We start from the raw sequence: 110,339 nt of genomic DNA, 5'->3' as shown, positions 1-110,339 counted from the left end.
CAGGGCAGGCGCTGCAGAACTTCGTCACAACAGATTGCCTGCCCCTTTGCCTGCACTAGCGGGTACCAGTAGCATCGTCGCGAATGGCAAGGGAGGGTGGCATGCGCGCACGATTGGAAGTCTGTCTACGAGCGGTGAATGAGGTACTGCTCGGCAAGCAATCACAGGTGCAACTGGCCATGGCCTGCCTGCTGGCGCGAGGGCATCTGCTGATCGAGGATTTGCCCGGCATGGGCAAGACCACCTTGAGCCACACCCTGGCCCGAGTCATGGGGCTTGAATTCCAGCGTATCCAGTTCACTTCCGACCTGTTACCTGGGGATATCCTCGGCACCTCCGTATTCGATAAGGACAGCGGGCAATTCATCTTCCATCCCGGGCCGATCTTCGCCGAGCTGGTGCTGGCTGACGAGATCAATCGCGCCACACCAAAAAGCCAGAGTGCCTTGCTCGAAGCCATGGAAGAGGGGCAGGTCACTATCGAGGGCGCCACACGGCCACTGCCCGAACCCTTTTTCGTGATTGCCACACAGAATCCGGTTAGCTCTGGTGGCACCTTCTCCCTGCCGGAATCGCAGCTGGACCGGTTTCTTATGCGTCTGTCTCTGGGCTACCCGGCGAAGGCGGCGGAAAAGGCGCTGCTGCTCGGTGACTCTCGGCGTGACCTGCTGGCCCGGCAGGAACCGGTACTGGACCGCGCCTCGCTGGTTGCCATCCAGCAGGCAGTGGCTCAGGTGCGCGTCAGCGATGCCTTGGTCGATTACGTGCTGCGATTGGTTGAAGCGACCCGTACCCAGCCGCAGTTTGCCTGGGGACTATCGCCTCGTGGCAGCCTTGCATTGTTGGCAGCCGCGCGCGCCTGGGCGTATCTGGATGGCCGGGACTACGTGATCCCCGAGGATGTGCAGGCGGTTTTGCCTTCGGTGGCCGGGCATCGCTTGCGCGAACGTGCCGACGCTGGTGGCCATGGCGGCGGTGCCTTGGTGCAGTGGCTGCTACGCGAAGTGCCTGCGCTCTGATGGCGGCTTGCGCGCCATGAGGCTCCTGCCGCGTACCCGTGAGCGCTGGCTGCTCAAACGCATTCCGCCGGGGCCCAGCGTGCGCCTCGATCAGCGCTGCATCTTTATCATGCCCAGCGCGGTCGGCATGGCTTTCATGATCGCGCTGTTGCTGATGCTGGTGGCGGCCATCAATTACCAGAACAGCCTGGCCTACGCGCTGACCTTTCTGCTCGGCTCGGTATTTATCGTGACCATCCTGCATACCTGGCGCAACCTTGCCGGCCTGGTGCTGCAGGCGACGAGGGCGCAAGCCGTGTTTCTCGGTGAGCAGGTGCGTTTTCGCGTGCGCCTGGAAAGCCGAGGCCGTCTTTACCAGGCGGTCGCCCTGTGCTGGCCGGGCGGCGAATTGCAGCGGGTCGATGTCCCGGCTGGCGGCACCTGCGAAGTCGAACTCAGCCTGCCAAGTGAACATCGCGGCTGGCTGAAGCCCGGGCGCTTACGTGTCGAAAGCCGCTTTCCGCTCGGGTTGCTGGTGGCTTGGAGTTGGGTCGATCTGCAACTGGCGGCACTGGTCTATCCCAGGCCCGAAGCAGGGGAGCTGCCGCAAACGGCCGGAACTGACGATGTGGACGAAGGCAGCCGAGCGCATGGTGCAGGCGTAGATGATTACCAGGGCCTGCGTGACTGGCAGCCGGGTGACTCGCGCAGGCGGCTGCACTGGAAGGCCTTTTCCCGTGGGCAGGGCCTGTTGGTGAAAGACTTTTCCGCCCTGGTCGGAGAGGAACCGCTGCTGGATCTGGATGCCCTTGACGGCGATCTGGAAGCAAGACTGTCACGCCTCTGCCACTGGGTCCTCGAGTTATCCTCACGCCAGCAGCCCTTTGCCCTGCGACTTGCGGGGAAGACCATGGGGCCGGGTGACGGCGCCGACCATCGCAACCTTTGCCTGCGTGAACTGGCCCTATTCGGCCAGCAGGAGCGCGAGCCGTGAACACTGCGCAGCCCATTCCGCGCAACGGTCTGATCTGGCTACTGGTCGCACAGGTGCTGGTGATTCTGCCGCACTTGGGGCATCTACCGCTGTGGATAATCGGCCTCTGGCTCGGCTGTGCGGTCTGGCGTGTACGTATCTTCCGCATGCAGGCGCGCTATCCGCGTGGCTGGATGAAAGCGCTGATGATGATCGGCGCCGCTTTGGGTGTGTATCTGTCGCGCGGGAGTCTGATCGGTCTTGAGGCTGGCGTTGTGCTGCTGGTGGCCGCCTTCATTCTCAAACTGGTGGAGATGCGTAGCCGTCGCGATGCCCTTGTGTTGATCTTTCTTGGGTTCTTCACGGTAGTTACCAGCTACCTGTTCAATGACAGCCTGTTGGCCGGAATCTATAGCCTGTTGCCCACCACGGCATTGTTGGCAGCAATGATTGGCTTGCAGCAGAGTGCTGGCGGTACTCACCCCTGGCCGACGTTGCGTCTGGCCGGCTCGCTGTTACTGCAGGCAGTGCCGTTGATGCTGCTGCTGTTTGTGCTGTTTCCGCGGTTCGGTCCGCTGTGGTCGCTGCCGCAGCCCAAGGATCGAGCGGTTTCCGGGCTGGCTGACAGCATGTCGCCTGGTGATATCGCCGAGCTGAGTCGTTCTTCCGCACTGGCCTTTCGTGCCAGCTTCGAAGGGCCGATCCCCGAGCGGGAGCGTCTGTACTGGCGCGCTGTAACCTTCGAGCGCTTCGATGGCCGACGCTGGTCGCAATCCTTCGCAGCACAGGTGCCCCAGGCGCCGGAATGGGAGCCGCGTGGCTCGGCGCTGAACTACAGCGTCGTCATGCAGCCCAGCGGTCGTCCCTGGCTATATGTGCTGGACGTGGGTGAGGTCGACGCGGATGAGGTTCGGCTAATGACCGACTTCCATCTGCAACGACGGCGACCGGTGGATAAGCCCTTGCTGTACCAGGCCACGTCCTGGCCGGATGCCCTGCGTGAGCCCCGACCGGCGCTGGACACGCTGGAGCGCTCGTTGCAGCTGCCGCTCGAAGGGAATCCCCGAGCGCGCGCCTGGGCTGCGCAGCTGCGTCGTGAGCACCAGGATCCCGAAACCGTCGTGCAGGCCCTGTTGCGCCATTTCAACAGGCAGCCCTATGGCTACACCTTGCGCCCGCCCGCGGTTGGCAGCGAAATCGTCGATGACTTCCTGTTCAAGACCCTCAACGGCTTCTGCATTCACTACGCCGGCGCGATGACCTTCGTGCTGCGTGCCGCCGGCATTCCCGCTCGGGTGGTTGCGGGTTACCAGGGCGGGGAAATCAATCCAACCGGTAACTACCTGTCGGTGCGCCAGCTTGATGCCCACGCCTGGGTAGAGTACTGGGTAGCTGAACGCGGCTGGGTCAGCGTGGATCCGACCTTCCAGGTTGCGCCAGAGCGTATTGAGTTGGGCCTTGAAGAGGCTCTTGCCGAAGAGCAGGGCCTGTTCGATGAGTCCCCTATGACCCTGCGTCGCTATCGGGATATCGGTTGGCTCAACGATCTGCGCTTCGGCTGGGACAACCTCAACTACGGTTGGCAGCGCTGGGTACTCGATTACCAGGGTGAGCGTCAGCTACGTACCTTGAAAGGGTTGTTCGGCGATCTCGACGCGCGCCAGCTGGGTATATTGCTGGTCGTCAGTGCCAGTGTATTGATTGCCTTGCTGGCGCTGCTATTGCTCAAGCCCTGGCGGTTCGAGCGTGATCCTCAACTACGCTTGTTTCGTCGTTTCGAGCGTCAGCTGGCGCGACGTGGGGTGACGCGCCGAGACGGTGAGGGCGCGCGCGACTTTGCCGAACGGGCAGCGCGCCAGCAGCCCGAACAGGCCGAGGCGATCCGCGATTTTGCCCGCCTGTACGAGCGGGCACGTTATGCCGGCGAGGCAGTAGACAAGGCCGCGATGCAGGCTGCGTTGGCCAGGCTCGGACGCCGCCTTCCACGGCATATCGGGGCGCGTGAAAAGCTGTAGGCCAAAATCTGGATGGCTTGATGCGGCCGAATGAATTCGGCCCTACAGATTGGCTGATTTCCCTCTGCCAGGAAGGCATCCGGCTTGCCGGGGAGGCTTAAGATGGCGACCTATCACAAGACCTAGAGGCAAGCATGACCCTTTCCGAACTGCTACAAACCGTACGCGACAATCCGCAAGAACTTATCGTGCCTGCCAGCTGGGGACAGGGACGTGCGGGTTTTGGTGGGCTTGCGGCGGCGCTAGTCTACGAAAGCATGCGAGCGCTGGTGCCCGAAGATCGCCCAGTGCGTTCGTTGGCTATCACCTTTGTAGGCCCGCTGCAGGTGGATACGCCGGTCAGCTTCGAAGCCGAGGTGCTACGTGAAGGCAAAGCCGTCAGTCAGGTACTCGGGCGCGCTGTGCAGAACGGACAGGTCGTTACCCTGGTGCAGGGGAGTTTTGGTGCTGCGCGTAGCTCTGTCGTTGCGGTAGAGGCGGAGCCGGCTCCGAGCATGCCGGCGCTTGAGACTTGTCAGGAGCTGCCGTACATACCCGGCGTAACGCCGGAATTCACTCGCCATCTGGTCATGCGCTGGGGCATCGGTGGTCTGCCGTTCAGTGGCAACGCCTCGCGGGAGATGGGCGGTTGGGTGCGACAACGGGGTGAGGTCGAGCGTGAACCGCTCACTGTTGCCCATCAGCTGGCGCTGGTGGATGCCTGGCCGCCGGCAGTGCTGCCCCATCTCAAGTCTTTTGCGCCGGGCAGTTCGCTGACCTGGACCATCGAGTTCATGCACCCACAGCCTTCTGTTGACACCCACGAATGGTGCCAGTATCGCGCGCTTATCGAGTATGCCCGTGATGGTTACGGCCACTGCGCCGCAGCGCTTTGGAGTTCGCAGGGAGAGCTGCTGGCGCTGAGTCGGCAGACGGTGACGGTGTTCGGTTAAACGGCGTTGTGCCCTTCGCTGTCAGGACGCATCCAGGGCCGGAATACCGAAGAACCGTTGGGCACAGGCCGTGCTGCTGGCAGCAAGCTCCTGTTCGCTCACGTTTCGGTGCCGAGCAACTTCACGAAGCACCTCGGGTAGATAGGCCGGCTCGTTATGCTTTGGCCGAGGCCGTAGGGTGCGGGGCAGCAGGTAAGGCGCGTCGCTTTCAAGCATCAGGCGTTCGCCGGGTATATCGCGCACTAGCGAATGAAGGTGCGTCCCGCGGCGCTCGTCGCAGATCCAGCCGGTGATGCCGATGTGCAGATCAAGGTCTAGATAGGCGTAGAGCGCGCGCTTTTCCCCGGTGAAGCAGTGCACCACGGCTGCGCTAAGCTGGTCGCGGAAGGGGCGGATGATGGCCGCCAGGCGCTGGTCCGCTTCGCGCTCATGGAGAAAGACCGGAAGGCCGGTTTCAACGGCCAGCTGCAGATGTTCTTCGAGTACGCGCTCCTGTTGCGCGCGCGGAGAAAGGTCGCGATTGAAGTCCAAGCCGCATTCACCCACCGCACGTACTTCGGGCTCGGCCAGTAGCTGTCTGAGCTCTGCGGCGCTTTGCGAGGACCATTGGCTCGCTTCGTGAGGGTGAATACCGGCGGTGCAGAATAACCGTTGGCGGCTGTCGTCCAGTTCGCGGCAGAGCGCCAATGCCGCTTCGCTTTCGCTGAGGCTGGTACCGGTCAGTACCATCTGCATGACCCCGGCAGCTTGGGCGCGATCCAGAACCGCGCGCGGGTCGCGACTGAAAGTTGGATGGGTCAAGTTGACGCCGATGTCGACAAGCTGCATGAAAACGCTCACTTATGAAATGAAAATATAACTAGCTAAATCAATGATTCAGGAATAATGGCTCGGGTGATATATCGCATGAGGCTGGCGGGTAGCGCAGTGCTGTGAGAACCTCGCCGCCTGTGCCTGGGCACGCACGCTTTCTCCGTACGAGCCAATATCTCCACCGATGATCCGACTCCTACCTCTGCTGCTCTTTTTGCTGATGGTCGCACCCTGGCCGGCAGTTGCACGTATGGCGGGCCCGCAGGCTTGGCAGACGACAGATACGGTACGCGATCTGGCCGAGATTCGCCGCAGCGGAGTATTGCGGGTGCTGGTAAACCAGAGCCGCAACAGCTCCGGTGAAGTGAAAGGCGAAGCCATCGGCGTTGAATACGTGCGCTTGCGTGCGTTCGAGCAGTTTCTCAACCGTGACGCACAGGCGCGCACGATCACTCTGAAAATAATTCCCAAGGCCAAGGACCAGTTGCTCGCTGCCCTCCAGCGCGGAGAAGGTGATCTGGTGGCGCCGGGCGAATTGCTTGACCGGGGAGGGTTGCGGCAGCTGAGCCGCACCCGCGCCGTCGTGCCCCAGGTGCCGCTGGTGCTGGTCACGCGGCAGGGCAGCCGTCGCTACACGCAATTGCAGCAATTCTCCGGGCGCAGTCTGGCGTTGCCCGCCGGCAGTGTTGCTGGCAAGACCTTGGCCAAGGTCAATAGCGAACTGATGCAGGCCAGGCGTGCGCCTATCGTGGTCGAGTGGGTCGATCCTACGCTCGCCGTGGAGGATGTGCTGGAAATGGTGCAGGCCGGTATCTACCCGGCCACCCTGGTTGAGCAGAGCATTGCCGAGCGCTGGGCCAAGGTGCTGCCGAAGCTTCGCATCGAATCGAAACTGGCCCTGGGTGAGCCGGCGGATATGCACTGGTTCGTGCGTAAGGAGGCGAAAATGCTGCGTGCCAGCGCGGATCGCTTTCTGTCTGGCTATCGTGCGCCGGAGAATCAGGATGCGGCTTTTGTTCGGGTCTATCGCCGGCTGTACCGCGTGCAAAATCCTCTGGATTCGGTGGGCCGCCAGCGCCTGGAAAAAGTCCGCCCGACCTTGCAGCGCCACGCCCAGCAGCAGGATATCGACTGGCTGAACCTGGCGGCACTGGCCTTCAAGGAATCGACCCTCAACCCAGCGGCGCGTGGTGCTTCAGGCGCCACCGGGCTGATGCAGATGACGCCTGCCGCGGCCCGCAGCATGGGTGTCACGGATATCGGCAAGCTGGATAACAATGTATTGGCCAGCGCCAAGTATCTGGCCAGCATCCGCCGTGAGTTCTTCGCCAGCCCCAGGCTCAACGAGCATGAGCGCATGGCGTTCATCCTTGCCGCTTACAACATGGGGCCGCAGCGGGTGCAGAGCCTGCGTGCCGAGGCCCGGCGCCGCGGCTATAACCCTGATCAGTGGTTTTTCCAGGTAGAGCGCATCGCCATGGAAACGATGGGCATGGGGGTGGTAAGCCACGTCAATGCGGTGAACAAGTACTACCTGGCGTACAACCGTGAACGCAATCTGCTAGAGGCCGGGCCGCAGCGCGCGACCCGGTAGGTCGGTTTATCCGTGCTCCGTGGCCGAGTCCCGTCGGAGCCGGCCGCTTTCAGGGCTGATAGTCGATCGCAACGATATACCAGAGCTTGTCACCGGTCGGCGTCTGGACACGAACTTCGGCATCCAGCGGCTTGCCGACAAGGGCCCTGGCCAGTGGCGAGTCGATGCTGATCAGACCCTGCTTGAGATCCAGCTCATCCGGCCCGACGATGCGGTAGCGGGCCTGCTCGCCGTCTTCGTCTTCGAGCGTTACCCAGGCGCCGAAGTACACCTTGCCCGGATCGCTTGGCCGCTCGCTGACGACCTTGAGCTTCTCCAGCCGCTTGGTGAGGAAGCGCACGCGGCTGTCGATCTCGCGCAGCATCTTCTTGCCGTAGGTGTATTCGGCATTTTCCGAGCGGTCGCCTTGCGCGGCAGCTTCACTGACTGACTGGGTTACCTGGGGACGTTTGACGTGCCAGAGTTCGTGCAGCTCGGCACGCAGTCGCGCCTCGCCTTCGGGAGTGATCAGCGGGGTGCCGGCAGGGCGCGGTGGACGGTAACGGCTCATAAACTATCCGGATCGGCCAGTAGGGCCGCACATTGTAAGCCGGCGGCCTGTTTCAGCCAGCGGCTCTTCGGGATCAATTTTCACGTAGCACACTTAACGGGCTGGCATTCAGTGCACGGCGAGTACCGATCACGCCGGCCCCTCCGACCAGAAGGGCACCGATGACTGGCAAAACCAGCAACCACGGATGCGGCTGCCAGCGCAGGTCGAAGACGAAGTGATAAAGCAGGGCGCTGACCAGTTCGCAGCCCAGCGCGGCCAGCAGGCCGCTGGCTGCACCCAGCACGCCAAATTCGGCGCGTCGTGCCTGGAGCAGCAGCTTGCGCTCGGCGCCCAGAGCCCGCAGCAGGGCACCCTGCCGAATGCGCTCGTCGAGAGTGGCTTGCAGGCCGGCGAACAGTACTGCAAGGCCCGCTGCCAGCACGAACATCAGCACGTACTCCACCGCCAGCGAGACCTGCGCAAGAATGCTGCGCAGCTGGCCGAGCAAGGCCTCGACCTGCAGGATAGTCGCCGAGGGAAAGTCGCGGGCGAGCTGTACCAGTTCTCGATCCTTGCCGACTGGCAGGTGGAAGCTGGTCATATAGGTGGCTGGTACATCCTGCAGGGTGTCTGGCTCGAAGATCATGTAGAAGTTGGGCTGGAAGCTATCCCAGTTAACTTCGCGCAAGCTGGTAACGCTGACATCGCGGGTGATGCCGCCCACGGTGAAACTCAGCCGGTCGCCGAGCCCAACCTTCAGGCTTTCTGCCAGCTCGGCTTCCACCGAGACGCCGGGCAGCTCGCCTGGCTCGTCGCTCCACCATTGCCCGGCCGTCAAACGATTGTCTGCAGGCAGTTCCTGCGCCCAGGTCAGGCTGAGATCCCGGCGGATCGCTCGTTCGCCCTGGCTTTCCTTGCTGACGACCTGCCGTACCGGCTCGCCATTGATGGCCACCAGACGCCCGGGCACCACCGGATAGAGTGGGGCCGCATGATCGGAAAGGGCCAGGATGCGTTCGCTGAATGCGGCGTTGTCTTCCGGCAGCACGTTCAGCACGAAATGATTGGGCGCATCTGCAGGCAGTTGCTCCTGCCAGGTGTCGAGCAATTCGCCGCGCAGTAGTGCGATCAGCGCCATGGCCAGCAGAATCAGGCCGAAGGCCAAAGACTGGCCGGCGGCAGCCAGAGGGTGGCGCAGCAGTTGGCCCAGCCCGATACGCCAGGGAAGGGAAGCGCCGGACAGTAGCCGGCGCAAGCCCTGCAGAGCCAGCAATAGCAGGCCGCCAAGCACCAGGGTGGCCACCAGCCCGCCACCGAGCAGCGCCAGGGTGATTTTCAGATCCAGGCTCAAGCGCCACATGATCACGCCTAAAGCGATGATCGCGGCACCGTAGACCAGCCAGCTGCTGGGTGGCACCGGCAACATGTCACGGCGCAGCACGCGCAACGGCGGAACGCGGCCCAGTGCAGCCAGGGGCGGCAACGCAAAGCCGGCCAGCGCTATCAGCCCCGTAGCGATACCGGCCAGCGCCGGCCAGAGTGTTGCCGGCGGAATTTCGCTGACCAGCAGATCGCGTAACAGATAGAACAACCCGTGCTGCGCGCCCCAGCCCAGCAGGGCGCCAATCACGCTGGCTACCGTGCCGAGATAAGCCAATTGCAGGGAATACAGCAGCAGTGCCTCACGGCGGGCCAAGCCAAGGCAGCGTAGCAGCGCACTGGCATCAAAGCGGCGAGCGGCAAATCGCGCGGCAGACAGCGCCACGGCAACCCCGGCGAGCAGTACCGCCGCCAGGCTGGCGAGGTTCAGATAGCGCTCGGCGCGGCCCAGGGCGCCGCCGATCTGACGATTGCCGTCTTTGGCAGTTTCAATCCGCTGGTGCGGTTGAATACCTGCCTGGATGGCCTCCTGATAAGCCTGCAGCTGCGCTGCCGGCCCGCGCCATAGCTCACGGTAGCTCACGCGGCTTCCCGGCTGGACTACGCCGGTGGCCTGCAGGTCGTCGAGGTGCATCAGTACCCGTGGCGTGAGGCTATAGAAGTCACCCACGCGATCCGGCTCGTAAGTTAGTACGCGGGTCAGCTTCAGCGGTTTGTTGCCGACTTCGATCAGGTCACCGATCTGCAGGTCCAGGGCGGCGAACAGGCGTGCCTCGGCCCATGCTTCACCAGGCTGCGGTCCAGAGCTGACCTGTTCTGGCTGATAAGGTGCAGGGGCGCTGCGTAGTTCTCCACGTAGCGGATACAGGCTGTCCGCGGCTTTGACGCTGGCCAGCTGCAAATTGTCATCGGTGGCGATAACGCTGGAAAACTCTACCAGTTGCGCGTGATTGAGCTGCAGCCGCTTGCCGGCTTCGATCTGTTCTGCCGCCGCCGGGGCGCTACCGCGCAACACCAGGTCAGCGCCCAGGAACTCGGTAGCGCGCAGGAGCATGGCATCGTTCAGCCGCGCGCCGAAAAAGCCGATCGCCGTACTCGCTGCCACGGCGATCAGTAAAGCGAAGAAGAGCACACGCAGCTCTCCTGCACGAGCATCGCGTATTAGCTGCCGTAGCGCGAGAGCAGCCAGACGGCTGAAGGGCATCCGCGTCATTGGCTCTGCTCGTTGTCTACCCGGCGTCCACCCTCAAGGCGCAGCACGTACTGGCAACGCCGAGCCAGCCGCTCATCGTGGGTCACCAATACCAGGGTGGTGGAGCGCTCACGGTTGAGTTCGAATAACAGCTCGGTGATGTTCGCCCCTGTATGGCTGTCGAGATTGCCGGTCGGCTCGTCGGCAAACATCACCTCAGGCTCGGCAGCGAAGGCGCGAGCGACCGCGACGCGCTGCTGTTCGCCGCCGGACAGTTGCCTTGGATAGTGATGAAGGCGGGCGCCCAAGCCGACGCGCCGCAAAAGCTCGGTGGCTTTCGCCTGGGCGTCGCGCCTGCCGTGCAGCTCCAGGGGCAGCATGACGTTTTCCAGGGCATTGAGGCTGTCCAGCAGCTGGAAGGACTGGAAGACGAAACCGACGTGCTCGGCTCGGACCCTGGCGCGCTGATCTTCGTCCAGCTCCCCGAGGCGGTGGCCAGCGAGGATCACTTCGCCGGAACTGGGCAGGTCCAGCCCGGCGAGCAGGCCAAGCAGGGTGGATTTTCCCGAACCGGAGGTGCCCACGATGGCCAGGCTGTCGCCCTTTTCCAGGCGCAGGGACACCGCTTCAAGGATGGCCAGTTCACCTTCCGCGCTAGGTACCACTTTGCTAAGGTTCCGGGCATTTAGAATGCTGTCGCTCATGGAGATTCCGATGCGAATGTGGCTGAAAGGTGGGGTTCTGGTCTTGCTGTGCTGGGCCCAAGCTGCCCTCGGGGGGACCGTCTTGGTGGTCGGGGATAGTATCAGCGCCGCTTTCGGCCTGGAAACCAGCCAAGGTTGGGTGCATATGCTTCAGCAGCGGCTGGATTCGCAGGGGTCGGAGTACCGCGTGGTGAATGCCTCGATCAGTGGTGACACCACGGCGGGCGGGCGTTCGAGGCTGCCTAAGCTGCTCGATGAGCATGCACCGGAAATCGTGATTCTGGAGCTGGGAGGCAACGATGGCCTGCGCGGTCAGTCTCCGGTGCAATTGAAACAGAATCTTGCGGCAATGGTTGAGCAAGCGAAGCAGGCCGGCGCTCAGGTGGTGCTGTTGGGCATGCGCATGCCACCGAATCTAGGCCAGCGCTACACCGCGGCGTTCGCCAGTGCCTTCGATTCCCTCGCCGAAGAGCAAGAACTGCCATATGTGCCTTTCTTTCTCGAAGGAGTCGGCGGCGTTGCGAATATGATGCAGGCCGACGGCATTCACCCTACGGCCATTGCGCAGCAGCAGCTGTTGGACAACGTCTGGCCAGTGCTCGAACCCTTGCTTTGAGGAAGCGGCGCAGCTAGTGTCGCGCCCCTCGATTGGAGCCTCAAATGCCACGCCCAGCCTGGTCTCTTTTTGCATATCGCCTTATCGTTCCGGACGAGCAGTTCGACCTGTTCGCATGCCGAGAGAATCGCCTGCACCTGGCCTTGCGCCAGCTGGAACTGAACGGCCAGGCGGATCGCACCCTATGTGGCGGTTTTCTGCCCGCCCAGCCGCGCTGGCAGGATCTGGAACGGGGCCTGCTCAAAGACCGGCGGCTTTGCCCAATCTGTCGGGATACGGTCAATGCTCAGCGTCGGCGCCTGCCGTCCGCCGCCAGTGCCTGGTAGCCGCTCGGCGCTTTCCCTCGCTTCGCGTACAATCGCGGACAGTTCAATTCACCGCTCTCCAAGGAACTCCGAATGCGCTTGCGTGCCTCTGCAATCGTCTCCTGTTTGTCACTCACTGCCTTGCTGTTAGCAGGGAAATCGGCAGCGCTCGAATTGCCGCTGCCACCCGAAGGTGAAGACGTGGTGGGTGAAATTCAGGTCATCAAGGCCAAATACGAAGACACTTTCGCAGGCCTCGGCGAGACCTATGATCTGGGCTATCTCGAGCTGGTCGCAGCCAATCCTGGCGTCGACCCATGGCTGCCGGGCGAGGGCACCGACATCATCCTGCCGACGCGCTTTATCCTGCCGCCGGGACCGCGCGAAGGTATCGTGATCAACCTCGCTGAATATCGTCTGTACTACTACCCGAAAGATAAGCCGGTGGTGCATACCTATCCGCTGGGTATAGGACGTGAGGGCTGGGGGTCGCCAGTGGGTATCACACGCATTTCCGCGATGACCAGCAATCCGGCCTGGTATCCGCCACAGTCGATTCGTGATGAGCACGCGGCTGAAGGCGATCCACTGCCACGGGTGGTGCCGCCAGGCCCTGACAACCCTCTGGGGCCTTACAAGATGACGTTGGCGATGCCGGGGTATCTCATCCACGGCTCGAACAAGAAGTTCGGTATCGGTATGCGAGTCAGTCACGGCTGTTTCCGCATGCTCAACCACAACGTCCTCGAACTGTCCAAACGGGTCAAGGTGGGCACGCCGGTGCGCATTATTGATGAGCCCTACAAGTTTGGTATCAGTCAGGGCATGGTCTATCTGGAAGCGCACACGCCGCTGCAGGATGAAGATCAGCACATGACGTTGATGGACAAACATGCCGTAGTGATCAACACCCTGCTTAAACGGGACGAAGATGCCGGCATGTTACGACTGGATTGGGAAATGGTGCGCGAGATCATTGCCGGGGAAGATGGCTTGCCCATCCAGATTGCCGAGCTGGGCGAGGCAATGGCTAGCCACGAAGAGCCTGTTTTCTAACGTTGATATAAAGTCCTGCCCATTAAAAAGCCGACCTGTATCAGGTCGGCTTTTTTGCACCTGTAATCGTCCTGAGCAGCCAGTAAGTTGATCAGGGCGGTACAGAGGCTCACTTGCGGCTAGCGCGCTCCAGCATGCGCAGTGCGCGCTCGTTGGCTTCGTCAGCAGTCTGCTGAGCCTTCTGAGCGGCTTGCAGAGCTTCGTCAGCCTTGCTGTACGCTTCGTCGGCACGAGCCTGAGCACGGGCAGCTGCATCTTCGGTGGCGGTCAAACGAGCTTCGCCTTCTTGAGTCATGCTGTTGCTGCAACCAGTAGCCAGAACTGCAGCGAAAGCCAGAGCAGAAAGTTTCAGAACGTTGTTCATCGTGTTCCCCTTGAAGTGAAATCCATGGCAACTTCCGTTATGGAGAGTTGGCGGGCACATACTACCGATAAGTTGCGCCAAGTAAACTGAGGCAGACACTTGTCAGCCCGGTTTTTTTAGCGAACTTGCCTGTTTTCCAATGCTGGCACCTCTGTCTGGTTGAAAAACAACCAAAGCCAGCACAGTTGAGCGTTGTATGGACTCTGCAGGACACTCGAAGTTGCACTTGGAGGTGCAAGTAATCCATGCCTATAGAAGGCTGCGGCGGCATCCTCGATTGCCGTCTGAAGAGTGTAGACACTATCCGACCAGAGCTGCCAGAAGATGTTTGTTGAGGTATGGCGCGCGCCGTATGCTGAAGGCATTATCGGCAGACAACAATCAGAACCGGTATCGAGGAGGCGAGATGAGCGACACACTGACCATCCACCATGATCGGGCAGGCCACCAGTTCGAAACGACTGTGGATGGTCATCGTGCTTATCTGGCTTATATGGATCTGGGCAAACAAACCCTGGATATCTACCGAACCTTCGTCCCCGACTCGCTGCGCGGGCGGGGTATCGCCGCCGCTTTGACCCGGCACGCGCTGGAGTATGCCGAGCACGAGGGCTATACGGTGATTCCCTCTTGCTCATATGTGGAGCGCTATATGGAGCGTCACGCAAAGAGGGACAACGGTGCTGGTAGTACCCAGTAGGCCGTGGCAACTCGTCTGTTTGCTGGACGCCCAAATGAAAACGCCGCATCTAAGCGGCGTTTTCAATTCCTGCTTCAATTAGCCTCGCGCACGCTTAGGTAGTACCTCGGCGAGCTTTGCATGCATATCGAGCACGGCCTTTTCGGTGGTATCCCAATCGATGCAGGCGTCGGTGATGGAAACGCCGTACTTCAAGTCTGCCAGATTCTTGGGGATCGACTGGTTGCCCCAGCTCAGGTGGCTTTCGACCATTAGTCCAACGATGGAGTTGTTGCCTTCCAGAATCTGGTTGGCAACGTTGTCCATGACCAGGGGCTGCAGTGCCGGGTCTTTGTTGGAGTTGGCATGGCTGCAGTCGACCATGATGTTGTGGCGGATGCCGCCTTTGCTCAGTTCCTGTTCGCAGAGTGCAACGCTGACCGAATCATAGTTGGGCTTGCCGTTGCCGCCGCGCAGCACCACGTGGCCGTAGGCGTTGCCCTTGGTAGTGACGATGGAAACGCCGCCGGCCTGGTTGATGCCGAGGAAACGATGCGGGCTGGAAACCGATTGCAGGGCATTGATTGCGACCGTCAGGCTGCCGTCCGTACCGTTCTTGAAACCCACTGCCGAAGACAGGCCTGAGGCCATTTCACGGTGGGTCTGGGATTCGGTAGTGCGCGCGCCGATGGCTGCCCAGCTGATCAGGTCCTGCAAGTATTGCGGGGAGATCGGGTCCAGGGCTTCGGTGGCGGTGGGTAGACCCATTTCGGCCAGATCGAGCAACAGCTTGCGGCCGATGTGCAGGCCTTCTTCGATCTTGAACGAGTCGTCCATGTAGGGATCGTTGATCAGGCCTTTCCAGCCGACAGTGGTGCGCGGCTTTTCAAAGTACACCCGCATGATCAAGAACAGGCTGTCGGACACTTTGTCGGCAAGAACCTTGAGGCGTTCGGCATATTCATGCGCTGCCTTGAGGTCGTGAATCGAGCAGGGGCCGATCACGATGAACAGGCGATGATCCTTGCCATCGAGAATGTCACGTACGACCTGCCGCCCTTCGGCAACGGTCTTCAGTGCAGAGGCAGTGAGCGGAAGTTTCTGCTTCAACTGCTGCGGTGTGATCAGGGTTTCGTTGGAGGCAACGTTAAGGTCATCGATCGGTAAATCAGCCATCGTGTTACTCGTCAGGGTCACGGGTGCCGTCCGCCAGCGATCCCGGTGCGGCGGAACAGGGCCTGGAGGCGCAGCGGGGAGGCGGAACCTTATCGCGTATCGAGTCGCTTCGACAATGACCTTGAAGTCGCAAGCCCCTGTGGTTAGCGGCTTGGTAGTGGTTTTTTTTGGGGCTGCTAAGCTCAAGCGGAGCCATCGAAAGCTGATTTGCGGCGGACGAGCAATACTTTAAAAAAAGATCTAGAATCAGATCATATCTATGCATAATAGTTATAAGAAGTAACGACTACCGGACGTCACCGCTTTTTTCGAGGGATTTCTATGAAGCTACAGCAACTGCGTTACATCTGGGAGGTGGCGCACCATGACCTCAATGTCTCAGCCACCGCGCAAAGCCTGTTCACATCACAACCCGGTATCAGCAAGCAGATCCGTCTGCTCGAAGATGAGCTGGGGGTCGAGGTTTTTGCCCGCAGTGGCAAGCATCTAACGCGTGTCACGCCTGCTGGTGAGAGGATCATCACCACCGCAGGTGAAATCCTTCGAAAATGCGAAAGCATCAAGCAGATTGCGCAGGAGTTCTCCAACGAGAAAAAGGGCACGCTGAGCATCGCCACTACTCACACCCAGGCGCGTTACGCCTTGCCGAAGGTTATCAGCCGGTTCATCAACCAGTACCCCGACGTTTCTCTGCATATGCATCAGGGTACGCCGCTGCAGATTGCCGAGATGGCAGCTGACGGCACCGTGGATTTCGCCATCGCCACCGAGGGGCTGGAGCTGTTCGGTGATCTTGTGATGATGCCGTGTTACCGCTGGAACCGCTGCGTAGTGGTGCCGCAGGGCCATCCGCTGGCGAAACTGGAGAAGCTGACCCTACAAGCGCTCGCCGAACACCCCATCGTCACTTACGTATTCGGCTTTACCGGTCGCTCCAAGCTCGATGAGGCCTTCAGCCACCAGGGACTGTCACCCAAGGTGGTGTTTACGGCGGCAGACGCCGACGTGATCAAGACCTATGTGCGGCTGGGGCTGGGTGTTGGCATTGTCGCGCAGATGGCGGTGGACCCTGTCCTCGATCCCGATCTGGTAGTGCTCGATGCCAGTGAGCTGTTTGAATCCAGCGTCACCCGAATCGGCTTCCGGCGCGGAACCTTCCTGCGTGGTTTCATGTGCGACTTCATCGAAGCGTTCGCGCCACACCTGGATCGGGAAATGCTCGACAAGGCTGTGAAGTGTCGTAACAAGCTTGAGCTGGAAGAGCTGTTCAAGGACGTCGAGCTGCCGACCTACTGATTAGCAGCCCGATTTGAGGGCGTCGACCTGCTTCCAGAGACCTCCGACCTGCATTGCTGCGCAAGAAAACAGCACAGTGCACACCATTTCCCTGGGAGCGCCGCCTTCGGCGCGGAGCTTTTGGCTGCGTCGACGTCTACGCCCCTTTGCAGTTAATCCTTGGCAATCAGGTTTCCAGCATGTAACCCGCATTCCTTCTGCGTGGCCTCTTCCCACCACCAGCGACCCTCGCGTTCGTGCTGGTTGGGAAGTACGGGGCGTGTGCAGGGTTCGCAACCGATGCTGATAAAACCGCGCTCATGCAGGCTGTTGAAAGGAATCTCCAGCATGCGGATGTAGGTCCAGACTTCTTCGCTGGTCATCTGAGCCAGTGGGTTGAACTTGTAGAGCGTGTTGTCCGGCGTGGAAAAGGCGTTGTCGATTTCCAGTACCGCAACCTGGCTGCGGGTTCCCGGGCTCTGATCGCGGCGCTGTCCAGTGGCCCAGGCGCGCACGGTGGCCAGTTTGCGGCGCAACGGTTCGATCTTGCGGATGCCACAGCACTCGCCATGACCATCGCGATAGAAGCTGAACAGGCCTTTCTCATTGACCAGAGGCTCCAGCAGCTTCGGGTCCGGTGTCATGATCTGGATTGGGATCTTGTAGTGATCGCGCACCTGCTCGATAAATCGGTAGGTTTCGCTGTGGAGGCGGCCGGTATCGAGGGTGAAAACGCGGACGTTCTTGTTCAGCTTCCAGGCCATGTCCAGCAGTACGACATCTTCGGCGCCGCTGAAGGAAATCCACAGGTCATCGCCAAACAGGTCGAAAGCAAGCTTGAGGATGTCTTGCGGGGATTTGCCAGCGTAGGCTTCAGCCAACGTGGTGACGTCAATGGTCGGGCTCATCGGGCGGCTTCCTTTTATCTACAGCGTGCGGCGCTTCGGCGCTCTGAGGCCGCGGATGGTATCAAAAGGGATTTATGCCGCTAAATAACCTTTAGGCACCCTGATTTGTCATTTCGGATATAAGCGCCGGATTGCTTCGCTCGGGCCGGGCCGTTAGAGTGCCGCCTTCAAATTCATGCATTTAGGAGTGGCCCGTGGAAATAGCCTGTCTCGACCTGGAAGGTGTGCTGGTTCCGGAAATCTGGATTGCCTTCGCCGAAGCCACCGGAATCGAATCGCTGCGGGCGACCACGCGGGACATTCCCGACTATGACGTGCTGATGAAGCAGCGCCTGCGCATTCTGGATGAACATGGTCTGAAGCTGGCGGACATCCAGAAGGTTATCGCCACGCTGAAGCCCCTGGACGGTGCGGTGGAGTTCGTCGACTGGCTGCGAGAGCGCTTCCAGGTGGTAATCCTCTCGGACACCTTCTACGAGTTCTCCCAGCCGCTGATGCGCCAGCTGGGCTTCCCCACGCTGCTGTGCCACCGCCTGATTACCGACGAAAATGATCGAGTGGTGGATTATCAGCTGCGCCAGAAGGATCCCAAGCGCCAGTCAGTACTGGCGCTCAAGAGTCTTTACTACCGTGTGATCGCGGCCGGTGACTCGTACAACGACACCACCATGCTCAGTGAGGCCAACGCCGGCATCCTCTTCCACGCGCCAGACAATGTCATCGCCGAATTCCCGCAATTCCCGGCGGTGCATACATTCGAGGAGCTGAAGCAGGAATTCATCAAGGCCTCGAATCGCAAGCTGACGCTTTAACCAAGCGCTTGGGCTGATTGGATGTTGGCATAACGGCCCAATCGAGCCTTCGCAGGGTGGATCACGCTTCACCGATCCACTAGTAATTGTGGTGTAAAAAGCGACATCCACCCTACGTCTGGATCAAAGCAATGCGGGACGTAGGGTGGACAACGCAAAGCTTGTCCACGCGCAAGCGTCCATCCCAGGCATCACCCTACGGCTTCAAGCCTTCCAGCGTTTCCAGCAGCACTTTCACCTTGTCGATCGATTCCTGGTACTCCGCGTGCCATTCGGAGTCGGCGACAATGCCGCCACCGCCCCAGCAACTGATTTGCCCGCTTTGGGCGAGCAGGGTGCGGATGGCGATGGAGCTGTCCATCTCCCCGCGCACATCGATGTATAGCAGCGAGCCGCAGTAGATGGTGCGGCGCGTAGGTTCCAGCTCGTCGATGATCTGCATGGCCCGGATTTTGGGCGCTCCAGTAATCGATCCGCCGGGAAAGCTGCCGGCCAGTAGATCGAAAGCGTCCTTGTCATCGGCCAGCTGCCCGCTGACACAACTGACCAGGTGGTGCACGTTGGGGTAGCTTTCCAGTGCGAAAAGCTCTGGCACTTGCACGCTGCCGATCCGGCAACTGCGGCCCAGGTCGTTGCGCAGCAGATCGACGATCATCAGGTTTTCGGCGCGGTCCTTTTTGCTCTCCAGTAACCCCTGGGCCTGCGCGGCGTCGCTGTGTGGGTCTTGTCCGCGGGGGCGCGTACCTTTGATCGGACGCGTTTCTACCGAACCCTGATGCAGGCGCAGAAAGCGCTCTGGTGACTGGCTGAGTACGGCGCCATGCTCAAGGGCGATAAAGCCGGCATAAGGCGTCGGGCAGGCGGCTCGCAGGGCCTGATAAGCGGTCCATGGATCGCCTGCGTAGGCTGTGCGAAAGCGCTGTGCGAAGTTCACCTGATAGCAGTCGCCGGCCTGAATGTACCGCTGGATGCGCTCGATCGCCTGGCGGTAGTCGTCCTTGTGCAAGTCGGCTGCAAAAGGAGCGAGCAGGGTAAAGGGAGCAGAGGTCTCTGTGCTTGAGAGAGGCGAGTAGAACAGTCTGACCAGACGCTCGCGCTCACTCATAGTCAGCGCAGGATGGAAGACCAGCTGGCTGCTGCGCTTTTGATGGTCGGTGATAAGCGCCCAGGGATAAAGGCCAAAACGCGCAAGGGGCAAGTCGATGTCTGGTCGGGCTTGCTCGGGCATGTTTTCCAGCAGCCTGCCGAAATCATAGCTGAACAAGCCGATCAGGCCACCCACAAAGGGCAGCTCACAGCCTTCGGGCGCGACGGCCGGGCCAAGTTGCTGCAATGCCTCGCGCAAACGTTGGAAGTAACTCTCAGCGGAATCATCTGTGGCGGGCTGGAGCAGCTGCTGCGGCCAGGCGCTCAAGAGGTCGTAGCGCCCGCGCTCGGCCTGCGGGCGCCCGGAATCCAGCAGAACCGCGCCGGGCGCGTGGCGAATGCGTTCGAACCAGTACGCAGGGTCGGCTCGATAGGGTAGAGGGTGTAGCGTACAGGTGGACATGGGCTGGGTCGGCGTTGGGCCGCCTGGCATGGCCAAGGCAGCCCGATGTGGTCATTCAGGCGTGGGGCGGCACGTGTCCGAACAGCTCTTGGGCGAACTTTACTCGCTCCTCGGCGGTTTCCGAGATGCCTTTCGCCTTCAGCTCATCCAGACGGGTTTCCACTGCATGTGCCCGGTGGGTCAGGCCGCAGTCATTGGCGATCTGGATGTTCAGGCCGGGGCGGGCGTTGAGCTCGAGAATCAGAGGACCCTTGTCCACGTCCAGCACCATATCGACGCCGATGTAACCCAGGCCACACAGCTCGTAGCAGCCGGCGGCGAGCTTCATGAAGCCGTCCCAGTTGGGCAGCTGAACGCCATCCACCGCGTTGGTAGTGTCGGGGTGCTTGGAAATCTTGTTGTTCAGCCAGGTGCCACGCAAGGTCACGCCGGTGGCCAGGTCTACGCCCACACCGATAGCGCCCTGGTGCAGGTTGGCTTTGCCGCCCGACTGACGTGTCGGCAGGCGCAGCATGGCCATCACCGGATAGCCCATCAACACGATGATGCGAATATCCGGCACGCCTTCATAGCTGATGCTCTTGAAGATCGGGTCAGGGGTTACGCGGTACTCGATCAGTGCGCGATCACGGTGCCCGCCCAGCGAGTAAAGGCCGGTGAGGATATTGGAGATCTGATGCTCCAGTTCGTCGTGGGTGATGATCTTGCCGGAAACCGTGCGATAGCGACCTTCGAAACGGTCCGCGATCACCAGAATGCCGTCGCCGCCGGCGCCCTGGGCCGGCTTGACGACGAAGTCCTCATGGTCCTTGACGATGTCCTTGAGCTTCTCGATATCCTTTTCGGTTTCGATAATCCCGTACATTTCCGGCACGTCGATGCCGGCCGCGATGGCGCGTTCCTTAGTGATGATCTTGTCATCGACGATCGGATACAGGTGCCGCTTGTTGTACTTGAGCACGTAGTCCGCGTTGCGGCGGTTGATGCCCATGATCCCTTTGGCTTCCAGCGCCTTCCACGTCTTGATCAGACCGAACATGGCTCAATCCTTCAAAAAGGCTTTGAAACGGAACAGCTCGGTCAGGCGATAGCCGCGGTAGCGACCCATCGCCAGCATGAAGCCCACCATGATCAGCAACACCGCCGGGAAGGTGAAGATGAAGTAGGTCAGTTCAGGGATGTTCATCAGCATGAACGACAGGCTGGCTGCGATCAGGGTGCCGACTGCCACCTTGAATGCATGGCCGCCACCACGTTCTTCCCAGGTGATGGACAGGCGCTCGATGGTCATGGTCAGAATCACCATCGGGAAAAGCGACACCGACAGACCACGCTCCAGGCCCAGCTTGTGGCTGAACAGGCTGATTACCGCGATAAGCACCACTACAAAGGTCAGAACTACAGAAAGCCGCGGCAGCATCTGCAGTTTGAGGTGCTCCAGATATGAGCGCAGCGACAGGCCCAGTGCGGTGATCACGGTGAAGAGAATGATGCCGAAGCCGATCTGGGTTTCTCGGAAAGCCAGAGCGATCAGAACCGGGGTAAAGGTACCGAGGGTCTGCAGACCGCCGAGGTTGCGCAGGATCAGGATCACCAGCACGCCGATGGGGATCATGATCATGATCTGGTAGGTCTGCTGGGTCTGCAGCGGCAGGCCGTACAGCGAGTACTCCAGGAAGTCCGCGTCGGTGTTTTCGTCGGTCAGCTTGGCCAGGCGAATGGCGTTCATTTCGCTGCTGTTGAGGGTGAAGGTCACCTGCGGATTGCGGCCGCCTTCAAGACTTACCAGCGGCTCGTCGCCGGTCCACCAGACCAGGCGGTCGCTCGGCAGACCTTGTTCGCCGGTTTCGGGGTTGAAGTACAGCCAGCGGTCACCGTTGAAGCTGCGCAGCCAGAGCTCAGGCGTCTGCGCCACGTCGGACAGCAGCCGCACCGTATGCACGCGCTCCATGGGTACATGGGCGATGGACAGCAGAAGGTCGATCACTCGAGCCTTGTTGGCCGTAGACGAATCACCGCCGAGCAAAAGTTTCACGTTGTCATCGTTGGCGTTATTGACGCGCTTGATGGCTTCGCTGATGAATGTTTCGACGTCGGCCGAGTGCTGGCGGATCGGTGAGAGCAGGGCTTCAGCCGCGATCTTCTCGGCGCCTTCGACCGGGATGCTGTCGCGGAAAATTGGCCCGTTGGCCTTGGTCTGTTCACCGCTGTAGCGCTTGGTCAGTACCAGGCGGTAGTAAAGCGTCTGCTTGCCGGTGACGCGGCGCGCCGACCATGTGACACGGCGGTTCCCGTCGACACGGTTGATGCTGACGCCATAGTTGTTGGAAATGAAGCTTTCGTTGAGGCTGACGAATTCCTGATTCAGCGGCGGCACAAACATCTGCAGCTTGACCGGTTCGCGCGGGTTGGCCTGGAACTCGACCTTGGCGTCGATATTCCACAGATCATCGGTTTCGTCTTCGGTCATTGGGATTCCGAGGACGAAGATCTGGTAGGCCGTTATGGCAATGCCCAGCGTGACAAGCAGGAAGATCAGAACTTTCAGGTGCAGGGTTAGCGCGCGCATGGGGTTACTCGTCAGCGTCGGATTCGGTGAGGCAGCCGGGCTTGCCGGCGACGTAGGTTAGGCTTGGATCGACCAGCGCACCGAAGCGGGTCAGCGCATCGGAACCAATTAGAAGTGGGTATTGGAAAGCGGTACGGTCCGTGAGGTTCACTTCGATGGTGCGCTTTGCCTTGCCCATGCACACGTCAAGCTCGATGACGGGGCGTGCGGTGTAAGTCTTGTCTTCTTCCGGATCGAAGTCTCCGGCGCGTCGCTTGATCTTGCTGATGCGGGCCAGAGGGCGTTCGATGGGGTGGCTGTGTGCACTGTCGATAGCCAGATAGAAGCGTACCCAGGACTCGCCGTCGCGCTTGAAGCGGGTGATGTCGCTGGCGCTAAGTGAGGCCGTCTGGGCGCCGGTATCGAGCTTGGCGGGCACGTTCAGATCGAAGTCCAGCAGTGCCACGTGCTCGTTCAGTCCATAAATGGTCTTGTCGGCGGCCTGGCCAATCGCGGGCAAGAAGCATGCGCAGAGCAGCAGGGAGTAGGCTTTGACTCTCATGGGACCTGTTGTCTTCGAGGATTGGAAACGGAACGGCCGGAACCGGCCCATGCTTGTCTTTCTAGTGCAGCAGGCGGGCGCCGACACTGCGGAGGCCGGCATTCTAGCATGCTGATTTCAGGGTCGCGACAAGCGGTGTCCGAGGCCTGAGACAGAGATTGCGCTACAGGAGTCGGCATCTCCGACTTTAGTCATATTGTTGACAATATCCGACCAGCTGATTTGACTAGGCCGCGACTGCGTCGTAACTTGGGGGCAGTGAAATGCTCAAGTGTTGACAATCATGCTCGATACAGTGGAAATCCCGACAGTCATACAGCATGCAGACAGCGGTACGTTGTCCGAGCATGTGTTCCGCTCGATCCAGGCGGCCATCGTTCGTGGCGAAATTGCACCGGGCAGCAAGATTTCCGAACCAGAGCTGGCGCGCACCTATGGCATTAGCCGTGGGCCACTGCGTGAAGCTATTCATCGCCTCGAAGGCCAGAAACTTTTGGTGCGCATCCCCCATGTCGGCGCCCGCGTGGTTTCTCTCAGTCATGCTGAGCTGATCGAGCTCTATGAGATCCGCGAGTCGCTGGAAGGCATGGCCTGCCGGTTGGCTGCTGAGCGCATGAGCGACAGCGAGATCGACGAGTTGCGTCGTGTATTGGGTACTCACGAGCGCGACGAGGCATTTCAGGCGGGAGTTGGCTATTACCAACAGGAAGGTGACTTCGACTTCCACTACCGGATTATCCAGGGCAGCGGAAATCGTACTCTGGCCAAACTGTTGTGCGACGAGCTCTATCAGCTGGTGCGCATGTACCGCATTCAGTTCTCCACCACACCGAACCGGCCACATCAGGCCTTTGCCGAGCATCACCGTATTCTCGACGCCATTGCCGATCGCGATGGCGAATTGGCGGAGCTGCTGATGCGCCGTCATATCGCAGCTTCAAAACGCAATGTGGAGCGCCACTTCAAGAGCGCTCTCGAAAACACACCATCCAAAAGGGGCAATGCATGACTCTTCCATCTGCCGGTCAGCGTTTCCGCGACGCCGTGGCCAGTGAACACCCGCTGCAGGTCGTCGGCGCCATCAACGCCAACCATGCACTGCTGGCCAAGCGTGCCGGCTTCAAGGCTATCTATCTGTCCGGCGGCGGTGTTGCGGCTGGCTCGTTGGGCTTGCCGGATCTCGGTATCACCAACCTGGACGACGTATTGACCGACGTACGTCGCATCACCGATGTCTGCGATCTGCCGTTGCTGGTGGACGTGGACACCGGTTTCGGCAGCTCGGCATTCAACGTGGCGCGTACCGTCAAGTCGATGATCAAGTTTGGCGCCGCGGCGATTCACATTGAGGACCAGGTCGGCGCCAAGCGCTGCGGTCATCGCCCGAACAAGGAAATCGTCTCCCAGCAGGAGATGGTCGACCGCATCAAGGCTGCGGTTGACGCGCGTACCGATGACAGTTTCGTGATCATGGCGCGTACCGATGCATTGGCCGTCGAAGGTCTGAACGCTGCGCTGGACCGTGCCGCCGCCTGTGTCGAGGCCGGCGCCGATATGGTCTTCCCGGAAGCCATCACCGAACTGGCCATGTACAAGACCTTCGCCGACCTGGTGAAAGCGCCGATTCTGGCCAATATCACCGAGTTCGGTGCTACACCCTTGTATACCACTGAAGAACTGGCTTCGGTCGATGTGTCGCTGGTGCTGTATCCGCTGTCGGCGTTCCGCGCGATGAACAAGGCCGCCGAGAACGTCTACACCGCGTTGCGTCGCGACGGCACCCAGAAGAACGTGATCGACACCATGCAAACTCGTATGGAGCTGTACGACCGCATCAACTATCACGCTTTCGAGCAGAGCCTCGATGCGTTGTTTGCGCAAAAGAAAAGCTAAGCAAGCAGGCTCCGATGGAGCCTTCCACCGATGTGAATAAGCAATATCCAGAACAAATCCAATAAGGAGATCGCAATGGCTGAAGCAAAGGTTTTGAGTGGTGCAGGTCTGCGTGGGCAGATCGCGGGTCAGACGGCCCTCTCCACCGTGGGCAAGGAAGGCGCCGGCCTGACTTACCGCGGCTACGACGTCCGTGATCTGGCCGAGCACTGCTGCTTCGAGGAAGTTGCCTACCTGCTGTTCCACGGCGAGCTGCCCAATGCGCAGCAACTGGAAGACTACAAGGCGCGCCTGAAACAGTGGCGTGATATCCCGGACGTGCTCAAGGAAGTCCTGGAGCGTGCTCCGTCCAACGCCCATCCGATGGATGTCATGCGTACAGCCTGCTCGGTACTGGGCATGCTGGAACCCGAGCATGATTTCTCCAAGCAGCAGGACAAGGCAGACCGCCTGCTGGCCATGGGCCCGGCCGTCATGACTTACTGGTATCGCTTCAGCCACGGTGGCGTGCGCATCAACTGTCAGAGCGACGAGGACACCCTGGGTGGTCACTTCCTGGCGCTGCTGCATGGCCGCAAGCCGACCGAGCTGGAAACCCGCGTGATGAACGTTTCGCTCATCCTCTACGCTGAGCACGAGTTCAACGCCTCGACCTTCACCGCACGGGTCTGTGCTTCGACCCTGTCCGACATCTATTCCTGCATCACCGGTGCCATCGGTTCGCTGCGCGGCCCGCTGCACGGCGGCGCCAACGAGGCGGCCATGGAGCTGATCGAGCGTTTCAACACCCCGGAAGAGGCCCGCGAAGGTCTGCTGGGCATGCTCGAGCGCAAGGAAAAGATCATGGGCTTCGGCCACGCGATCTACAAGGACAGCGACCCGCGCAACGAGGTCATAAAGGAGTGGGCCAAGAAGCTGGCCGAGCTGGTAGGCGATACCAAGCTGTATCCGATCTCCGAGGCTATCGACCAAACCATGTGGGAACAGAAGCGCCTGTTCCCGAACGCCGACTTCTACCATGCATCGGCGTACAACTTCATGGGCATTCCGACCCCGCTGTTCACGCCGATCTTCGTCTGCTCGCGTGTAGTGGGCTGGTGCTGCCACGTGTTCGAACAGCGCGCCAATAACCGCATCATCCGCCCGAGCGCCGAATACGTCGGCGTCGAGCAGCGCAAGGTCGTACCCCTGGCGCAACGTTGATGCCATGAGGGAGCGCCTGCGGGCGCTCCTTCTATTGTTTTTCTAGCTTCCTACGAGTCCCCACGGCATGAATACCGCATATCGCAAACCCCTTCCTGGCACTGCACTGGATTACTTCGACACCCGCGAGGCGGTTGACGCCATTCAGCCAGGCGCCTACGACACCCTGCCGTACACCTCTCGTGTACTGGCTGAACAACTGGTACGTCGCTGCGAGTCGTCGCTGCTGACCGATGCGCTCAAGCAGCTGATCGAACGCAAGCGCGACTTGGACTTCCCCTGGTACCCGGCGCGCGTGGTGTGCCATGACATCCTCGGTCAGACCGCACTGGTCGACCTGGCCGGTCTGCGTGACGCCATCGCCGAGCAGGGCGGTGATCCCTCCAAGGTCAACCCGGTGGTGCCGACGCAGTTGATCGTCGACCACTCATTGGCGGTGGAGCATGCCGGCTTCGACCCGGACGCGTTCGAGAAGAACCGCGCTGTGGAAGAGCGCCGCAACGAAGACCGTTTCCACTTTATCGAGTGGACCAAGACCGCATTCAAGAATGTCGACGTGATTCCGGCCGGTAACGGGATCATGCACCAGATCAACCTGGAAAAAATGAGCCCGGTGATCCAGGCCCGCGGCGGCGTGGCCTTCCCGGATACCTGCGTGGGTACCGACTCGCATACCCCGCACGTGGATGCCCTGGGCGTAATCGCTATCGGCGTAGGCGGCCTGGAAGCCGAGACCGTCATGCTGGGCCATCCGTCGATGATGCGCCTGCCCGATATCGTCGGCGTAAAACTCACTGGCAAGCGCCAACCTGGTATCACCGCTACCGATATCGTGCTGGCTTTGACCGAGTTCCTGCGGCAGGAGCGCGTGGTCGGTGCCTGGGTCGAGTTCTTTGGTGAAGGTGCCGACAGCCTGTCCATCGGCGACCGTGCCACCATTTCCAATATGTGCCCGGAATACGGCGCAACGGCGGCGATGTTCTACATCGACGGCCAGACCATCGACTACCTCAAGCTGACCGGGCGCGAGCCGGAGCAGGTGGCGTTGGTCGAGAACTACGCCCGCACCACCGGCCTTTGGGCCGATGCGCTGAAGACCGCCCAGTACGAGCGCGTGCTGACCTTCGATCTGTCCAGCGTTGTGCGCAACATGGCCGGTCCGAGCAACCCGCATCGCCGTCTGCCCACCAGCGCACTGCAGGAGCGCGGCATTGCCAGCGAAGAAAAGCTGGCCGCCGCACGCGCCGAGGAAGAGCAGGGGCTGATGCCCGATGGTGCGGTGATAATTGCCGCGATCACCAGCTGCACCAACACCTCCAACCCGCGCAACGTGGTGGCTGCCGGTCTGCTGGCCAAGAAGGCCAATGAGCTGGGTCTGGTGCGCAAGCCGTGGGTGAAAACCTCCTTTGCGCCGGGCTCCAAGGTAGCCAAGCTGTATCTGGAAGAGGCCGGCCTGCTGCCGGAACTGGAAAAGCTCGGCTTCGGCATCGTCGCCTACGCCTGCACCACCTGTAACGGCATGTCCGGTGCGCTGGATCCGACGATCCAGCAGGAAATCATTGATCGCGACCTGTACGCCACCGCGGTGCTCTCCGGCAACCGCAACTTCGACGGCCGTATCCACCCGTACGCCAAGCAGGCCTTCCTGGCCTCGCCGCCGCTGGTAGTGGCCTATGCCATCGCCGGTACCGTGCGTTTCGATATTGAACAGGACGTATTGGGACATGACGCGAGCGGCAATCCGATCACGTTGAAAGATCTGTGGCCAAGCGATGAGGAAATCGACGCCATCGTGGCGGCGAGCGTGAAGCCCGAGCAGTTCAAGCAGATCTACATTCCGATGTTCGACCTGGGCTCAGTGGAAGAAGCCAAGAGCCCGTTGTATGACTGGCGTCCGATGTCCACCTACATCCGCCGTCCGCCTTACTGGGAAGGCGCGCTGGCCGGGGAACGTACGCTCAAGGGTATGCGCCCGTTGGCAATCCTGCCGGACAACATCACCACCGATCACCTGTCGCCGTCCAACGCCATCCTGGCGGATTCGGCCGCAGGCGAATACCTGGCGAAAATGGGCCTGCCGGAGGAGGACTTCAACTCCTACGCCACCCACCGCGGCGATCACCTGACGGCGCAGCGCGCCACCTTTGCCAACCCGCAGCTGGTCAACGAGATGGCTGTGGTCGATGGCCAGGTAAAGAAGGGCTCGCTGGCTCGCGTCGAGCCGGAAGGCGAGGTCATGCGCATGTGGGAAGCCATCGAGACCTACATGAACCGCAAACAGAACCTGATCATCATCGCCGGTGCCGACTACGGCCAAGGTTCGTCCCGCGACTGGGCGGCCAAGGGCGTGCGTCTGGCCGGTGTCGAGGTGATCGTGGCTGAAGGTTTCGAGCGCATCCACCGTACCAACCTGGTGGGCATGGGCGTTCTGCCGGTGGAATTCAAGCCGGGCACCACGCGCCTGACCCTGGGCCTGGACGGCACCGAGACCTACGATATCGAAGGTGAGCTGGCGCCGCGTTGCGACCTGACGCTGGTGATCAACCGTCGCAACGGTGAGGTCGTCAGGGTCCCGGTAACCTGCCGTCTGGACACCGCAGCCGATGTCAGCGTGTATAAGGCTGGTGGGGTGCTGCAGCGCTTCGCCAAGGACTTCCTCGAAGCCAACAAGTAAGTCAGATGGGGCGGCCGACAGGCCGCCTCTTTCTTACAGGAGCATTGTGATGTCTCAAGTACCCCAGGTGAAAATTCCCGCCACCTATATGCGTGGCGGCACCAGCAAGGGCGTGTTTTTCCGGTTGCAGGACCTGCCGGAGCGCTGCCAAGTCCCAGGCGAGGCCCGCGACAAGCTGTTCATGCGTGTAATTGGCAGTCCGGACCCCTACGCCGCGCACATCGACGGCATGGGCGGCGCTACCTCCAGCACCAGCAAATGCGTGATCCTGTCGAAGAGCAGCCAGCCCGATCACGACGTGGATTACCTCTACGGCCAGGTTTCCATCGACAAGCCATTCGTGGACTGGAGCGGCAACTGCGGCAACCTGTCTACGGGTGCGGGCGCTTTCGCCATCCATGCCGGGCTGGTTGATCCCGCGCGGATTCCCGAGAACGGCACCTGCGTGGTGCGTATCTGGCAGGCAAATATCCAGAAAACCATCATTGCCCATGTGCCGATCAGCAACGGCCAGGTGCAGGAAATCGGTGATTTCGAGCTGGATGGCGTGACCTTCCCAGCGGCGGAGATCGTGCTGGAGTTTCTCGATCCATCCGACGATGGCGAGGAGGGCGGCTCGATGTTCCCCACCGGCAATCTGGTGGATGATCTTGAGGTGCCCGCTGATGTCGTGAAAGGCGGCGTTTTGAAGGCCACCATGATCAGTGCCGGCATTCCCACTGTGTTCGTGAATGCCGAGGATATCGGCTATCAGGGCACAGAGCTGCGTGAGGACATCAACGGCAACCCCGAGGCGCTGGCCCGTCTCGAGGCCATTCGCGTTGCCGGTGCTTTGCGCATGGGGCTGATCAAGACGCCGGAAGAGGCCCTGACTCGCCAGCACACCCCGAAGGTTGCCTTTGTTTCCAAGCCGAAGACCTACACGGCCTCCAGTGGCAAGACCATTGAGGCGGGCGAGGTGGACCTGTTGGTCCGCGCGCTGTCGATGGGCAAGTTGCACCACGCGATGATGGGCACCTGCGCGGTTGCCATCGGCACGGCGGCAGCAGTGCCTGGCACGCTGGTCAATCTCGCGGCCGGTGGTGGTGATCGCGAGGCGGTACGTTTCGGTCATCCCTCCGGCACCTTGCGCGTCGGCGCCGAGGCCAAGCAGATTAATGGTCAGTGGACGGTGACCAAAGCCATCATGAGTCGTAGTGCGCGCATCCTGATGGAAGGCTGGGTGCGCGTGCCCGAGGATGCGTTCTGACGGCAAGCTGCTCTGCAAAAAAACAAAAAAGTCCGCACCTGGCGGACTTTTTGTTGTCTAGCGAAGCGGCGTTTATTTGAATCGCCGCTCCACGCCTTTTTCCACCAGGATCTTGGCGGAGATTTCCTCGACGGAGAAATGCGTCGAGTTGATGAAATTGATGTTTTCGCGACGGAACAGGCTTTCGACTTCGCGTACCTCGAATTCGCATTGGGCGAAACTGGAGTAGCGGCTGTTGGGCTTGCGCTCATTGCGGATGGCGGCCAAACGCTCGGGATCGATTGTCAGGCCAAACAGCTTGTCCTTGTAGGCCTTGAGAGAAGTGGGTAGCTGCAGGCGCTCCATGTCGTCTTCGGTCAACGGGTAGTTGGCTGCGCGGATGCCATACTGCATCGCCATATAGAGACAGGTGGGCGTTTTGCCGCAGCGCGATACGCCAACGAGGATCAGGTCGGCCTTGTCATAATGGCGGGTGCGGGCACCGTCATCGTTGTCGAGGGCGAAGTTCACCGCCTCGATGCGCTCCATGTAGTTGTTGCTGTGGCCGATAGAATGGGACTTGCCCACGGAATACGACGAGCGTGAGTTCAGCTCATGCTCAAGCGGAGAAAGAAACGAGGAAAAGATATCGATCATGAAACCGTTGGATTCAGCGAGAATATCGCGAATCCCCTGGTTGACCAGGGTGTCGAATATGATCGGGCGGACGCCATCGCTTTCCGCTGCTTTATTGATTTGCTGTACCATTGCCCGCGCTTTTTCGGTCGTATCGATGTACGGCCGGGTCAGCTTGGTGAAGTTGATGGTTTCGAACTGTGCCAACAGGCTCTGGCCGAGTGTCTCGGCCGTGATGCCGGTACCGTCTGAGATGAAAAAAGCAGTTCGTTTCATTGCCCTTGGAGCCTTAAGTCGAGACGCGTCTCAGCTATAGTTTAAGGCTCTTTGAAGAGCCTCGATGGGGCTGGCATTGTCACTTATTTTGCAGAGCCGGGCCACCGTGCCATCCGGCGCGAACCGAGTTTCCAATACAACGTGGAGTGATCACCTTGGTAGAGTACGTAGTTTCCCTCGATAAGCTCGGCAATCACGATGTTGAGCGTGTAGGGGGCAAGAACGCCTCCCTGGGCGAGATGATTAGCAACCTCGCAGGTGCGGGCGTTTCAGTACCTGGTGGTTTCGCCACTACTGCGCAGGCCTATCGTGATTTCATGGAGCTCAGCGGCCTGAACGAGCAGATTCATACAATGCTCGACGCGCTGGATGTAGATGATGTCAACGCCCTGGCCAAGGCCGGTGCGCAGATCCGCAGCTGGATCATGTCCGCCGAGTTCCCGGCGCAACTGGACGCCGATATTCGCGCAGCCTTTGCCGAAATGTCTGCCGGCAATGACAACCTGGCGGTAGCAGTACGTTCTTCGGCAACCGCTGAAGACCTGCCGGACGCTTCTTTTGCCGGTCAGCAGGAAACCTTCCTCAATATTCGTGGCGTGGACAACGTAATCCGCGCTGCCAAAGAGGTTTTCGCCTCCCTCTTCAACGACCGCGCCATTGCCTACCGCGTGCACCAGGGCTTCGATCACAAGCTGGTCGCTCTGTCCGCCGGTGTCCAGCGCATGGTTCGCTCGGAAACCGGCACCGCCGGTGTGATGTTTACCCTGGATACCGAGTCCGGTTTCCGCGATGTGGTGTTCATCACCGGGGCCTACGGCCTGGGCGAGACTGTCGTACAGGGCGCGGTGAACCCGGACGAATTTTACGTTCACAAGCACACTCTTGAAGCCGGCCGTCCGGCCATCCTGCGCCGCAACCTGGGCAGCAAGGCAATCAAGATGATTTACGGCGCGGAAGCCAGCGCCGGCAAGTCGGTCAAGACCGTGGAAGTCGACCAGGCCGAGCGTATGCGCTTCTGTCTTACCGACGAGGAGGTCAGCAACCTGGCTCGCCAGGCGATGATCATCGAAAAGCACTATGGCCGCCCGATGGACATCGAATGGGCCAAGGACGGTGACGACGGTCAGCTGTACATCGTTCAGGCACGTCCTGAAACAGTCAAAAGCCGCAGCAGCGCCAATGTCATGGAACGCTACCTGCTGAAGGAAAAAGGCACCGTGCTGGTCGAAGGTCGCGCCATTGGTCAGCGTATCGGTTCCGGCCCGGTGAAAATCATTCGTGACGTTTCGGAAATGGACCGGGTCCAGCCGGGTGACGTGCTGGTATCGGACATGACTGATCCGGACTGGGAACCGGTAATGAAGCGCGCCAGCGCCATCGTCACCAACCGCGGCGGCCGTACCTGCCACGCGGCGATCATCGCCCGCGAGCTGGGTATCCCTGCGGTTGTCGGCTGCGGCAACGCTACCGATCTGCTGAAAGATGGCCAGCGCGTCACTGTGACCTGTGCCGAAGGCGATACCGGCCTGATCTTCGAAGGTGAACTGGGCTTCGATATCCGCCAGAACTCCATCGACGCCATGCCTGAGCTGCCGTTCAAGATCATGATGAACGTCGGTAACCCGGACCGCGCGTTCGACTTCGCTCAGTTGCCCAACGAAGGTGTTGGCCTGGCTCGCCTGGAATTCATCATCAACCGCATGATCGGCGTGCATCCCAAGGCACTGCTGAACTTTGACAGCCTGCCGGCAGAGATTAAGAGCAGCGTCGAGAAGCGCATTGCCGGTTATGGCGACCCGGTCGATTTCTACGTCGAGAAGCTGGTCGAGGGCGTCAGTACCCTAGCGGCTGCTTTCTGGCCGAAGAAAGTGATCGTGCGTCTGTCGGACTTCAAGTCCAACGAGTACGCCAACCTGATCGGCGGCAAGCTCTATGAGCCGGAAGAAGAAAACCCGATGCTCGGCTTCCGTGGTGCTTCGCGATACATCAGCGAATCCTTCCGCGATTGCTTCGAGCTCGAGTGCCGGGCGATGAAGAAGGTCCGCGACGTTATGGGTCTGACCAACGTCGAGCTGATGGTGCCGTTCGTGCGCACCCTCGGTGAAGCCTCTCAGGTCATCGACATCCTCGCCAAGTTCGGCCTCAAGCGTGGCGAAAACGGCCTGCGCATCATCATGATGTGCGAGCTGCCGTCCAATGCGCTGCTGGCTGATGAGTTCCTGGAATACTTCGATGGCTTCTCCATCGGCTCCAATGACATGACTCAGCTGGCCCTTGGTCTGGACCGTGACTCTGGCATCATTGCCCACCTGTTCGACGAGCGTAATCCGGCGGTCAAGAAGTTGCTGGCCAGCGCCATCGAAGCCTGCAAAAAGGCTGACAAGTACGTTGGCATATGTGGACAGGGGCCGTCGGATCATCCGGACCTGGCCAAGTGGCTGATGGAGCAGGGTATCGAAAGCGTTTCGCTCAACCCGGACTCGGTACTGGACACCTGGTTCTTCCTGGCCGATCAGGAAATCAGCTGATTGCAGTGAAAAAGGGCGGGATTCCGCCCTTTTTGCTGCCTACCCTCCGCTGGTGGCGAATCGCACCTGCTGCTCACTGCGTCTATTCGACGTGAGAACGCAGGTGCGCTGCGCCTGGGTCGTTTCATAAAGGAGATTTGCCATGCAATACGTCACGCCCGATCTGTGCGATACCTATCCTGAGCTGGTTCAGGTGGTGGAGCCGATCTTCAGCAATTTCGGTGGCCGCGATTCCTTTGGAGGCCAGATCGTTACGGTCAAGTGCTTTGAGGACAACTCGCTGGTCAAGGAGCAGGTTGAGCTCGACGGTACCGGCAAGGTAATGGTGGTCGACGGTGGTGGCTCGCTGCGTTGCGCTCTGCTGGGCGACATGCTTGCCGAGAAGGCTTCACGCAATGGCTGGCAGGGGCTGGTCGTTTATGGCTGCATTCGCGATGTGGATATCGTCGCGCAGACCGATCTTGGCGTTCAGGCGTTGGCAAGCCACCCGCTCAAGAGCAACAAGCGTGGTGTTGGCGAGCTGAACATTCCAGTGACCTTCTGCGGTGTGACCTTCCGTCCTGGTGACTACCTGTACGCCGACAACAACGGCATCGTGGTTTCGCCAGAAGCGCTGAAAATGCCCGATTGAGAGGCTTGTTTGCTTCCATCAAGCCCGGCCTAGCCGGGCTTTTTGCGGTCTGAGCGGAGGAAAACATGCTGGTCGACGAAGAGGCAGGGTTGTTGCGCGCCCTGGTGCTGGATGGGCGCGGTGGTGCTCGACAGCTTGCATACGAGGATATTGCCTCGCTGACTCTGGCTGACGGTGAAAGCTTGTGGTTGCACTGGGATCGCAGCCAGCCCGAGGCCCAGATCTGGTTACGTGAGCAGAGTGGCTTGAGCAACTTTGCCTGTGATGTGCTGCTTGAGGAAAACACCAGGCCGCGATTGCTGCCGTTACCAGCAGACGAGCTTTTGCTGTTTCTGCGTGGCGTAAACCTCAATCCGGATTCCGCCCCGGAAGATATGGTTTCGCTGCGAGTATTTGCTGATGCACGCAGGGTCATTTCGCTACGCCTGCGGCCACTGCGCTCCACTGAAGTGTTAATCCGGCAACTGGCTGCAGGCCAGGGGCCGAAAACCGCTTCGGAGGTATTGATCAGCCTTGCCGAAGCACTGACCGAGCATGTGGAGGATCTGATCACGCTGCTTGCAGAAAAGGTGGATGGTGAAGAGGACCAGCTTGAAACCGATCCGCGCTATACGCCGTCGCAGGACAACCTGCTTACCTTGCGCCGGCGGGCAGCAAGCCTGCGTCGCTTCCTTTTGCCACAGGGTGAGGTCTACGCGCAGCTCGCGCGCCGAAAGCTTCCCTGGTTTGTCGATGACGACACGGATTACTGGAACGAGCTGAGCAATCGCCTGATACGAAATCTCGAAGAGCTGGAGCTGGTTCGAGAACGGGCCAACCTGGTCCTGGAGGCCGAAGAGCGGCGCATGCGAGAAAGGATGAATCGCACCATGTATCTGCTGGGTATCATCACCGGCTTCTTCCTGCCGATGAGCTTTCTCACCGGGCTGCTGGGCATCAATGTCGGCGGCATTCCTGGTTCGGACAACCCCTACGGTTTTGTTCTGGCCTGCGCGCTGATCGCTGTGGTAGCGCTTTTTCAGTGGTGGATATTCCGCCGTCTGAAATGGGTGTGAATGTGACTTTTTTATGGCGACGCCGTCTAGGGTGTGAACCATTTCCTCGGGTATCGACGAAATGATACTTCCCGAGTTGGAGTTTAATGAGGTGAGCATGGGCGATCCCTTTGAAGAATCCCTGCGCAATATGCTCAAGACGCCGTCCGGGCATGACGATGATGCCTGCCTGGACCGGGTCCTGAAAACGGCGAACCGCCAGGTAGGTGCGGGTGATCTCTTTGGACTGATGGGGCACTGGCTGCCAACACTGATGGTTGTGCTCAGCAGTGGTGCAACGCGCTCCTCGACCGTCACCGCACGTGACACCGTCCGTTCAACTTCTTTCGACAAGGCTGATTGATCATGGAGTGGAGCCAGAGTCTGCTGGCAGCAATGAGCGCGCTTTGGGCGCCTATTGCGGCATTTATCCCTCGTCTGTTTGGGGCGCTGCTGGTTGTAGCGATCGGTTTTGTCGTTGCCAAGGTCCTTGATGCCGTGCTGTCAAAAGGACTGGCCAAGATTGGTCTTGATCGATTGGTCACTGGTACAGGGACAACCAAGCTTCTTGGACGAGCCGGTATTCGGGCGCCGATTTCTGCCCTGATCGGAAAAGTCGTCTACTGGTTCGTGTTGCTGATCTTCCTCGTGTCGGCAGCCGAGTCGCTGGGGCTTGCCCGTGTGTCAGCTACCCTCGACATGCTGGCGCTGTATGTACCTAAGGTTTTCGGAGCTGGTCTGATTCTGCTTGCCGGTGTGCTTCTGGCCCAGCTGGTCAGTGGTCTGGTGCGTGGAGCCGCAGAAGGCGTCGGGCTGGAATATGCCAGCGGCCTTGGACGAATCGCCCAAGGCCTGGTGATCATCATCAGCATATCGGTGGCAATCGGGCAGCTTGAGGTAAAAACCGAGCTGCTCAACTACGTGATCGCCATCGCCTTGATTTCGGTTGGCCTCGCCGCCGCACTGGCGTTGGGCCTGGGTAGTCGCGAACTTGTCAGCCAGATTCTCGCGGGTATCTACGTGCGCGAGCTGTACGGGGTAGGGCAGCGGGTGCGTCTCGAAGGCCTGGATCTGGAAGGTGAGATCGAAGAGATAGGTACAGCCAAGACTCACCTGTTAACCGATGATGGCGAACGAGTTTCTATTGCCAACAGAGTGTTGTTGGAGCAGCGTGTAGGCAGCCGCTTGGGTCGATAATCTGTTAAAGTACGCCGCTAAATTTTTTGGTCTTCAATGAATGCTGGCCATGACTTTGACTGCGGTTTGAAGCGTCTTGACTACAGCCCACCCGCCCGCCATGAGCTATGACCCGCGCCAGCTTTCCGATGAGGAGTTGGTGCAGCGTGCTCATGCAGAGTTGTTTCATATAACCCGTGCATATGAAGAGTTGATGCGTCGATATCAACGAACTCTTTTCAACGTGTGTGCTCGTTATCTTGGAAACGAGCGAGACGCTGATGACGTATGTCAAGAGGTAATGCTGAAGGTCTTGTATGGGCTGAAGAACTTCGAAGGAAAGTCTAAGTTCAAAACATGGCTGTATAGCATCACTTATAATGAGTGCATCACGCAGTACCGCAAAGAGCGCCGCAAGCGGCGTTTGCTTGATGCGCTAAGCCTGGACCCAATCGAAGAAGCTACCGAAGAAAGCGCACCGGTAGTGACGGAGAAGACCGGGCTAGAGCATTGGCTGGTGCATGTGAACCAGATTGACCGGGAAATACTTGTTTTGCGCTTTGTTGCAGAGCTGGAGTTTCAGGAAATCGCGGACATCATGCATATGGGGCTAAGCGCAACGAAAATGCGATACAAGCGTGCTCTTGATAAACTACGGGAAAAATTTTCCGGTATGTCTGAAACTTAGTCGCTTGAAGTTGTCTTATTGACAGCGAACAGCCTGGGTTTCAGTTGGCCGGGTTTCCTTAGATTGTTCTGATACTAACCACCAGATGGGGATTTACGGATGAAGCTTAAAAACACCTTGGGCGTTGCGATTGGCTCCCTGATTGCCGCCACTTCTGTTAGCGCGCTGGCTCAGGGCCAGGGCGCCGTAGAGGTGGAAGCGTTCGGCAAGCACTATTTCACTGACAGCTCGCGTGATGTGCAGCGCGACGGTGAGTTGTATGGCGCTGGCATCAGCTACTTTCTGACCGAAGACGTTTCGCTCGGTCTGTCCTACGGCGAATACCATGACCTGACTTCCCAGGATCCGGTGGGCGCTGGTGGTCACAAGAACATCAAGGGCAGCCTGACTTCCCTGGACGCCACTTACCACTTCGGTCAGCCGGGTGTTGGTCTGCGTCCTTACGTTTCTGCGGGCGCCGCTCATCAGAGCATCGGTCAGGCAGACCGTGGCGGTCGTGACAGCAGCACCTTTGCCAATGTCGGCACTGGTGTGAAGTACTACTTCACCGAGAACTTCTTCGCCAAAGCCAGCGTTGATGGCATGTACAACATCGATGCCAACGAAGGCGAGTGGATGGCAGGTCTGGGTGTTGGTATGAACTTCGGCGGCAGCACCCGTCAGGTTGCTCAGGTCGAGCCAACTCCAGAGCCAGCGCCGGCTCCTATCGTTGACACCGAGCCAGAGCCGGAGCCAGAACTGGTCCGCGTTGAGCTGGACGTGAAGTTCGACTTCGACAAGGCTCAGGTTCGTGAAGAAAGCTACAGCGACATCAAGAACCTGGCTGACTTCATGCAGCAGTACCCGCAGACCAGCACCACTGTAGAAGGTCATACCGACTCCGTAGGTACTGACCAATACAACCAGCGTCTGTCTGAGCGCCGTGCTCAGGCTGTTCGCGACGTTCTGGTCAACCAGTACGGCGTAGAAAGCCAGCGCGTTGACTCCGTCGGTTACGGCGAATCCCGTCCGGTTGCTGACAACAGCACCGAAGAAGGTCGCCAGATCAACCGTCGCGTTGAAGCTGAAGTAGAAGCTCAGGTTCGCTAAGCATCTGAGCTGCTAAACAAAAACCCGGCCTGCATATGCAAGGCCGGGTTTTTTGTTGCCCGCATTTTGCTTCGGCCCGCGTGGAGCGCGTGGAGTAGATTCCCGCACACGCAGCCCAGCCAAGCGCATAAAAAAGCCCGTACCTTTCGATACGGGCTTTCTATTCACAAACTGCCCAGGTGGTGGGCAGTCGTGCTTACCGCTTTAGACTTCCACGACCTGGATCTTGGCCTTTTCCGCAGACTCACGGAATTCAGCGATCTGGTCGAAGCTCAGGTAGCGATAGACATCGCTGGCCATGGTGTCGATCTCCTTCGCGTACTCCATGTACTCCTCGACGGTCGGCAGCTTGCCGGTGATCGAGGCGACTGCAGCCAGTTCGGCGGAAGCCAGGTACACGTTGGTTGCGTCACCCAGACGGTTCGGGAAGTTACGGGTCGAGGTGGAAACCACGGTCGATCCGGTCTGAACGCGGGCCTGGTTACCCATGCACAGCGAGCAGCCTGGCATTTCCATGCGTGCACCGGCCTTGCCGTAGATGCCGTAGTAGCCTTCTTCGGTCAGTTGGTGAGCGTCCATCTTGGTCGGCGGGGCCAGCCACAGACGGGTCGGAATGCCACCCTTGACCTTGTCCAGCAGCTTGCCGGCAGCGCGGAAGTGGCCGATGTTGGTCATGCAGGAGCCGATGAACACTTCATCGATCTTCTCGCCAGCAACGGTGGACAGGAGGCGGGCATCGTCCGGATCGTTCGGGGCGCACAGAACAGGCTCCTTCACGTCGGCCAGATCGATTTCGATCACGGCGGCGTACTCGGCGTCCTTGTCCGCTTCCAGCAGGTTCGGCTTGGCCAGCCAGGCTTCCATCGCCTGGGCGCGACGCTCCAGGGTACGGGCATCGCCGTAGCCTTCGCTGATCATCCAGCGCAGCAGAGTGATGTTGGACTTCAGGTACTCGGCAATTGCTTCTTCCGGCAGCTTGATGGTGCAACCGGCTGCGGAGCGCTCGGCAGAGGCGTCGGACAGTTCGAAGGCTTGCTCAACGGTCAGGTTGTTCAGGCCTTCGATTTCCAGAATGCGGCCAGAGAAGATGTTCTTCTTGCCCTTCTTCTCGACAGTCAGCAGGCCTTCCTGGATGGCGTAGTAGGGGATGGCATGAACCAGATCGCGCAGGGTGATGCCAGGCTGCATTTCGCCCTTGAAGCGCACCAGAACGGATTCAGGCATGTCCAGCGGCATGACGCCGGTGGCAGCGGCAAAGGCAACCAGGCCGGAACCGGCCGGGAAGGAGATGCCCATCGGGAAGCGGGTGTGGGAATCGCCGCCAGTGCCGACGGTGTCGGGCAGCAGCATGCGGTTCAGCCAGCTGTGGATGATGCCGTCACCGGGACGCAGGGACACACCGCCGCGGTTCTGGATGAAGTCCGGCAGGGTGTGGTGGGTGGTGACGTCGATCGGCTTCGGATAGGCCGCGGTGTGGCAGAAGGACTGCATCACCAGGTCAGCGGAGAAGCCGAGGCAAGCCAGGTCCTTCAGCTCGTCACGAGTCATCGGGCCAGTGGTGTCCTGGGAACCGACGGTGGTCATCTTCGGTTCACAGTAAGTGCCCGGACGCACGCCCTGGCCTTCCGGCAGACCGCAGGCGCGACCGACCATCTTCTGCGCCAGGGTGAAACCCTTGCCGCTGTCTGCAGGCGATTCCGGCTTCTTGAACAGAGTGGACGGAGCCAGACCCAGCTCGGCGCGGGCCTTCTCGGTCAGGCCGCGGCCGATGATCAGCGGGATACGGCCGCCGGCGCGGACTTCGTCCAGCAGTACGTCGGTCTTCAGCTGGAAGGTGGTGACCAGCTCGTCGCTACCATGGCGGCGAACTTCGCCCTTGTAGGGGTATACGTCGATGACGTCGCCCATGGCCAGGTCGGTGCAGTCGAATTCGATCGGCAGAGCGCCGGCGTCTTCCATGGTGTTGTAGAAGATCGGGGCAATCTTGGTACCGAAGCAGAAACCACCGGCGCGCTTGTTCGGCACGTAGGGGATGTCGTCACCGAAGAACCACAACACCGAGTTGGTGGCGGACTTGCGGGAAGAACCGGTACCGACCACGTCACCGACGTAGGCAACCGGGAAGCCCTTGGCTTTCAATTCTTCCATCTGCTTGATGGGGCCGACCGAGCCGGGAACGTCGGGGTTGATGCCGTCACGGGCCATTTTCAGCATGGCCAGGGCGTGCAGCGGGATATCGGGGCGCGACCAGGCATCTGGAGCAGGGGACAGGTCGTCGGTGTTGGTTTCGCCGGTGACCTTGAATACCGACAGGGTGATCTTCTCAGCCACCGCCGGGCGGCTCTGGAACCATTCACCGTCAGCCCAGGACTGCAGTACTGCCTTGGCGTTGGCATTGCCAGCCTTGGCTTTTTCAGCGACGTCGTGGAACGCATCGAACATCAGCAGGGTGTGCTTGAGTTGTTCGGCAGTCGCGGCGGACAGTTCGGCATCGTCCAGCAGTTCGACCAGAGTGGCGATGTTGTAGCCGCCCTGCATGGTGCCCAGCAGCTCAACAGCGCGCTGCTTGCTGATCAGCGGAGAGGTGGCTTCGCCCTTGGCGATGGCAGACAGGAAGCCGGCCTTGACATAGGCTGCTTCGTCAACGCCAGCGGGGACGCGGTTGGTGATCAGGTCAACCAGGAAAGCTTCTTCGCCGGCTGGCGGGTTCTTCAGCAGCTCGACCAGGCCTGCGGTTTGTTCGGCGTTCAGCGGCTGGGGAACGATACCCTGAGCGGCACGCTCTGCTACATGTTTGCGGTAGGCTTCAAGCACAGTTTATTACCCTCATCATTGGTCCCTTGGGTGTTTCGGGACGCGCATCCGGAAGCTGTTTTCAAAGTTTTACGTGGCTTGAAGTACTGGATGCGCTGGCAAGAGGGATCAGCGCATCCAGCAAAACCGGTTTGACTGTGCTCGTGACGCTTTGAAAACAGCTTCTTACGGATCGTGGCGCCGAAAACGGCGGGCCAATTCTACTGGAATGAGGTCGCAAAGTTAAGTGACGGTCTGTGAAGACTCTGTGTTTCCAGCGTCTTTCGAAAGTATTGAAAGTCCTCTGAGGCCGCGGCTGGCGCGGCCTGACGCATGCGTCAGACGACTCGGCGGTGACCCGGCTAGGACAAAAGTCTAAGATGTATGGCTGTCCTGTAATTCCGGCCCGTCATGTCAAATCAGCACATCAAGACCCCCTGTATCGGTCGCTGCTCAACCATATACGGTGACCTGGTCTGCCGTGGCTGCAAGCGCTTCAGCCATGAGATCGTGGGATGGAACGCTTACACCGAGGAAGAAAAGCGTGCCGTGTGGGTGCGTTTGGAGCAGCTGCTGACCCAGGTAATGACGGCGAAGGTGCAGGTTTTTGATGCGGGGCTGCTGCGAGAGCAATTGTTGGCTCGGCAGATCCGCTTCGTTGAAGGGCAGTCACCCTATGCCTGGGCCTATCAGTTGATCGCTCGAGGTGCGCGCTTCATTCAGCAACTCGAGGCCTATGGGGTAGTGCTACTACCGGAGTTTCGAAACTGGTCGCTGCCTGATTTGCGCGATGCGATCGATCAGGAGTTTTTTCTGCTCTCGCAAGCTCATTACGAGCGCTACATCGCGCCTGGCTTTCTCGTCGAGCGGCTGCGCTGATCAAGTTGCCGGGGTGCGTGTTCGGCGCCCCGGCTTTCGAGGCAGACGGTTATCGCTGGGCTACCAGCTCCTCCAGATGCTCGATGATATCGTCGGGCTTCAATACCAGAACATCGCTTTCCAGTGCATCAAGTACCACCTCGGCAGTGTTGCCCATCAGTGCGCCTGAGAGGCCGGTACGCGCGACTGTGCCGATAATGGTTACCACGGCTTTCAGTTGCTTGCAGACATCCGGGATCAACGCATCAGCCGGGCCTTCCTTGATATGCAGCTGGCTGTCAGGGATATCGAACTCGGACTGAAACTGCTTGCAGGCGTCACGATAGCGAGCTTCGATGGTTTCCTTCAGTTGAAACGCCGGATCTGCCGCGGAGAGCATGGCTGAAGGGTGAGCGCTGATGACGTGCAGGTTGCCACCGGCCAGCGAGGCGATGTCGTAGCCATGATTGACGATGCTGGCATGCAGGGTGCGATGCTCGATATCGGCGTTGCCAACGTCCACTGCAGCCAGCACGTTGCCGCCGGTCCAAGGAGTGTCGGTCTTGACCATCAGCACGGGGCAGGGGCAATAGCGCAGCAGCTTCCAGTCATCCGGCGTCAGTAGCGCACGCTTGAGCGGGCTATCGGGAATGTGCTGCTTGATTACCAAGCCACAACCTTCGGCTTGCTGCACAGTGATGATGGTTTGATAGATGTTGTCGCGCCAGGCCTGTCCGGTACTCACCGTGTGCCCCTGGGTTTCCAGCTCCTCGCGCAGGCGGCTCAGGTACTCGCTGTGATCCTGCTTGCCATCACAGATGAGTAGGTGCAGCCGCGACTGACTGACACTGGCGATCAGGCAGGCTCTCTTCAATGCGAGGTTTTCTGGCTGTTTGGGATCAATTACCACGAGAACACAGCGAATGGCTTGCATGATCGGCTCCGTTTCCTGTTCAGGTCACTGCACTATATCAATGTGGCGGCGTTGAGCGGTGATGCAGGTCAATCAGCGCTGGTCGTGTCGAGCATGCCTCGTATAATGCGCCGATAGCCACTATCAAGACGCTCCACATGCTTTCCGAATTGAATGAATTTCTGGGCTGCGCGACACCTGCGGCCTGGGTCGATGTTGCCCTGCAGAATCAGGATGTGATGCTCATCGATCACGGTAACTGCGAGAAGAAGGCCGCCGGTAGTGCCTTCCAGTTGATGTTCCGCTATGTCGACAAGCCAGACCTGCAAAACAAGATGTCGCGACTGGCGCGAGAAGAGCTGCGGCACTTCGAGCAGGTGCTATCGATCATACGCAAGCGGGGCATAGCGCTGCGCAATGTCGGTTCATCGCGTTACGCCGCGGGCCTGCGTGAACTGGTGCGCAACCATGAGCCTTACCGCCTGGCCGATACCTTGGTAATCGGAGCCTTTATCGAGGCGCGCTCCTGTGAGCGCTTCGCGATGCTGGTTCCGCATCTGGACGAAGAACTCGGCAAGTTCTATCACGGCTTGCTGAAGTCCGAGGCAAGGCATTTTCAGGATTACCTGAAGCTCGCCTACCTCTACGGAGATGCAGCCGACATCGACGCGACGATTATCCGAGTGCGAGAGCGTGAGCGTGAGTTGATCGAAAGCCCGGATACCGAGTTCCGCTTCCACAGCGGCATTCCGGCAGCGGCCTGATCAGGCGAGGTCGAACGGCGCCTGCTGAAAGCCGGAAGCATCTATCTGCAGCGCCCAGCCCTGGCGATCCCAATCACCTAGCACGATGCGTTGTGCGGCCTGACCGTCGATTTGCAGCGCATGGGTGGCCGGTCGGTGCGTGTGCCCATGGATCAGGGTGCGGACCTGGTGCTTGCGCATCACCCTGAGCACTTCATCGGGGGTCACGTCGACAATATCGCTGGCCTTCATCCGTGTTTCTTTCTTGCTGGTCGAACGCAGCTTCGAAGCGATCTTTTGCCGCCGTGCGAGGGAAAGGCTGTGCAGAATGAACAGGCTCAGCGGGTTGCGCAGCAGACGACGCATGCGCATGTAGCCTTCGTCCCGGGTACACAGGCTGTCTCCGTGCATCAGCAATACCCGCTCACCGCCAAGCGTGGCGACATGAGGGTCGCGCAGCAGCGTGCAGCCTGCTTCCTTGCAGAACGCCTGACCAATCATGAAATCGCGATTGCCATGCATCAGATAGAGGCGCGTACCACCGTCGCTCAAAGTACGCAGCGCGCTGGCGATTTCGTGCTGAAAGGGCGTCATGCCATCGTCGCCGACCCAGACCTCGAAGAAATCGCCCAGAATATAGAGCGCCTCGGCCTGGGCGGCGCGAGTCTTGAGGAAACGAAGAAACGCCCGGCTGATATCCGGGCGTTGCTCTTCGAGATGCAGATCTGAAATCAGCAGAATCAACGAGGTTTACTCGACGATCTCGGCTTTTTCGATGATGACGTCGTCAACCGGGACGTCCTGATGACCAGCCTTCATCGTGGTGGGAACATTCTTGATCTTTTCAACCACATCCATGCCGTCTACAACCTCACCGAAAACAGCGTAGCCCCAACCCTGAACGGTCTGCGCGGTGTGGTCGAGGAAGTCGTTGTCCTTGACGTTGATAAAGAACTGCGCGGAGGCGGAGTGCGGCTCCATGGTGCGTGCCATGGCCAGAGTGCCGGTCTTGTTGGAAAGTCCGTTATTGGCTTCGTTCTTGATCGAGGCGCGAACGGCTTTCTGCTTCATGCCAGGCTCAAAGCCGCCACCTTGAATCATGAAGTTGCCGATCACGCGATGGAAAATAGTGCCGTCGTAGTGACCGCTGCTGACATATTCCTTGAAGTTGGCCGTGGTCTCGGGAGCCTTGTCTTCGAACAGCTTGACGGTGATGACGCCATGGTTGGTATGGAGCTGGATCATTGCAGGCTTCCTTGTATCGAAAAAGAAGGATGTCGCTGACTGACGAGGGCGGGTGCCTGGCTCTGTCAGGGGATTGACGGGTCCGCTATGATAAGCCCTTTGGTTTGACCGGCCTACCCTGAGAGAGGCCGTGCAAAAGTACTGCAGTCGAACAGGCTGCGTTGAATCCGCCTCCAAATGCCATGTACCGCTCGTACATGCCGCTTTGCCGGCTGGTCTCGCCTTGCCTGTTCTTCGCTCGCCACTTTTGCAAGCCTCTCTGAGCCGCATACTCGCAGATCATTAAGGACACCATGAGCAAGCCTGAGACTACCGCAGCCACCAATTTTCTCCGCCCGATCGTCCAGGCCGACCTGGATTCCGGCAAGCACGCCAGCATCGTCACGCGTTTCCCGCCGGAGCCTAACGGCTATCTGCACATCGGCCACGCCAAGTCGATCTGCCTGAACTTCGGTCTGGCACAGGAATTCGGTGGCGTTTGCAATCTGCGTTTCGACGACACCAACCCGGCCAAGGAAGACCAGGAGTACATCGACGCGATCAAGAGCGATGTGCAGTGGCTGGGCTTTCAGTGGGCCGGCGAAGAGCGCTATGCCTCCGGCTACTTCGATCAGCTCTATGCCTGGGCCGTTCACCTGATTGAGGCCGGCAAGGCATACGTTTGCGATCTCACGCCCGAGCAGGCGCGTGAATACCGCGGCAGCCTGACCGAGCCTGGCAAGAACAGCCCGTTCCGCGAGCGCTCGGTGGAAGAAAACCTCGATCTGTTCGCTCGCATGAAGGCGGGCGAGTTCCCCGACGGTGCTCGTGCGCTACGCGCCAAGATCGACATGGCCTCGCCGAACATGAACATGCGCGACCCGATCCTCTATCGCATTCGTCACGCCCACCATCACCAGACCGGTGACAAGTGGTGCATCTACCCCAGCTACGACTTCACCCACGGTCAGTCGGACGCGATTGAAGGCATCACGCACTCGATCTGCACGCTGGAGTTCGAGGATCATCGCCCACTGTACGAATGGTTCCTGGAGCACCTGCCGGTACCGGCCAAGCCGCGCCAGTATGAATTCGCGCGCCTGAATCTGAACTACACCATCACCAGCAAGCGCAAGCTCAAGCAACTGGTCGATGAGGGGCACGTTAAAGGCTGGGACGACCCGCGTATGTCCACGCTGTCAGGCTTCCGTCGTCGCGGCTACACGCCTGCCTCGATCCGCAACTTCTGCGACATGATCGGCGTCAACCGCGCCGGCGGTGTAGTGGATATCGGCATGCTCGAGTTCGCCATTCGCGAAGACCTGGATGCCAATGCAGCGCGCGCCATGTGTGTGCTTAAGCCGCTGAAGGTAGTGATCACCAATTATCCCGAAGGTCAGGTCGAGAACCTTGAGCTTCCGCGCCATCCCAAACAGGACATGGGCGTTCGCGTGCTGCCGTTCAGTCGCGAGATCTACATCGATGCCAGCGATTTCGAGGAAGTCCCACCGGCCGGCTTCAAGCGCCTGATCCCCGGCGGTGAGGTGCGTCTGCGTGGCAGCTACGTGATTCGTGCCGACGAAGCGATCAAGGATGCCGAGGGCAACATCGTCGAGCTGCGCTGCTTCTACGACGAAAACACCCTGGGCAAGAACCCCGAGGGTCGCAAGGTCAAGGGCGTGATTCACTGGGTGCCGGCCGCCGAGAGCGTCGAGTGCGAAGTCCGCCTTTATGATCGCCTGTTCCGCTCCGCTAACCCGGAGAAGGACGAGGAGGGCGGCAGCTTCCTCGACAATATCAATCCTGAATCGCTGGTGGTGCTCAAAGGCTGCCGCGCCGAGCCGTCGCTGGCCAATGCCGAGCCGGAAGAGCGCTTCCAGTTTGAGCGCGAAGGCTATTTCTGTGCCGACATCAAGGACAGCAAGCCGGGCGCGCCGGTCTTCAATCGCACCGTGACTCTGCGCGACTCCTGGGGAGCCTGACATGGCGTTGTCGATTTACAACACCTTGAGCAAGACCAAGGACGCTTTCACGCCGTTGGTGGGCAATCAGGTACGCATGTACGTGTGCGGCATGACCGTCTATGACTTCTGCCATATCGGTCACGCGCGGGTAATGGTGGCGTTCGACGTGGTGACGCGCTGGCTGCGTCATCGCGGCTATGACGTCACCTATGTACGCAATATCACCGACATCGACGACAAGATTATCCGTCGTGCGCAGGAGAATGGTGAACCCTTCGAAGCGCTGGTCGAGCGCATGATCGCCGCCATGCACGAAGACGAGGCGCGCCTGAACGTACTACGTCCAGATATCGAGCCGCGTGCTACCCAGCATATCGACGGCATGTTCAGCATGATTCAGACGCTGATCGACAAGGGCTATGCTTACGCGCCCGGCAATGGCGACGTCTACTACCGCGTCGGCAAGTTCGCCGGCTACGGCAAGCTGTCGCGGCGCCGGATCGAAGACCTGAAAATCGGTGCGCGTATCGAAGTCGACGAGGCCAAGGAAGACCCGCTGGACTTCGTTCTCTGGAAAGCTGCCAAACCGGGCGAGCCGAGCTGGGACTCACCTTGGGGCAAGGGGCGGCCGGGCTGGCATATCGAATGCTCGGTGATGTCCACCTGCTGTCTGGGCGAGACCTTCGACATCCATGGTGGCGGCCCGGACCTGGTGTTCCCACATCATGAGAACGAGATCGCCCAGAGCGAAGCGGCCACCGGCAAGCTCTACGCCAACGCCTGGATGCATGCCGGCGCGGTGCGTGTGGACGGTGAGAAGATGTCCAAGTCTCTGGGGAATTTTTTCACCATCCGCGAAGTGCTGGAAAAGTACCATCCGGAAGTGGTGCGCTATCTGCTGGTGGCCAGTCATTACCGCAGCCCGATCAACTACTCCGAAGATAGCCTCAAGGAAGCCAAGGGCGCTCTGGAGCGGTTCTACACCGCACTCAGGGGCTTGCCTGAAGTGCCGGCAGCAGGTGGCGAGGCATTTGTTGAGCGTTTCGGCGCGGCTATGGATGATGATTTCAACTCGCCGGAAGCCTGTGCAGTGCTGTTCGATATGGCGCGCGAGATCAATCGGCTGCGCGATAGCGATCAACAGGCTGCTGCGGCGCTGGCGGCGCGCCTGAAGGAGCTGGGTAGCGTACTCGGCGTGCTGCAGATGAGTCCCGATGCCTTCCTGCAGGTCGGCGCTGAAGGCAAGGTTGACGCAGCCGAGGTCGAAGCCCTGATCGCAGCACGCCTGCAAGCGCGAGCTGAAAAGAACTGGGCCGAGTCGGACCGGATCCGCGATCAGCTGGCTGCAATGGGCGTCGTGCTGGAAGACGGCAAGGGCGGGACGACCTGGCGACTGAGCGAATAACCTGCTCTGAAACAAAAACGGCACCTTCGGGGTGCCGTTTTTTTACCGTTGCGGTTTCCGGGACTGTTTCAGCGGCGTATGCCAACAGGTTTTCGATGGCCTGTTTGATCAGTCGTGAAGATGCTCTGCGGCATGCAAGGTGTTTTCCAGCAGACAGGCTCGTGTCATCGGGCCCACTCCGCCAGGTACGGGTGTGATCCAGCCGGCGCGCTGTACGGCAACATCGAACTCAACATCCCCGACCAGCTTGCCATCGGCCTGCCGATTGATGCCCACGTCGATGACGATGGCGCCTTCCTTGATCCACTCGCCTTTAACCAGCCCAGTAATGCCAGTCGCCACTACGATCAGGTCGGCACGCTTGATGTGCTCGCTCAGATCATGGGTGAATCGATGGGTAACGGTGGTGGTGCAGCCCGCCAGCAGCAATTCCAGCGCCATGGGGCGGCCCACGATATTCGAGGCGCCGACAACGACGGCATTGAGCCCGTGCAGATCGACGCCAGTGCTTTCCAGCAGTGCCATGATGCCTTTCGGCGTGCAGGGGCGCAGCAAGGGCATGCGCTGGGCAAGCCGGCCGATATTGTAGGGATGGAACCCGTCTACATCCTTGTCCGGACGAATGCGCTCGAGCAATTGCGAGGCATCCAGATGCCGAGGCAGCGGCAGTTGTACGAGGATGCCATCAACAAGCGGATCTTCATTGAGCTGGTCGATCAGCGCCAGCAGCTCTTCCTGCGTGGTCTCGGCTGGCAGGTCATGCGCCGTGGATTTGAAGCCGACTTCCTCGCAGTCCCTGCGCTTGTGCGCCACATATACCTGAGAGGCAGGATCGGTACCTACGAGGATCACGGCTAGCCCTGGAACTCTGAGGCCTTGCCGGGTGCGCTCGGCAACTTTGTCGGCGATTTGCTGGCGGATATTGCCAGCGATCGTCTTACCATCGATCAGTTTTGCGGTCATGACGCTTGATTAACCATCGGAGAGGACTGAATAAAGTGCGCGCATTCTCGCACGACGGTACGATCTGGCAAAGACGCTGTATCAACGAGTTGGCGTAACCCCTTTACCTTTATGAACTTTTTTTCATTTTGCTGTTGACGGACTGCCGCTACCCCCTTAAGATTCGCCCCGCTTGTCGAGCACAGCCTGCTGCTGGGTAAGACGACTTAAGAAGGTTATCTTCGGTAGTCGGAGCTTGAAGTCTGCGCTCCATTGAATGCAGATAAAAGCGCCCGTAGCTCAGTTGGATAGAGCATCCGCCTTCTAAGCGGATGGTCGCAGGTTCGAATCCTGCCGGGTGCGCCATTAACTTGGTCTCTGGCACAAGCAATGCAATATGGTGGGCGTAGCTCAGTTGGTAGAGCACAGGATTGTGGCTCCTGCGGTCGTGGGTTCGAACCCCATCGTCCACCCCATATTCCGAAGCGCCAGGCACCGCCTGGCGTTTTCGTTTAAAAAGCTGTTTGCGGACGTGGTGAAATTGGTAGACACACCAGATTTAGGTTCTGGCGCCGCAAGGTGTGAGAGTTCGAGTCTCTCCGTCCGCACCATGTAACACGCTGAAAGCCCCGGATTCCGGGGCTTTCGCGTTTCTGGGCCATGGCGAAAGAGCGCGAGTTTGTTCCCAGCGTGTTCCCATGAGTATGCGGGTGAGTGCGGGAAAACCCACTCAGGCGCGGGATGACAGCGATTTTGCTTGACCCATCGGGAAAGGGTAATTTAGGTAATCTCGATTCTGAGGCGTCTGAAAACCCTCTGAATTCAAGGCGTTGCAATGATTTGTTGAAGGTAATAATAGGGTAATAAATTGGTAATCGAATTACCTAAATCAGTGGTCAGCAGCCAGAAATCCTCAACCCTTTAGAATCAGGCACTTACAGAAAAATTACCTTTTGCCTTACCTCAAATTACCTTCCGAGGTAATCGTTTCAGCCCAGTAAATACGCGGCCTACAGCCGTGAAAATCTCCCCCCCTTACCAAAATTACCTATTTTCGAAATCGGCTTCGATTTCTGAGGCCATACGCGCGCGCCTGTTGAGCGCTCCCGCGCAGGGATTCGCAGGTATTTCCCGCCCATTGATCGCCTCGCCAGCGCAGTAACTGGCCCGCCTGGCGCCATGTGCAGGCCTGCAGTGAAAGCGACCTATTTAGCCCGCAGGTGAGGTGGGGGGACAACGGCGCGCGCCGGGTGGTGGCTGGGCCTGGGTGTGCTGGCCGGCCGGTCGCGGTCGGCTTCTGGTGACATAGGTGGTGCGCGGCGGCAGGTCAGCGGGCGACGGCCTGGCACGCAGGTACTGGGTTGGCTGCAGGCCGCATGAATACTGGGGTTTTCGAGCCTTTTAAGGATGGACTCGAAGGGCTCGTTTTGGTATGGTTTGCTGGGGCCTTGCTTGCTTGTAGGGCGGCAAAAGCGCCCGTTCAGAGGCACAAAAAAACCGCCCGTAGGCGGCTTCTTTTTCTGGCAATGTCATTTTTTCCGATGGCTCACGATCGTCATGTAAACCGCAAGACAAGCGAGCAGGGGAAAGATAACAAGCACCCAAGCGAGAGTGCTATCAAAGACTTGTTTGACCTCTATGCCATACCTATCGCAGCGAGGATGAAGCCAAAACTAACTGCGTAGTCACCGTTACCTGCCGAAAGCAGTAGGCTGTCTAAAGCGTTAAGCGCAGTGGATAGGGTTGCGTGCAGCATTATTGCGACGATGGGGCCAGCCATGATGGCTAACGCGATCTCCAAGCAGGCCCACAGAAACCCGTCACCGAAATCAAACAACAAGCTCAGCTGCACGATGATGAACAGGCTGAACATGCCGAAAACGAAATAGCCCAGCGCAGCTGGCCCGCGCTCCTCGTCCTTTAGTTCATCGTCGTAATCCACACCTGGCATGGCGTAATCCATCTTGCGGGCTCCGACAGCAAGCAATACAGAATTGATCATGTCGCTCAATCGAGTCGATATCTGAGGTTTAAATGCGTGCAAAAAAGCAAGCCCAAAGCCAGTAATCTCGAGTATCAAGGCCAAAACTTGCAGCTGATCGTTGTTCATTCAAACTCCTTTTCAAGATATCCGCCGATTATATGATCTAACGGACCGGGTGCAGCTCAAACTCCCGAAACCGCACTACCTCATCCCCCAGCCACTCGTTCACCTGCTGGAGCCGCGCCTGAATCGGCTCCAGCTCGTTGACGGCCCATACCTCGGCGGCCTCGCGCAGTGAGCCGAAGCCGCCGGCGTTCTGCGGGACGATGCCCATCAGCTGGGGCGGGATGCGCAGGGCGGCCAGCAGGTCGTCGCGGCTGATGTTCTTGATCGAGCCGAACTCATCCTTGGCCGCCACCTCGCTCACCGGTATCACCTGAATGCCGTCTTTCTTGCCGTTCGGGGCGTAAACGAACAGGTTGCGGAAGTTTCCAGGTCCCTTGGCGGACTTCAGTGCTGTACGTAGATCGTCAACGTCGGTTTCCTTCTGCGCCGCATCCGTCATGTACATGATGAATCCAGCGTGCGACCCGTTCTGGTAGTAGCGCCGGCGGAAGAGGGTGGCCGACTCGTTGAGCAGCGCCGACTGCAGGGCCGACAGCCACTCAGGCAGCCCGTACACCTCCTGGTTGATATCCGCCTCGCGCAGATGGCAGATGGTGCCGGGCGCGAATTCGTGTTCATCCTTCCAGCCGCGCACCTGGAAGTAGGTTTCCAGATCCGCCCCGCGCCGCATGTATTTGGCCAACGTCGGCTGCAGGCTCAGCGGCTGGCCGAGCATATTCCGGCGCCGCTCCAGGTAGGCATTGCCGCACCAGAGCCAGTCCAGGGCGAACTGACCGAACGCCTGCCGGCTCAGCAGCTTGTGCGGGATAAAGGTGCGCTCGAGCATGTTGCGTTTGAAGTTGAGGCCCGACTGCAGAAACACGCTCGCCCGGGTCGACTTCGCTAGCCCCACCAGCGAGAGCGGCGGCTCGTACCAGCGGCCGTTCAGCCAGCATTCGAGGTAGTCCAGGATCTCGCGGCCATCGAGCACCGGCGTCGGATCGCCAAAGGTGAAGGCCTCAATGCCCTGGGCAGGCGCGGCAGCAATTTCGGTGCTCATCAGAGCTGGTGTTCTGGGCGGCCATGCCCTCAAGCGGTTCGTTGTGCAGGGCATGGAACAGCGCCCAGGCCAGATCGGCGTGGCCGGTTTCGTCGGTGCGCCCGGCGGTGTAGGTCATCTGCCGGCCGCTGGCCGTGGTGGTCTTGCGGATCGCCATCAGCGAGCTGGCGAGGTCGGTCCAGCCGGCGTCGAATTCCAGCCGGCCCTTGTGGATCACGTCGTAGGCCTTGAGCACCAGGCGTGTTTTCACCTCTGGCGAGTAGCTGAAGGTGGTCAGGTTCGGAAAGAACTGTTTCACCAGCTGCGCCACGCCCGAGCCCATGCCCGTCATATCGATGCCGATGTAGGTCACCCAATAGCGCAGCGTCACCCGGCGGATCGCCTCGGCCTGGGCGGCGAAGTCCATCCCGCGGAACTGATGCCGCTCCAGCACCCGGAACTTGCCGCCCGGTACCAGCGGCGGCGCTACCACCACCAGCCCGGCGCTATCGCCGGTTTCGGCAGGGTCATAGCCCACCCACACTTGGCGATCGCCAAAGGGCCGATCGGCGAAGGGTTTGTAGTCCTCATCCCACTCGATCCAGCTGTCCACCATGCACGGCTGCAGCACCGTCAGCGGGAAGATCGAAGCGCCGTCATCGACAAACTGGCACATCAGCAGGTTCGCGTAGGCGTCCGCGCTGTACTCCTGGCGCAGTTCCTCGATATCGAACAGGTCGCAGCCGCGCGCCTCGGCATCCAGGATGGTGACGATCTGCCGCCAGATCCGGTCCTCGCACAGGCGCCCCTGCTGCAGCGCGTCATGCGACACGTCGATGCTGATTCGCTGCGCCGCCGGCTTGCCCTTGTTGAACCGCTCACCCGTCCAGAACGAATAGGCCTCATGGGCCATGGAAGAGGGCGTCGAGAAATAGGTGCGGCGGTATTGCTTCTGCATCGCCATGCCGCTGGCGACCTTGTTCAGCTCGTTGAACTTGAACGTCCAGAAGAATTCGTCGAAATAGAAATTTCCGTGGTAACCCTGGGCCGTCCGCGCATTGGTACCGAGGAAATGCAGCTCGGCGCCGTTGGCGAGGATGATCGGGTCCCCGGTCAGCTCGACCTGGCACACCTCGCGCGCGAACGCCTGGATATACGCCTTGAAAATGTGCGCCTGGTTCTTCGAAGCGGACAGGAAGATCTGATTGCGTCCGGTGATCAGCGCATCGAGCAACGCCTCGCGTGCGAAGTAGTAGGTTGCACCGATCTGGCGTGACTTCAGAATCGCCCGCGTCCGCTGATTGCCCGCCCGGTACCAGTGCAGCTGATAGCCGAAGCACCCATCACGGAAGGCCTCCTCGAGCTGCTCGATGTGCTCCTCGGCGAACTCGTTTCGCTTCGGCGCCTTCTTCGGCCCGGCGTTTCGTTTGTCCAGGTTCGGGTTCAGCTCAGCCTCGGTACCGCCGCCCTGGAAGCGCTGAATCCGCGCCTGCCGCTCCAGCTGCCGGTGCAGCAGGTCGATTTCCTTGAAGTCGCCGCCGGTCTTGCCGTCCTTCAGGATCAGCTGCACCAACCGCGCCTCCAGGGCACCACCGATGCGTTCGACGTTGTCGGCCCGGTCCCACTCGTCGCGGGTTTTCCAGCTGTGGACGGTCTTTTCCTTCTCGCCCAGGTAGTCGGCGATGTCCGTGATACGCCAGCCCGTCCAGTACAAAAACTTGGCCTGGCGGCGGTTATCACGTTGGGCGGTGAGTTCGGTGGCTGCGTTCATGGCGCAGATGGTGTCGCCCGCGCGCGTAGCCTGTTAGCGCGGCGTCCTGTACCTGGCTCGCATACACAGCTGGCCGATTGCCCGTACTGCCTAGCGTGCCGACCATGCCCTCACAGCAACTGCACCCAGCAGCTACGAGGACAAACCGCATGGCCGGCAACAGCACCCCCGCCAAGAAATTCCGCTCGAAGTGGACTCGCATCGCCGTAGAAGGCGCCACTACCGATGGCCGCACCATCGAACGCAGCTGGCTCGAAGACATCGCAGCCCAATACAACCCGGCCACCTACGGCGCCCGCATCAACTGCGAACACATCAAGGGCATCGCCCCGGAGAGCCCATTCGGCGCCTACGGCGACGTGCTGGCCGTCAAGGCCGAAGAAGTGGAAATCGATGGCAAGCAGAAGCTGGCCCTCTATGCCCAACTCCAGCCCAACGACGCCCTGCTGGCCCTGAACAAGAAGGGCCAGAAGGTCTACACCTCGATCGAGGTCCAGCCCAAGTTCGCCGACACCGGCAAGGCCTACCTGATCGGCCTGGCCATCACCGACAGCCCCGCCAGCCTGGGTACCGAAGCACTCGAATTCAGCGCCAAGCACGGCACCCTGGCCAACCGCAAACAGCACCCGGACAACCTGTTCACTGCCGCCGAAGAGGCGGAGCTCGAGTTCGAGGAAGTTACCGAAAAACCCGGCGCTTTCGGCGATCTGGCCAACCGCGTCAAGGCCCTCTTCACCAAGGGCAAGGAAACCGACAGCCAGTTCGCCGAGATCGGCGATGCCGTCACCGCCCTGGTGGAGTTCGCTGAAAAGCAGCAGGCGGGCCTGGAGAAGTACAGCGCCGAGCTCACCGCACTGAGCGACAAGGCCACTCAGCTCGAAACGACTGTCACCGAGCTGACCGAAAAGCTCGGCAATTCCGAAGACCACAGCCAACAAAAACGCCCGCCAGTATCCGGCGGCGACGGCATCGTCCTCGCCGAGTTTTAACCCCAGGCACCTGCCAGCAGCCGCCCATCATCGGAGTAACCCATGCGTAACGAAACCCGCAAACTGTTCAACGGCTACCTGCAGCAGGTGGCCAAGCTCAATGGCGTGGACAACGCCACTAAGAAATTCAACGTCGCCCCCACCGTGCAGCAGAAGCTGGAATCGGCCATCCAGGAAGCCAGCAGCCTGCTCAAGCGCATCAACATCATTGGCGTCGAGCAGCAGGAAGGTGAAGCGCTGCTGCTGGGCGTCAACGGCCCGATTGCAAGCCGCACCAACACCAAGAGCGGCGGGCGTCGCAATCCGGTTGAGCGCAGCGCGCTGAGCAAAGACACCTACGCCTGCAAGCAGACCAACTTCGACAGCTCGTTCCCTTACGCGTTGATCGATGCCTGGGCCAAGTTCAAGGATTTCCAGGCGCGGCTGTCCGCAGCCATTACCGAGCGCCAAGCGCTGGACCGCATCATGATCGGCTTCAACGGCACCAGTGCCGCAGCGACCTCCGATATCGCCGCCAACCCGCTGCTGCAGGACGTCAACGTCGGCTGGTTGGAGAAGATCCGCATCGGCGCGCCTGATCGTGTTCTGGACGAAGTCGTCGAGGATTCCGGCAAGGTCACCATCGGCGCCGCTGGCGACTACAAAACCCTGGATGGCGTGGTGTTCGACGCCGTGCAGATGCTCGAACCGTGGCACCGCAACCACCCGAATCTGGTGGTCATGGTTTCCCGTGACCTGCTGCACGACAAGCTGCTGGCAGCGGTCGAGAAGGGCGCCGCTTCCAACCAGGAAGAAAACGCCGCCGACCAGATCGTCACCAAGGCCCGCCTGGGTGGCTTGCCAATCGTCGACGCACCGTTCTTCCCGGCTGGTACCGTGCTGGTTACCACCCTCAGCAACCTCTCCATCTACTTCCAGGAAGGCGCGCGCCGCCGTCATGTGAAGGACGAGCCGGAGTACGACCGCGTCGCCGACTACCAGTCGAGCAATGACGCCTACGTGATCGAGGACTTCGGTCTGGTCGCCCTGGTCGAAAACATCGAGGCCGCATAACCATGCTCAGCCCAGCCCAACGCAACCAGCTGCGCAAACGCGCAGCCCTGCAGGCCGCTGAGGCAGCGCCGGAGCGGTCCATGGCCGGCGCCACCGCCTACGAACAGCAGCTGATGCAACTCAACCAGGACCGGCTGCGCCTCAAGCAGGTGCAGTCGGAGCAGGGCAAGGCCGAGCTCAAGCGCCTGCTGATCCCGGCCTACGCGCCCTATATCGAAGGCGTGCTGTCCGCCGGCAACGGCGCCCAGGACGACGTGCTCACCACCCTGATGGTGTGGAGCATCGACGCCGGCGATTTCGTCAGCGCGCTGAACATTGGCCGCTACGTGCTCAAACACAACCTGAAAATGCCCGACCGTTTCGCCCGCACCACCGGCTGCCTGCTGGCTGAGGAAGTGGCCAACGCTGCACTCAAGCAGCAGAAGGCTGGCGAACCGTTCGACCGCTTCGTTTTGACGCTGGCAGCGGACATCACTGCCGAGCACGACATGCCCGACCAGGCCCGCGCCAAGTTGCACCTTGCCCTGGGCAAGGCCTACCTGGCCGAACTGGACGAAGCCGCGCCGAACGCTGAGGGGCTGGAAGAGGCACGCGCCCACCTCTCCCGCGCCATCGACCTGCACAGCAACTGCGGCGGCAAGAAAGACCTGGAGCGCGTTGACCGGCTCTTGAAGAGACACGCGGATAGCAAGCCAGCCGAACCCGGTACCGGCGAGCCACCCGCTAACTGAGCGTTCCCCACGCACTCGGCGGCTCGGGGCGGATCGACAGGCTTTCTCCTTGGCCTTGTCGTGAAGCCCCGACCACCGCCGAACCAGGGTAGGAATTCATGAGCGCATTTATCGCATCCGGCGGCACGGCTGAGCCGTACCCCATCACCAATGACGGCTGGTTCCCGGATGTGGATGGCCGCGAACTGCGCGCCTCGCTCCGCCTGGACGGCAGCGTCACCGACGCCCGCCTCGAAGCCGCCGCCGTCAACGCCATCATCGAAGTCAACCGCGAGCTGGCCAGCTGGCAGGGCGAGCAGCGCGCCGCAGGGCGTGAAACCCTGCAGGACGTGCCGGCCTCCGAGGTCGCCGGCAAGAGCTACCTCGTCCATCTCTACCACCGGGCCATCGGCTGCGCCGTGGGCGCCGAGATCGCCGAGCGTTACCGCGACTACAGCGCCACCGGCGACGGAGCCGAGCGCGCCGATGCCCAGTTGCCCACTGCCGACGAATACCGCCGCGATGTCCGCTGGGCGATCCGCAGCATCCTCGGCCGCGTGCATACCACCGTGGAGCTGATCTGATGGCCGCCGTGCGCGCCCAGCAGGGCGACACCCTCGACGCCCTCTGCTGGCGGCACTACGGCCGCACCGCAGGCGTGGTCGAGCAGGTGCTCGACGCCAACCCCGGCCTGGCCGATCTCGGCCCCATCATCCCGCACGGCACGCTGGTGCAGCTGCCCGAACAGCCCGTGCGCGCCGAGCAACGCCAAACGGTGAACCTATGGGACTGATTTACCTCGCGCTCTACAAGGGCCGCGGCACGCTGTTCAACCGCCTGATCCGTCTCTGGACGCGCTCGATCTACAGCCACTGCGAAATCGTCATGCCCGATGGCCGCTGGCTATCCGCCTCGGCCATGGACGGCGGCGTGCGCGCCAAGCGCATCGAGCTCAACCACGAACACTGGGACCTGATCCCGCTGCCCTGGGCGGACTACCGCCAGATAGCCCGCGTTTTCCGCGCCAACGTCGGGCAGGGCTACGACTACTTCGGCCTGTTCGGCAGCCAATTTCTGCCGGTTGGCTTGCACAGCCGGCGCCGCTGGTTCTGCAGCGAGTTCTGCGCCGCCGCGCTCGGCTTTCCCATGCCGCAACGCTACAGCCCGGCCCAGCTGGGTGAAGTGGTCCAGCACATCAACACCCTCACAGCCAACGGACAGTGGAATGAAGCGCATGCCTGACCGACCGGAAACGTGGGCCTGGCTCAGCGCCTGGCTCGAACAGAACTGGCCCGCCATCTACGCCGGCCTGCTCGCCGCCGTCATGGGCGGCCTGCGGATCATCTACGGCGGCGGCACATGGCGCCGGGTCATCCTCGAATCGCTGATGTGCGGCCTCGCCACGCTGTCGGCTAGCCACGGCCTGGCCCTGTTCGGCATCCCGCTCAGCACCGCGCCATTTTTCGGCGGCGTTATCGGCCTGCTCGGCATCGAGTTCACGCGGGCCGTCGCCAAACGCCACTTCAATCGCAAGGTGGACCAGCTATGACGCAACTTCTCAGCAACGGCTCGCGCGGCCTCGCCGTTCGCAACCTGCAGGCTGCGCTTAGGCTGGACGGCTACGCCATCGCGGTCGACGGCGACTTCGGCGACGAAACAGAGGCCGTCTTGCGCGCCTACCAGCGCAAGGTCGGCCTGGTGGACGATGGCGTCGCCGGCCCGAAAACCCAGGCCGCGCTCAAGGGCTTCGACACCTCGCGCTACCTCAAGCGCAAAGACCTGCAGCAGGCCGCCAACCGCCTCGGCGTGCCGCTGGCCAGCGTCATGGCCGTCAACCAGGTGGAAAGCAAAGGGGAGGGCTTCGCCGCCAATGGCCGCCCGGTGATCCTGTTCGAGCGACATGTGATGCATGAGCGCCTGCAAGCCAACGGCTTCAGCGAGGCGGAGGCCGATGCGCTGGCAGTCGCCGTCCCAGCCGTTGTCAACCGCACCCCAGGCGGCTACCTGGGTGGTACTGCCGAAAATCAGCGCCTGGCCGCAGCCCGAATGGTGCATGAGGAATCCGCCCTGGAATCCGCCAGTTGGGGCCTGTTCCAGATCATGGGCTACCACTGGCAGCGTCTCGGCTACCAGGACGTTCAGCACTTCGCCGACACCATGGCCCTCAGCGAAGCCGCCCAGCTCGACGCCTTTGTCAGCTTTATCGAAGCCGACCCGGCGCTTCACAAGGCGCTCAAGGCCCGCAACTGGAAACAGTTCGCCCGCATTTACAACGGCCCGAACTACGCCAAAAACCTCTACGACGTGAAACTGGCCAGGGCCTATGCCCAGTTCGCCGGCGAGCAGGAGAAAGCCGCATGACCGACTTCGAGCAGATCCGCAAGTACAGCCTGCAGGATGGCGACGTGCTCGCGCTGCCAGCCGGAACGCCGGATGAGCAGGTCAAGCAATTCGTCGAGACGTTGCGCCAGGTGAAATCCAGCGCGCGCTGCTTAGTAGTCGTCGGCGACTTGTGTCTGCTGGATGAAACAGCCATGAACGCAGCAGGCTGGTACCGCAAATGACCATCACCCGCCAACTCGCCTACGGCCTCGCCCTGGTCGCCGCGCTCTGCCTGCTGGTCTGGATGCAGCAACAGCGCATCACCACCGCCGAGGCCCGCGCGGATATCGCCACCGAACGCCTCCAAACCGCCAACGAGCGCAACGCCCGCCAGGCGCAGACCATCACCCGGCTCACGGGCGAGGTGGCCACCCAGAGGCTGGCCCAGCTCAGCCTGCAACAAACCACCGCCAGCGTGCGCCAGGAGCACGCCACCGACCAGGTACAGAAAAAGGAGCAACGCCGTGAAGACCTGCCCCATCAAAGCTGGGCTGATCAGCCTCTGCCTGCTGCTGCTCGCCGCCTGCACCAACGCCCGGCCATCACCGGAGCAGACGGTTACCGTCAGTGGCTGTCCAGTCGTCACGCGCTGCACACTCAACCCAGCGGCGCCGATCGATAACGGCGAGCTCAGCGACGACAGCGACTACCTGCTCAGCGCCTGGGCCGAATGCGCCGCCCAGGTGGACGTGGTGTTCGAGCACAACCAGCGGGGCGTCCAACCATGAAAAAGCCCGAATCCCTGCGCGCCCACCTGCTGGCCGCCATCCCCGAACTCAAGCGCAACCCCGACCGCCTGCTGGTATTCGTCGACTCCGGCAGCATGCGCAGCACCGCCGCGCCGGGGCTTTCGTTCGAATACAGCTACACGCTCAACCTGATCCTCACCGACTTTTCCGGCAGTCCGGATGCCGTTGCCGTCCCGTTGTTCGCTTGGGTGCTGGTCAACCAGCGCGAACTGATGGAAAACCTGGAGAAGGGGAAGGACGCCATCAAGTTCGAGGCCGACATCCTCGACAACAGCAAAGTGGACCTGTCCATCACCCTGCCGCTCACCGAGCGCGTCATCGTCAAACGCCTGGACAATGGCACGCTGCAGGTCAGCCACCCGGCAGAGCCGGTGGTCGATGACGAAGCCTTCCTGGTACCCGCCATGCGCGTAGAAACCAGCGATGGCGAACTGATTGCGGAGTGGGGCGGCAATGGCTGACGACCTGCGCGCCCTGGAAAATTGGGCCGGCGCACTGCTCAACCAGGTGCAGCCCGCCGAGCGGCGCAAGGTCACTCAAACCATCGCCCGTGAACTGCGCCGTAGCCAGCAACAGCGCATCGGCGCGCAGCGCAACCCGGACGGCACCCCCTACGCCCCACGCAAGCCCCGCCAGCAACTGCGGGCCAAAGCCGGCCGCATCAAACAGCGCAAGATGTTCGCCAAGCTGCGCACCGCCCGTTACCTACGCCTGCAAAGCGATGCCAGCTCAATCGCTCTCGGTTTCGCCGGCCGCGTCTCGCGTCTGGCCCGCATCCACCAGTACGGCCTGCGCGACAAACCCGGCCGCAACTCGCCCGACATTCAGTACCAACGCCGGCAGCTGCTCGGCTTCAGTGATGCTGAACTGGAGATGATCCGCGACCAGCTCGTCGCGCACCTGGTGCCCTGACCCTGTAACGGCCACCGCTACACAGCCCAACCAATGCGCCACGCGCACGCGACCGCCAGCATGGCGGCATGAACATCACCGACCTTATGCGCCGCCTCGAAAACCTGATCCGCCTCGGCACCATCGCCGCAGTGGACCATCAGGCTGCGCGCTGCACGGTCAAAAGTGGCGGGCTCAGCATCCCCAATCTGCCATGGCTCGCCCAGCGCGCCGGCAGCAGCAGCGACTGGGACCCGCCCACGGTCGGCGAACAGTGCATCTTATTTAGCCCAAGCGGCGAACCGGCTCAGGGCATCGTCCTGGTCGGACTCTACTCACAGCAACGTCCGGCGCCGTCGAACAGCGCAAACCTGCGCCGACGGACTTACCCGGACGGGGCTGTGATCGATTACGACCACGCCATCCACATGCTCACCGCTACGCTGCCAGAAGGCGGAAAGGTGAAGCTCATCGCGCCGGACGGGGTGAGCATCATCGGCAACGTGGATATCGAAGGTCTCCTAAGAGCCAGCGAAGACGTCATCGCCGGCGACATCAGCCTGGTCAACCACCGCACCAAGGGCGTTACGCCCGGCAACGGCGTTTCCCTGGAGCCGACGCCATGATCGGCATGTCCGCACATACCGGCCGCACGCTCAGCGACTCGGCGCACCTGGCCCAGTCCATCGCCGACATTCTCACCACGCCCATCGGCTCGCGCGTGATGCGCCGCGATTACGGCAGCCAGCTGCCGGATCTGATCGACGCACCCACCAACGACACCACTCGCCTGCAGGCCTATGCAGCCACCGCCATGGCCCTGATGCGCTGGGAAACCCGCATCCGCCTGAGCCGTGTGCAACTGTTTCTGGGCGAGCGCCCCGGGCAGGTGGTGCTCGAGCTTGAAGGCACCCGCGTGGATACCAACGAAGCGCTCTCGCTCAGCGTGCCCCTGCGCCTGGGGGCCAGCGCATGAATACCTTCACGCCCATCGACCTGGCCCAGCTGCCTGATCCCGATGTGGTCGAGCAGATCGACTACGAACAGATCCTCGCCGAGCGCAAGGCCTACGCCATCAGCCTTTGGCCCGCCGAGCAGCAGGCCGAGGTCGCCGCCACCCTGGCGCTCGAATCCGAGCCGCTGACCAAGCTGCTGCAAGAAAACGCCTACCGCGAAACCCTGCTGCGCCAGCGCGTTAACGAGGCCGCGCTCGGCACTATGCTGGCCAAGGCCAAGGGCGCCGACCTAGAGCAGCTCGCGGCCAACGTCAATGTCAGCCGCCTAGTGGTCACCCCGGCAGACAACATCACCGTGCCGCCGACCCCTGCGGTGTGGGAATCAGACGAGAGCCTGCGAGAGCGCGCCCAGATGGCCTGGGAAGGGCTCAGCACCGCCGGCCCGCGCAACAGCTATATCCTCCACGCCCGCAGCGCCGATGGCCGCGTGGCCGACGCCACCGCCGAAAGCCCATCGCCCGCCGTGGTAGTCGTCACCGTCCAGTCCCTGCTGGGCAACGGCGCAGCCGATCAGGCGCTGCTCGATATAGTCGCCGCCTACCTCAGCGACGAGGACCGCCGCCCGGTGGGCGACCGCCTTACCGTGCAGTCCGCCGAGGTGCTGGAATACCGCGTCGACGCCGTGCTCTACCTCAACACCGTTGGCCCCGAGGCGGAGCCAATCCGCGCCACCGCCGAGCAGCGCCTCGCCGCCCTGGTCAGCCAGCGCCGGCGGCTAGGGCTTGAGGTCAACCGCTCCGCCCTGGACGCCGCCTTGCACATCGAGGGCGTGCGCCGCGTCGAGCTGCCCGGCTGGGTCGACATCATCGCCACCGCAGCCCAGGCGCCGTACTGCACCGGCTACAGCGTCACCCTCGGAGCCCAGGCATGACGGCCCGGCATCTGTTGCCGCCCAACGCCAGTCAGCTCGAACAGCTGGCCGCTGAAGCACTCGCGCAGATCGAGCGGGTACCGGTACCGATTCGGGATCTGATCAACCCCGACCGCTGCCCGGTGCACCTGCTGCCGTACCTGGCCTGGGCGTTCTCGGTGGACCGTTGGGATGCCACCTGGTCCGAGGCCATCAAGCGCGAAGTGATCAAGGCTTCGTACTTCGTGCACTCGCGCAAAGGCACCATCGGCGCGCTGCGCCGCGTGGTCGAGCCGCTGGGCTATCTGCTCCGCGTGACCGAATGGTGGCAGCAAGTGCCCGAAGGCGTGCCCGGCACCTTCTCGCTGGAAATCGGCGTGCTGCAAACCGGCATCAGCGAAGAGACCTATGAATCCCTCAGCCTGCTGATCGACGACGCCAAGCCTGTCAGCCGGCACCTGATTGGGCTGGACATCAGCCTTGAAACCCACCTCACACGCTACGTCGGCGTTGCCGTCACCGATGGCGACGAGCTCGACGTGTATCCCTGGGAAAACGCCGACATCGATGTCCTGGTGCAGCGATACATCGGCGTGAGCGACTACACCCTCGACGAAATGGACGTGTACCCACATGGTTGACGTAAACACCCAGTTCGGCGGCTTCCTGACCAACCTCGGCGCCGCCAAGAACACCAACGCGAACGCCCTCGGCGAGAAGTGGAAGCTGACCCACATGCTGCTCGGCGATGCCAACGGCACCGACCCGGCTCCCAGCCCAGGGCAAACCGCGCTGGTGAATCAGGTCTACCGCGCCCAGCTCAACCAGCTGTATCCCTCGCCAGTCGATGAAAACGTGCTGATCGCCGAGCTGGTGCTGCCGCCGAACGTAGGCGGCTGGTGGATCCGCGAGCTGGCCCTGGAGGATGAAGACGGCGTGTTCTCCGCAGTAGCCAAGTGCCCGCCCAGCTACAAACCCCTGCTGGCCCAGGGCAGCGGCCGCAACCAGGTGGTGCGCATGCACGTCATCACCAGCGGCACGGCCAACATCCAGCTGAAGATCGACCCCAGTGTAGTGCTGGCGACACGGGCTTATTGCGATGGGCTGATTGCGGCGCACAGCGCTGCGGCCGATCCGCATCCGCAGTACAAGATCCCCGTCGCAACCGAAGAGGATGCTCTGCTCGGTGAGGACGATAAGAAGCTGATGCCAGCTCTGCGGGTGTTCCAGGCGCTGAGAGCGGCTGCAGCTAATGCCACCGAGTTGCTGCGCGGCGTGCTAAGAGTGGGAACTCAGGATGAGGTGGATGAGGGAGCACGTGATGATGTGGCAGTCACGCCGAAAAAGCTGCGTCATGGCCTGTCATTTTCCTTGGGACCCACCGGATATATCTTCCTTCCAAGCTGGTTTGTGGAGTTTGGCATTCAATGGGGAAGGTTTCCCATTCCACGAGATGACAACAGTGAGATCACTCTGATATTCCCAACTGCGTGGCCTAGTGAGTGTTATGGCATGACGCAGGGCGTAATTGGCGATATGGGGGGTGCCTTTGACGGGTGGTGCGCATACAACATTACCCAAACTGGATTCAAAGCGAGGGCTATTTCCAATAGCCCAAGCCTAAATGCTTTTTATATCGCTATTGGCCACTGAGGAGTGTGTACATGATATTTTCTGCGTCAACTCGTGGGTTTTATGGCTCAAGCGCTCAGAGCACCCCTTCCGACGCCGTACCAATATCATCGGAAGATTACGTCAGGTTGCTTGAAGGTCAGGCGCAAGGATTTGAAATATCTTCAAACGAGAGGGGATTTCCGACCCTGATTGCCCCCGCATCCTACGCGCCCACGGCCGACGGACTCTGCATCATAATCGACGCCGCTGCGGACACCGCACGCGTACGTGTAGTTGGCGAACCGCTGCGCGCCGTCGAATACGCCCGCGCTGCAGCCGAAGCCGCTGAATTCAAGGGCAACGGATACCCGATCGAGAATGTTCCGCGCTGCGTTGCTGCCTGGGCCATAAGCGGTCGCACTGCTAAGGAAGCGGCTGATAGCATTCTTGCCGAGGCTGCAGCCTTTACTGAAGCGCTCTACAAAATTCGCGAAATCCGCCTAGGAGCCAAGGAGGGGGTACGCCAAGCCTTGGCGGGGAACGACACGATGAAGGCGAAAGACATCACGTCGGAGGCGGTCTCCACCATACAGTTAGCAGTGTATGGGGTGGGAAATACTAAACAAAAATAAATTGATTTATAATGAAGTAAGTCAACGCAGTAAGGGCCGCGAGCTTATCACCGGATTATAGTGCGGAGTTGTGCTGGATAATTTAAGCGTAAGTCCTCGAAGAATCACCCCGAGGCGGCTTGAAACAGCTTGGCCGTAGGCTTTTGACCCTTCTTCATTAAGATGGTGTTCGTCTTGGTAAATTTGGCGGCCATTAGAAAATGGCGGTGTGGAAAAAAGCGGTATGTTTGAGAAGTCCACGAATCTTACGTTGGGATATCGAGAAGCAAGCTTCTCTATTTTTCTATTGGCCTCGCCCCAGGTTGCTTCAAGTTTTGCAACTCGTTTGCTTCCAAGCGCATTGTGCCTGTTCATTCGTTGCACGTTCGTTTCGAGCATGGGTACCTGCGCAAGCAAGATGACTGGCTGATTCCTGTTGTTGGCTTCACTAAGAAATCTGTCTAGGGCTAACATAAAGGGATCGCTAGTTGCGTGTCTTTGCCACTTCCCAGCTACTAAAAGCGCCTGCGAAGATTCATAGTGAGCTTTCACTGTTTCTATCTGATTACTACAAGACTCCCTTGCTTGCTCTCTAACTCGCACGACATCGAAGCCCTCAATTGGAACGCAGCTGCTAGCGGTGATTACTCTTATGCGTAATCGTTGTGTTTGTCCGAAAACGTCGGCGAAATAGTTAAGTTGTGCTGCATGGCTATCTCCAAGTAAAAGAATTTCTGTCGATGACTGCCGATCACCTCGAAGGCATTCGCCAACTATTTGCCCGTGGCAGATGTCTTCAGGGGCGGCGTAGCGTGTAAGTTCAATTGGTAAAGAGTAGCTAACCATCGGGTTGGCGGCTCTGGCCATAAGCACTGCAAGTAAAGTGACCCCTGAAAAAGCTGCGAACTTATAAATCCCGCTGCGTCCGTTGGCGCGACGTAGTGTGTTCTCGATGAGATAATACGAAATCAATGATGCGGTTAATGTGAGGGTAAAAAAAATAACTAAGGCTTCTCCGGGTAACTCATAAACCTCGAAGTAATAGCGCAGGCCTGCCAAGATCGGCCAGTGCCACAAATATAACGAGTAGGATAGCGCCCCGGTAAATACAAATACTTTCCCTGAAAGCCATTGGTTGACTTTGCTTCCCTGTGCACTGATTAGCAGGGCCGTACCGATACAAGGTGGCAAAGCTAGTAAGCCAGGAAATGCACTTTCTTCGGTTGTGAAAATGAAGCTCAGCGCGATAAGTGCTAGTCCTACCCATGCGTTGGTGTTAGGTTTTTTTAGAGTGTGGTTGTTTTTTAATGCTAGGAGGCTTCCTATCAGGAATTCGGGTATGCGCGCAGCTAATGAGAAATATACATCTTGCCGCCCCCCGTCCGCCAAAAGGAGTGACGAGTAAAGTAATAGGGTGGCCGCGATTGCGCCGATTGTTGGCTTGATGAGGCGGGTAGGTATTAATACAAGTAGTGCAGGAAGCAATAGGTAAAACTGCATCTCTACAGCTAGAGACCAAGTGTGTAGAAGCGGGAGTTCATGCGAGGCCGGTGCAAAGTAATCATTTTGCGTTTTGAAATAATTATTGCTGTTGAAGAAAGCTGCGGATTTTAGCGAATCATAGAAGGAGTTGAAATCCCTTGGAATAAGTAAGATGGCCATGATTGCCGCCACAGTGGCTAGCAGGAAAAGATACGCCGGAACAATGCGCCGCAAGCGTGATGCATAAAACGAAACGAAGCTAAAGCGTCCTTGCTCCTTTTGCTGGAAAATGATGCTAGTGATGAGATAGCCAGAGATAACAAAAAATATATCGACGCCGATAAAGCCGCCTGGCAGCCATTCATGGTTAACATGAAAAATGATGACAGCCAAAACAGCCAAGGCTCTGAGTCCTTGAATGTCATCCCTGTGTTGGTTTACTGCGATCATCGTCCCCCCCTCTACGTAGCCGTTCGATAGCGGCTCGAACCAATCATATGCTGGTGAGCGTTTTACATGAGCAGCGGGGGAATCGCCACATGCTTGCACGAAGGTTTGCCCGTGTAGCGCTGACTGCTACACGCTCCACCGCTCGCCGCCCTTGCGCGCGCGAGCCACCATCAAGGCTCACTGATCCGGCACACGCCCGCAGGAGCCTCCCGCATGTCGACCGAATACCATCACGGCGTCCGCGTCCTCGAAATCAACGAGGGCACGCGCCCAATCCGTACTGTTTCCACCGCCGTGGTGGGCATGGTCTGCACCAGCAGCGATGCTGATGCGGTCAAATTCCCGCTAAACAAGCCCGTCCTGCTCACCGACGTGCTCACCGCTTCCGGGTCCGCCGGCGAGCAAGGCACCCTGGCGCGCAGCCTGGATGCCATCGCCGACCAGGCCAGCCCCGTCACCGTCGTGGTGCGGGTCGAGGAGGGCGAAGACGAGGCCGAAACCACCTCCAACATCATCGGCGGCGTCACCGCTGGCGGGCAGTACACCGGCATGAAGGCCCTGCTCGCTGCCGAGGCGCAGCTGGGCGTCAAGCCGCGCATCCTCGGTGTGCCGGGGCTCGATTCGCTGCCAGTCACCACCGAACTGGTCGCCATGGCCGAAAAGCTGCGCGCCTTCGCCTATGCGAACGCCTACGGCTGCGAGACGGTGAGCGAGGCCATTGCCTACCGCGACGGCTTCGGCGCCCGTGAGCTGATGCTCATCTGGCCGGACTTCGTCAACTGGGACACCACCACCAATGCCAACGCACCAGCCAGCGCCGTCGCCCGTGCCCTGGGCCTGCGCGCCAAGCTGGACCAGCAAGTGGGCTGGCACAAGACCCTGTCCAACGTGCCGGTCAACGGCGTGTCGGGCCTGAGCAAAGACATCTACTGGGACCTGCAGAACCCCGCCACCGACGCTGGCCTGCTCAACGCCGCGGACGTCACCACGCTGATTCGCCGCGAGGGCTTCCGCTTCTGGGGCTCGCGCACCTGCTCGGCCGACCCGCTGTTTGCCTTCGAGAACTATACCCGCACCGCTCACGTACTTGCCGACACCATGGCCGACGCCCACTTCTGGGCCGTGGACAAACCCATGCACGCCAGCCTGATCCGCGACATCGTCGAGGGCATCAACGCCAAGTTCCGCGAGCTGATTCGCGGCGGCTACCTGCTCGGCGGCGAATGCTGGTTCGACCCTGCGGCCAACGACAAAGACACCCTCAAGGCCGGCAAGGCGTTCATCGACTACGACTACACGGCCGTGCCGCCGCTGGAAGACCTGGGCCTGCGCCAGCGCATCACCGACCGCCACCTGATCACCTTCGCCGCCGGCATCAAAGCCTGACCCCACACAACCCGCGCGGCCCCGCCGCGCCGTAGGAGAGCGCCGCCATGGCCCTGCCCAAAAAGCTCAAGAACATGAACCTGTTCAACGATGGCGAAAGCTACGTTGGCCAGTGCAAATCCGTCACCCTGCCCACCCTCGGTCGCAAGCTGGAAGCCTGGCGCGGCGGCGGCATGGACGGCCCCGTCAAGGTCGACCTCGGCCATTCCGATGACGGCATCCAGCTCGAATGGACCCTCGGCGGCTGGGACCTGACCGCCTTGCGCCAGTTCGGCGCCGTACAGGCCGATGGCGTGATGCTGCGCTGGGACGGCGCCGTCCAGCGCGACGACACCGGCGAAGTCTCCGCCGTTGAGGTGGTGGTCGGCACGAAGAAATCGACTTCGGCGACGCCGAGTCCGGCGAAGACACCGAGCATTCGTTCACCACCACCTGCAGCTACTACAAGCTCAGCGTGGACGGCAACGTCGAGATCGAAATCGACCTGCTCAACTTCGTATTCGTCGTCAACGGCGAAGACCGCCTCGCCGAGCACCGCGCGGCCATCGGCCTGTAATCCCGGCGCCGGCCAGCGCGCCGGCGCTCCTTCTTTCGCAATCCAAGGAGAAGCATCATGACCAAACCCACCTACAGCGACCCCCTCGTCCTGGAACAACCCATCCCGCGCGGCGAGAAGAACACCATCACCGAAATCACCCTGCGCAAACCCGCCGCCGGCGAGCTGCGCGGCCTCAAGCTGGCGGACCTGATCAATGGCGACGTCAACGCCACCATCCGCCTGGTGCCGCGCATCAGCCAGCCGACCCTCACCGAACAGGAAGTCGCCGCCCTGGACGTGGCCGACCTGCTCGGCTGCGCGGATGCCATTGCCGGTTTTTTGCAGAAGACGGGCAGCACGCCGGAATCCCCCGCGGCGTAGATGACGTCATGGCGGACATCGCTCTGGTGTTCCACTGGGGGCCGGAGCAGATGAACGTCATGGGATTGGATGAACTGATGGACTGGCGCGAGCGCGCCATCGAACGATGGGAGCGCACGCATGGCGCGCGATCTAAGCCTACGCGTTAACCTCAAAGCCCTGGACAACGCCACCCGCCCGCTGCGCACCATTGCCGGCGGTGCGGTTGGCCTGGGCCGCGCCCTCAAGGAAACCCGTGGCGAACTCAAGGGCCTGCAAGCCCTGCAGAAGGACGTCAGCTCATTCCGCAACCTCAAGGGCGCCACCGAGAAAACCGGCGCCGCCCTGCAGGCCAACCGCGAGCGCGTCAAAGCGCTGTCCCGCGAAATGGCCAACACCACCACGCCCACAAAGGCGCTCACCCGCGAGTTCCAGGGTGCAGTCCGTCAGGGGCACAACCTCAAGCAAACGCACGCGCAGCAGCAGCGCGAGCTCCAGGGCCTGCGCAGCAAGCTGGGCGAGGCGGGCATCAGCACCCGCAACCTCGGCCAGCATGAGCGCGACCTGCGCAGCAAGATCACCCAGACCAACCAGGCGCTGACCCAGCAGGAAAACCGTCTCAAGCAGGTCACCGCCCAGCAGAAGCGCCTCGGCCAGGCCAAGGAGCAGTACGAACGCACCTCGGCCCTGGCCGGCAGCATGGCCGCCACCGGCGCCGGCGGGCTGGCCACCGGTAGCGGCATTCTCTATGCCGGCGCGCGCATGATGGCGCCAGGCGTGCAGTTCGACGCCGACATGGCCAAGGTGCAGGCGCTGACTCGCCTGGACAGAAACTCCGAGCACCTGGCCGCCATGCGTGCCCAGGCGCGGCAGCTGGGTGCGGACACCATGTTCAACGCCACCGAGGCTGCGCAGGGGCAGGGCTTTCTGGCCATGGCAGGCTTCGACCCGCAGTCGATCCTCGACGCTATGCCGGGCATGCTGGATTTGGCCAAGGCCGGTGACAGCGGCCTGGCGGAAACGGCAGATATCGCCTCCAACATCCTCACCGGCTTCAACCTCAAGGCCAGCGAAACCGGGCGCCTGGGTGATGTGCTGGTGGGCGCGTTCACTCGCTCCAACACCAGCCTGCAGATGCTCGGCGAGACGATGAAGTACGCCGCGCCGGTGGCGGCCAGCGTCGGGCAGGACATCGAAACCGTCGCCGCCATGGCCGGCAAGCTGGGTGACGCCGGCATCCAGGGCAGCATGGGCGGTACCGCGCTGCGGGCGATCCTCAACCGCCTGTCCGCACCACCTGCTGCAGCAGCCAAGGCGCTGGACAAGCTCGGCATCAGCGCGGTGGACGCCCAGGGCAACCTGCGCGACATGCCCACCGTGCTGCAGGAAATCTACGAGAAAACCAAGAACCTGGGCGACGCCGAGCGAGCCGGGCTGCTCAAGGGCATCGCCGGCGAGGAAGCGGTCGCCGGCATGCAGGTGCTCGTAGCCCAGGCCGGCAGCGGCGCCCTGCAGGAATTCATTGGCACGCTGCGCCAGACCCAGGGCGAGGCGCAGCGCACCGCCAAGGTGATGGGCGACAACCTGGTCGGCGACCTGGACGAACTCTCCTCAGCCTGGGAAGACCTCGGCATCCAGCTCCAGGAGCAACAGAACGGCCCACTGCGCGAAGTAACCCAATCGCTCGCCAGCGTGGTAGGCGGCGTAAAGAGCTGGATAGTCGAGAACCCCAAGCTCGCCGCCAACATCGTCAAAACCGCCGCCGGCGTGGGCGTGCTGATGGCCGGCATGGGCGGGCTGACCCTCGCTATCGCCAGCATTCTCGGCCCGTTTGCGATGGTGCGCTACGGCATGATGCTGTTCGGCATTCGCGGCGCAGGGCTGGCCAGCACGCTGTTCAACCTGGGCAAAACCGCGCTGCCACTGGTGGGCAAGGGCATCCTGTTTATCGGCCGCGCGCTGATGGCCAACCCCATCGGGCTGGCGCTGACGGCCATTGCCGCCGGCGCCTATTACATCTGGTCCAACTGGGAAACCCTCGGGCCGAAATTCAAGGCGCTGCTCGGCGCTGTGGTCGGCTGGCTCGCTGAGCTGCCGGAGAACTTCAAGCAGCTGGGCAGCGACATGATCAGCGGACTGGTGAACGGCATTACCGGTGGCCTGGGCGCGGTTAAAAGCGCGATCACCGGTGCCGGTGCAAAAGCCATCGGCTGGTTCAAGGAAACACTCGGCATTCACTCGCCCTCGCGCGTATTCGCCGGCCTCGGTGGCGACACCATGGCTGGCCTGGAGCAGGGGCTGGCGGGCGGCGAGAGCGGGGCGCTCAAGCAATTGGCCGGTACTGCCAAGCGCCTGACCGCCGCTGGCGCCGTAGGCCTTGGCCTGGCCGGTGGAACGCCTGCCTTTGCCGATATGCCGCCGATCGACAGTCGCCCACCGCTGGCGGCCCGTGTATCGGCGCCCGTGGTGCAGGCTGCGCCCGCCAATATCACCATCCACGTACATGCCGCCCCTGGGCAGGACGCCAACGCCATCGCTCGCGCTGTTGCGGCCGAGATGGCCAAGTACGAACGCGAGAAGGGCGCTCGCGCGCGCTCTTCGCTGTACGACCAGGACTAGGAGTAACCACCCATGATGATGGCCCTCGGCATGTTCGTCTTCTCGCTGGAGACGCTCGCCTATCAGGAATTCCAGCGGCAAACCGACTGGCGCCACGGCAGCACCAGCCGCATCGGCACCAACCCGGCGCGGCAGTACCTGGGGCGTGGTGATGACAGCATCACCCTGCCGGGCGTACTGCTGCCGGCGCTGGCCGGTACGCAGGTCAGCCTCGACACGCTGCGCTACATGGCGGACACCGGTAAGGCGTGGCCGCTGGTGGAGGGGACCGGCAAGATCTACGGCACCTGGGTGATCGAGAGCCTGAGCGAGACGCGCACCCTGTTTTTCCGCGACGGCCAGGCGCGGCGCATTGAATTCACCCTCAAGCTCACCCGCATCGACGATGGCCGTGTAGACATGCTCGGCAGCGCCATCAGCATCGGTGGCAACATCCTGCGGGGGCTGCTGCGGTGATCGGCTCAGTCATCGACCAGGGCAAGGGGCTGCTGGGCGCTGCGGCGGGCCAAGCCCAGGGCATAGCCCAGCAGGCGGCGGACGCCTACCGCGAGGCCACGGCCTACCCGAGCCCCATCTGCCGGGTAGTGGTCAACGGGCGCGACATCACCGCCGACATCCAAGCGGGAGCAGGAGCGCAACCTGGCGCAGTTCATGATCTGGGCTGGGCCGCGAGTGTCCGAGGCGATATCGCTGGCCTGGGAGGATGTGGTGGACCTGGACAAGGGCATCGTCCGCTTCCAGCGTTCCCAGGTGCGTGGGCATTACAAGGTGACGAAGACACGGCGCTCGGCGCGGGAAGTGAAGTTGCTCAAGCCCGCGCGCGAGGCGCTTCAGGCGCAGGCGAAGTTGACCCGCGACCTGAAGCCGGTAGTGGTTGAGGTGACAGAGCGGGACAACAAGACCAAGCGCATGCGGCCGCTGCGGTTCGTATTCCACAATTCAAGCACCCACGCGGCGCACACCAGTTCGGACATGCTGCTGAAGGGCTTCTGGCGGCCGCACCTGAAAGCCGCCGGCGTGCGCTTTCGTGGGCCAAACAACTGCCGGCACACGTTCGCCAGCCAGCTGCTCACCACCGGCGCGGTGCCCCTGGAATGGATCGCCGACCAGATGGGGCACACGTCCACCGACATGATCCGCAAGCACTACGGCAAGTGGATCAACGACGACGGCCCAGACATGGTCGGCATCCTCGAGCACGCGCTCAAGCTGTGATCCCAACCGAACCACCCGAGGCGGCCTGCGAGCCGCCTTTTTCATGCGTGCTCGCCGGCCGCTGGCAATGCCGTGTTCCCAAAATGTACCCATACGGGTGAGCGGGGCGGGTAAAGGGCTGTGAAATCAGTACCTTAGGTAATTCATAGTGAGAGTTCGAGTCTCTCCGTCCGCACCATGTAAGAAGCTGAAAGCCCCGGATTCCGGGGCTTTCGCATTTCTGGAGCAAGCCTAAAGAGCGTGAGTGTATTTCCAGCGTGTTCCCATGAAGATGCAAGCGAGCGTGGATAAACCCACCCAGGCGGAGGCTCGCAATTTTGGCTGACCCATCGAAAATCTATGAAAGCCCCGTAATAGGGGCTTTTTCGTTTTCGTGACTATCAGCTTTTGCCGGTTAGCGCGCTCCGGCCCAGAGGGCAAGGGCGCTTTGCTGTAGCTCTCTAGCTGAACAGAGCGTACTCGGCGCCGGTGAGCACCTTCGGATTGGCGTCATCACGGTACGGCCTTGATTAGCGTTTTTCCATGCGCGCGGATAGGCTCGGTGTTCGCATTAGCGGGAGCTTGCACCATGACCCACGCCGACGACCTGCAGTTCATCACCGAGGGCACACTCGACCATTATCGTCAGCGCGCCGAGGCCTTTCGTGAAGGAACGGCTGATCATGACGTGTCGCAGAATATCGATGCGCTGCTGCGCCACATCCAAGTTGAGCCGCCTTTTCGAATCCTAGATGTTGGCTGCGGGCCGGGGCGCGATTTGCAAACCTTCACTAAGCTGGGCCATCAGGCGATAGGACTTGATGGCGCCGAGCCCTTCGTCGCCATGGCGAGGGAAACCGGTTGCCAGGTCTGGCATCAGGATCTGCTACAGCTGCAGCTACCTTCACAGCATTTCGACGGCGTCTTCGCCAATGCCGTGCTTTTCCATGTGCCCAGTCGAGAGTTGTCGCGTGTGCTAGGCCAGCTGCATTCAGCGCTGAAACCCGGTGGGGTGCTGTTCAGCTCCAATCCAAGAGGCAATAACCAGGAGGGTTGGTCCGGCGGTCGCTATGGTGTCTGGTATGACTGGTCGGAGTGGAAAGCGCGAGTCGAGGCGGCCGGTTTTGAAGAACTTGAGCACTACTATCGACCTGTAGGGATGCCACTTGAGCAGCAGCCTTGGCTTGCCAGCGTATGGCGCCGGGCCTGATTCGATTGCTCAGAGCGCTGTCGCCTGTGCCGCTACAGTGCCACCGCAAGACACTCGTTAGGTTGACAGCAGATCGCAGCGAACTCAGATTACTACTGACTGCAGTCGGGTGCGCCCAATCGCAGATTCTGAACTTGCAGAACGAAGATAAGCGAAGCGGCTGAAATTAAAAGGAAAAATGCTGGTCGTACCATCCGCAAACGATCCTTATCGAGGCGCTTATGGTTAGATCAGCAAGAAGTATTCGGAAGACCCTCGATACAGCGGCCGAAAACAACGAGACGGCTGCACTCGTGGTGATGCGTGCGGCGGAGCAGCTTGAAGTACATGACGTGCTAAGGCAGCAGCTGCTTAATGTCATTCACCGTCTTCACCAAGACGCGGATGAACTGCGTGAGATACGCGACGATGTTTTTGAGCCCAACGTAAGCGGGCCGATTTCGAGGTCTCCAGCTAATCCCATCGGCGGCAATCTTCCGCGTGTCGCAAACTAAGGTGGCAGGGACAGCACGTGGCTATGCAGCGGTATTCATGTCGTACCGATGCATAAGTTGCGAGGCGCAGACCATTGCCATCTGAAGCACAAGCGCGTGAATTAACAAGGACGCCCCGAGGTCCCGGGTGTCCTTGCCTTTTTCAGATCAGTACCAGGCGCACATCGATATTGCCGCGGGTGGCATTGGAGTAAGGGCAGACCTGGTGGGCGGCATCGACCAGCTGCTGCGCCAGTTCACGATCCAGCCCGGGCAAGCTGATCTGCAGCTCCGCTTCCAGACCAAATCCACCTGGAATCTGGCCGATGCCGATCTGTGCGGTGATCGAGGTGTCGGCTGGGAGCACCTGCTTCTGCTGGCTGGCGACGAACTTCAGGGCGCCGATAAAGCAGGCGGAGTAACCGGCCGCGAACAATTGCTCTGGGTTGGTCGCTTCACCGCCCTGGCCGCCGAGTTCGCGAGGCGTGGTCAGCTTGACATCGAGCACGCCATCGGACGAAACGGCGCGGCCGTCACGGCCTCCAGTGGTGGTTACGCTGGCGGTGTAGAGTGGCTTGATGCTTTGCATGTGGAGTTCTCCCGTCTAATAAATATTTGTGCGCTAAGTAATGCTGCGAGAGAAAGACTAGTAGTCAATTATTTAGCGCGCAAGATAAATATTAGATCGATTTCGACTTGATTCCGATGACGCGGAAATAAAGGCGTTTGCTCAGACTAGCTTTTGGAGCGCTTCACGCAGGGCAACGATCTGATCCTTTAGCGCGGCGATCTGTTCAGGCGTTTGGTGGCTGGCGCTAAGGATATTGGTGGGGAAGCATTCGGCTTTCGCCTGGAGTGCGCGGCCCCTGTCGGTCAGGCGTAGTTCGACGACACGTTCGTCGTCGCTGCGGCGGGTACGGGTGATCAGCCCTTCGGTCTCCAGGCGCTTGAGCAGCGGCGTTACCGAACCCGGGTCGGTCAGCAGGCGGGCACTGATTTCGCTGACGGTGATGCCGTCACCTTCCCAGAGCACCAGCATCGCCAGGTACTGTGGGTAGGTCAGGCCAATCTCCTGCAGCATCGGCTTGTAGACCCTGGTCATCAACAATGAGGTGGAGTGCAGGGCGAAGCAGAGCTGGTTATCCAGTTGCAGGGCGGGGCAGGAGCGTGGTTTGGTCATGGTGGCTTGGTCGGCTGGCGTACGGATAACTTAGCGCTCTAACTCTTGGCGCGCAATCTGGCCCGAGCGCTTGTCGGGGCCGGCTCCAGGCAGTACACCAGTCAGCGGGCTTCGTTGAGCACGCGCAGCAGTGCCTTGTGGAACACCTGCGGCGCTTCGACCTGAGGCGAGTGGCCCAGCTCGGGGAAAGGAACCAGGGTCGCCTGTGGGATCATCGACGCGGCCTGCCGGCCGAGCTCTGGGTAAATGCCCAGGCGTTGTGCTACGTCTACTGGAGCGCGGTTGGCGGCTGGCGCGGTGCGCTCCTTGCCGCCGATCAGCAGCGCCGTGGGCACGCTCGCCGGGGCAACTCAGGTATCACCGGCTGTTTCGGAGTCTGCGTCTGATTCCACGTTACGGCTTCCTTGCCTTCGCCGGTGTACATCCCGGCTAACATCTTTGCCCAGCGGTCGTACCCGGGTCGCGGGGTTCGACGAAGCCTTGCGTGCCATGCGTCTTTATCAGGCACTGAACCTAAGGCGGGGTTCGCGCAGCAGGTCCTGACTTCGCCGTGTCATATCGCTCGCGTAAAGTCGAAACCAGGATCGTATATGGCCTGGAAAGGGCGAATCGAACCGCGGCTTTAAGGACTCCAACTTTCATGACGCAGAACTTCAGTGACTTTCACGCTGCCCTGGCGGCACTCGATGATCAGCCGATCAACCCTAGCCGCCAATACACACTGAGCGAGGTAGTCGATCGGAGCCGGCGTGGGCTGCTAAAGGGCGGCCTTGGCCTCGCCGGGATGGCCTTCTTGGGGGGCGGCCTTGCGGCCTGCAGTGCCGTATCCGCTCGCAGCAAGCTGCTGGGCTTCGAGTCCGTGCCGGTGCAGCTGGACCCGGCCTTCGACAGCGTGCAGGTACCGCCGGGCTATCGTGCCCAGGTGTTTTTCTCCTGGGGCGACCCGGTGGAAGAGGACGCGCCGCAATGGCAGCCCGACGCCAGTGACGATTGGCGGGCGCAGTTGCTGCAGGCCGGCGACAACCATGACGGCATGCATTTCTTCCCCTTCCCGGATGCTCCCACCGAACATGGCCTGCTGGCCATCAACCACGAGTACGTCAACCCGCCACTGCACCCGCAGGGCATGAGCGAGAAGGATGGCCGCCGCCCGCTTGCCGAAGTGCGCAAGGAACAGGCCGCCCATGGCGTAAGCATCATCGAGGTACGCAAGGACGCCGCCGGTCAATGGCAGCGGGTCCACCCGTCGCGCTACAACCGGCGCATCAGTGCGCTGACGCCGATGGCGGTCAGCGGCCCGCTGGCTGGTCATGAGTTGCTGAAAACCGCCGCCGACCCGAACGGGGCGTGCATCCTCGGTACGCTGAACAATTGCTCCAGTGGCGTGACGCCTTGGGGCACCTACCTGACCTGCGAGGAAAACTGGCACCACTACTTTCTCAACCGCGATACCGAAGACCTGGCAGCGCGCACCGCCCATGCCCGCTATGGCGTCAGCGGCGGCAAGCGAAGCAAGCTCTACGGCTGGGAAAGCGCCGACGAGCGCTTTGACGCCACGCCTGATCCCGGTTTGCCCCATGGTGGTTACGTCAACGAACCGAACCGCTTCGGCTGGGTGGTGGAGATCGACCCCTTCGATCCTCAGTCGCAACCGGTCAAGCGCACCGCCTTCGGACGCTACTGCCGCGAATGCTCGGTGCTGTCGCTGGGCGACGACGGGCGCATGGCCTTCTATTCTGGCGATGACACCCGCGGCGAGTACATCTACAAGTTCGTTCCGAACGGTCGCTATGTGCCCGGCGCGAATCAGCACAACCGCCAGCTGCTGGACGAGGGCACGCTCTACGTCGCCCGCTTCGATGCCGATGGCAGCGGCCGCTGGCTGGCCCTGCTGCACGGGCAGAACGGGCTGACTGCGGAGAACGGCTTTCCCAGCCAGGCCGAGGTACTGATCAATGCGCGTGCGGCGGCGGACCGGCTCGGCGCCACGCCCATGGATCGCCCGGAATGGTTGGCCGTGCATCCACGCAGCCGCGAGGTCTACGTCACCCTTACCAACAACGATCAGCGCGGTGACAAGGTTCCGCTGGACAAGGTCAACCCGCGTCCGAACAACCTGCACGGGCATATCCTGCGCTGGAACGAGGAGGGCGGTGACCCCACGGCAACACGCTTCGAATGGGAAGTCTTTCTGCTGGCCGGCGAATCTGAAGGTGCGCGCGATGCTCACGGCAAGTCGGTACCGGCGCACCTGACCGGCACCATCAAGGGCGACCGTTTTTCCTCGCCAGACGGCCTTGCCTTCGATGGCGAAGGCAGGCTGTGGATCCAGACCGACTTCGGTGACAGCGAGCCGGCCATGCAGGCCATGGGCACCAACCAGCTGCTCTGCGCCGACCCCATCACGCGTGAGGTGCGCCGCTTTCTGGTTGGCCCCCGTGGCTGCGAGATTACCGGCATCACCTGGACGCCAGGCTACCGCGCCATGTGGATCAATGTGCAGCATCCCGAACTGAGCTTTCCGGCCAGTGACGGCCATTCGCGACCAAGGTCGTCGACCGTGCTGATTACACGGAACGACGGCGGTGTGATCGGAACCTGAGCGGCGCCATCCTTATGCGCAAGGCAGTCCGAGAGTTCCGAGTCGCGGCGTTGCATTGTGTCCCGCTGTTGGTTGGCGGAGCCATGCAGAGCGTGCTTTAGGGCTACAGCTGACGCTATAAAACCAACAAAAAGGGGATGCCTCGGCATCCCCTTTTTTACCTGCGCGCAAATCAGGCCGCTTTGGCTTCAGCCTCGCGCATGGCACGGTTCAGAGCGCTGAACAGAGCACGGATGCTGGCGGTGGTGATGTTCTCGTCGATCCCGATGCCGTGCAGAGGGCGCTCGCCGTCCAGACGCACTTCGATATAAGCCGCTGCCTTGGCGTTGCTACCCGAGCCGATGGCATGTTCGTGGTAGTCCATGATTTCCAGCTTGACCGGCAAGGACGAAACCAGAGCTTCCAATGGGCCTTTGCCGATACCGCGCAGTTGCAGGCTGTTGCCTTCGTGAAGAACATCGACTTCCAAAGCAGTGGTGCCGTTTTCTTCCTGCAGGCGATGGCTCTTGAGCGCATAAGGCGTGACTGCCTGCAGATACTCTGCTTCGAGCAGGCTGTAGATTTGCGCGGCGGTCATTTCCAGGCCAAGGCGATCGGTTTCCCTCTGGACCACCTGGCTGAACTCGATCTGCATGCGCCGTGGCAGGCTGATACCGTACTCCTGCTCCAGCAGGAAGGTGATGCCACCCTTGCCGGACTGGCTGTTGACACGAATAACCGCCTCATAGCTGCGACCGATGTCGGCCGGGTCAATAGGCAGGTAAGGCACTTCCCAGATGCCATTCTCGTCTTGCTGCGCGAAGCCCTTGCGGATGGCATCCTGGTGCGAGCCGGAGAACGCGGTATGGACCAGATCACCGACATAGGGATGGCGCGGATGTACCGGCAGCTGGTTGCATTCCTCGACCACCTTGCGCACGGCGTCAATGTCGGAGAAGTCCAGCTGCGGATCGACGCCCTGGGTGTACATGTTCAACGCCACGGTCACCAGGTCGACGTTGCCGGTGCGCTCGCCGTTGCCGAACAGGCAACCTTCCACGCGGTCGGCGCCGGCCATCAGGCCCAGCTCGGTAGCGGCCACGCCGGTACCGCGGTCGTTATGGGTGTGCAGGCTGATCAGCACGCTGTCGCGCTTGTTGATATGGCGCCCGAAGTATTCGATCTGGTCGGCGTAGATATTCGGGGTTGCAGCTTCAATGGTGGCCGGCAGATTGAGAATCAGCTTGCGTTCAGGTGTCGGCTGGAACACCTCGATGACGGCGTTGCACACCTCGACGGCGAAGTCGGTTTCGGTGGAGCTGAACACTTCTGGCGAGTACTCGAAGCGCCACTCGGTTTCCGGTGCGGCAGCGGCCAGATTCTTGATGATCTGCGCTGCGTTCACGGCAATTTTCACCACACCGGCCTTGTCCTGATTGAAGACAATGCGGCGGAAGCTGGGTGCGGTCGCGTTGTAATAGTGGACGATGGCCTTCTTCGCGCCCTTGAGTGATTCGAAGGTGCGCTCGATCAGGTCCTGACGGGCCTGAGTCAGCACCTGGATGGTCACATCGTCAGGAATATGGTTGCCCTCGATCAGCTCGCGCACGAAATCGAAATCGGTCTGCGAGGCAGAAGGGAAGCCCACCTCGATTTCCTTGACGCCCACCGCGACCAGGGTCTTGAAGAAGCGCATCTTTTTCGCTGCATCCATCGGCTCGATCAGCGACTGATTGCCATCGCGCAGATCTGAGCTGAGCCAAACCGGCGCCTGGGTGATGGTCTTCGACGGCCAGGTGCGATCAGGGATATCGATTGGGGTAAAGGCACGATATTTTTTCGAGGGATCTTTGAGCATGGTCATGGTGTTTCCTTGGAGTTCGCTTGTGGCGATGGCAATCAGGGGTCGGTCGGGGTGGCCGGTTATGGTGCGAACTTAGATCCTTTCAGGTCTTTTGTGCAATACATACTAAAAAATTGGCATAAATCGTCTTAGATTCGAGATGTATTGGATTTATTAGCTGAATATTTGTTTCTTGCGTGCTCTTGCTTGCTCTGAATTTGCGTCCACATGTCGCAGTCACTTGATCCAACTGCTCGTGCGATTATCCAAACCGATGGCGCGGCATGGGCCCGAACATCGTTAAGCAAGGATTTGCCGGTGCAGAAAAGACGGCTTTCGACATTGAGTATCTGGCTTGGCCTGTTTGCCATGCTGATGATTCATGTCGGTCCGTTGTACTCGGCACTGCAGACGACGCCAGCCGCCGCGACGTCGATGGACGTGCATGAGCATCATGCCGTTCATGATGAGCATTCTCCGTCAGCCCAGGGTCATCACAAGCAGCCTACGGCCGAGCAGCCGGCCTGGCTTACCGCACTGGAGATGTGCGGCTATTGCGAGCTGCTGACCCTCAACCCGCCGCTGACCCTTTCCCTCGACCTGGCCCTGCCTCGGCACGAGCCGGCGCATTTCCTGCCGCTGCCCGACGAGCCGCTGCCCCGCGCGCTGCGTCGCAGCAGTGGCTACGCACGCGCACCTCCGCATTTCCACACCTGATGCCCGAAGCCGTGTGGTCACGGCTGTACAACACCTAATCAGAAGTGGAAATGCTTATGTCCCGTATTATTCGTGGCTCCGAGGCGCGTGCGCGCCTGTCCGATACCTTTTCGATCCAGCCATCGCGATTGCGCTGGCAGTTCGCTCACGCGGCCCTGCTGGGGCTGCTGTCCAGCGGTGCAATTGCCGCCGAGCAGGCCGTACACCATCACCACCATGCCGAGCATGACTCTGTGCAGTTGGCGCCCATGGTCATCACCGGCGTCGCCCAGCAATCGCCGCTGACCGTGACAACCGACCCGAAGATCCCGCGCCAGCCGGTTCCGGCCAGCGATGCGGGGGATTACCTGCAGACCATTCCGGGTTTTTCCGCTGTGCGCGGCGGTGGCTCCAACAGTGATCCGGTGTTTCGCGGCATGTTTGGCTCACGGCTGAAGCTGCTGACTAACGGTGGCGAAATGCTCGGTGCCTGCCCGAGCCGGATGGATTCACCCAGCTCCTACATCACACCGGAGAACTACGATTCGCTGACGGTGATCAAGGGGCCGCAGACCGTACTTTGGGGGCCGGGCAACTCGGCAGCGACGATTCTGTTCGAGCGTGACCCGGAAAGCTTCAGCGAACTGGGCGGGCGCATTGATGCCAGCTTCCTGGTCGGCTCCGATGGCCGCTTCGATCGCAACATCGACGCCGCCGCCGGTGGCGAGCAGGGCTATATCCGCCTGCTGGCAAATCGCTCGGATTCCGATGACTACCAGGACGGCAACGGCGACGACGTGCATTCGCGCTGGGACAAGTGGAGCACCGACCTGGTGCTCGGCTGGACCCCGGACGAGGACACGCTGCTGGAGTTGACGCTTGGCCGAGGTGATGGCGAGGCGCGCTATGCTGGGCGAGGCATGGACGGCAGCCAGTTCGAGCGCGAAAGCATTTCGCTGCGTTTCGAAAAAACCAATCTCGGTGAGAACCTGAAAAAGATTGATGCGCGGGTGTATTACAACTACGCCGATCACGTGATGGACAATTACAGCCTGCGCAGACCCAACCCCAATGACGTGATGATGCCCATGCGCAACCCCATGGCCACCGCCGTCGATCGTCGAACCCTGGGCGGTCGTCTGGCTGCCACCTGGGAAGTGGGGAAGTACGAGCTGGTAGCCGGGGTTGATGCCCAGACCAACGAGCACCGCCGCCGCAGTGCAGCGGGCATCGACACCTACAAGAACCTGCCCTGGACCAAGGATGCCGAGTTCACCCAGTACGGTGTGTTCGGCGAACTCAGCCGCGATCTGGGGGACAGTCGGCGGATCATTGGTGGCTTGCGAGCCGACCGGGTCACGGCGACGGATGAACGCTCGCAACTGTGCAACATGATGGGTATGGGCTGCCGGGACAACCCGACCGCTGGTGATGAGCGTAGCGACAATCTCTATAGCGGTTTCGTGCGCTACGAGCATGACCTGCAGGGCATTCCGGCAACTGCCTATATCGGCCTGGGCCACAGCCAGCGTTTTGCCGACTACTGGGAGTTGTTTTCGGCAGCCAACCGGGTCGGTATCCAGACCAGCTTCGAGACGGTGGACCCGGAGAAGACCACCCAGCTGGATTTTGGCATCCAGTACAGCCAGGGCCCGCTGGATGCCTGGGCATCGGCTTATGTCGGACAGATTCGCGACTACATCATGTTCAACTATGGTCCGGGAGCCAATCCGCTGCACACCATTTCCTGGACCGACAATATCGACGCACGCATCGCCGGTGCCGAAGTGGGCGCCAGTTATCGCCTGACGCCCAACTGGAAAACCGATGCCAGCCTGGCTTACGCCTGGGGTAAGAACAGCTCTGATGGCGAGGCGCTGCCACAGATGCCGCCGCTGGAAGGGCGTCTGGGGCTGACCTACGAGCAGGGCGACTGGAGCGCTGCCGGCCTCTGGCGCGTAGTCGCAGCGCAGAATCGCGTGGCTGAGGGCAAGGGCAACGTGACCAGCAAGGACTTCGACGAAAGCTCGGGCTTTGGCGTGTTCTCGCTCAACGGCGCTTACCGTCTGAACGAAAACTTCAAGCTCAGCACCGGCATCGACAACCTGTTCGACAAGGCTTACAGCGAGCACCTCAACCAGGCCGGCAACGCCGGTATCGGCCTGTCGGCCACCGAGCGCCTCAACGAACCGGGCCGCACCTGGTGGGCCCGGGTCGATATGAGCTTCTGATCCGATAGTGGCGAGGGGCGGGAGCAATTCCCGCTCCGGACGTAGGTTGGCGCTGGGGCGCGGGGTGCATGGGCAGCCCGCGATGCTGGCATCAGGGATGAAGCAATGGGCAGTGACAACGGCAGCTCATGTGCTTCGTGCCTCAGCGCCAACCTACGATTGGCGTGCCATTTCGAGCGGATGCCCTTCCAGTTGCGGCAACGCCGGTGCGCCACGCTGCATCAGCGACTCATGCATGCCGCGCATGTCCGCGCCGCTGGGGTGCTGGAATACGCGCAGGCCGAACTCCGGCAGGATTGCCAGCAGGTGATCGAAGATATCCGACTGAATGGCCTCGTACTGCACCCAGGCCACGGTGTTGGTGAAGCAGTAGATCTCCAGCGGCAGGCCATCGGCAGTCGGTGCCAGCTGGCGAACGATGAAGGTCATGTTCTGGTGGATGCCAGGATGACTTCGCAGGTAGCGTTCCACGTACGCCCTGAAGGTGCCGATATTGGTAATACGCCGGGTGTTGACTGGCTCCTGCCCGCGCTCTTCGAGCTTGGCGTTCCATTCATCGATTTCTTGGCGCTTGTTGCTCAGGTATTCCTCCAAAAGCCTGAAACGCTTGAGGTGCTGGCGCTCGTCGGCATCGAGGAAGTGCACGCTCTGCTGATCCAGATAGATCGCGCGCTTGATCCGCCGGCCGCCACTTTCCTGCATGCCGCGCCAGTTCTTGAACGAGTCCGAGATGAAGCGCTTGGTCGGGATGCTGGTGATGGTCTTATCCCAGTTCTGCACCTTGACCGTGTGCAGTGCGATATCGATCACGTCGCCGTCGGCATTCAGCTGCGGCATCTCTACCCAGTCGCCGACGCGAATCAAGTCGTTGGAGGTGATCTGCACGCTGGCCACCAGCGACAGCAGCGTGTCCTGGAAAATCAGCATCAGGACCGCGGCCATGGCACCGAGACCGGACAGCAGGATCAACGGAGAGCGATCGATCAGCGTGGCGATGATGAGGATGGTGGCGATGGCGTAAAGCACGATCTTCACCACCTGCAGGTAACCCTTGATCGGATGCAGATGGGCATCCGCTCGCCGCTGGTAAAGCAGGTTGATGATATCCAGCACGGCGCCGAGGGCGAGGGCGATGGTCAGGACGATAAAGCCGCCGCACACGTTCTGCACCACGGTCACGGCCGCTTCCGGCAAACCCGGCACGACCTTTATGCCAATGGAAAGCACCAGCGCGGGCACGATATTGGACAGGCGCTTGATAACGCCGAAATCCTGCAGCTGCGCATCGCGGGCATGACGCAGCAGGTGGTAAAGGCCGCGTACCAGGATGCGCTTGACGATCCAGTTGGATAGCCACGCGGCAAAGATCAGCGCCGTACAGGCGACCAGTGTCTGCAGTTCGGGATGGGCTCTGAGCCAGTCCAGCCAGCCGGCAAACTCATTGTTCATGAGGTACTCCGTTCGGTTCTCGGTGCAGCGGAACGCGCCGCAAAGGCGCGGACATTAGCAAATCCGCCAGAGAGACCCAAACGGAGTTTGGGGTTGTCAGGTCAGCGGATGAATTCGCGGCTGATGCTCTTGAACAGATCGGTGCCGGCGCGCTCCATCCATTCAAAGACGACCATCTCCCGCGAGACGATTTCGGCACCGGCCTGGCGCATGCGGGTCAGCGCCAGTGCCTTGTCAGAAGCGCGACGGGAGCTGACTGCCTCCTCGACGACAAACACCTGGTTGCCGCGCTCCAGCAGGTCGAGCACGGTCTGCATCACACAGACATGGGTTTCGCAGCCGCATACCACAAACTGCTGGCGATCACCGCCGGGGCGCTTGAACAGTTCGCCGTCGGCGGCGCTGGAGAAATCCATCTTTTCCAGGATCGCATCGGCTTCGACGCCCTCGCGCAGGACCGGCACTGTCGGGCCCAGGCCCTTGCTGTACTGCTCGGTGATCAGGGTCGGCACGTTCATCCGACGGGCGATCTGCTGCAGCCAGGAAGTGTTTTCAATCATGCTTTCGCCATCGAGAATGGCCGGCAGCAGCCGCTCCTGGATGTCGATGATAAGCAGGGTGGATTGGGAGGCTTTGATCCGCATGAGTCTTTTCCTTGTTGTTGGCGTGTGAATGAATCAGTGCTTGAACGCGCCGATGAATATCGATGGATCGACGCGGGCATCATTGAGGCTGACGTTCCAGTGCAGGTGCGGCCCCGTGGCGCGGCCGGTTGCGCCGACCTTGCCAAGGATGTCGCCACGACCCAACTGGTCGCCGACTTTTACATCGATGGCCGACAGGTGGCAGAACATGCTGATGAGCCCCTGGCCGTGGTCCAGAAAAACCGTCTTGCCGTTGAAGAAGTAGTCGCCGGTAAGAATCACCCGTCCCGCCGCCGGGGCCTTGATCGGCGTGCCGGCCTTCGCGGCGAAATCCAGACCTGAGTGCGGGTTGCGCTCTTCGCCATTAAAAAAGCGCCGCAGGCCGAACGGCGATGACAGCGGGCCCTCCACGGGGCGGTCGAACAACAGGTTGCTCGGCTGGTTGGGGCTGAACTGGCGATAGGCCGCAGTCTGCTCGGCCAGCTCACGCTCGATGCGCTTGAGGTCGGCGGGGTTCGGGTTGACCTGGCGCTGATTCTTCAGGGTGATGTGCTGGGCGCGATATTCGCGCGGCTGGACCTGGAAACTGCGCGGGCTTCCATCGATATCCACCTGCTGCTGGCCAGGTTTGACCGTAAGTGGAATGCCGAGGATTGCTATCCAGCGCTGGCCGTCTTCACGGATCACCAGTGCGGGTTTGTCCTGATAGCGCACCTGCGGAGCTGCGGTGCCGTTACCCAGTTCAATCACCGCCACGCCGCCTGGCACCGGCTTGTTCAGCAAGCGGGTGATAAAACCTTCGGCATGGGAGGGCAGGCTTACGGCCAGGAAAAGCAGGAGGGCGATGACACGTGACATGAGCGGTTCCGCTTGAAAGGATGGCCCATCCTCGCGTAAACCTCTGACGGAGGAAAGGGGCGCAGCCCCTGGAGCTGGCTTGAAAGCTCTGGAAAAGAATCCATGGTGACTTGCCCGGCGATGACTATTATTCTTTGCGTCCCTATTTCACTAGCAAGGGCTTCATGAATATCCCCTGTACCCAGCCGCGCTCGTCGGTCCTGACAGGCGTGGCACTTTCCAGCTACTGCTCTGCAGTCATTCCATCCTCCGTATCCCGTCTGCGCACCCCCAGCGCTTCGTCATACAAGCTTTCCAGCGGAGGCCGCAAACATGGAATGGATTGCTGATCCCACGGCCTGGCTCGGCCTTCTTACCCTAATTGTTCTCGAAATCGTTCTGGGCATCGACAACCTGGTCTTTATCGCCATTCTCGCGGACAAGCTGCCGCCCGAGCAGCGCGACCGTGCCCGGGTTATTGGCCTGAGCCTGGCGCTGGTGATGCGTCTGGGCCTGCTGGCGAGCATCGCCTGGCTGGTGACGCTTACCGAGCCGCTGTTCGAAATCCTCGGCAAGAGCTTCTCCGGGCGTGATCTGATCATGCTTGGCGGCGGTCTGTTCCTGCTGTTCAAGGCCACCATGGAGCTGCATGAACGACTCGAAGGGCGCATGCATCAGCAAAGCGGCAGCAAGGCCTACGCGCGTTTCTGGCCGGTAGTCGCGCAGATCATCGTGCTCGACGCGGTGTTCTCCCTCGATGCGGTGATCACTGCTGTGGGCATGGTGGAACATCTGCAGGTGATGATGATCGCGGTGATCATCTCCATGACGCTGATGTTGCTGGCGAGCAAGCCGCTGACGGCCTTCGTCAACGCGCGACCGACAGTCATCATGCTCTGCCTGGGCTTTTTGATGATGATCGGCTTCAGTCTCACCGCTGAAGGCCTGGGTTATCACATCCCGAAAGGCTATCTGTACGCGGCCATTGGTTTCTCGATTGCCATCGAGTTCTTCAACCAGCTGGCGCGCTCGCGGCGCAAGCGCAGCCTGCAGGGCACCCTGCCGCTGCGTGAGCGCACCGCCCATGCGGTGTTGCGCCTGCTGGGCGGCAAGCTGGAGGCTGACGAGCTGGATGAGGAAATCGCCGATATGGTCTCGTCCGATGATCAGGCGGACAGCGGCTCGCTGTTCAATCGTCGTGAACGAGTGATGATCAGCAGCGTGCTGAACCTCGCCGAACAATCGATCCGCACGGTGATGACCGATCGCATGGAGGTGGATCGCATCACCCTTGATGATGAAGCTGAGAAGGTGCAGGCCGCATTGCTCAATTCTCCGCACTCACGTCTGGTGGTGGCGCGCAGTGACTTGCCGGATGAGCCGCTGGGCTATGTACACAAGAAGGAGCTGCTCAAAGCGCTGCTCCATGGGCAAACGCCGGATATTGAGTCTCTGGTGCGTGCACCGATCAACCTGCCCGACAGCTGCACGGTGCTTAGCGCCCTGGAGCAGATGCGCCAGGCTTCGACCCATATCGCCTTTGTGGTCAACGAGTTCGGCGGCTTCGAAGGCCTGCTGACACTGACCGACATCCTTGAGGCCATTGCCGGTGAGTTGCCTGATGCCAGCGAGGTGGAAGGACCGGATATCGAGCAGGTGGAAGGCGGCTATCGCGTCAACGGTGCCGTCAACCTTGCGGTACTGCGCGAGCGCCTCGGTTTTCGCGCGGTGGCAACCGACGACTACCAGACTCTGGCCGGGCTGGTGATGAGTCTGCTCGATCGCCTGCCGGTGACCGGCGACCAGGTGGAGCATGCCGACTGGCATCTGCATGTCACCGAGGTGAGGGATCGCCGGGTCACCGGGCTTATGCTCAAGCGGATCGATCAGCCGGCGTGAAGCGGTAGGCTTCAGCTCTGAAAAAGCCCGACAGGCAGACCTGTCGGGCTTTTTTGTGGATTCGCTGTGAAGCTCTGGAAGCGCCTTGCTCCGTTATGTTTTCAGGCTGAGGGGCTGGAGCCGCCCCTCTGTGGGCTTGTCCGCGAGCCTTACTCTCTGCGCCTGCCGGAAAGTCCGCTCATACAACAGAGCGCGCGCCAAGTGCAGCGCCAAACACGGCTTCTGTTACAGCAGCGGCAGCGTAACCGGTTCCAGGTGATTGTCTTCGACGCGTACCTGCAACTCGCCTTCGCCCAGGCGTGCCTTGAGGCGTTGTCCGGGCTGTGTCTGGCTGGCAGCACGGATTGCCTGCCCATGCTCATCAATCAGGATGCTGTATCCCCGTGACAGGGTTGCCAGTGGGCTGATGGCATTCAGCGTCTGTGCCAACCCCTGCAGTTGCTGCCGGCGGCTAGTCAGGCGCTCCTGCATGGCCCGCGGCATCCGTGCGGAGAGATGCTCCAGGCGCTGGCGCAACATGGCCAGGGCGCGCCCGGGATGCTGTGCGCCGAGCCGGGTATCGAGCCTGGCCAGGCGCTCCTGGCCGGCACATAGACGACGATCGATAGCACGCAGCAGACGCTGCTCCAGGTCATCGACGCGTTGAGCCTGCTGCTGCAAGCGCTCCCCGGGGTGACGCAGACGTCGGGTCAGGCCGTCGAGGTTCGCGCGCTCACGCTGCAGCCGTTCGCGCATGCGCAAGAGCAGACGCTGACGCAAGCCCTCCAGGCGCTGGCGGATATCCGCGCTGCTGGGTGCCAGTAATTCGGCGGCGGCGGAGGGCGTCGGCGCGCGTACATCGGCGACGAAATCGGCGATGGAGACGTCAGTCTCGTGGCCCACCGCGCTGATGATTGGCGTCTGGCAGGCAGCCACTGCGCGAGCGACCGCTTCTTCGTTGAAGCACCAGAGATCTTCCAGAGAGCCACCGCCACGGGCGAGGATCAATGCATCGAAACTGCCACGGTCGGCCAGTTGCAGGGCACGAACGATCTGCGCTGTTGCTTCCCGCCCCTGAACCGCTGTAGGCACCAGCGTCAGTTCCACATGGGGGGCGCGCCGGGCAAAGACCGAGATGATGTCGCGTATCACCGCGCCAGTGGGCGAGCTGACAATGCCGATGCGCTGCGGGTGTGCGGGTAGGGCGCGCTTGTTGTCGGCGGCGAACAGGCCTTCGGCGGAAAGCTTTTCCTTGAGCGCTTCGAAGGCCAGGCGCAATGCACCATCACCGGCCGGCTCCAGCGAGTCGAGGATCAGCTGATAATCGCCGCGCCCCTCGAACAGCGAAACCTTGCCGCGCACTTTCACTGCAAGTCCGTCGCGCAGTGCCTGGCGCACACGCAAGGCGTTCTGCCTGAACAGGGCACAGCGAACCTGGGCGTTCTTGTCCTTGAGGGTGAAATAGACGTGGCCGGAAGCGGGGCGGGCGAGGTTGGAGATCTCGCCTTCGACCCAAACCTGGGCGAATACGTCTTCGAGCAGCAGTCGAGCACGGCTGTTGAGCTGGCTGACGCTGAGGACCTCGCGGTCGAGGTTGAGGCGTTGGAAAGGGTCGTTGAGCATGCTCGTCATGATAAAGCCTTGCGCGAGGGCAGGGTGAAAATCTCTTTGGGCTTAGTCGGGCTGAAGTAATTGGCCCAACCCCGTACTATTCGCCCTTTTCTCAAATGCGGCCTGCCGCCGCAGACGGTTTTTGATTCACCAAGGAGCTGTTCATGAGCAAGCAGATTCGTATTGGCATCGCCGGTTACGGCAACCTCGGGCGGGGCGTCGAAGCCGCCATTGGCAAGAACCCGGACATGACGCTGGTAGGTATCTTCACCCGCCGCGCGCCGGCCGATCTGACCCCGCTAGAGGCTGGCACACCGGTATACGCCATGGATACGCTGCCTGAGTACCGCGAGGCCATCGACGTGCTGATTCTGTGCGGCGGCTCCAAGGACGATCTGCCCGAGCAAGGCCCGCAACTGGCGGCGATGTTCAACACCGTGGACAGCTTCGATACTCATGCGCGCATTCCCGAATACTTCGCGACGGTAGACGAGCCCGCTCGGGCCAATGGCAAAACGGCGCTGATCTCCATTGGCTGGGACCCAGGCATGTTCTCCATCAACCGTCTCTACGGCGAAGCGCTGCTGCCCGATGGTGCGACCTATACCTTCTGGGGCAAAGGACTAAGCCAGGGCCATTCCGATGCTGTTCGCCGGGTGCCGGGCGTCAAGGCTGGAGTGCAGTACACGCTGCCTTCGCCGGTGGCCATCGACCGCGTACGCAGTGGCGCGCGCCCCGAACTGAGCACCCGCGAAAAGCACACACGTGAATGCTATGTCGTGCTGGCCGAAGGCGCCGACGCGGCGGCCGTGGAGCAGGCCATCGTGACCATGCCCAACTACTTTGCCGATTACGACACGACGGTCCATTTCATCAGCGAAGAGCAGCTGCGTCGCGACCACCAGCGTATGCCCCACGGCGGCTTCGTGATTCGCAGCGGCAATACCAGCGCAGCTCATACACAGGTGATTGAGTACTCGCTGCAACTGGAGAGCAACCCCGAATTCACTGCCAGCGTACTGGTGGCCTATGCGCGTGCGGCCTGGCGCCTCAACCAGCAGGGTCAGTTTGGCGCGAAGACCGCTTTCGACGTCGCACCGGGCCTGTTGTCGATCAAATCCGCCGAACAGCTGCGCGAAGAGCTGCTTTAAGAGGCAGCCTCGTCAGCGGCCTGTGTTGGCTGGAATGCGTTGAGTTAGGCACAAGGTCGGCGCCGGTGCGCCGGCCGCTCAGATGCTTTCCAACAGGCGGTCAAGCAGCCAGGCGGCGACCGGGCGCAGTTCATGCTGGCGCGACCAGACCACATCCACTGGGACGTGTTTGGGCCAGCCGGGCAACTGCAACTCCTGTAACTGCCCGGCGCCGTACCTGGCGACCAGTTGGCGCGGCAGGGCCGCCCAGCCAAAGCCGAGCACCGCCATTTCCAGCAGCAACAGATAGTCGGGCGCCGACCAGCAGCGCTCACCACCGATCGACAGCTCATCGGCGGGTGTCTCGCTGTTGGTCACGCTGCTCAGTCGCAGCGCTCGCCAGCGCGCCAAGTCCTCGACGGTCACATTCTGCAAGGCTGCCAGTGGATGGGAGTGCGCGACGAACAAGCCAAACTCGGCGCTGGCCGGAACCCGGGCATGGGCGAAATCTGCCGGATAGGAGGGTTGAGCTGCCAGCAGGCCAAGATGAGCGCGTCCCTGGCAAACCAGGTCGAGCACGTCGGCGTGTTCGGCGATCAGGCATTCGAACTGCAGGTCAGGGAAGCGCTGCTCCAGCTCCAGTAAACGTGCCTCGATGGGCTGGTAGGCATCAGACAGCGCCAGGGTCAGTCGGGCCTCCTGGCCGCTGGCCATGCGTGCGGCGTGGCGCGTCAGGCGGTCGCCAGCAGCCAGGACCTCCTTGGCATATATCAGCAGGTTGGCACCGGCTTCGCTCAATCGCAGCTGGCGGGGGCCGCGCTCGAACAGCTGAACGCCCAGATCGAGCTCCAGGCGTGCGACGGCTTCACTGACAGTCGACTGGCTTTTGCCCAGGCGCCGCGCTGCCGCACTCAACGAGCCGCAGCTGGCGGCAAGAACGAAAGCCTGGAGTGACTCTGGAGAGTGATTCATATCGCCTTTCCCGATGGCAGCTCACTTGTTGTTAACCGCTTTGCCGATGATGATAGCGCCAGTTTTTCTGGAGGTGCCTTCATGAATCAGCCACCGCAGCGGTCGATGCGCGAGCGCATCGGCCACGCGCTTGCCTTCGAGCTTATCGCCGTGGCCATCTGTGCGCCGGCATTGGCGTTGCTGATGGACAAGCCGTTGCTGCACCTCGGGGCGCTGACGCTGATGTTTTCCACCGTCGCGATGCTCTGGAACATGCTGTTCAACTACCTGTTCGACCGAGCGCAGAAGCGCCTGAAGTTTCAGCGGAACCTGCGGGTACGCCTGGTTCATGCAACGCTCTTCGAGGCGGGCCTGATCGTTGCGCTGGTCCCATTGGCGGCATGGTGGCTGTCAATCAGCTTGCTCGAAGCATTGCTGTTGGACATCGGTCTGATTCTGTTCTTTCTGCCCTACACCGTTGCCTTCAACTGGACCTACGACGTGCTGCGAGCACGTTGGGTGGAGCAGCGCAGCAGTCGGTCGGCTTCGCAAACGCTTTAAGTGATCTGGCTTGATTTGCTCACCACAAGGCCTAAGCTGCCCGCCCTCCATTTGCCTTAGCCCAGCATCGTTATGACCGCGCAACTGATCCTCGTCCCTCGGATATCCACCCTGCCTGCCCATGAAGCCAAAGCACGGGCCCTGTTGCGCTGGCTGGTCAAGAGCGAGATCGTCGAGGAGCTGCCGACCACTTGCGGCCAAGGTGGTGACGGCATGGCCTATGCCATCGGACCGGGAGCCAGGCGTATTGCACAGCGTCCGGATCTTCTGCCGTACGGCCAGCTCCATAACGGGCTGGAAATAGTCACCCGCCGCTGCATCTACGTACCGACGAAGAGGTTTCTTGAGGAGGCGGGCTGCCCCCAATGTCGGCAGGAGATCGGCGTGCCGCTGTTCGACAGCCTGGAAGCCTGGTGGCCAGGAGAAACCGACGTCTTTGCCTGCCCCGAGTGCGGCTTTGAAGATGACATCAATGGCTTTCTGTTCCTGCAGCCTTGCGGCTTTTCCAACCTGGGTTTCATCTTCAACGGCTGGGCTGAAGCTGGTCTACGCGAGAGCTTCGTCGAGGCGTTTGCCGAGCGGCTGGGCTTTGCCTGCGCACAGGTCAGGGTAGATATCTGAAGCAGCGGATGTGCGTTGAGTGAAGTCGCGCTGGCGGGTATAATGCCGCGCTTCCTTTTTCCCGCCTGGGAGCCCCCGCCATGCTGCGTATCAGCCAAGAAGCCCTGACATTCGATGATGTTCTCCTGATCCCCGGATATTCCGAGGTCCTGCCGAAGGATGTCAGTCTCAAAACCCGCCTGACCCGTGGGATCGAGCTGAATATCCCCCTGGTTTCCGCAGCCATGGATACCGTCACCGAAGCTCGCCTGGCCATTGCCATGGCGCAGGAGGGCGGCATCGGCATCGTTCACAAGAACATGAGCATCGAACAGCAGGCCGCCGAAGTGCGCAAGGTCAAGCGTCATGAAACGGCCATTGTTCATGACCCCGTTACTGTTACCCCCGAAACCAAGATCAGCGAGCTGTTGCGCAAGGCTCACGATCTGGGCTTTTCCGGTTTCCCGGTTATCTCCGGCAAGGAACTGGTCGGCATCGTCACCGGTCGTGACCTGCGTTTCACGCCCAATGCCGGTGATTCCGTTGCGGCGATCATGACGCCCAAGGACAAGCTGATCACCGTCAAGGAAGGCACCGGCCTGGAAGAGATCAAGACCAAGCTCTACGAGCATCGCATCGAGAAGATGCTGGTGGTCGACGACAATTTCCATTTGCGCGGCCTGGTGACTTTCCGCGATATCGAAAAGGCCAAGACCTACCCGCTGGCCTCCAAGGATGAGCAGGGCCGCCTGCGTGTCGGCGCTGCCGTCGGTACTGGCGCAGACACCGCCGAGCGCGTCGAAGCGTTGGCGGCTGCTGGCGTCGATGTGGTGGTGGTGGACACTGCTCACGGCCATTCCAAGGGCGTTATCGAGCGCGTGCGCTGGGTGAAGCAGAACTTCCCGCAGGTGCAAGTGATCGGCGGCAACATCGCCACTGGCGAAGCGGCGCTGGCGCTGGTTGAAGCCGGTGCCGATGGCGTCAAGGTCGGTATCGGCCCAGGCTCGATCTGCACCACACGTATTGTCGCCGGTGTCGGCGTACCGCAGATTTCCGCCATTGCCAATGTCTCTTCCGCCCTTGAAGGAACCGGCGTGCCGATGATCGCCGACGGCGGCATCCGCTTCTCCGGGGATCTGTCCAAGGCCATCGTCGCCGGCGCCAACGCCGTAATGATGGGCTCGATGTTCGCCGGCACCGAAGAGGCTCCGGGCGAGATCGAGCTGTTCCAGGGTCGTTCCTACAAGGCCTACCGCGGCATGGGTTCGCTGGGTGCCATGGCCCAGGCCCAAGGCTCCTCCGACCGTTACTTCCAGGACTCTTCGGCCGGCGCCGAGAAACTGGTACCTGAAGGTATCGAGGGTCGCGTACCGTACAAGGGCGCGTTGGCAGCTATCATCCATCAGCTTATGGGCGGCCTGCGCGCCTCCATGGGTTATACCGGTTGCGCCACTGTCGACGAGATGCGTTCGCGGCCGCAGTTTGTGCGCATCACTGGCGCCGGCATGGCCGAATCGCACGTGCATGACGTGCAGATTACGAAAGAGGCGCCGAACTACCGGGTCGGTTGATCCAGCCTCGATAACAAGGCGCTGGAAGCTGGAAGCTGGAGCTGGAAGTCGCGACTTCCAGCCTCCGCTTCCAGCTTCTGGCTTTCAGCTTCAAGCTTTTTCCGAAGGAAAGCCCATGTCTCACCCCGACATTCACGCCCATCGCATTCTGATCCTCGATTTCGGTTCGCAATACACCCAGCTGATCGCCCGTCGTGTGCGTGAGCTTGGCGTTTATTGCGAACTGCATCCCTTCGACATGAGCGATGAGGACATTCGCGAATTCAACCCGCGCGGGATCATTCTCGCTGGTGGTCCGGAATCCGTGCATGCCGAAGGCAGCCCGCGTGCACCTCAGGCGGTGTTTGATCTGAAGGTTCCGCTGTTTGGCATCTGCTACGGCATGCAGACCATGTCAGAGCAGCTTGGCGGTAGGGTGCAGGGTTCCGACGAACGCGAATTCGGCTATGCCCGTGTCGATCTGGTCGGCAAGTCGAAGCTGTTCGATGGCATCGAGGATCACATGGACGACGATGGCATGTTCGCCCTCGACGTCTGGATGAGCCACGGCGACAAGGTCACCGACCTGCCGGAAGGCTTCAGCATCCTGGCTAGCACCCCCAGCTGCCCGATCGCCGCCATGGGCGACGACGCGCGCGGCTACTACGGCGTGCAGTTCCATCCCGAAGTGACCCACACCCGCCAGGGCGGGCGCATCCTGTCGCGCTTCCTGCTGGATATCTGTGGTTGCGAAGCATTGTGGACGCCGTCCAACATCGTCGAAGACCTGATCGAACAGGTCCGCGCTCAGGTTGGTGATGCCAACGTGCTGCTGGGGCTGTCCGGTGGTGTCGACTCTTCCGTGGTCGCGGCGCTGCTGCACAAGGCCATCGGCGAGCAGCTGACCTGCGTCTTTGTCGACAACGGCCTGCTGCGCCTGCACGAGGGCGATCAGGTGATGGCCATGTTCGCCGAGAACATGGGCGTGAAGGTCATCCGCGTCGATGCCGAAGCGCAGTTCCTGGAAAACCTGGCCGGCGAAGCCGACCCGGAGAAGAAGCGCAAGATCATTGGCCGCACCTTCATCGATGTCTTCGACGCCCAGGCCAGCAAGCTCGACAACATCCAGTTCCTCGCCCAGGGCACCATCTACCCGGACGTGATCGAATCCGCCGGCGCGAAGAGCGGCAAGGCTCACGTGATCAAGTCTCACCACAACGTCGGTGGCCTGCCGGAGGAGATGAACCTCAAGCTGGTCGAGCCGCTGCGTGAGCTGTTCAAGGACGAAGTACGCAAGATCGGCCTCGAACTGGGCCTGCCTTACGACATGGTCTACCGCCACCCATTCCCGGGCCCGGGCCTGGGCGTGCGAATCCTTGGTGAAGTGAAGAAGGAATACGCCGACCTGCTGCGTCGTGCCGATCACATCTTCATCGAGGAGCTGCGCAACTTCGATTGGTACCACAAGACCAGCCAGGCGTTCGTGGTGTTCCAGCCGGTCAAATCCGTGGGTGTGGTCGGCGATGGCCGTCGCTACGCCTGGGTCGTCGCGCTGCGTGCGGTGGAGACCATCGACTTCATGACTGCGCGCTGGGCGCATCTGCCCTATGCGCTGCTGGAGAAGGTCTCCAACCGCATCATCAACGAGATCGAAGGCATCTCCCGCGTCACCTACGATGTGTCGAGCAAGCCGCCTGCGACCATCGAGTGGGAATGATCGGTTTCCCTTAGCCGCAATACACGAAAGCCCGCTTATGCGGGCTTTCGTCTTTCTCGCTTCCGGTTGTGCTCCTGCCAGTCGGGCCTATTGCGCACGTTTGGCGATCACCTTGATCTCGAAGTCGAAGCCGGACAGCCACGTCACACCGACCGCGGTCACTGTGGGGTAGGGCGCCTCACCCCAGAACTCGGCTGCTGTTGCCCAGATGGTCTCGAACTTCGAGTCGGGGTCGACCATAAAGATGGTCGTATCGACCACATCGTCGAAGCTGCTGCCAGCCTCGCTCAGGATCGCGTTGAGATTGGTGAAGGCCAGGCGAACCTGAGCCGCGAGGTCCGGCTCGGCCGAGCCATCCTTGCGGCTGCCAACCTGGCCGGATACGAATAGAAAGCCGTTGGAGCGAATGGCCGGCGAGTACCGGTGAAGCTCGTAGAGGGCGTGGCGGTCAGCCGGGAAAACAACGTCACGTTTGCTGGTCATGGGCATGTCTCCATCGGGGCCATGGCGGCCCGTTATCGATGAAGTCACTGTAGAAAGACCTGCAGCCTGGATAAATCTGCAATTCGAGTCAGGATTGTTTGTAAAATCCAAACTATCCCACCCGCGCGAGGCCTGAAATGGACCGTTTTGATGCAATGCAGGCTTTTGCTCGGGTCGTAGAAACCGGCAGCTTCACCAAGGCCGCTGCCACGCTGCATATGAACAGGGCCAGCGTGACGCAACTCATCCAGCAACTGGAAGCGCGGCTTCGAGTGCGCCTGCTCAATCGCACCACGCGCAAGGTCAATGTCACTGCCGATGGCGCGGCTTATTACGAGCGCGTCATCCGCCTGCTGGCCGATATGGAAGATGCCGAAACCAGCTTGTCCAGCGCGTCGATGACGCCACGAGGGCGCCTGCGGGTGGATGTGCCCAGCCCACTGGCGCGCATGCTGTTGATCCCCGCGTTGCCGGAGTTCTATGCCCGCTACCCGGAAATCCAGCTGACCATGGGCGCAAGTGATCGCGTCATCGACATCATTGGCGAGAACGTTGACTGCGTTGTACGTGGCGGCGAGATCGTCGACCAGTCGCTGGTGGCGCGGCACGTGGGCGACCTGGTGCTCGGCATTTATGCTGCGCCAGACTATCTGCAGCGCCTTGGTACACCGACGCACCCAAGTGAGCTTGCAGACGGCAGGCACTCGACCGTCGGCTTTCTCTGGTCACGTACAGGCAAGGCCTTGCCCAACGTACTGCAGCGGGGTGAGGAGCGCGTCGAGGCACAAGGTCGCCCGTTGCTGACGGTAGATGACGGCAACGCCTACCTCGCGGCAGGTCTGGCAGGGTTGGGCGTGCTCTGGCTGCCGCAATATATGGCCAAGCCCCGCCTGGCCAGCGGCGAGTTAGTGCCCCTGTTTGAGGACTGGGAGATAGCGCCGATGCCGATGTACCTGGCATTCCCTCCGAATCGCCATGTCAGCGCCAAACTACGGGTATTTATCGACTGGATCATGGCGTTGATGGCTGAGCATGCGCCGGTTCTGGGGCGCATGCAAGACGCTCGATTTGGCAGCAGTTGCCGAGCGCCTATCGCGCGTCCTGCTGCTTCGCCACCACGCTGATCTGGCCGTCCACTTCCAGAATCGCCTGTTGCACTTGGGCTATCTCGTCAATGCCTTGCATGCGCAGGCTGGCCGCCAGCTCCTGCTCGGTCAGTTTCTCTTTGCGCAGGTTCTCGCGGAGCAGCACACCCTGGTAGACCAGCAGCGTGGGTGAATCCTGAGCCACGCCCCGAAAACGTGGGAAGTGGTACTCGGCAAGGTTGGATAGGTAATCCCAGGCCAGTATCACCACGATCAGCAGCAGGATGTCCGCCGCTGCCTTGATATCGCCCATGATCGCGTCCGCCGCCAGACTGCCGACGATGACCAGAGCGATCATGTCGTTGGGGGCGATGCTGCCCATTTGTCGTTTGGGTAACAGGCGTAGCAGCACCGCAACCAGCAAGTAGACGGCGCTACCCCGAGCCAGGGTTTCCCACAGCGGAGCTTCGAACATAGTTACCTCTCAGCACAGCGATCACCACGCATTGCTTACGACCTCGCAGAGTCAGTTCAGATCGCGGTGCCGCCACGCTTTTGAGCTGAAGAATTGCCAGCTATGGACCTGCCGTTATGGATTCTCCGGAGGCATGCTGATCATCCGGCGGGGTAAAACACCTTGAGGCCATGAGTGCTTGCTGCAGGGTTAAGCGTTGCCTCGTTGGCTTTCCCCTCGCCCATGATGTGGAAGACCTTGACGTTTCGAAGCAGCAGGTAGTCCGCAACTATCCTGCGGTGGCATCGCCACCATACGGCCTCGGCGCACATGATGGCGCATGTTCGAGACTTGCCAAGCTCAAGAAGCTGCTTCAATCCGGCCTCAAACTCATCTGAGATGGCGTAGTCGGCGTAGTTGTGGAAACTGCGGTTCACCCAAAAGCCATTGGTTTCGGCAGGGACAGTGCTCGACTTCTTGCGCAAGCCGCCCAGCTCGGAAATCCGGTAATGCTCGATACCGAACTCAGCAAGCTTTTCCGGCAGCGTGTCGAGGTTGTACTGGGGGTTGGTTCGAGAGCGCGGAACCGTTCTGATATCCACCACCGTGTCCACGCCAAAGCCTCGGATGAGCTCTACGAACTGCTCAAGGGACCTGGTTGAATGCCCAACGGTGTAAACGGTGATATCGGACATGGCGGTCTGTCTTTCAGTCATGCACGTGACCTTAGGGTTGAGGCCTGACCGGTTGGTTCAATGACTGCGCGGTTATGCCATCTAGCAGTAAATATCCGCCTTCATGGTCTATCCGCGTAGGATGGGGCGCTACCACCGCCAATGCGGACCCGAGCCGCGTAACCCGTTGCGAGTCGATTATTGATGGCTGACAGCCAGTTCCCACAGAGCTACCCATTCCCTACAGGTATCGTGAGCGATATCAACGTTATCTCCAGAATCGAAGCAGTCCCCCTGATCCTGGAAATGGTCAAGCAGGCCACAGGCATGCGTTTCGCGGCCATTGCACGGGTAACTGACAGCCACTGGGTTGCCTGCGCAGTGGACGACTCGATCGATTTCGGTCTCGTTCCGGGTGGCCAGCTGGATCTGGAAACAACCATCTGCCATGAGATTCGGCAGCAGCGAGAACCCGTCATCTTCAAGCATGCAAGCCGGCATCCGGTTTATTCGCTGCACCACACGCCCCGCATCTACCAGCTTGAAAGTTACATCTCCATTCCCATTGTCACCGCCGATGGAGACTTTTTCGGGACGCTCTGTGCCATCGACTCGCTTCCCGGGCATTTCGATGAAGAAACCGTTTTGAAGACCATGGGACTGTATGCGCAGTTGATTGCGATGAATCTGGACCTGCACCGGGGCATGCTCATAACCGAGGGCGCACTCGCAGATGCGAACGAGGCAGGGCGTCTGCGCGAACAGTTTGTTGCCGTACTGGGTCACGATTTACGGACGCCGCTGAACGCGGTGTCCATGGGCACAGATCTCCTGGAACGGCGCATTACCGATCCGCGGAGTTTGAACATCGTGCGTGCCATACGGCAAAGCACGCTGCGCATGGGCAACCTGATCGAAGATGTGCTCGATTTTGCGCGCGGAAAGCTGGGGGGCGGGATACCGGTGGACCGCTCTTTGGTCGATGACCTCCAGGATCACCTCGCAGCCGTGGTTCTTGAGCTTAGGCTGGCTCATCCAGGAGCGGTAATCATCGATTCCATGCACGTCCCGACGGCGGCTTTTGCGACCCCAGGCGGCTGGCACAGTCGTTATCAAACTTGCTTGGCAACGCAATCACTCACGGGGCAAAGAACGAACCCATCCAGGTTCGGGCTTCGTCTACCGCGGAGCAGTTGACTCTGTCGGTATACAATATGGGCCCGGTGATAGCGCCGGCGATGCTTCCCTTTCTGTTTCGTCCATTCAAGCGATCAGAGGCAGGGCAGCGCGAGGAGGGGCTGGGCCTTGGCCTGTATATCGCGAGTGAAATTTTTACCGCGCACGGAGGGACGCTGCAGGTTACCTCTACCTTCACTGAAGGTACGAAGTTTGTAGCGACCATTCCCCTAACTCAGCCGATGTAAAGGCTTGGTGCCGATTGAGTACGGCCATGCACAGGGCAAATCCGGCGCGCTCTTACAGCCATCCCGACCTGCTTTGAGCCGCTACGCTTAATCCACAAAATCTGTGGATAAGCAGGTGGATATCATCCCTGAGAGAGCGCCCAGGCCAGCAGCGCCGGGGTGTCGTGCCGGCTGGTTGAATAACAACCAGCGTTTCGCTTTTGCCCGTGCAATCAATAACTTGGGTTGACAGGGTAACGCGCCAACTGCATGGCACATTGTCCTTTACGTCTCAGCAGGGCGGACTTGCGCCAGGCTTAAACCTGAGCTCCGCTGGGTACAGTCCAGCTCACCAAAGCCCAGCGCATTGGCGCACCGCCCTGATGCGCGCGCTCGGGATCTGCGCGATACCACTCGGCAAGGGCGTCCAGCTCGGTTTCATTTAGCGGGCCAAGGGACAAGCTGACCTTGTCAGCGAACTCCTCGAAGGTCCTGCTACCGGCCAGCCTTCCAGGCACCTCTATATAGTCGAGGCGAGCGTAGATACCGCGTTGGTGCAGCAGATTGAGCGTGTAGATGTGGTCGGGCAGGGCAGGCTGCTCTCGTTCGAGCAGGCGGCTTATGGCCGGGTCGATGAAATGCCCGCCGGCCAGCTGGGTCACATAGGCCCTGAGGCGTGTATGGCGATGAATCTTCTCCAGAATGGCGTCAAGGTCGTCCACCACACTCGAACGCGAGGCAATCAGGATGTCGCAGACAGGGATCTCGCTCCAGTCGTCGTCCCAACCACACAGCACCGGGTGAACGTTGTCTACGCCAAGCTCGTCCGCCCCGGCTTGCAGACACGCCAGCATGCCAGGGCTGTAGTCCAGCGCGTAGACCTGCTCGAATTGCGCAGCCAGCGGCAGGCACAGGGTTCCGGGGCCACAGCCAATATCCAGCAGGGTGCGTGCGCCGGTTAGATCCATCCGCTGGATAAACGCGTCGGTATAGGCACTGCCAAGCGCAAGCGGCTTGCCAGCCAGCTCGACAGCACGTTTGTCCCAGGCACTGGGCGGCTTGGGTTTGCGACCGGTGCGGCGCATGTGCTGGCGGTATCGCTCAGCAAAGTCGATATCGTCGAGGCTCATGTCGAACTCCGGGCCGTAAGGGCTGGACAGTGTCACACAGCAGGAAAGCCAACAGTAGATTTGGCCGGCAGCTGGCCGCCGCAAAACGAACGACAAAACCGGCCGCGGGCAAGCCCACGGCCGGTGCGATGGAACAGCATCACTTCTTGAGGAAGTCCAGCAGATCCTGGTTGAAGCGCTCCTTGTGGGTGTCGGTCAGGCCATGGGGCGCGCCGGGGTAGACGATCAGTTGCGCATCCTTGATCTGTGCAGCGGAGGCCTTGCCGGAGATGTCCAGCGGCACGATCTGGTCGTCATCACCGTGGATCACCAGGGTGGGCACATCGAATTTCTTCAGGTCCTCACGGAAATCGGTAGCCGAGAACGCAGCGATGGAGTCATAGGTGTTCTTGTGGCCGGCCTGCATGCCCTGTGCCCACCAGCTGTTGATCAGCCCTTGCGAAATCTTGGCACCCGGGCGATTGAAGCCGTAGAACGGGCCGGAGGCGATATCCAGATACAGCTGCGCACGGTTTTCCAGCGAGCTCTTGCGCAGACCGTCGAAGACTTCCAGCGGTACGCCGTCCGGGTTGTCGGCCGTTTTCAGCATCAGCGGCGGCACGGCGCTGATCAGCGCGGCCTTCTTGACGTTGTCGGTGCCATGGCGGCCGATGTAGCGCGCCACTTCGCCACCGCCTGTGGAGAAGCCGACCGCGGTGACGTCCTTCAGGTCGAGGGCAGTGATCACCGCCGCCAGGTCGTCGGCATAGTGATCCATGTCGTTGCCATCCCACGGCTGGCTCGAGCGGCCATGGCCGCGGCGGTCGTGGGCGACCACGCGGAAGCCGTGGTCGGCGAGGAAGATCATCTGTGATTCCCAGCTGTCCGAGTTCAGCGGCCAGCCATGACTGAAGGTGACGACGGGCCCATTCTTCGGTCCCCAATCTTTGTAGTACAGGCGCACGCCCTCGGCGGTGACGACATAGTTGCCGTCTACGCTAGCCTGGGCGGCAATCTGTGCGGGCGACTGATCGGCGTGGGCGCTGGCCCCGGCTTGCACGGCAATGGCCAACATACTGGTAGCGAGGGTACGGGTAGTGCTCTTCATGACGTAGTTCCTTTCGATGGTGAGCCGGCGGTATTGCTCGGTAGGTGTAGTTTGTGCGCCGCCCTGAGACTGTTGGTGATATAACGTCCTGAAAACTTGACCAGGAGTACTGATGTGGCTGATCGACTTGCCGCGCTGATGGCGCACTTCCCAGTGTCCGCGCAGGTGTTCAACGCGGGGGCGCTGTGCGGCATCAACTCGCTGGAGAGTAAAGGCGATCTGGGGCAGCTCCACCTGGTGCGCAGCGGTGCCGTTCAGGTGCAATACGACCGGCGGCAGTTGCAGGTGGAGCGGCCGAGCCTGCTGCTGTTTGCACGCCCCCTGTCCCATCGCTTCATCACCGACCCGGAGCGGGGTGCAGACATGGTGTGCGCGAACCTCTTGTTCGAGGGGGGCGCCAGCAATCCGATTGCCTCCGCACTGCCGCAGGTCGTCTGCTTGCCGCTGGACGATATCGACGGGGCCGAGCCGGTGCTGTCGCTACTGTTCGAGGAGGCGTTCGAGCAACGCTGCGGCCGAGTCGCCCTGGTCGAGCGGCTGTTCGAGGTGGTGATCATCCAAGTGCTGCGACAGCTGATGGAACGCGGCGAAGTGCAGGGCGGGCTGCTGTCCGGCCTGTCTCACCCGCGGCTGCGCAATGCACTGGTGGCCATGCATGAAGCGCCAGCGCAGGACTGGACGCTGGATGATCTGGCGGCTGTTGCCGGCATGTCGCGCAGTGTGTTCGCTGCTACTTTTCGCGAGACGATCGGCTCGACGCCTGGGCACTATCTGCAATGCTGGCGCGTAAGGTTGGCTCAGCAGGCGCTGTGCCGCGGCCGTCCCTTGAAGGTGATCGCAACCGAGGTGGGCTACGGCAGTGAAGCTGCACTCTCGCGGGCCTTTAAGGCCGTTTCGGGGCAATCGCCCCGCAAATGGAAAGCCGCCTCCAGCTGAGCTGGCGAGACGTTTTGCCGCAAGCCGATCTCCCGTTCAGGTAAAAGTCGGCTCGCAGAGTCGATCATCAAGTGAGAAAATCTCTCATCTTTCCAGCTTTTGAACGGTTCCAATGTCGTTTACCCGCAGACAGATTCTTGCCGGCCTGGCAGGCCTTGGTATTGCCGGGCTTGGTGCCAGCGGCGTTCGCTACTGGCTGGGGCGCCCCAATGAGGCAACCAGCCATGATTACGAGTTGATAGCTGCGCCGCTCGATGTCGAGTTGGTCGCCGGCCACCAGACGCCCGCCTGGGCCTACGGCGGCCAGGTGCCGGGTGTCGAATTGCGTTGTCGGCAGGGGGAACGCCTGCGTGTGCGCTTTATCAACCAGCTGGAGGTGGATACCACCATCCACTGGCACGGCATCCGCCTGCCGCTGGAAATGGACGGCGTACCCTACGTTTCGCAACTGCCGGTGAAGCCCGGCGAGTATTTTGATTACGATTTCATTTGCCCGGATGCCGGCAGCTTCTGGTATCACCCGCACACGGCCAGCGCTGAGCAGCTCGGTCGCGGCTTGGTTGGGCCCCTGATCGTCGAGGAACGTGAGCCCACAGGCTTTGTCCATGAGCGCACCTTGAGTCTGAAAAGCTGGCATGTGGACAAGCAGGGCGCTTTTACCGAGTTCAGCGTGCCACGCGAGGCCGCTCGCGGCGGTACGCCGGGTGTGCTGTCCACTGTCAATGGTACGCATGCGCCGACCCTGGAATTGCCGGCCGGGCAGATTGTGCGCCTGCGCATTCTCAATCTGGACAATACGCTGACCTATCGCCTCAATCTGTCCGCTGGCGAAGCTCGCATCTACGCTCTGGACGGGAATCCGGTCGAGCCGCGAGCGCTGGGCAAGGAGTACTGGCTGGGGCCGGGCATGCGCATCGAGCTGGCTCTCAAGGTGCCCGCGGCCGGTGAAGAGATATCGTTACGCAACGGCCCGTTGCGGCTGGCAACGCTGTTGTCGGTGGATAGCGGCGAATCCGAAGCCGACTGGCCGTCGAAGCTGCCGGCCAATCCCGTTGCCGAACCGGATCTGCAACGCGCGGAGGTACTGCGGTTCAACTTTGAATGGGCTGGAATGGTTTCGGCAAACGTCGAACAGACCGGCACTCATACCTTCTGGCAGATCAACGGCCAGGCTTGGGACATCAACGACAAGACCTGTGCAGATAGGCCCATTGCGACCCTTAAAAAGGATGGCCATTACATTCTGGAGCTGCGTAACCTCAGCCAGTATCAGCACCCGATTCATCTGCACGGCATGACGTTCAAGGTGATCTCCTCCAACCGCCGCAAGATCGAGCCCTGGTTTACCGACACCTATCTGCTGGGCAAGAACGAAACCGCACGCATTGCCCTGGTGGCCGATAATCCCGGCGTCTGGATGTTCCATTGCCATGTCATCGACCATATGGAAACGGGTCTGATGGCAGCAATCGAAGTGGTATAGGCGAATCTGAAGCATGAAAAGACCGCAAATTATCGACCGCAGCAACGACGAACATTTTATGCGGGAGGCGCTGGCACTGGCCGGCGAGGGCGCTGCTTTGGGCGAGGTGCCTGTGGGAGCGGTGCTGGTGCAGGATGGTCGCATTATCGGACGTGGCTTCAATTGTCCGATTTCACGACATGATCCAAGCGCGCATGCGGAGATGGTGGCGATCCGCGACGCCGCATTGCAGGTGGAAAACTACCGCCTGCCCGGTAGCACGCTATACGTGACGCTGGAACCCTGCAGCATGTGCGCCGGACTGATCGTGCACTCGCGTATCCAGCGCGTGGTGTACGGCGCAACCGAACCCAAGGCCGGCGTCGCGATCAGCCGTGGACAGTTCTTTGCGCAGGACTTTCTCAACCACCGGGTGCTGGTCGAAGGCGGAGTGCTGGGGGAAGAGTGTGGCGCGGTGCTGAGCGAATTCTTTCGCCAGCGGCGTCAGCAGGCTGCGCGCGAGCCGGAGCAATCCTGAAGCAGCGCTCAATGCCCGCTGCTGTAACGACGCACCCCGGCTTTCGGCAGGGTTTCATGGGCGGCGACACTGCCCTGAGCAGGAAAGACCACCAGGTGATCAGCCGCAATGGCGATGCCGATCTGCTGGCCGGTGGGGTAGTCGGTATGGCTGGGGAAGATGCCTTCCAATTGGTTGCCGGTGGGCAATTGCAGGCGATAGAGCGTCGAAGCACCGAGAAAGGTCTTGCCGACAATCAGGGCCTTGAGATCGCTCTGCGGCGAGTAAACGATGTCGTCCGGGCGCAGCAATACATCTACCGAACTGCCTTCCGGCATGATGTAGGCGCGATCCCCATGAATGACCCCTAGCTCGGTCTGCACCGTTTCCCGGTCGATCAATTGACCGCGGATGAAATAACCCTGGCCGATAAAGCTGGCAACGAAGGGCGTCAGCGGCTCGTGATAGAGGTTGAAGGGCGTGTCCCACTGTTCCAGACAGCCATCCTTCAATACGCCGATCTGGTCGCTGACGGCAAAGGCCTCTTCCTGGTCATGGGTAACCAGAATTGCACTGGTGCCCCGCGCTTTTAGGATCTCGCGCACTTCGTGGCTAAGGCGCCGACGCAGATCGACGTCCAGGTTGGAAAAAGGCTCGTCAAGCAGCAGCAGTTCCGGTTCCGGTGCCAGCGCGCGGGCGAGGGCCACGCGTTGCTGCTGGCCGCCGGACAGCTCGTGGGGATAGCGCTTGCCCAGGGACGACAGGTTCACCAGCTCCAGCATCTCGCCAACGATCCGCGACATCTCGGGGTGCTTGCGAATGCCGAAGGCGATGTTGTCTGCCACGGTCAAATGCGGGAACAGTGCGTAATCCTGGAATACCATGCCGATACGGCGTTTTTCCGGGGCCAGGGTGTATCCGGCTCGGGACAGCACGGTATCGCCCAGCTGAATTTCGCCCGCGCTGAGGTGCTCGAAGCCGGCGATGGCGCGCAGGGTGGTGGTCTTGCCGCAGCCAGAAGGGCCCAGCAGACAGCCAATGTCGCCGCGGTTCAGATGCAGGCTGAGGCTTTGCACAATGCGCTGATTGCCATAGCCACAATCCAGGCTACGCAGGTTCAGCAGAGGCTGATCACTCATGCGTGGCTGAACGCCGGCTCGATGAGGAATTCCAGCAGCGCCTTCTGTGCGTGCAGCCGGTTCTCTGCCTGATCCCAAGCCACCGAGCGCGGGTCGTCGAGCAGGTCCATGCTGATTTCCTCGCCACGGTGTGCCGGCAGGCAATGCATGAACAGCACATCCTCGGCGGCGGCATCGAGCAGGGCGCGATCAACCTGATAAGGACGGAACAGTGCCGCGCGTGCCGCTGCCTCATCTTCCTGGCCCATGGACGCCCATACATCGGTGCTGACCAGATGGGCCCCGGCGACCGCTTCACGCGGGTCACGGAAAATCTGCACGCGATCACCGGCTTTGGCCATAAGCTCTGCATCGGGCTCGTAGCCTTCAGGGCAGGCGACGCGCAACTGGAAGTCGAACTGGACGGCAGCTTCCATATAGGTGTTGCACATATTGTTGCCGTCACCGATCCAGGCAACGGTCTTGCCGGCAATGCTGCCGCGATGCTCGTGGAAGGTCTGCATGTCGGCCAGCAACTGGCACGGATGCAGGTCGTCCGACAGGCCGTTGATCAGCGGTACCGATGAATGAGCGGCGAACTCGGTGAGAGTCGAGTGGGCGAAGGTGCGAATCATCACGGCATCGAGCATGCGCGACATGACGATGGCCGCATCGCCAATGGGCTCGCCGCGTCCCAGTTGGGTATCGCGGGGCGAGAGGAAGATCGCCTGGCCACCAAGCTGGATCATCCCGGCCTCAAAAGACAGGCGGGTACGGGTGGATGCCTTCTCGAAGATCATCCCCAGTACACGATTTTTCAGCGGCTCGAACAGAATGCCGCGCTTGCGCAGGTCCTTCAGCTCGATGCCGCGACGAACCAGGCTGTTGAGCTCTTGGGGCGTGCAGTCCATCAGGGAAAGAAAATGCCTTGCGCTCATATCAACTACCTTGTGTTGCCGCAGTCGAAGGCCGAAGCTTTTGCAGGAAAAAAGAGGCCTTACGACAGGGGGTCGCACGAAAAGCGACGAAACGGGAAAGGCGCGATCTTATCCAGAAAGTCTTCACAGGCGCAAATCAACCTCAATATCCCTGTAACCGAGCTCTGACATATGGGCGGATCAAGGCGGAGACTGAAGAACACCGATAAAAGCCGACTCTGTGACTCGGCTTTTATATCGTCGTTCTGTACAATACGCGCCATCCGAGACTAGCCGAGGTGCCCCGTGGATATTATCGAAACCATTAAAGAGCAGATCGAGAAGAACCCGGTGCTGCTGTACATGAAAGGCTCGCCCAATGCGCCGCAGTGCGGGTTTTCTTCCCGTGCAAGCCAGGCGGTAATGGGTTGTGGCGAAAAATTCGCCTACGTCGACATTCTGCAGAACCCGGAAATTCGTTCCGAGCTGCCAAAATACGCCAACTGGCCGACTTTCCCCCAGCTGTGGGTTGCCGGTGAGCTGGTCGGCGGTAGCGACATCATTCTGGAAATGTTCGAAAAGGGTGAGCTGCAGACGCTGATCAAGTCGGCTGTCGGCAAGGCTGAGGCTTGAACCCGGCAATGAGCGGCGAGCAATGCATCGTCGCTCACTGAGCCAACAAAAAACGCCATGCCCCGCAAGGGACATGGCGTTTTTTATTGCATTGCGGGGCGCTTATTCGTCCATTTGCGACTGCAGATAGTTTTCCAGCCCAATCTTGTCGATCAGCCCCAGCTGGGTTTCCAGCCAGTCGATGTGTTCTTCCTCGGCTTCGAGAATGTCTTCTAGCAACTCGCGGCTGCCGTAGTCGCCAACGCTTTCACAGTAGGCAATGGCGACTTTGAGGTCTTGCACGCCGCTATGCTCAAGACGCAGATCGCACTCCAGCATTTCGCGGGTGTTCTCGCCGATCTGCAGCTTGCCCAGATCCTGCAGGTTGGGCAGGCCTTCGAGGAAGAGGATGCGCTTGATCAGCTCATCGGCATGCTTCATCTCGTCGATGGACTCCTCGTACTCATGCTTTCCGAGCTTGCCCAGACCCCAGTCTTCATACATGCGCGCGTGCAGAAAGTACTGGTTGATGGCGACCAGCTCGTTGCCAAGGATCTTGTTGAGATGCTGAATGACCAGCCTGTCGCCTTTCATGTCTGCGTCCTTTTATCTGTCAAAGGTGATAGGAAAGTCTGGCCATGAACTGCAGGCCTGTCAAACCTAAGTCATTGAATGCAAAAGGCAAAACGCAATAAGAATGCTTCCGTTCTACGATGGGGGCCAAGGCCTTGATTTGCGGGCATAAAAAAACCGGGCGATGCCCGGTTTTCTTGATATCTACTGGTGCTCAAGCGCTGGCGTAGGCGGCGGGGTAGGCGAGACTGGCCTGGGCCGACTGGAGATCACTCAAGGTTTCACGCACGACCTGCTTGGCAACACAGGCACATTTACCACACTGGGTGCCGACGCCAGTTGCGGTGCGTACTTCCCCATAACTGCAGCAGCCTTCATAAATCGCATCACGAATATGACCGTCGGTAACACCTTGGCAAAGACAGACGTACATATGAACTACCCGTTGAGGCTGTTTGATGTCGGCGATGCTAAACAGAATGAGAATGATTGTCAAAGCATTCTATCCGGTGCTTGTTCAGGCGCCTGCGACGGGTAGAGCTGCAGCTCATAGCCCGCCGGCGGCGAGTTAACAGCCTGATGTCACGGTTTGTTAGACTGCGCCACTTTTTCCAGGTAATGCCCCATGGCCCTGCAAGCGACTCCCTATAAGGTCGAGCTCAATCTCACCGATCTCGATCGCGGCGTTTATGAAAACCTGCGTTTCACCGTGGCGCGCCATCCTTCCGAAACAGAGGAGCGCTTGGGCATTCGGCTGATTGCCTACGCCTTGTGGTACAGCGAGCAGCTGGCATTTGGCCGCGGACTGTCGGATGTGGATGAGCCGGCGCTATGGGAGAAGAGTCTGGACGGCCGCGTCTTGCACTGGATCGAAGTGGGCCAGCCGGATGCCGAGCGTCTGGTCTGGTGTTCACGGCGTGCCGAGCGCATAAGTCTGGTGGCCTACGGCAATCTGCGGGTCTGGCAGGGCAAGGTGGTGGATGCGGTGAAAGGACTGAAGAACCTGTCCATTGCAGCCGTCGAGTCGGACAGCCTGGCCGATCTGGTCAAGGACTTGCCACGCAGTATCCAGTGGGGCGTGATGATCAGTGACGGCACGCTGTTCATCACCGACGAGCGTGGCCAGTTCGAGGTTTCCCTGAGCTGGCTGGTGGGCGAGCGCTAGCCTGGACCAGCCGGTGCCAAACACTTATTTCAAGCGACTAGCAAGCCGAGACTCCCGATTCCATGCGCATTGAACCCCGACCACTTCCTGCACAGCTGCCTGACCTGGGCGACCTGCCGCCTTTGCTGACGCGCCTCTATGCAGCGCGGGGCGTGCAGTCTGCGCAGGAGCTGGACAAGGGGCTGGCCAGGTTGATTCCCTACACTCAGCTCAAGGGCATTGATGCGGCGGTCGAGTTGTTGGTCCAAGCCCTGGAACAGCGCCAGCGGATTCTTTTCGTCGGCGATTTCGATGCCGACGGCGCCACCGCCAGTGCGGTGGGGGTGCTGGGGTTGCGTCAGCTTGGTGCGGCGCATGTGGACTATCTGGTGCCCAACCGTTTCGAGTACGGCTATGGACTGACGCCCGAGATCGTTGCCGTGGCGCTGGAGCGTCAGCCCGACCTGCTGGTAACGGTAGATAACGGTATTTCCAGTGTGGATGGCGTCGCCGCGGCCAAGGCCGCCGGGCTGAAGGTGTTGGTTACCGACCACCATTTGCCAGGGCCTGACCTGCCGGCCGCTGATGCCATCGTCAACCCCAATCAGCCCGACTGCGCCTTCCCGAGCAAATGCATCGCCGGGGTTGGCGTTATCTTCTACGTGCTTTTGGCGTTGCGAGCGCGACTGCGTGAGGCCGGCTGGTTTGCTCGCAATGGCTGGAGCGAACCAAACCTGGCCGAACTGCTGGATCTGGTGGCGCTGGGTAGCGTTGCCGATGTGGTGCCGCTGGATGCCAATAACCGCATTCTGGTGCATCAGGGCCTTGCGCGAATCCGTGCCGGGCGGGCGCGGCCGGGTCTGCGCGCGATTCTCGAGGTCGCTGGGCGAGACCACAAACGCATCACCTCCACCGATCTTGGCTTTAT

At 60.7% G+C, this 110,339-nt stretch carries 108 protein-coding genes, 3 tRNA genes and 4 pseudogenes (1 of these 115 running past the window's edge); 75 read left to right on the top strand and 40 right to left on the bottom strand.

Annotated elements, in window-relative coordinates; genetic code table 11:
• Window positions 1-101 precede the first annotated feature (101 nt).
• The 4 genes from BN1079_RS04575 (at window position 102) to BN1079_RS04560 (ending at window position 4,918) form a co-directional block, all read left to right on the top strand.
• On the top strand, window positions 102-1,019 hold the full coding sequence (locus tag BN1079_RS04575) for an AAA family ATPase (RefSeq protein ID WP_037022649.1): 918 nt from the start codon (window positions 102-104) through the stop codon (window positions 1,017-1,019).
• Between the two features lie 16 nt (window positions 1,020-1,035).
• Window positions 1,036-1,992, top strand: a complete 957-nt coding sequence (locus BN1079_RS04570) for a DUF58 domain-containing protein (protein ID WP_037022648.1) — start codon at window positions 1,036-1,038, stop codon at window positions 1,990-1,992.
• Window positions 1,989-3,986 carry a transglutaminase TgpA family protein gene (locus BN1079_RS04565; protein WP_037022647.1) on the top strand — a complete coding sequence of 666 codons (1,998 nt, stop codon included), beginning with the start codon at window positions 1,989-1,991 and terminating at the stop codon, window positions 3,984-3,986. Before BN1079_RS04570 ends, BN1079_RS04565 begins: the two co-directional genes overlap by 4 nt.
• A gap of 134 nt (window positions 3,987-4,120) precedes the next feature.
• A complete protein-coding gene (locus tag BN1079_RS04560; RefSeq protein WP_037022646.1) occupies window positions 4,121-4,918 on the top strand; it encodes an acyl-CoA thioesterase in 798 nt (265 codons plus the stop codon).
• 21 nt (window positions 4,919-4,939) lie between these two features.
• On the opposite strand, the gene BN1079_RS04555 is transcribed toward BN1079_RS04560, so the two are convergent.
• Window positions 4,940-5,746: a TatD family hydrolase gene (locus tag BN1079_RS04555; protein ID WP_037022645.1), complete on the bottom strand. Its 807-nt coding sequence runs from the start codon at window positions 5,744-5,746 to the stop codon at window positions 4,940-4,942.
• 169 nt (window positions 5,747-5,915) lie between these two features.
• On the opposite strand from BN1079_RS04555, the gene BN1079_RS04550 reads away from it, so the two are divergent.
• Window positions 5,916-7,325, top strand: a complete 1,410-nt coding sequence (locus BN1079_RS04550; RefSeq protein ID WP_037022644.1) for an MltF family protein — start codon at window positions 5,916-5,918, stop codon at window positions 7,323-7,325.
• A gap of 49 nt (window positions 7,326-7,374) precedes the next feature.
• Here BN1079_RS04550 and greB read toward each other — a convergent pair whose 3' ends face one another.
• The 3 genes from greB to BN1079_RS04535 form a co-directional block, all read right to left on the bottom strand.
• Window positions 7,375-7,875, bottom strand: coding sequence for a transcription elongation factor GreB (greB, locus tag BN1079_RS04545; protein WP_037022642.1), 501 nt, complete (start codon window positions 7,873-7,875; stop codon window positions 7,375-7,377).
• 73 nt (window positions 7,876-7,948) lie between these two features.
• The gene (locus tag BN1079_RS04540) at window positions 7,949-10,450 is read right to left on the bottom strand and encodes an ABC transporter permease (protein WP_037022640.1); all 2,502 of its coding nucleotides are present in this window, start codon (window positions 10,448-10,450) and stop codon (window positions 7,949-7,951) included.
• Window positions 10,447-11,133, bottom strand: a complete 687-nt coding sequence (locus BN1079_RS04535) for an ABC transporter ATP-binding protein (protein ID WP_037022638.1) — start codon at window positions 11,131-11,133, stop codon at window positions 10,447-10,449. The genes BN1079_RS04540 and BN1079_RS04535 overlap by 4 nt, the downstream gene beginning before the upstream one ends.
• A gap of 10 nt (window positions 11,134-11,143) precedes the next feature.
• On the opposite strand from BN1079_RS04535, the gene BN1079_RS04530 reads away from it, so the two are divergent.
• The 3 genes from BN1079_RS04530 (at window position 11,144) to BN1079_RS04520 (ending at window position 13,110) form a co-directional block, all read left to right on the top strand.
• Complete coding sequence (locus BN1079_RS04530; protein WP_037022637.1) at window positions 11,144-11,749, top strand: arylesterase; 606 nt, start codon at window positions 11,144-11,146, stop codon at window positions 11,747-11,749.
• A 44-nt stretch (window positions 11,750-11,793) separates the two neighbouring features.
• Complete coding sequence (locus BN1079_RS04525) at window positions 11,794-12,075, top strand: hypothetical protein (protein WP_037022636.1); 282 nt, start codon at window positions 11,794-11,796, stop codon at window positions 12,073-12,075.
• Window positions 12,076-12,147: 72 nt separating this feature from the next.
• Window positions 12,148-13,110, top strand: a complete 963-nt coding sequence (locus BN1079_RS04520) for a L,D-transpeptidase family protein (protein ID WP_037022635.1) — start codon at window positions 12,148-12,150, stop codon at window positions 13,108-13,110.
• A 109-nt stretch (window positions 13,111-13,219) separates the two neighbouring features.
• Here BN1079_RS04520 and BN1079_RS04515 read toward each other — a convergent pair whose 3' ends face one another.
• Window positions 13,220-13,474, bottom strand: a complete 255-nt coding sequence (locus tag BN1079_RS04515) for an Lpp/OprI family alanine-zipper lipoprotein (protein WP_037022633.1) — start codon at window positions 13,472-13,474, stop codon at window positions 13,220-13,222.
• A 406-nt stretch (window positions 13,475-13,880) separates the two neighbouring features.
• Here BN1079_RS04515 and BN1079_RS04510 point away from each other — a divergent pair, with 406 nt between their 5' ends.
• Entirely contained in the window at window positions 13,881-14,174 is a 294-nt protein-coding gene (locus tag BN1079_RS04510; RefSeq protein ID WP_037022631.1) for a GNAT family N-acetyltransferase, read from the top strand.
• Window positions 14,175-14,252: 78 nt separating this feature from the next.
• Here BN1079_RS04510 and BN1079_RS04505 read toward each other — a convergent pair whose 3' ends face one another.
• Window positions 14,253-15,329: a 3-deoxy-7-phosphoheptulonate synthase gene (locus BN1079_RS04505; protein WP_037022630.1), complete on the bottom strand. Its 1,077-nt coding sequence runs from the start codon at window positions 15,327-15,329 to the stop codon at window positions 14,253-14,255.
• A 321-nt stretch (window positions 15,330-15,650) separates the two neighbouring features.
• Between BN1079_RS04505 and cysB the strand changes: the two genes are divergently transcribed.
• Window positions 15,651-16,625 carry an HTH-type transcriptional regulator CysB gene (cysB, locus tag BN1079_RS04500; RefSeq protein WP_037022629.1) on the top strand — a complete coding sequence of 325 codons (975 nt, stop codon included), beginning with the start codon at window positions 15,651-15,653 and terminating at the stop codon, window positions 16,623-16,625.
• 152 nt (window positions 16,626-16,777) lie between these two features.
• Here the strand turns inward: cysB and BN1079_RS04495 are convergent, their stop codons facing one another.
• A complete protein-coding gene (locus BN1079_RS04495) occupies window positions 16,778-17,512 on the bottom strand; it encodes a phosphoadenylyl-sulfate reductase (protein ID WP_037022626.1) in 735 nt (244 codons plus the stop codon).
• 194 nt (window positions 17,513-17,706) lie between these two features.
• Between BN1079_RS04495 and thrH the strand changes: the two genes are divergently transcribed.
• Entirely contained in the window at window positions 17,707-18,324 is a 618-nt protein-coding gene (gene thrH, locus BN1079_RS04490) for a bifunctional phosphoserine phosphatase/homoserine phosphotransferase ThrH (RefSeq protein ID WP_037022624.1), read from the top strand.
• A gap of 196 nt (window positions 18,325-18,520) precedes the next feature.
• Here the strand turns inward: thrH and pabB are convergent, their stop codons facing one another.
• The 4 genes from pabB to rloA are packed head-to-tail and all read right to left on the bottom strand — an operon-like array spanning window position 18,521 to window position 22,983.
• Window positions 18,521-19,873 (bottom strand): aminodeoxychorismate synthase component I, encoded by a 1,353-nt coding sequence (gene pabB / locus BN1079_RS04485; protein WP_037022623.1) that lies wholly within the window; start codon window positions 19,871-19,873, stop codon window positions 18,521-18,523.
• A gap of 55 nt (window positions 19,874-19,928) precedes the next feature.
• The gene (locus tag BN1079_RS04480; protein ID WP_037022622.1) at window positions 19,929-20,912 is read right to left on the bottom strand and encodes an alpha-L-glutamate ligase-like protein; all 984 of its coding nucleotides are present in this window, start codon (window positions 20,910-20,912) and stop codon (window positions 19,929-19,931) included.
• Window positions 20,913-20,915: 3 nt separating this feature from the next.
• Window positions 20,916-22,442: an osmotic stress tolerance membrane protein RloB gene (rloB, locus tag BN1079_RS04475; RefSeq protein WP_037022621.1), complete on the bottom strand. Its 1,527-nt coding sequence runs from the start codon at window positions 22,440-22,442 to the stop codon at window positions 20,916-20,918.
• A 4-nt stretch (window positions 22,443-22,446) separates the two neighbouring features.
• On the bottom strand, window positions 22,447-22,983 hold the full coding sequence (gene rloA / locus BN1079_RS04470) for a retropepsin-like aspartic peptidase RloA (RefSeq protein WP_037022620.1): 537 nt from the start codon (window positions 22,981-22,983) through the stop codon (window positions 22,447-22,449).
• A gap of 283 nt (window positions 22,984-23,266) precedes the next feature.
• On the opposite strand from rloA, the gene BN1079_RS04465 reads away from it, so the two are divergent.
• The 5 genes from BN1079_RS04465 (at window position 23,267) to prpF (ending at window position 30,002) form a co-directional block, all read left to right on the top strand.
• A complete protein-coding gene (locus tag BN1079_RS04465; RefSeq protein ID WP_037022618.1) occupies window positions 23,267-23,992 on the top strand; it encodes a GntR family transcriptional regulator in 726 nt (241 codons plus the stop codon).
• Window positions 23,989-24,876 carry a methylisocitrate lyase gene (gene prpB / locus BN1079_RS04460; protein WP_037022617.1) on the top strand — a complete coding sequence of 296 codons (888 nt, stop codon included), beginning with the start codon at window positions 23,989-23,991 and terminating at the stop codon, window positions 24,874-24,876. Before BN1079_RS04465 ends, prpB begins: the two co-directional genes overlap by 4 nt.
• 75 nt (window positions 24,877-24,951) lie before the next feature.
• The gene (gene prpC, locus BN1079_RS04455) at window positions 24,952-26,079 is read left to right on the top strand and encodes a bifunctional 2-methylcitrate synthase/citrate synthase (RefSeq protein ID WP_037022615.1); all 1,128 of its coding nucleotides are present in this window, start codon (window positions 24,952-24,954) and stop codon (window positions 26,077-26,079) included.
• Between the two features lie 67 nt (window positions 26,080-26,146).
• Window positions 26,147-28,753, top strand: a complete 2,607-nt coding sequence (gene acnD, locus BN1079_RS04450) for a Fe/S-dependent 2-methylisocitrate dehydratase AcnD (RefSeq protein WP_037022612.1) — start codon at window positions 26,147-26,149, stop codon at window positions 28,751-28,753.
• 49 nt (window positions 28,754-28,802) lie between these two features.
• Window positions 28,803-30,002 carry a 2-methylaconitate cis-trans isomerase PrpF gene (prpF, locus tag BN1079_RS04445; RefSeq protein WP_037022610.1) on the top strand — a complete coding sequence of 400 codons (1,200 nt, stop codon included), beginning with the start codon at window positions 28,803-28,805 and terminating at the stop codon, window positions 30,000-30,002.
• A 72-nt stretch (window positions 30,003-30,074) separates the two neighbouring features.
• Here the strand turns inward: prpF and ppsR are convergent, their stop codons facing one another.
• The gene (ppsR, locus tag BN1079_RS04440) at window positions 30,075-30,893 is read right to left on the bottom strand and encodes a posphoenolpyruvate synthetase regulatory kinase/phosphorylase PpsR (protein ID WP_037022609.1); all 819 of its coding nucleotides are present in this window, start codon (window positions 30,891-30,893) and stop codon (window positions 30,075-30,077) included.
• A 155-nt stretch (window positions 30,894-31,048) separates the two neighbouring features.
• Between ppsR and ppsA the strand changes: the two genes are divergently transcribed.
• From ppsA to BN1079_RS04405, 7 genes are all read left to right on the top strand, one after another.
• Window positions 31,049-33,421: a phosphoenolpyruvate synthase gene (gene ppsA / locus BN1079_RS04435; protein ID WP_037022608.1), complete on the top strand. Its 2,373-nt coding sequence runs from the start codon at window positions 31,049-31,051 to the stop codon at window positions 33,419-33,421.
• 142 nt (window positions 33,422-33,563) lie between these two features.
• Window positions 33,564-34,052, top strand: a complete 489-nt coding sequence (gene rraA / locus BN1079_RS04430) for a ribonuclease E activity regulator RraA (protein WP_037022607.1) — start codon at window positions 33,564-33,566, stop codon at window positions 34,050-34,052.
• 65 nt (window positions 34,053-34,117) lie between these two features.
• The gene (locus tag BN1079_RS04425; protein WP_037022606.1) at window positions 34,118-35,107 is read left to right on the top strand and encodes a CorA family divalent cation transporter; all 990 of its coding nucleotides are present in this window, start codon (window positions 34,118-34,120) and stop codon (window positions 35,105-35,107) included.
• A gap of 97 nt (window positions 35,108-35,204) precedes the next feature.
• On the top strand, window positions 35,205-35,450 hold the full coding sequence (locus tag BN1079_RS04420; protein WP_037022605.1) for a hypothetical protein: 246 nt from the start codon (window positions 35,205-35,207) through the stop codon (window positions 35,448-35,450).
• Between the two features lie 2 nt (window positions 35,451-35,452).
• Complete coding sequence (locus BN1079_RS04415) at window positions 35,453-36,283, top strand: mechanosensitive ion channel family protein (RefSeq protein WP_037022604.1); 831 nt, start codon at window positions 35,453-35,455, stop codon at window positions 36,281-36,283.
• A 100-nt stretch (window positions 36,284-36,383) separates the two neighbouring features.
• Window positions 36,384-36,950, top strand: coding sequence for an RNA polymerase sigma factor SigX (gene sigX, locus BN1079_RS04410; RefSeq protein ID WP_037022603.1), 567 nt, complete (start codon window positions 36,384-36,386; stop codon window positions 36,948-36,950).
• A gap of 99 nt (window positions 36,951-37,049) precedes the next feature.
• Complete coding sequence (locus tag BN1079_RS04405) at window positions 37,050-38,039, top strand: OmpA family protein (RefSeq protein ID WP_037022602.1); 990 nt, start codon at window positions 37,050-37,052, stop codon at window positions 38,037-38,039.
• A gap of 204 nt (window positions 38,040-38,243) precedes the next feature.
• Here BN1079_RS04405 and acnB read toward each other — a convergent pair whose 3' ends face one another.
• The gene (gene acnB / locus BN1079_RS04400) at window positions 38,244-40,853 is read right to left on the bottom strand and encodes a bifunctional aconitate hydratase 2/2-methylisocitrate dehydratase (RefSeq protein ID WP_037022600.1); all 2,610 of its coding nucleotides are present in this window, start codon (window positions 40,851-40,853) and stop codon (window positions 38,244-38,246) included.
• A 390-nt stretch (window positions 40,854-41,243) separates the two neighbouring features.
• On the opposite strand from acnB, the gene BN1079_RS04395 reads away from it, so the two are divergent.
• Window positions 41,244-41,711 (top strand): DUF1289 domain-containing protein, encoded by a 468-nt coding sequence (locus tag BN1079_RS04395; protein WP_037022599.1) that lies wholly within the window; start codon window positions 41,244-41,246, stop codon window positions 41,709-41,711.
• A 49-nt stretch (window positions 41,712-41,760) separates the two neighbouring features.
• Here the strand turns inward: BN1079_RS04395 and BN1079_RS04390 are convergent, their stop codons facing one another.
• Window positions 41,761-42,624, bottom strand: a complete 864-nt coding sequence (locus BN1079_RS04390) for a universal stress protein (protein ID WP_037022598.1) — start codon at window positions 42,622-42,624, stop codon at window positions 41,761-41,763.
• A gap of 137 nt (window positions 42,625-42,761) precedes the next feature.
• On the opposite strand from BN1079_RS04390, the gene BN1079_RS04385 reads away from it, so the two are divergent.
• A complete protein-coding gene (locus BN1079_RS04385; protein WP_037022596.1) occupies window positions 42,762-43,367 on the top strand; it encodes a MiaE family protein in 606 nt (201 codons plus the stop codon).
• Here BN1079_RS04385 and lpxH read toward each other — a convergent pair whose 3' ends face one another.
• Both lpxH and BN1079_RS04375 read right to left on the bottom strand, forming a co-directional pair.
• Window positions 43,368-44,090, bottom strand: a complete 723-nt coding sequence (gene lpxH / locus BN1079_RS04380) for a UDP-2,3-diacylglucosamine diphosphatase (protein ID WP_037022594.1) — start codon at window positions 44,088-44,090, stop codon at window positions 43,368-43,370. It abuts the gene before it with no gap.
• Between the two features lie 6 nt (window positions 44,091-44,096).
• Window positions 44,097-44,591, bottom strand: a complete 495-nt coding sequence (locus BN1079_RS04375) for a peptidylprolyl isomerase (RefSeq protein ID WP_037022593.1) — start codon at window positions 44,589-44,591, stop codon at window positions 44,097-44,099.
• A 293-nt stretch (window positions 44,592-44,884) separates the two neighbouring features.
• Here BN1079_RS04375 and BN1079_RS04370 point away from each other — a divergent pair, with 293 nt between their 5' ends.
• Window positions 44,885-46,552 (top strand): glutamine--tRNA ligase/YqeY domain fusion protein, encoded by a 1,668-nt coding sequence (locus BN1079_RS04370; protein ID WP_037022592.1) that lies wholly within the window; start codon window positions 44,885-44,887, stop codon window positions 46,550-46,552.
• A 1-nt stretch (window position 46,553) separates the two neighbouring features.
• Window positions 46,554-47,939, top strand: a complete 1,386-nt coding sequence (gene cysS / locus BN1079_RS04365) for a cysteine--tRNA ligase (RefSeq protein ID WP_037022590.1) — start codon at window positions 46,554-46,556, stop codon at window positions 47,937-47,939.
• Window positions 47,940-48,047: 108 nt separating this feature from the next.
• Here the strand turns inward: cysS and folD are convergent, their stop codons facing one another.
• Window positions 48,048-48,902: a bifunctional methylenetetrahydrofolate dehydrogenase/methenyltetrahydrofolate cyclohydrolase FolD gene (gene folD / locus BN1079_RS04360; protein ID WP_037022587.1), complete on the bottom strand. Its 855-nt coding sequence runs from the start codon at window positions 48,900-48,902 to the stop codon at window positions 48,048-48,050.
• A 268-nt stretch (window positions 48,903-49,170) separates the two neighbouring features.
• On the opposite strand from folD, the gene BN1079_RS04355 reads away from it, so the two are divergent.
• From BN1079_RS04355 to BN1079_RS04345, 3 genes are all read left to right on the top strand, one after another.
• Window positions 49,171-49,247: transfer RNA gene (locus tag BN1079_RS04355), tRNA-Arg, on the top strand.
• A 34-nt stretch (window positions 49,248-49,281) separates the two neighbouring features.
• Window positions 49,282-49,357 (top strand) — tRNA-His (locus BN1079_RS04350).
• Between the two features lie 50 nt (window positions 49,358-49,407).
• A tRNA-Leu gene (locus BN1079_RS04345) sits at window positions 49,408-49,492 on the top strand.
• A 1,025-nt stretch (window positions 49,493-50,517) separates the two neighbouring features.
• On the opposite strand, the gene BN1079_RS04340 is transcribed toward BN1079_RS04345, so the two are convergent.
• Genes BN1079_RS04340 through BN1079_RS04330 form a run of 3 tightly spaced genes read right to left on the bottom strand, consistent with a single transcriptional unit; the run spans window position 50,518 to window position 53,780 of the window.
• Window positions 50,518-50,991 carry a hypothetical protein gene (locus tag BN1079_RS04340; RefSeq protein ID WP_037022585.1) on the bottom strand — a complete coding sequence of 158 codons (474 nt, stop codon included), beginning with the start codon at window positions 50,989-50,991 and terminating at the stop codon, window positions 50,518-50,520.
• 37 nt (window positions 50,992-51,028) lie between these two features.
• On the bottom strand, window positions 51,029-52,030 hold the full coding sequence (locus BN1079_RS04335) for a phage portal protein (protein ID WP_037022583.1): 1,002 nt from the start codon (window positions 52,028-52,030) through the stop codon (window positions 51,029-51,031).
• Window positions 51,990-53,780: a terminase ATPase subunit family protein gene (locus tag BN1079_RS04330; RefSeq protein WP_052114428.1), complete on the bottom strand. Its 1,791-nt coding sequence runs from the start codon at window positions 53,778-53,780 to the stop codon at window positions 51,990-51,992. Before BN1079_RS04330 ends, BN1079_RS04335 begins: the two co-directional genes overlap by 41 nt.
• Window positions 53,781-53,929: 149 nt before the next feature.
• Here BN1079_RS04330 and BN1079_RS04325 point away from each other — a divergent pair, with 149 nt between their 5' ends.
• The 19 genes and pseudogenes from BN1079_RS04325 to BN1079_RS04240 all read left to right on the top strand — a co-directional run bounded on the left by BN1079_RS04325 (window position 53,930) and on the right by BN1079_RS04240 (window position 64,666).
• Window positions 53,930-54,769 carry a GPO family capsid scaffolding protein gene (locus BN1079_RS04325; protein ID WP_037022582.1) on the top strand — a complete coding sequence of 280 codons (840 nt, stop codon included), beginning with the start codon at window positions 53,930-53,932 and terminating at the stop codon, window positions 54,767-54,769.
• Between the two features lie 42 nt (window positions 54,770-54,811).
• Window positions 54,812-55,822 carry a phage major capsid protein, P2 family gene (locus BN1079_RS04320; protein ID WP_037022581.1) on the top strand — a complete coding sequence of 337 codons (1,011 nt, stop codon included), beginning with the start codon at window positions 54,812-54,814 and terminating at the stop codon, window positions 55,820-55,822.
• 2 nt (window positions 55,823-55,824) lie between these two features.
• A complete protein-coding gene (gene gpM, locus BN1079_RS04315) occupies window positions 55,825-56,553 on the top strand; it encodes a phage terminase small subunit (RefSeq protein WP_037022579.1) in 729 nt (242 codons plus the stop codon).
• Between the two features lie 98 nt (window positions 56,554-56,651).
• Window positions 56,652-57,116, top strand: a complete 465-nt coding sequence (locus BN1079_RS04310) for a head completion/stabilization protein (RefSeq protein WP_037022577.1) — start codon at window positions 56,652-56,654, stop codon at window positions 57,114-57,116.
• Window positions 57,116-57,325, top strand: coding sequence for a tail protein X (locus BN1079_RS04305; RefSeq protein WP_037022575.1), 210 nt, complete (start codon window positions 57,116-57,118; stop codon window positions 57,323-57,325). Before BN1079_RS04310 ends, BN1079_RS04305 begins: the two co-directional genes overlap by 1 nt.
• Window positions 57,316-57,774: a hypothetical protein gene (locus tag BN1079_RS04300; protein WP_037022573.1), complete on the top strand. Its 459-nt coding sequence runs from the start codon at window positions 57,316-57,318 to the stop codon at window positions 57,772-57,774. The genes BN1079_RS04305 and BN1079_RS04300 overlap by 10 nt, the downstream gene beginning before the upstream one ends.
• Window positions 57,758-58,081 carry a phage holin, lambda family gene (locus BN1079_RS04295; protein WP_171819282.1) on the top strand — a complete coding sequence of 108 codons (324 nt, stop codon included), beginning with the start codon at window positions 57,758-57,760 and terminating at the stop codon, window positions 58,079-58,081. The genes BN1079_RS04300 and BN1079_RS04295 overlap by 17 nt, the downstream gene beginning before the upstream one ends.
• Window positions 58,078-58,893: an N-acetylmuramidase domain-containing protein gene (locus BN1079_RS04290; protein WP_037022569.1), complete on the top strand. Its 816-nt coding sequence runs from the start codon at window positions 58,078-58,080 to the stop codon at window positions 58,891-58,893. Before BN1079_RS04295 ends, BN1079_RS04290 begins: the two co-directional genes overlap by 4 nt.
• Complete coding sequence (locus BN1079_RS04285; RefSeq protein ID WP_037022568.1) at window positions 58,890-59,096, top strand: hypothetical protein; 207 nt, start codon at window positions 58,890-58,892, stop codon at window positions 59,094-59,096. The genes BN1079_RS04290 and BN1079_RS04285 overlap by 4 nt, the downstream gene beginning before the upstream one ends.
• Window positions 59,093-59,536, top strand: coding sequence for an Rz-like lysis system protein LysB (lysB, locus tag BN1079_RS04280; RefSeq protein WP_037022567.1), 444 nt, complete (start codon window positions 59,093-59,095; stop codon window positions 59,534-59,536). The genes BN1079_RS04285 and lysB overlap by 4 nt, the downstream gene beginning before the upstream one ends.
• Window positions 59,454-59,642 (top strand): annotated as a pseudogene (lysC, locus tag BN1079_RS17795) (Rz1-like lysis system protein LysC); the annotation flags it as partial. The gene lysB and the pseudogene lysC, both read left to right, overlap by 83 nt.
• Window positions 59,639-60,124 carry a phage tail protein gene (locus tag BN1079_RS04275; protein ID WP_037022565.1) on the top strand — a complete coding sequence of 162 codons (486 nt, stop codon included), beginning with the start codon at window positions 59,639-59,641 and terminating at the stop codon, window positions 60,122-60,124. The pseudogene lysC and the gene BN1079_RS04275, both read left to right, overlap by 4 nt.
• On the top strand, window positions 60,117-60,575 hold the full coding sequence (locus BN1079_RS04270; RefSeq protein ID WP_037022563.1) for a phage virion morphogenesis protein: 459 nt from the start codon (window positions 60,117-60,119) through the stop codon (window positions 60,573-60,575). Before BN1079_RS04275 ends, BN1079_RS04270 begins: the two co-directional genes overlap by 8 nt.
• A 68-nt stretch (window positions 60,576-60,643) precedes the next feature.
• Complete coding sequence (locus BN1079_RS04265) at window positions 60,644-61,180, top strand: phage baseplate assembly protein V (protein ID WP_037022561.1); 537 nt, start codon at window positions 60,644-60,646, stop codon at window positions 61,178-61,180.
• Window positions 61,177-61,530, top strand: coding sequence for a GPW/gp25 family protein (locus BN1079_RS04260; protein ID WP_037022555.1), 354 nt, complete (start codon window positions 61,177-61,179; stop codon window positions 61,528-61,530). Before BN1079_RS04265 ends, BN1079_RS04260 begins: the two co-directional genes overlap by 4 nt.
• A complete protein-coding gene (locus BN1079_RS04255; protein WP_037022553.1) occupies window positions 61,527-62,441 on the top strand; it encodes a baseplate J/gp47 family protein in 915 nt (304 codons plus the stop codon). Before BN1079_RS04260 ends, BN1079_RS04255 begins: the two co-directional genes overlap by 4 nt.
• Window positions 62,438-63,061, top strand: a complete 624-nt coding sequence (locus tag BN1079_RS04250) for a phage tail protein I (protein ID WP_037022544.1) — start codon at window positions 62,438-62,440, stop codon at window positions 63,059-63,061. The genes BN1079_RS04255 and BN1079_RS04250 overlap by 4 nt, the downstream gene beginning before the upstream one ends.
• Window positions 63,054-64,073: a phage tail protein gene (locus tag BN1079_RS17495; RefSeq protein WP_081950807.1), complete on the top strand. Its 1,020-nt coding sequence runs from the start codon at window positions 63,054-63,056 to the stop codon at window positions 64,071-64,073. Before BN1079_RS04250 ends, BN1079_RS17495 begins: the two co-directional genes overlap by 8 nt.
• An 11-nt stretch (window positions 64,074-64,084) precedes the next feature.
• Window positions 64,085-64,666, top strand: a complete 582-nt coding sequence (locus BN1079_RS04240; RefSeq protein WP_052114427.1) for a hypothetical protein — start codon at window positions 64,085-64,087, stop codon at window positions 64,664-64,666.
• 21 nt (window positions 64,667-64,687) lie between these two features.
• Here the strand turns inward: BN1079_RS04240 and BN1079_RS04235 are convergent, their stop codons facing one another.
• Window positions 64,688-66,577, bottom strand: a complete 1,890-nt coding sequence (locus tag BN1079_RS04235; protein ID WP_052114426.1) for an acyltransferase family protein — start codon at window positions 66,575-66,577, stop codon at window positions 64,688-64,690.
• 213 nt (window positions 66,578-66,790) lie between these two features.
• Here BN1079_RS04235 and BN1079_RS04230 point away from each other — a divergent pair, with 213 nt between their 5' ends.
• From BN1079_RS04230 to BN1079_RS04210, 6 genes and pseudogenes are all read left to right on the top strand, one after another.
• Window positions 66,791-67,963: a phage tail sheath protein gene (locus tag BN1079_RS04230; RefSeq protein WP_037022543.1), complete on the top strand. Its 1,173-nt coding sequence runs from the start codon at window positions 66,791-66,793 to the stop codon at window positions 67,961-67,963.
• A gap of 47 nt (window positions 67,964-68,010) precedes the next feature.
• Window positions 68,011-68,519 (top strand): annotated as a pseudogene (locus tag BN1079_RS04225) (phage major tail tube protein).
• 57 nt (window positions 68,520-68,576) lie between these two features.
• On the top strand, window positions 68,577-68,882 hold the full coding sequence (locus BN1079_RS04220; protein WP_037022541.1) for a phage tail assembly protein: 306 nt from the start codon (window positions 68,577-68,579) through the stop codon (window positions 68,880-68,882).
• A gap of 8 nt (window positions 68,883-68,890) precedes the next feature.
• A complete protein-coding gene (locus BN1079_RS17240; protein ID WP_074436822.1) occupies window positions 68,891-69,031 on the top strand; it encodes a GpE family phage tail protein in 141 nt (46 codons plus the stop codon).
• Window positions 69,003-71,480, top strand: a complete 2,478-nt coding sequence (locus BN1079_RS04215; protein WP_037022540.1) for a phage tail tape measure protein — start codon at window positions 69,003-69,005, stop codon at window positions 71,478-71,480. The genes BN1079_RS17240 and BN1079_RS04215 overlap by 29 nt, the downstream gene beginning before the upstream one ends.
• A 12-nt stretch (window positions 71,481-71,492) precedes the next feature.
• Window positions 71,493-71,936: a phage tail protein gene (locus BN1079_RS04210; RefSeq protein WP_037022539.1), complete on the top strand. Its 444-nt coding sequence runs from the start codon at window positions 71,493-71,495 to the stop codon at window positions 71,934-71,936.
• Between the two features lie 5 nt (window positions 71,937-71,941).
• Here BN1079_RS04210 and BN1079_RS17560 read toward each other — a convergent pair whose 3' ends face one another.
• Window positions 71,942-72,208 carry a hypothetical protein gene (locus BN1079_RS17560; RefSeq protein ID WP_171819270.1) on the bottom strand — a complete coding sequence of 89 codons (267 nt, stop codon included), beginning with the start codon at window positions 72,206-72,208 and terminating at the stop codon, window positions 71,942-71,944.
• Here BN1079_RS17560 and BN1079_RS04205 point away from each other — a divergent pair.
• Window positions 72,102-72,695 (top strand): annotated as a pseudogene (locus BN1079_RS04205) (tyrosine-type recombinase/integrase); the annotation flags it as partial. The gene BN1079_RS17560 and the pseudogene BN1079_RS04205 sit on opposite strands and share 107 nt — an antisense overlap.
• 568 nt (window positions 72,696-73,263) lie before the next feature.
• Window positions 73,264-73,884: a class I SAM-dependent methyltransferase gene (locus BN1079_RS04200; RefSeq protein ID WP_037022538.1), complete on the top strand. Its 621-nt coding sequence runs from the start codon at window positions 73,264-73,266 to the stop codon at window positions 73,882-73,884.
• 636 nt (window positions 73,885-74,520) lie between these two features.
• Here the strand turns inward: BN1079_RS04200 and BN1079_RS04190 are convergent.
• From BN1079_RS04190 to BN1079_RS17235, 3 genes and pseudogenes are all read right to left on the bottom strand, one after another.
• Window positions 74,521-74,946, bottom strand: a complete 426-nt coding sequence (locus BN1079_RS04190; RefSeq protein ID WP_037022537.1) for an organic hydroperoxide resistance protein — start codon at window positions 74,944-74,946, stop codon at window positions 74,521-74,523.
• A gap of 141 nt (window positions 74,947-75,087) precedes the next feature.
• Window positions 75,088-75,537: a MarR family winged helix-turn-helix transcriptional regulator gene (locus BN1079_RS04185; RefSeq protein WP_037022536.1), complete on the bottom strand. Its 450-nt coding sequence runs from the start codon at window positions 75,535-75,537 to the stop codon at window positions 75,088-75,090.
• A 101-nt stretch (window positions 75,538-75,638) separates the two neighbouring features.
• A pseudogene (locus BN1079_RS17235) lies at window positions 75,639-76,000 on the bottom strand (alpha/beta fold hydrolase); the annotation flags it as partial.
• Window positions 76,001-76,177: 177 nt separating this feature from the next.
• On the opposite strand from BN1079_RS17235, the gene BN1079_RS04175 reads away from it, so the two are divergent.
• The gene (locus BN1079_RS04175) at window positions 76,178-78,139 is read left to right on the top strand and encodes a PhoX family protein (RefSeq protein WP_037022535.1); all 1,962 of its coding nucleotides are present in this window, start codon (window positions 76,178-76,180) and stop codon (window positions 78,137-78,139) included.
• A 172-nt stretch (window positions 78,140-78,311) separates the two neighbouring features.
• On the opposite strand, the gene leuA is transcribed toward BN1079_RS04175, so the two are convergent.
• Complete coding sequence (gene leuA / locus BN1079_RS04170) at window positions 78,312-79,982, bottom strand: 2-isopropylmalate synthase (protein WP_037022534.1); 1,671 nt, start codon at window positions 79,980-79,982, stop codon at window positions 78,312-78,314.
• A 321-nt stretch (window positions 79,983-80,303) separates the two neighbouring features.
• Here leuA and BN1079_RS04165 point away from each other — a divergent pair, with 321 nt between their 5' ends.
• Together BN1079_RS04165 and BN1079_RS04160 are read left to right on the top strand one after the other, a co-directional pair.
• Entirely contained in the window at window positions 80,304-80,678 is a 375-nt protein-coding gene (locus BN1079_RS04165; RefSeq protein ID WP_037022533.1) for a DUF2946 domain-containing protein, read from the top strand.
• Between the two features lie 56 nt (window positions 80,679-80,734).
• A complete protein-coding gene (locus tag BN1079_RS04160; RefSeq protein ID WP_037022532.1) occupies window positions 80,735-82,888 on the top strand; it encodes a TonB-dependent copper receptor in 2,154 nt (717 codons plus the stop codon).
• Between the two features lie 153 nt (window positions 82,889-83,041).
• Here BN1079_RS04160 and BN1079_RS04155 read toward each other — a convergent pair whose 3' ends face one another.
• The 3 genes from BN1079_RS04155 to BN1079_RS04145 all read right to left on the bottom strand — a co-directional run bounded on the left by BN1079_RS04155 (window position 83,042) and on the right by BN1079_RS04145 (window position 85,839).
• Window positions 83,042-84,337, bottom strand: a complete 1,296-nt coding sequence (locus BN1079_RS04155; protein WP_037022531.1) for a mechanosensitive ion channel family protein — start codon at window positions 84,335-84,337, stop codon at window positions 83,042-83,044.
• Window positions 84,338-84,438: 101 nt separating this feature from the next.
• Window positions 84,439-84,981, bottom strand: a complete 543-nt coding sequence (locus tag BN1079_RS04150) for a hydrolase (protein WP_037022530.1) — start codon at window positions 84,979-84,981, stop codon at window positions 84,439-84,441.
• 33 nt (window positions 84,982-85,014) lie between these two features.
• Window positions 85,015-85,839: a peptidoglycan DD-metalloendopeptidase family protein gene (locus BN1079_RS04145; protein WP_037022529.1), complete on the bottom strand. Its 825-nt coding sequence runs from the start codon at window positions 85,837-85,839 to the stop codon at window positions 85,015-85,017.
• Window positions 85,840-86,151: 312 nt separating this feature from the next.
• On the opposite strand from BN1079_RS04145, the gene BN1079_RS04140 reads away from it, so the two are divergent.
• Window positions 86,152-87,717, top strand: coding sequence for a TerC family protein (locus BN1079_RS04140; RefSeq protein WP_037022528.1), 1,566 nt, complete (start codon window positions 86,152-86,154; stop codon window positions 87,715-87,717).
• Between the two features lie 225 nt (window positions 87,718-87,942).
• Here the strand turns inward: BN1079_RS04140 and xseA are convergent, their stop codons facing one another.
• Window positions 87,943-89,319 (bottom strand): exodeoxyribonuclease VII large subunit, encoded by a 1,377-nt coding sequence (xseA, locus tag BN1079_RS04135; RefSeq protein WP_037026611.1) that lies wholly within the window; start codon window positions 89,317-89,319, stop codon window positions 87,943-87,945.
• 152 nt (window positions 89,320-89,471) lie between these two features.
• On the opposite strand from xseA, the gene BN1079_RS04130 reads away from it, so the two are divergent.
• Window positions 89,472-90,458 (top strand): diaminopimelate dehydrogenase, encoded by a 987-nt coding sequence (locus BN1079_RS04130; protein WP_037022527.1) that lies wholly within the window; start codon window positions 89,472-89,474, stop codon window positions 90,456-90,458.
• A 78-nt stretch (window positions 90,459-90,536) separates the two neighbouring features.
• On the opposite strand, the gene BN1079_RS04125 is transcribed toward BN1079_RS04130, so the two are convergent.
• Entirely contained in the window at window positions 90,537-91,409 is an 873-nt protein-coding gene (locus BN1079_RS04125) for a LysR family transcriptional regulator (protein ID WP_037022526.1), read from the bottom strand.
• Between the two features lie 81 nt (window positions 91,410-91,490).
• On the opposite strand from BN1079_RS04125, the gene BN1079_RS04120 reads away from it, so the two are divergent.
• The 4 genes from BN1079_RS04120 to guaA all read left to right on the top strand — a co-directional run bounded on the left by BN1079_RS04120 (window position 91,491) and on the right by guaA (window position 95,816).
• Entirely contained in the window at window positions 91,491-91,949 is a 459-nt protein-coding gene (locus BN1079_RS04120) for a multidrug/biocide efflux PACE transporter (protein ID WP_037022525.1), read from the top strand.
• A gap of 72 nt (window positions 91,950-92,021) precedes the next feature.
• Window positions 92,022-92,570, top strand: a complete 549-nt coding sequence (locus tag BN1079_RS04115) for a YheV family putative zinc ribbon protein (RefSeq protein WP_037022524.1) — start codon at window positions 92,022-92,024, stop codon at window positions 92,568-92,570.
• 80 nt (window positions 92,571-92,650) lie between these two features.
• On the top strand, window positions 92,651-94,120 hold the full coding sequence (guaB, locus tag BN1079_RS04110; RefSeq protein WP_037022522.1) for an IMP dehydrogenase: 1,470 nt from the start codon (window positions 92,651-92,653) through the stop codon (window positions 94,118-94,120).
• Between the two features lie 115 nt (window positions 94,121-94,235).
• Complete coding sequence (guaA, locus tag BN1079_RS04105; RefSeq protein WP_037022519.1) at window positions 94,236-95,816, top strand: glutamine-hydrolyzing GMP synthase; 1,581 nt, start codon at window positions 94,236-94,238, stop codon at window positions 95,814-95,816.
• 87 nt (window positions 95,817-95,903) lie between these two features.
• Here the strand turns inward: guaA and BN1079_RS04100 are convergent, their stop codons facing one another.
• Window positions 95,904-96,299 (bottom strand): RidA family protein, encoded by a 396-nt coding sequence (locus BN1079_RS04100; protein ID WP_037022515.1) that lies wholly within the window; start codon window positions 96,297-96,299, stop codon window positions 95,904-95,906.
• A gap of 137 nt (window positions 96,300-96,436) precedes the next feature.
• On the opposite strand from BN1079_RS04100, the gene BN1079_RS04095 reads away from it, so the two are divergent.
• The gene (locus tag BN1079_RS04095) at window positions 96,437-97,423 is read left to right on the top strand and encodes a LysR family transcriptional regulator (RefSeq protein ID WP_081950805.1); all 987 of its coding nucleotides are present in this window, start codon (window positions 96,437-96,439) and stop codon (window positions 97,421-97,423) included.
• On the opposite strand, the gene BN1079_RS04090 is transcribed toward BN1079_RS04095, so the two are convergent.
• Window positions 97,389-97,859 carry a DUF421 domain-containing protein gene (locus BN1079_RS04090; protein ID WP_037022512.1) on the bottom strand — a complete coding sequence of 157 codons (471 nt, stop codon included), beginning with the start codon at window positions 97,857-97,859 and terminating at the stop codon, window positions 97,389-97,391. The two genes, BN1079_RS04095 and BN1079_RS04090, sit on opposite strands and share 35 nt — an antisense overlap.
• Before the next feature lie 140 nt (window positions 97,860-97,999).
• Window positions 98,000-98,533 carry a DUF488 domain-containing protein gene (locus BN1079_RS04085; RefSeq protein WP_037022510.1) on the bottom strand — a complete coding sequence of 178 codons (534 nt, stop codon included), beginning with the start codon at window positions 98,531-98,533 and terminating at the stop codon, window positions 98,000-98,002.
• Between the two features lie 231 nt (window positions 98,534-98,764).
• Between BN1079_RS04085 and BN1079_RS04080 the strand changes: the two genes are divergently transcribed.
• Window positions 98,765-99,709, top strand: coding sequence for a sensor histidine kinase (locus BN1079_RS04080; protein ID WP_231850765.1), 945 nt, complete (start codon window positions 98,765-98,767; stop codon window positions 99,707-99,709).
• On the top strand, window positions 99,631-99,936 hold the full coding sequence (locus BN1079_RS17785) for a sensor histidine kinase (protein ID WP_231850764.1): 306 nt from the start codon (window positions 99,631-99,633) through the stop codon (window positions 99,934-99,936). Before BN1079_RS04080 ends, BN1079_RS17785 begins: the two co-directional genes overlap by 79 nt.
• A gap of 296 nt (window positions 99,937-100,232) precedes the next feature.
• On the opposite strand, the gene BN1079_RS04075 is transcribed toward BN1079_RS17785, so the two are convergent.
• Both BN1079_RS04075 and BN1079_RS04070 read right to left on the bottom strand, forming a co-directional pair.
• Window positions 100,233-101,045, bottom strand: coding sequence for a class I SAM-dependent methyltransferase (locus tag BN1079_RS04075; RefSeq protein WP_037022508.1), 813 nt, complete (start codon window positions 101,043-101,045; stop codon window positions 100,233-100,235).
• A gap of 139 nt (window positions 101,046-101,184) precedes the next feature.
• A complete protein-coding gene (locus BN1079_RS04070; RefSeq protein ID WP_037022506.1) occupies window positions 101,185-102,132 on the bottom strand; it encodes an alpha/beta fold hydrolase in 948 nt (315 codons plus the stop codon).
• 114 nt (window positions 102,133-102,246) lie between these two features.
• On the opposite strand from BN1079_RS04070, the gene BN1079_RS04065 reads away from it, so the two are divergent.
• From BN1079_RS04065 to tadA, 3 genes are all read left to right on the top strand, one after another.
• Window positions 102,247-103,068: an AraC family transcriptional regulator gene (locus tag BN1079_RS04065; RefSeq protein WP_037022505.1), complete on the top strand. Its 822-nt coding sequence runs from the start codon at window positions 102,247-102,249 to the stop codon at window positions 103,066-103,068.
• A 112-nt stretch (window positions 103,069-103,180) separates the two neighbouring features.
• Window positions 103,181-104,551 (top strand): multicopper oxidase family protein, encoded by a 1,371-nt coding sequence (locus BN1079_RS04060; protein ID WP_037022504.1) that lies wholly within the window; start codon window positions 103,181-103,183, stop codon window positions 104,549-104,551.
• 13 nt (window positions 104,552-104,564) lie between these two features.
• Complete coding sequence (gene tadA / locus BN1079_RS04055) at window positions 104,565-105,068, top strand: tRNA adenosine(34) deaminase TadA (protein ID WP_037022502.1); 504 nt, start codon at window positions 104,565-104,567, stop codon at window positions 105,066-105,068.
• Window positions 105,069-105,076: 8 nt separating this feature from the next.
• Here tadA and BN1079_RS04050 read toward each other — a convergent pair whose 3' ends face one another.
• Together BN1079_RS04050 and argF are read right to left on the bottom strand one after the other, a co-directional pair.
• The gene (locus BN1079_RS04050; RefSeq protein ID WP_037022501.1) at window positions 105,077-106,186 is read right to left on the bottom strand and encodes an ABC transporter ATP-binding protein; all 1,110 of its coding nucleotides are present in this window, start codon (window positions 106,184-106,186) and stop codon (window positions 105,077-105,079) included.
• A complete protein-coding gene (gene argF / locus BN1079_RS04045; RefSeq protein ID WP_037022500.1) occupies window positions 106,183-107,103 on the bottom strand; it encodes an ornithine carbamoyltransferase in 921 nt (306 codons plus the stop codon). The genes BN1079_RS04050 and argF overlap by 4 nt, the downstream gene beginning before the upstream one ends.
• 285 nt (window positions 107,104-107,388) lie before the next feature.
• Between argF and grxD the strand changes: the two genes are divergently transcribed.
• The gene (gene grxD / locus BN1079_RS04040; RefSeq protein ID WP_037022499.1) at window positions 107,389-107,715 is read left to right on the top strand and encodes a Grx4 family monothiol glutaredoxin; all 327 of its coding nucleotides are present in this window, start codon (window positions 107,389-107,391) and stop codon (window positions 107,713-107,715) included.
• 102 nt (window positions 107,716-107,817) lie between these two features.
• Here the strand turns inward: grxD and bfr are convergent, their stop codons facing one another.
• Both bfr and BN1079_RS17230 read right to left on the bottom strand, forming a co-directional pair.
• A complete protein-coding gene (gene bfr / locus BN1079_RS04035) occupies window positions 107,818-108,288 on the bottom strand; it encodes a bacterioferritin (protein WP_037022498.1) in 471 nt (156 codons plus the stop codon).
• A gap of 193 nt (window positions 108,289-108,481) precedes the next feature.
• Window positions 108,482-108,700, bottom strand: coding sequence for a bacterioferritin-associated ferredoxin (locus BN1079_RS17230; protein ID WP_074436854.1), 219 nt, complete (start codon window positions 108,698-108,700; stop codon window positions 108,482-108,484).
• A gap of 192 nt (window positions 108,701-108,892) precedes the next feature.
• Between BN1079_RS17230 and BN1079_RS04025 the strand changes: the two genes are divergently transcribed.
• Both BN1079_RS04025 and recJ read left to right on the top strand, forming a co-directional pair.
• Complete coding sequence (locus tag BN1079_RS04025; protein ID WP_037022496.1) at window positions 108,893-109,432, top strand: YaeQ family protein; 540 nt, start codon at window positions 108,893-108,895, stop codon at window positions 109,430-109,432.
• A 62-nt stretch (window positions 109,433-109,494) separates the two neighbouring features.
• Window positions 109,495-110,339, top strand: partial view of a single-stranded-DNA-specific exonuclease RecJ gene (recJ, locus tag BN1079_RS04020; protein WP_037022494.1) — the start only. The gene runs 871 nt beyond the window's last position; 845 of the gene's 1,716 nt are visible here — the first part of the coding sequence; it begins with the start codon at window positions 109,495-109,497; its stop codon lies beyond the right edge, outside the window.

The organism is Pseudomonas saudiphocaensis (assembly GCF_000756775.1).
Lineage (GTDB): Bacteria > Pseudomonadota > Gammaproteobacteria > Pseudomonadales > Pseudomonadaceae > Stutzerimonas > Stutzerimonas saudiphocaensis.
The sequence above is the reverse complement of the archived record's forward strand: the minus strand, read 5'-3'. Positions and strand labels throughout refer to the sequence as shown.

Excerpts from the sequence above, each read along its gene's own strand:
- BN1079_RS04575 (WP_037022649.1), top strand. The coding sequence starts at position 102 with ATGCGCGCACGATTGGAAGTCTGTCTACGAGCGGTGAATGAGGTACTG.
- BN1079_RS04570 (WP_037022648.1), top strand. The coding sequence starts at position 1,036 with ATGAGGCTCCTGCCGCGTACCCGTGAGCGCTGGCTGCTCAAACGCATT.
- BN1079_RS04560 (WP_037022646.1), top strand. The coding sequence starts at position 4,121 with ATGACCCTTTCCGAACTGCTACAAACCGTACGCGACAATCCGCAAGAA.
- BN1079_RS04555 (WP_037022645.1), bottom strand. The coding sequence starts at position 5,746 with ATGCAGCTTGTCGACATCGGCGTCAACTTGACCCATCCAACTTTCAGT.
- BN1079_RS04550 (WP_037022644.1), top strand. The coding sequence starts at position 5,916 with ATGATCCGACTCCTACCTCTGCTGCTCTTTTTGCTGATGGTCGCACCC.
- greB (WP_037022642.1), bottom strand. The coding sequence starts at position 7,875 with ATGAGCCGTTACCGTCCACCGCGCCCTGCCGGCACCCCGCTGATCACT.
- BN1079_RS04540 (WP_037022640.1), bottom strand. The coding sequence starts at position 10,450 with ATGACGCGGATGCCCTTCAGCCGTCTGGCTGCTCTCGCGCTACGGCAG.
- BN1079_RS04535 (WP_037022638.1), bottom strand. The coding sequence starts at position 11,133 with ATGAGCGACAGCATTCTAAATGCCCGGAACCTTAGCAAAGTGGTACCT.
- BN1079_RS04530 (WP_037022637.1), top strand. The coding sequence starts at position 11,144 with ATGCGAATGTGGCTGAAAGGTGGGGTTCTGGTCTTGCTGTGCTGGGCC.
- BN1079_RS04525 (WP_037022636.1), top strand. The coding sequence starts at position 11,794 with ATGCCACGCCCAGCCTGGTCTCTTTTTGCATATCGCCTTATCGTTCCG.
- BN1079_RS04520 (WP_037022635.1), top strand. The coding sequence starts at position 12,148 with ATGCGCTTGCGTGCCTCTGCAATCGTCTCCTGTTTGTCACTCACTGCC.
- BN1079_RS04515 (WP_037022633.1), bottom strand. The coding sequence starts at position 13,474 with ATGAACAACGTTCTGAAACTTTCTGCTCTGGCTTTCGCTGCAGTTCTG.
- BN1079_RS04510 (WP_037022631.1), top strand. The coding sequence starts at position 13,881 with ATGAGCGACACACTGACCATCCACCATGATCGGGCAGGCCACCAGTTC.
- BN1079_RS04505 (WP_037022630.1), bottom strand. The coding sequence starts at position 15,329 with ATGGCTGATTTACCGATCGATGACCTTAACGTTGCCTCCAACGAAACC.
- cysB (WP_037022629.1), top strand. The coding sequence starts at position 15,651 with ATGAAGCTACAGCAACTGCGTTACATCTGGGAGGTGGCGCACCATGAC.
- BN1079_RS04495 (WP_037022626.1), bottom strand. The coding sequence starts at position 17,512 with ATGAGCCCGACCATTGACGTCACCACGTTGGCTGAAGCCTACGCTGGC.
- pabB (WP_037022623.1), bottom strand. The coding sequence starts at position 19,873 with ATGTCCACCTGTACGCTACACCCTCTACCCTATCGAGCCGACCCTGCG.
- BN1079_RS04480 (WP_037022622.1), bottom strand. The coding sequence starts at position 20,912 with ATGTTCGGTCTGATCAAGACGTGGAAGGCGCTGGAAGCCAAAGGGATC.
- rloB (WP_037022621.1), bottom strand. The coding sequence starts at position 22,442 with ATGCGCGCGCTAACCCTGCACCTGAAAGTTCTGATCTTCCTGCTTGTC.
- rloA (WP_037022620.1), bottom strand. The coding sequence starts at position 22,983 with ATGAGAGTCAAAGCCTACTCCCTGCTGCTCTGCGCATGCTTCTTGCCC.
- BN1079_RS04465 (WP_037022618.1), top strand. The coding sequence starts at position 23,267 with ATGCTCGATACAGTGGAAATCCCGACAGTCATACAGCATGCAGACAGC.
- prpB (WP_037022617.1), top strand. The coding sequence starts at position 23,989 with ATGACTCTTCCATCTGCCGGTCAGCGTTTCCGCGACGCCGTGGCCAGT.
- prpC (WP_037022615.1), top strand. The coding sequence starts at position 24,952 with ATGGCTGAAGCAAAGGTTTTGAGTGGTGCAGGTCTGCGTGGGCAGATC.
- acnD (WP_037022612.1), top strand. The coding sequence starts at position 26,147 with ATGAATACCGCATATCGCAAACCCCTTCCTGGCACTGCACTGGATTAC.
- prpF (WP_037022610.1), top strand. The coding sequence starts at position 28,803 with ATGTCTCAAGTACCCCAGGTGAAAATTCCCGCCACCTATATGCGTGGC.
- ppsR (WP_037022609.1), bottom strand. The coding sequence starts at position 30,893 with ATGAAACGAACTGCTTTTTTCATCTCAGACGGTACCGGCATCACGGCC.
- rraA (WP_037022607.1), top strand. The coding sequence starts at position 33,564 with ATGCAATACGTCACGCCCGATCTGTGCGATACCTATCCTGAGCTGGTT.
- BN1079_RS04425 (WP_037022606.1), top strand. The coding sequence starts at position 34,118 with ATGCTGGTCGACGAAGAGGCAGGGTTGTTGCGCGCCCTGGTGCTGGAT.
- BN1079_RS04420 (WP_037022605.1), top strand. The coding sequence starts at position 35,205 with ATGGGCGATCCCTTTGAAGAATCCCTGCGCAATATGCTCAAGACGCCG.
- BN1079_RS04415 (WP_037022604.1), top strand. The coding sequence starts at position 35,453 with ATGGAGTGGAGCCAGAGTCTGCTGGCAGCAATGAGCGCGCTTTGGGCG.
- sigX (WP_037022603.1), top strand. The coding sequence starts at position 36,384 with ATGAGCTATGACCCGCGCCAGCTTTCCGATGAGGAGTTGGTGCAGCGT.
- BN1079_RS04405 (WP_037022602.1), top strand. The coding sequence starts at position 37,050 with ATGAAGCTTAAAAACACCTTGGGCGTTGCGATTGGCTCCCTGATTGCC.
- BN1079_RS04395 (WP_037022599.1), top strand. The coding sequence starts at position 41,244 with ATGTCAAATCAGCACATCAAGACCCCCTGTATCGGTCGCTGCTCAACC.
- BN1079_RS04390 (WP_037022598.1), bottom strand. The coding sequence starts at position 42,624 with ATGCAAGCCATTCGCTGTGTTCTCGTGGTAATTGATCCCAAACAGCCA.
- BN1079_RS04385 (WP_037022596.1), top strand. The coding sequence starts at position 42,762 with ATGCTTTCCGAATTGAATGAATTTCTGGGCTGCGCGACACCTGCGGCC.
- BN1079_RS04375 (WP_037022593.1), bottom strand. The coding sequence starts at position 44,591 with ATGATCCAGCTCCATACCAACCATGGCGTCATCACCGTCAAGCTGTTC.
- BN1079_RS04370 (WP_037022592.1), top strand. The coding sequence starts at position 44,885 with ATGAGCAAGCCTGAGACTACCGCAGCCACCAATTTTCTCCGCCCGATC.
- cysS (WP_037022590.1), top strand. The coding sequence starts at position 46,554 with ATGGCGTTGTCGATTTACAACACCTTGAGCAAGACCAAGGACGCTTTC.
- folD (WP_037022587.1), bottom strand. The coding sequence starts at position 48,902 with ATGACCGCAAAACTGATCGATGGTAAGACGATCGCTGGCAATATCCGC.
- BN1079_RS04340 (WP_037022585.1), bottom strand. The coding sequence starts at position 50,991 with ATGAACAACGATCAGCTGCAAGTTTTGGCCTTGATACTCGAGATTACT.
- BN1079_RS04335 (WP_037022583.1), bottom strand. The coding sequence starts at position 52,030 with ATGAGCACCGAAATTGCTGCCGCGCCTGCCCAGGGCATTGAGGCCTTC.
- BN1079_RS04330 (WP_052114428.1), bottom strand. The coding sequence starts at position 53,780 with ATGAACGCAGCCACCGAACTCACCGCCCAACGTGATAACCGCCGCCAG.
- BN1079_RS04325 (WP_037022582.1), top strand. The coding sequence starts at position 53,930 with ATGGCCGGCAACAGCACCCCCGCCAAGAAATTCCGCTCGAAGTGGACT.
- BN1079_RS04320 (WP_037022581.1), top strand. The coding sequence starts at position 54,812 with ATGCGTAACGAAACCCGCAAACTGTTCAACGGCTACCTGCAGCAGGTG.
- gpM (WP_037022579.1), top strand. The coding sequence starts at position 55,825 with ATGCTCAGCCCAGCCCAACGCAACCAGCTGCGCAAACGCGCAGCCCTG.
- BN1079_RS04310 (WP_037022577.1), top strand. The coding sequence starts at position 56,652 with ATGAGCGCATTTATCGCATCCGGCGGCACGGCTGAGCCGTACCCCATC.
- BN1079_RS04305 (WP_037022575.1), top strand. The coding sequence starts at position 57,116 with ATGGCCGCCGTGCGCGCCCAGCAGGGCGACACCCTCGACGCCCTCTGC.
- BN1079_RS04300 (WP_037022573.1), top strand. The coding sequence starts at position 57,316 with ATGGGACTGATTTACCTCGCGCTCTACAAGGGCCGCGGCACGCTGTTC.
- BN1079_RS04295 (WP_171819282.1), top strand. The coding sequence starts at position 57,758 with ATGAAGCGCATGCCTGACCGACCGGAAACGTGGGCCTGGCTCAGCGCC.
- BN1079_RS04290 (WP_037022569.1), top strand. The coding sequence starts at position 58,078 with ATGACGCAACTTCTCAGCAACGGCTCGCGCGGCCTCGCCGTTCGCAAC.
- BN1079_RS04285 (WP_037022568.1), top strand. The coding sequence starts at position 58,890 with ATGACCGACTTCGAGCAGATCCGCAAGTACAGCCTGCAGGATGGCGAC.
- lysB (WP_037022567.1), top strand. The coding sequence starts at position 59,093 with ATGACCATCACCCGCCAACTCGCCTACGGCCTCGCCCTGGTCGCCGCG.
- BN1079_RS04275 (WP_037022565.1), top strand. The coding sequence starts at position 59,639 with ATGAAAAAGCCCGAATCCCTGCGCGCCCACCTGCTGGCCGCCATCCCC.
- BN1079_RS04270 (WP_037022563.1), top strand. The coding sequence starts at position 60,117 with ATGGCTGACGACCTGCGCGCCCTGGAAAATTGGGCCGGCGCACTGCTC.
- BN1079_RS04265 (WP_037022561.1), top strand. The coding sequence starts at position 60,644 with ATGAACATCACCGACCTTATGCGCCGCCTCGAAAACCTGATCCGCCTC.
- BN1079_RS04260 (WP_037022555.1), top strand. The coding sequence starts at position 61,177 with ATGATCGGCATGTCCGCACATACCGGCCGCACGCTCAGCGACTCGGCG.
- BN1079_RS04255 (WP_037022553.1), top strand. The coding sequence starts at position 61,527 with ATGAATACCTTCACGCCCATCGACCTGGCCCAGCTGCCTGATCCCGAT.
- BN1079_RS04250 (WP_037022544.1), top strand. The coding sequence starts at position 62,438 with ATGACGGCCCGGCATCTGTTGCCGCCCAACGCCAGTCAGCTCGAACAG.
- BN1079_RS17495 (WP_081950807.1), top strand. The coding sequence starts at position 63,054 with ATGGTTGACGTAAACACCCAGTTCGGCGGCTTCCTGACCAACCTCGGC.
- BN1079_RS04240 (WP_052114427.1), top strand. The coding sequence starts at position 64,085 with ATGATATTTTCTGCGTCAACTCGTGGGTTTTATGGCTCAAGCGCTCAG.
- BN1079_RS04235 (WP_052114426.1), bottom strand. The coding sequence starts at position 66,577 with ATGATCGCAGTAAACCAACACAGGGATGACATTCAAGGACTCAGAGCC.
- BN1079_RS04230 (WP_037022543.1), top strand. The coding sequence starts at position 66,791 with ATGTCGACCGAATACCATCACGGCGTCCGCGTCCTCGAAATCAACGAG.
- BN1079_RS04220 (WP_037022541.1), top strand. The coding sequence starts at position 68,577 with ATGACCAAACCCACCTACAGCGACCCCCTCGTCCTGGAACAACCCATC.
- BN1079_RS17240 (WP_074436822.1), top strand. The coding sequence starts at position 68,891 with ATGGCGGACATCGCTCTGGTGTTCCACTGGGGGCCGGAGCAGATGAAC.
- BN1079_RS04215 (WP_037022540.1), top strand. The coding sequence starts at position 69,003 with ATGGCGCGCGATCTAAGCCTACGCGTTAACCTCAAAGCCCTGGACAAC.
- BN1079_RS04210 (WP_037022539.1), top strand. The coding sequence starts at position 71,493 with ATGATGATGGCCCTCGGCATGTTCGTCTTCTCGCTGGAGACGCTCGCC.
- BN1079_RS17560 (WP_171819270.1), bottom strand. The coding sequence starts at position 72,208 with ATGCCCTTGTCCAGGTCCACCACATCCTCCCAGGCCAGCGATATCGCC.
- BN1079_RS04200 (WP_037022538.1), top strand. The coding sequence starts at position 73,264 with ATGACCCACGCCGACGACCTGCAGTTCATCACCGAGGGCACACTCGAC.
- BN1079_RS04190 (WP_037022537.1), bottom strand. The coding sequence starts at position 74,946 with ATGCAAAGCATCAAGCCACTCTACACCGCCAGCGTAACCACCACTGGA.
- BN1079_RS04185 (WP_037022536.1), bottom strand. The coding sequence starts at position 75,537 with ATGACCAAACCACGCTCCTGCCCCGCCCTGCAACTGGATAACCAGCTC.
- BN1079_RS04175 (WP_037022535.1), top strand. The coding sequence starts at position 76,178 with ATGACGCAGAACTTCAGTGACTTTCACGCTGCCCTGGCGGCACTCGAT.
- leuA (WP_037022534.1), bottom strand. The coding sequence starts at position 79,982 with ATGACCATGCTCAAAGATCCCTCGAAAAAATATCGTGCCTTTACCCCA.
- BN1079_RS04160 (WP_037022532.1), top strand. The coding sequence starts at position 80,735 with ATGTCCCGTATTATTCGTGGCTCCGAGGCGCGTGCGCGCCTGTCCGAT.
- BN1079_RS04155 (WP_037022531.1), bottom strand. The coding sequence starts at position 84,337 with ATGAACAATGAGTTTGCCGGCTGGCTGGACTGGCTCAGAGCCCATCCC.
- BN1079_RS04150 (WP_037022530.1), bottom strand. The coding sequence starts at position 84,981 with ATGCGGATCAAAGCCTCCCAATCCACCCTGCTTATCATCGACATCCAG.
- BN1079_RS04145 (WP_037022529.1), bottom strand. The coding sequence starts at position 85,839 with ATGTCACGTGTCATCGCCCTCCTGCTTTTCCTGGCCGTAAGCCTGCCC.
- BN1079_RS04140 (WP_037022528.1), top strand. The coding sequence starts at position 86,152 with ATGGAATGGATTGCTGATCCCACGGCCTGGCTCGGCCTTCTTACCCTA.
- xseA (WP_037026611.1), bottom strand. The coding sequence starts at position 89,319 with ATGCTCAACGACCCTTTCCAACGCCTCAACCTCGACCGCGAGGTCCTC.
- BN1079_RS04130 (WP_037022527.1), top strand. The coding sequence starts at position 89,472 with ATGAGCAAGCAGATTCGTATTGGCATCGCCGGTTACGGCAACCTCGGG.
- BN1079_RS04125 (WP_037022526.1), bottom strand. The coding sequence starts at position 91,409 with ATGAATCACTCTCCAGAGTCACTCCAGGCTTTCGTTCTTGCCGCCAGC.
- BN1079_RS04120 (WP_037022525.1), top strand. The coding sequence starts at position 91,491 with ATGAATCAGCCACCGCAGCGGTCGATGCGCGAGCGCATCGGCCACGCG.
- BN1079_RS04115 (WP_037022524.1), top strand. The coding sequence starts at position 92,022 with ATGACCGCGCAACTGATCCTCGTCCCTCGGATATCCACCCTGCCTGCC.
- guaB (WP_037022522.1), top strand. The coding sequence starts at position 92,651 with ATGCTGCGTATCAGCCAAGAAGCCCTGACATTCGATGATGTTCTCCTG.
- guaA (WP_037022519.1), top strand. The coding sequence starts at position 94,236 with ATGTCTCACCCCGACATTCACGCCCATCGCATTCTGATCCTCGATTTC.
- BN1079_RS04100 (WP_037022515.1), bottom strand. The coding sequence starts at position 96,299 with ATGACCAGCAAACGTGACGTTGTTTTCCCGGCTGACCGCCACGCCCTC.
- BN1079_RS04095 (WP_081950805.1), top strand. The coding sequence starts at position 96,437 with ATGGACCGTTTTGATGCAATGCAGGCTTTTGCTCGGGTCGTAGAAACC.
- BN1079_RS04090 (WP_037022512.1), bottom strand. The coding sequence starts at position 97,859 with ATGTTCGAAGCTCCGCTGTGGGAAACCCTGGCTCGGGGTAGCGCCGTC.
- BN1079_RS04085 (WP_037022510.1), bottom strand. The coding sequence starts at position 98,533 with ATGTCCGATATCACCGTTTACACCGTTGGGCATTCAACCAGGTCCCTT.
- BN1079_RS04075 (WP_037022508.1), bottom strand. The coding sequence starts at position 101,045 with ATGAGCCTCGACGATATCGACTTTGCTGAGCGATACCGCCAGCACATG.
- BN1079_RS04070 (WP_037022506.1), bottom strand. The coding sequence starts at position 102,132 with ATGAAGAGCACTACCCGTACCCTCGCTACCAGTATGTTGGCCATTGCC.
- BN1079_RS04060 (WP_037022504.1), top strand. The coding sequence starts at position 103,181 with ATGTCGTTTACCCGCAGACAGATTCTTGCCGGCCTGGCAGGCCTTGGT.
- tadA (WP_037022502.1), top strand. The coding sequence starts at position 104,565 with ATGAAAAGACCGCAAATTATCGACCGCAGCAACGACGAACATTTTATG.
- BN1079_RS04050 (WP_037022501.1), bottom strand. The coding sequence starts at position 106,186 with ATGAGTGATCAGCCTCTGCTGAACCTGCGTAGCCTGGATTGTGGCTAT.
- argF (WP_037022500.1), bottom strand. The coding sequence starts at position 107,103 with ATGAGCGCAAGGCATTTTCTTTCCCTGATGGACTGCACGCCCCAAGAG.
- bfr (WP_037022498.1), bottom strand. The coding sequence starts at position 108,288 with ATGAAAGGCGACAGGCTGGTCATTCAGCATCTCAACAAGATCCTTGGC.
- BN1079_RS17230 (WP_074436854.1), bottom strand. The coding sequence starts at position 108,700 with ATGTACGTCTGTCTTTGCCAAGGTGTTACCGACGGTCATATTCGTGAT.
- BN1079_RS04025 (WP_037022496.1), top strand. The coding sequence starts at position 108,893 with ATGGCCCTGCAAGCGACTCCCTATAAGGTCGAGCTCAATCTCACCGAT.